The sequence below is a fragment of the Candidatus Poriferisodalis sp. genome (genome assembly GCF_965214215.1).
Lineage (GTDB): Bacteria > Actinomycetota > Acidimicrobiia > Acidimicrobiales > Poriferisodalaceae > Poriferisodalis.
Genome location: NZ_CBDCBD010000003.1, coordinates 2698537 through 2813879, shown reverse-complemented (window position 1 = coordinate 2813879; position 115343 = coordinate 2698537). Strand labels below are relative to the sequence as shown.

The following is a 115343-nucleotide window of genomic DNA, read 5'->3' as shown; positions in this document are numbered from 1 at the left end:
GCCTGTCGCATCAAGACATCAGCGATGGGGTTGCAGCCCTCGCCGAGGTGATCGCCGCCAACTAGCCGCCAGCAGCGGTCAGGTAGGCGGGGTGGGTGGCACCGAACGGGGCCCCCGCAGCCGCAGCTTGCGAGGACTGCGGGGTGTTCGGTGACAGGACCCGCCCCGCCGGGTGACAGAAAAAACGCTAGCCGCGGCCGTGGCGCAGGAGCTTGCCGGGCGTGGCGCCCGTGCACTCGCCGTCCTGGAAGGTTTCGACGCCGTTCACGAGGATGTGGCGGTAGCCGTGGGCACGTTGAACCCGACGCCATTCGCCGCCGGGCAGGTCGTAGACCGCCTCGCCGATCCACTCGGGATCGATGGCCAGTTCGTCCATGTCGTAGACGAGCACGTCGGCCGGGGCGCCTTCCTTGAGTACGCCGCGGTCCTTGAAGCCCGCAGCGTGGGCGGCAAGCGCCGACATCCGGTAGTGCGCTTCCTCGACGGTCACCCGCTGCTCATCGCGCACAATCCACGCCAAGAAGTCGGTCGTCCACGCACCGCCGGTGAAGAATTTGGTGTGTGCTCCGCCGTCGGACACGCCCGGAATCGTGTATGGCGAATCGGTGTACACCGCCGACATGTGGTCCACGTTGAAGTCGGGACCCTCGCCCAGGAACTCGGTCTTCAGGTCGGTCTTGAGCGACAGGTCCAGCATCACGTCGATGTAGTGCTTGCCCTCCATGTCCGCGATCTCGCCGAGTGACTTGCCTACGTACTTCTGCATGTCTTGCCGGCGAGCCACGCCCTGGACGACCAGCTTGCGAGGCGGCCCGCCGACAGCGCCCTGCGTGTTCGCGAACAGCGTTGCCGCTTCGTCAGTCTCGGCGCGCAGGCGCTCGCGGATGGCCGGGTCGGACATCTTTCGTATCTTCTCCTCGACCGTGCCCGTGGTGGCCTCGCGCCACGCCGGGCTCGAGTCGTACAGGTTCCACTCGTCGAGTGAGAAGGCGAAGCCGGTGCGGATCGAAGCACCCTGACCGAAGATGCGCAGCCCGTCGTTGTGGGCCTGTTCGAGCCACTCGAGCCGTTCCTCGTGCACCCGGGGGTTGCGCTGGCTGACCGGCACCACGTTGTCGATGATCGGCCGCCCGCTGACTTCTGCCAGCCGCCGCTTGAAGGTGAGGTCTTCGGGGTTGTTGACGTCAGGGCTGGTGGCCTGCGTGAGCTGGATGAAGCCCTCGTCACGCTCGCGCAACACCTCGGCCAGCACGAAGATGTCGTCGTCGATCATGGTGTCGGTGACCATCGGCGTGCCGTCGAAGTCGGACTGGGTCGAATTCGGGCCGAGACGCTGGATGGAGAAGCCGCACAGCCCGGCATCCATGCCTTCGTGCAGCAGTCGCTGCATCTCCTTGCGCTCGGCGTTGTTGGCCGGCCGCGACTTCGCAGCTTCGAGGCCCATCACGTAGATCATCAGCGACGCGGTCGGCATGTACTGCAGGACGTTCACGCCCTTGGGTGCGGCATCCAGCGAGTCGAGGTACTCGGGGATGGTCTCCCAGTCCCACTTGGGCAGCATGCCCTCTTCCATTGCGGCCAGCGGGATCGCTTCGGTGCGCACCATCGTGAGCATCGAGCGTTCCCGGAAGTCGGGCTTGCACGGAGCGAAGCCGAAGCCGCAGTTGCCGAGCACCACTGACGTCACCCCGTGCCAGCTTGAGATCGAGCAGTACGGATCCCAGCGGATCTGTGCGTCATAGTGGGTGTGCAGGTCGATGCTGCCCGGTGCCACGATGCACCCGCCGGCGTCGATCACTTCCTTGGACGGCCTGTCGGGGCGCCCGCCGACTTGGGCGATGCGACCGTCGGAGATCCACAGATCTCCGCGAAAGCTCGGCACCCGCGTCCCGTCGACGATCGTGCCGTCCTTGATGTGAATGTCGTGTTCCTCCACGATGTCCCCCTCGTGATTCAGCGCCCGGCTTGCTGCGGCACCGAAAGGCGCAACGCTGTGGGACAGCGCGGTCGTTCGGACGGCGCGAGCCGGATCCCCCGCTCGCCCAAAATCTAACACATCTTCGTAAATCGCCCGCCGCGCGCCTTGGCACACGAGGAGAAGACATGGCGGCACCAGGTCGATGCTGGGAGGGCACTGCCGCAGCGACGGCCAAATCAGAAGATGCTGAAACCGCCGTCGATCTTGATGACATCGCCGGTGTGCCAGCGGGCGGCGTCGCTCATCAGGTACACCGCTATGGCGCCGAAGTCGTCGGGTACACCCCACCGGCGCATCGGGATGCGGGGCATCACGTTGTCGACGAACTTGTCCCAGTTGAACAGCCGCTCGGTCATGGCGGTGTCGATCCAGCCGGGGATGACGGCGTTGGCATTGATCTTGTAGCGAGCCATCTCGACCGACAGCCCCATCATCATTGCCAGCATCGCTCCCTTGGTGGCCGCGTACGCCTGGCCTCGGGCAGCTCCTTGGATGGCAGTGCCGCTGGAGGTCAGCACCAGCGACCCGCCTTCGCCTTGGGCGATCATTTGGCGGGTGGCGGCCCGCAGCGTGAAGAACACGCCATGCAGGTTGACGTCGATGACGCTGAACCAGTCCTCGTTTGAATGCTCGTGGAAGCCCTTCTGGTTCTGCGTGCCGATGCCGGCATTGGGAAAGCAGGCGTCGACGCGCCCGTAACGCTCGACCACCGCTGCCATGGCCTCTTCGACTTGTTCCTCGTCGGAGACGTCGCATTGCAGCGCGCTGGCGGAGGGGTTGATCTCCTGCAACTCCGCCTCAGCCGCCGCGTTCTTGTCCGGATTGGTGCCCCAGATGCTGACGTCGGCGCCCGCAGCCGCGACGCCTCGGGCGTACCCGAGGCCGATGCCGCCGTTGCCGCCCGTGATGACTGCGACCTTGCCGGTCAGGTCAAAGCCGTCGTACTGATAGGCCACGGCTGGCTCAGTCGCCCTTGATCTGGCGCATGAACATGCCATTGTCGAAATAGTCGCGCCAGAACGTGATGAGTCCGTCGTTGACCTCGAAGATTCCCATGACGGGCAGCTCGATCTGGCGGCCTGAACCGGTGTGGAAGCGGTCGACCCGTTCGTTCATGACGGTGTTGCCAGAGGCGGTTTGGCGGAGCACTTCGAATTCGACGGGGCCGTCGCCCTTCGTCAGGCCACCCAGAAACTCCCTCATGGCATCGGGACCGTTCATGTCGCCGACCGGCACATTGTCGTAGTAGACGTCGTCGGAGACATGGGCGACCGCTGCGTCGAGGTCCTTCGCTTCGATGCAGGCGATGAACTTGTCGACGATCTCGGTGGGCGAGTCGGTGGCGGAATCTGACATGGGTCGCTTGTCCTCTCTTGGGTGTGTGGTCTGCCTCGGCCGGATGCGGCCCTGCGCTGCTGGTCTCGGCGCTTGGCGCGGCGCTGGCTTCGGCGCGGTCCTTGTCCTAGCACGCAGCACGATCAGATGCCTTGGTGGCGCAGTGGCGGATCCCCGAGACCCGCAGCAGCCGGCAAAGATGCTGCGGGCACGAAACTGGGCCACGGGCCTTAACGGCTCGCGAGCGACGACGAACCGGAGCGGGAAGCAACTGGTGCGACAACAGGGCGGTTCACCTGTTGCGCGTCTTCTAAGGTCGCCGGGCTATGGGAGCTGAACAGCAATCCGATGCGGCCGCTGCGTCCGGTGCATCACAGCGGAGGCCGCTCGAAGGGGTCCGGGTTTTCGAGATCAGCATTGCGGTGGCGGCGCCATGCTGTGGCCAGGCGATGGCGCACCACGGCGCCGAGGTCTTCAAGGTGGAGGCCCACAGCTATCCCGATGTGGCGCGGGCTTTCGGCTCGGCCTGGGCGCGGGATCCTGAGCTTGCAGATGTCTTTTGCGACACCGGCCCGTATGTGCCGGAGATGTCGGCCGGCAAGCGGTCGGTGGGCCTTGAGCTGAAACTGCCCGAGGCGCTCGAAGCGGCGAAGCGCCTGCTGGCCACTTGCGATGTCTTCCTGACGAACTTCGCCGCGCCGGGCATCGCCGAGCTCGGGCTCGACTACGCCTCGGTGGTCGAGGTGTCGCCGAACATCGTCTATGCAGGCATGACCGGCTTCGGCGTTGACCCTGATGCGCCGTACTACCCGTTCCGGGCGTTCGGGCCGAATCAGGCCCCGCTGGTGGGGTGGGATGCACTGACGGGCTTTCCCCACGAGGAACCGGCCGGCATTCCCTCGATCGCACCACCGGACTACATGGGTGGCCTGCACGCAATGCTGGCGATCGTCAGCGCTCTGCATGAACGCGACCGCACCGGGGAGGGTCGATTCATCGACATCAGTCAGCTCGAGACCACCGTGTCGTTCCTGGGGCCGTACCTGGTGGGCCAGGACTTGGGCGTGCCGGAGCCGTTCCGCAACGGCAACCGGGTGTCGTGGGCAGCACCCGCCGGGATCTACCGTTGCGCGGGCGACGACCGCTGGATAGCCGTGGAAGTGCAGAGCGACGAGGCGTGGCACTCGCTTGCGGCGCTAGCCGAATGGTCGGCCATCGACGCGCACGACGGCAGCGGGCGCCACGCGCTGTCGACCTACCCGCACGACACGCTTTCCGACCGCCTTGCCAACCATGACGCCATCGACGCTGAGCTGTCGTCGTGGACTGCCCGTCGCAGCGCGCAGCAGGCCGCCGCCGAGCTGCAGGCCCTGGGTGTCGCGGCCTACGAGGTGCTCGACCATCGCGGCGTGATGGCTGACGCGCAGGTGCACGACCGCCGCCCGTACTCGGTGGTGCCAAGCCCCAGGCTGGGACGGGACCTGTTCGTGCGCAATCCGCTGCGCATGAGCCGAACGCCGCCCTATGTCACCCGTGCGGGTCCGAATATGGGCGGCGACACGATCGACGTGCTCGCTGAACTCGGCTATTCCGATAGCGAAGCGCAGCAACTGGTCGACGACGGGGTGGCGTTCACCGACGCCCGGCCCGAGGTCACTCTGGAGCGCCCCTTCGACCGATGGTACGAATCGCTCGGGATCGCCGACATCTACGACGCCGACGGCAACGTCACCGGCGGTGCGGTGTGAACGCCGCACAGCGAGGGCAGGGCCCATGGGCGGGCGTGCGGGTGCTCGACCTGACTGGCTTGTCGGGCGCGTACGGCACCCGTGTGTGGGCGGCGCTCGGCGCCGATGTGATCTGCGTGGAGCCGCCTGATGGCAATCCCATCCGTCGAATGCCGCCGTTCGCTCCGGGCCATGAGGGCCCCGAGGCCAGCCTGTGGTGGGCCTACTACGGGGCGACGAAGCGCAGCGTCGTACTGGATCCGACCAATTCCGACGATGCGGCGGCGCTGGTGTCGCTGATCGGCTCGGCCGATGTGGTGCTCGACGACGCACTCCCCGCAACTCAGGAGAACTACCCGTGGCTGACAGAACGTGACCGGGGTGCGCTGGGCGTCGCGGGCATCGTCGAGAGGTTCCCGCACCTGACGTGGGTGTCAATCACGCCCTTCGGCATGACCGGGCCGCGCCGTGGCTGGCTCTCGTCGAACCTCATCGGCTGGGCATCGTGCGGGTTGGCATCCACCGTGGGATTTCCCCACGGTCCGCCGCTGGCACCGGCGGGCGAGATCGGCGTGCTGATGCACGGGGCGTCGCTGCACGCAGCCGTCGGTTCGATGATGTCGGTGCGTGCGCGTAACCAGGCCGCGGCAGCCGGCGAGCCGGCGCTGGGCCAAACCATCGATCTGTCGCTGCAGGAGGTGGGGCTGTGGCTGTCTCCCGAGACGGGCGTGCCGCTCTATCTCGACGACCAGGTACCCCGGCCGCGGGCCGGCAACCGGCGACCGGTCACCAGCCCGATGGGCATGTACCCAGCGTCCGACGGTCACGTCGCGATCATCGCCATCCAGCCAGCCCACTGGAACGCAATGGCACAGTGGGTGCACGAGCTGACCGGCAACGAGGGCATTCTGGATGAGATCTTCATCGACATCGTCGTGCGCCGTGAGGCCCTTGAGGCGGTGGACGCGTGGGTCGAGGAACTGACGGCTCAGTTCACCAAGCAGGAGCTGTTCGTGGAGGGCCAGCGACGGCGCATCCCGATCACCCCGGTCAACACCGTCGGCGACCTGCGCCACGACCCGCACCTCGAAGCAGTGGGCTGGTGGCGGCCCGAGTCTCACCCGGTGCTGGGCGACTTCACCGTGCCCGGCTCGCCGTTCACCACCGACGGCGACTGGTGGGCGTGGCAGCGGGCCCCGATGCTGGGCGAGCACACCGACGAGGTTCTCGGCGAGCTCACCTGAGCTGCGCCGATCCAGCGGTTGACCCCAGCCCAGTCGCCGCCTCCGAACCGGCTCGCCTCGGCTGTCTGGACCCCTCTTTCCCCGGCGCGTGTTCGACCACTGTCACGAGTTCGCCTACGACATCGCCGAGCAGCAGTTTGCCCGTCGACTCAGGGTGGCGGGTCGAGCAGCGGCGGACCGGTTGCTGTGACGCTGACCGGGTCACCCACCGACAGCACTGCGCCTTCGGGATCAACAGTGCAGCCGATGCCGAACATGGCGTTGCCTTCGAGCATTCCCCGCATTCGCGTCGAGAAGCCTTCCGCGGAGTAGCACCAGCGGTGCTTGCGCAGCACCAAGGCGGGTTCGCGGTGCCGCTCCCCGGTGTCCTGGTCGATCTGGGGAACTGAGCAGCGAGGCCACTCGACTCGTGCGACGAGGTCGGCATCTCCGATTGAGAATTCCGTCCACGTGTCCTCGGACCATGGTTCGTCGTTGGTGATGATGAGATTCGCCCGGAAACGCTCGATCCCGAAGGGCTCTGTCGCCCGCGACACAAGATCGTCCAGCGAGGCCGCATTGGCCACCAACACCGGTGCGGCATCAGCGAAGCCAGTAAGGCGACCGCGAAACAGCCGCATCGGCCGGGACGACTCGGGCGTCATCGCGACGAGCCTGACCGAGAAGCCCAGCACCTCGGTGAAGAATTCAGCGGCTTCGTCCCCGGCGTCCGCGCACGCCACCTCGTCGCCGATGAGCGCACGCACGGTGATGTCGTTGGTAGCGGGCCGCTTCACCTTGATCGTCCCGACCCCGGGTGCGCTGATGCTCAAACCGCCATCGATGGGAATCGGCACGACGGTGGCAAGCGCGGCGTTCTGTCGCTGCGTGACCGCCTCGCCCAAGCCGTCATTCTGATTGCCTTGGTCGTCCCGGTCGCTTTGGTTGTCCGGGGCGGTCACCACTTGCCACGCCCGGTCGCCATCGAGGCCCGTGTCGGTGACCACAACCGAATCAAGCTCGATGCGGCGACAGCCCTTGATGGGATGAATGGTGATCCCTGCGAGCGATCCGCCGTCGTGGCTCTCCTGCGTCATGGTCAGACCCTAGAGCCGAAGTCAGACGAGACACATGACGCAACACAGCGCCTCGCTGGTCGGGGAGCTGCCGGCCGTTCAGGTCGGGGGTGGCCGGGGTCCGGTTTGGGTGGTGGTGCTGTTCGTTGTCTGGTCTGCAGGCCCGTGTGGCGGTTGGAGCCGGTAATGGCTGTTTGCGGTGTCCCATTGGGCGGTGAAGCCTTGTTGGTGGATCTTGTCGTTGTGACAGTCTGCGCAGACGGTGACGAGATTCTGGTAGCCGGTGGGGCCGCCGTGCTGCCAGTGGTCGATGTGGTGGTGCTGGCAGCGCCCGGGAGCGATGCCGCAGCCGACACAGCCTTTGTCGCGCAGTGCGAGGGCGGCGCGTTGGAGGTCAGTGGCGGTGCGGCGGCTGCGTCCCATGCGCAGGTCTCCGGTGGCGGCTTCGAAAATCGCCGGCAGCACCTCGGCATCGACGGCGACGCGGGCGATCTCGCCGATCGGGATCGATGTGCCGTCGGCCAGTCGCCCGTTGGTGAGCTGGTGGTTCACCATGTCGTAGTCGGCGACAACGATTAGCGACGCGCCCGCCGGACGTTTGGCGTCGGGATCACAGATGAGCTGTGTGACGGCGTCGGCCATCCGCTGGGCAGGCGTGCGCCGCTCAGCAGTATCTTCGTTTCGGAACAGGCGCCGTTCAGCAGCGGCGATGACGGCGCCCAGACGCGCGCCCGTGACGGGATCGACGCAGACGTTGAGCACGGTCATTCCGTCGCTGGAGCGAGTCCAGATCGTGGCGCTGCGCGCCTTGCGCTGCCGTTCCAGCACCGATGCGCCGTCGTCTGCGTTGACATCGGCCACGTGGCGGGCGATGGTGCGACGGAACTCGTCGTAGCCCTCGTGCTGTGCCCGTCCGGCCAGGTACTCCTCGTCGATCGGGGCGTCGCCGGCAGCACGGGCAATCAGTTGTGCGTGACCCACCGGAACCGAGCCCGCGCAGAGCCCTTGCCGGGTTGCGTCCAGTTCGCCGAGCCTCACCGCGTCGCGGACTTCGCTGCGCGCCTTGCGCCCTGAGATCGCCATGGCATCGGTGGCCGCATGCGTGGCTGCACCGTCGCCGTTACGGCGGGCGATCTCGCCCAAGGTGTCCGCCTTCATCGCCGCAAGCCCAGACTCGGCCCGGGCGATCTCACCAAGCCGAGCTTGCAACGCTTGCCCGCACAGCCCGGCAACGTTCACCGCATCCACACGAACGCCACCCGAAGCCAACCCGCCGACCGTGCTGCCGTTCGCGGCCCCCAACCGGTCGTCGCCGTCGCTGTTCATGAGTGCAACCGTAGGACGGGAGTGTCATATCAATTGAGTCCGTTAAAGGGAGCGCAAATAGATGCTGACCTGCCGAAACGCTCCGCCGGTCCAAAGAACGCTCAGTGCCGTGTCAGGAAACGCTTGCATCACTTCCTTCCGCCCCAGACCAGACGCACGGCATCCGCCATGTGGAACTTCGGTGGCCGCTCCCGCCTACCTGCGTTCTTGCAGCGGCAGCATCAGCACTCGCTCGTCCGCGGCATTGGCGACGACGAGTCGGGGCATGCTGGGGTGACGCCAACTGCGGATGTCGGGTGCGTTGCCCTTGTACTTGTTGCACCGAGGGTGGGCTGTTTGGAGGTTCTCCATGCCGTGCAGCACGCTCGTGTAGTACGTGCCCTGCCGTGCCTGGCCCTCGGCACTGAGTTCGAACACCGCATACCGCTTCGGCACCACGTGCTCGACTTGCGCGCCTTTCAGTTTCATCTTGCCGCCGCACAGCCCGCAGCGCCCCCCGTCCCGAATGTGCAGATAGTCGAGAACCTTCTTCCGATGCTTGGGCTTCCATCGGTCTGTCGCGTCTGGCTCGTCCGCTTCGAGGCTCCAGCGCCAGATGCCGCCCATTGCAGAGACCGTTTTCTTCAATAGACCCTTGGGCGGATCAGGCCGCGGGCTGCTGAACGGGCACACCGGACCGGTTGCGTACGCGTCCGGCAGAGCCCCTGGATTCGGTTCATCGATCTGCACGATCGAGCGGCACTTCGGAAACGTCGAACATCCCCAGAACTCGTTCCCCTCGTTCTTGCCCCGCTTCGCGACCCGGCGCACCATCGCCGAACCGCACCTCGGGCACGGAAACTCCGCAGCGTCCACGCTGGCAGCCGGATCGATTCGTTTCAATGTCACTCATGCTCTTCCGTAGACCCTCGACTGTAATTCGGAGCGACACCGAAAAACCGCGAAATGATGGGCCGGACGCCGCTGCCCATGTGGGGTCAGTCGTGGCCGGACTCAGGTAGCCGAGTGAGCCTCTTGTCCTGCCTCGATGCGGGCGAGCCGGTCCGAGTGAGTGTCTTGGGTGGCCTCAATGCGGGCGAGCCGGTCGGAGTGGGTGTCCTGGGCGGCTTCGATGCGGGCGAGCCGGTCGGTGTGGTTCAGCAGGATCGCGTTGACCTCGGCAAAGCGCTCGTCGACTTGGGCGAAGCGCTGGTCGACTCGGGCGAATCCGGCTTGCATGTCCGAGCGCAGAGCGTCGATGTCAGAGTTGACGTCGTCGCGCAGCGTGTCAATGTCGGCGGTGACGTCGTCGCGGATCTGGGCGATGTCGTCGCGCAGCGTGTTGAAGCCCAGCGCTGCCAGCACGAACAGGCCGCCGATCAGCGCCACGATCACCGATACCACGGCGGGCACCAGCAGCGAACGCCGGACGCTGCGCCGGGCGTCGGCGCGGGACCGCGGCTGCGGCACGGCGACTTCGCTCGCTGGGGCTCGGCTGTGATGCGGATCGGCGGCAGCGGACCGGTCGTCATCGGTCACGGTAGCGATCGTACTCACGGCATCTCCTTCCGGCAGTCACCGCAGACGCGGCGCCCCGTGCTGGGGCGACGGTAGGTTCAGCGGGCTTCGCCGCCAAGCGAATTTCGGGCTCGCGCTGCGCTGCCGAGGGCTCGCTGCCGCCGGAGTTGACCGGCGCACAGCTGCAGTCACTTGCCACGATCGCCCTCGAGCCCTGCGGCTGCGACCACGACCGAGTCGAAGTCGGCATGTGTGGCGCGCCCTGCGTCGGGCTGTGTGCCGTGCGGTCAGTCGTAGGTCTGTCCAAATATGACAGTCCCGTGAGCGGGCGCAGGTGTGCCCACGCGCAGTTCGCAGTACCACAGCCCGACCCACGGTAACCGGCGGCGCTGCCCATGTTCGAGCACGGGCGCACCTGCCCCCGATCACCCCGGCTCCGGCCTCGCTCACCCCGGCTCCGCCCCAGATCGCTCTGTCCTCAGCCGCTGGCGAAGCTGACCAAGACCTGATTGGCCTCGACAGCGTCGCCGGGGGCGCACTGCACTTCTTCCACCGTCCCGGCGCCGTGCGCCACAAGCGAGTGGAGCATCTTCATTGCTTCGACCACTACGACGGGGTCGCCGGCGGCTACGACATCGCCGGCGACAACGGCAATCTCGACGACGACAGCGGGAAACGGTGCTGCGATCGCATCGACTGCGCCTGTTTCGTCGGTTGCGGTGGGCGCCCACGCATCGGACCGGTCGGGGACCTCGAACGTGATGGTGTGGCCGTCGAGGTTGACGGCGACCGAGCCGTCCGTCGCACTGTGAGCACCCACTGCCGCCGCACCCACTGCTGCAGCAGCTTCGACTGCCGTTGCGGGCACCTCGTGAAGCTCGCCCGTGACGTCTCGCAGCAACACCGCTGCGCAAGAACGGTGATCGGTCAGACGGAACGAACCGAGTGCCGACCACGGCCCGTCACTGCTTGCGGCGCGCCTACGACCCAGGCGGGACAGCCACGCTGCGGCGGCCAAAGGCGCAGCTTCGCCGGCCGACGCCGGCGCCGCCGTGGCGTGCGATCCCAGCGCGTCGATGACGTCGGTGGTCATCTCACCGGCTCGCAGCTGCGGCGTGTCGACGAGCCATCGCAGGAACCCGGCATTGGTCGGCACCGGCCCGAGCACCAGCCCATCGAGCGCAACGCCCAGCGAATCCAGCGCCGCCGCCCGGTCTGGGCCCTTCACGATGAGCTTGGCTACCAGCGGGTCGTAATAGGGCGTGATCTCGCTGCCGGCCTGCACGGCGGAGTCCCACCGGACGCCTGCGGGCACCTCCAGATGGCGCACCGAGCCGGCTCTGGGGCTGAAGCCGTCGGCGGGGTCCTCGGCGTTGATCCGGGCTTCGACGCTGTGCCCCTCGAAGGTGACATCTGACCGCTCGAGCGCCAACGGCTCGCCGGCCGCTGCACGCAGCTGCAGCTCGACGAGGTCCAGCCCCGTGATCGCCTCGGTGACCGGGTGCTCGACCTGCAGCCGGGTGTTCATCTCCAAGAAGAAGAAGTCGCCCGTGTTCGCATCGACGATGAACTCCACCGTGCCGGCGTTGTCGTACCCGATGTGGCGGGCGAGCCGCACGGCTGCGTTGCCGAGACCGTCGAGCGTGGCGTCGGCCAAGTTGGGTGCGGGCGCTTCCTCCAGCAGCTTCTGGAACCGGCGCTGCGACGAGCAGTCACGTGTGCCGAGATGGACGACACGGCCGTGCTTGTCGCCGATCACCTGCACCTCGACGTGGCGGGGCCGCTCGATGTATCGCTCCACGATGACCCGATCGTCGCCGAACGAGCGGGCGGCCTCGGTGAGGGCGGCCACCAGCGCTGCGTCGAATTCCGCTGCCGATCTGACGATGCGGATGCCCTTGCCGCCGCCCCCGGCGGATGCCTTCACCAGCACCGGGTAGCCGATGGCCTCAGCAGCGGCGCCGAGATCTCCGTCGCTTGCGCCGGGGATCGTCGGAACGCCGGCCGCCTCTGCCAGCGCTCGCGCCTCGATCTTGGCGCCCATCTGGGCAATGGCTTGGGGGTGCGGGCCCACCCACGTCATGCCGGCATCGATCACGGCGCGGGCGAAGCCTGCATTCTCCGAGAGAAATCCGTAGCCGGGGTGCACTGCATCGGCATCTGTCTCGCGGGCCGCAGCGACGATGGCGTCGATGCTGAGATACGAGCGGTCGAGGGCGGCCGGCCCGATGTGGCGGGCCTCGTCTGCGTCACACACGAACGGCGCGTCGCGGTCGGGCTCGGCCCACACGGCGACGGTGCGCCACCCCATGCGTCGTGCCGTGGCGAACACCCGGCTGGCGATCTCGCCCCGATTGGCCACCAGTAGTTTCACTGAGACTCCTTCGCTGCCGGGAACTGCAGTCGGGCCGGTGAATGTGTCGCCCGCGACACAGCGGCCGCTGCTTGGCGGGGTCGCCGTACGTCCATCGATCCTCCCAGCCGGCTACATCCGGTACACGAGGCCGCCGCCTGGTGCGGGAGCGTCCTGGCGGGCTGCTAGCGCGAGGCACAGACCGAGCGCGTCGCGAGTGTCGGCGGGGTCGATGAGACCGTCGTCCCACAAGCGTGCGGTGGCGTAGTACGGATCACTCTGGCGCTCGTATTGGTCGGCCACCTCAGCCCGCATCGCGGTGATCTCTTCGTCGGTGGTCTCCGTGCCGCGCATCCCCGCGAGGCGAATGTCGACCAGCACGGTTTGGGCCGTTTCGGCGGACATGGTGGCAATGCGACTGTTCGGCCAGGCGAACAGGAGCCGAGGGTTGAAGCCGCGCCCGCACATGCCGTAGTTGCCCGCACCGTAGGAGCCGCCGATGAGCACCGTGTAGCGAGGCACGGTGGCATTGGCCACCGCGGACACCATCTTCGCCCCGTGCTTGGCGATGCCGGCTGCCTCCGAATCGCTGCCGACCATGTAGCCCGTCGTGTTCTGCAGGAACAGCAACGGCACCCGACGCTGCTCGCAGAGCTCAATGAAGTGCGTGGCCTTGAGCGCGTCGGAGGAGAAGATGATCCCGTTGTTGGCGATGATGCCGACCTGAAAGCCCCAGATGCGGGCGAAGCCGCAGGTGATGTGCTCGCCCCATTCGGGCTTGAATTCGCCGTAGCGGGAGCCGTCGACAAGGCGGGCAATGATCTCGCGGGCGTCGAATCCGATGCGGTCGTCGGCTGAGATGACGCCGTAGATCTCGGCCGGGTCGTAGTGAGGCGGTTCCGGTTGTGTCCACGACAACCAGTTCTCCCGGTGATCGACCGATCGCTGGTTGGCGGCGGCGCACAGTTCGCGCAGCTTGCCGTAGGCGGATCGCTCGTCGGGCGTCATGTAATCGGACACGCCCGAGACCCGGGTGTGCAGCGCAGCGCCGCCGAGCTCGTCGGGCTCGATGATCTCCCCTAGGGCCGCTTTCACGATCGGGGGCCCGCCGAGATAAATCCGCCCGATGCCCGAGACCATGATCACTTCGTCGCTGAGCGCTGGAACGTACGCCCCTCCCGCCGTGCAGCCGCCGAGCACCACCGAGATCTGCGGCAGGCCCTGCGCGGAGAGCCGGGCCTGCCGGTAGAAGCTGCCGCCGAAATGGTCCTTGTCGGGGAAGATGTCATCCTGCAACGGCAGGAACGCACCGCCCGAATCGACGAGGTATATGACGCCGAGGCCGTTCTCTGCGGCGATGTCCTGGGCACGCACGTGCTTCTTGATGCTGATCGGCAGCAGCGAGCCGCCTTTCACGGTGGCGTCGTTGGCGATGAACATCCACGGGACACCGCAGACAACGCCGATGCCGGTGACGATGCCCGCACCGGGGGCGCTGTTGTCGTACATGTCCCAGCCGGCCAGCGTGGAGAGTTCCAGGAACGGCGTGGCGGCATCGCAGACCAGGTCGATGCGGTCGCGCGGCAGGATCTTGCCTCGAGAGTGGTGACGTTCGATGGAGCGCTCTCGGCCAGTGCCGCCTGCGATGGCGAACTGCTGGCGATCGCGCAGCGTGGCAAGCAGGTCACCGTACGCGGCAGCATTCTTGGCGAACCCGTCGCTGCGGGTGTCGATGCGGCTTGCGAACTGTCTCATCAAATCGTTCTGCTGTAGCGAGTCTGTACCTCATGGACGGGCAGCGCGAGCAGCCTGGCTATGCGCTCCGGTGAGCTGCCGGTGCGGCGCGCATCTGCGACGAGGTCACACACCTGCTGACGGTCGTTCGTGGCAGAGAGGGCCCAGCGCCAGAGTTGCTGTTCCGCTGCGGTCATGGGGGTTGTGTGGCCGGGATCCAGCGAGTGCGCATACGCGCAGATCTCGTCCGCGTGTGCTTCGCAGTAGCTGTCGATTTCCTCTTCGGTCATTCCCGTGAAGTCGAGATTCAACGGCATAGCTTCACCTTAGGCGTGTCGTTCTCGCAGGCATCGCGTGGATGATCCGGAAAAGCTCATTCGCAACGTCATCCACGATGACCAGTTCGACGAACGCACCATCGCGTTGCGATCCGATGACGAAGATGCGCCCGTCGTCTGTGAGGTCGATCTGGCGAGGGTTGCGAACGGCGTGCAAGATGTCGGCGTCGGGGATGCCATGGCGGCGTGCTGACGGCGTGATGACAACTCGATCCTCAGCGTTACCTATCGGCGCGCGACGGTAAGTGCCGCAGCGCGTGTACAGCAAGCGAATATCGATTCAGAGCATGAGCGGATAGGCGCTGACCTCTCGTGCGACGACTGGAAGGTTCAGCTGTCGGCTCATGTTGTTGCGCGCAACTGGGTCAGTCGTCGTCGGTGATGGTGCCGGTGGCGTAGAGGAAGCCGTCGCGGATGACGATTCCGCTGATGGCGTAGATGTACACGCGCAGCGTCTCGTCGTTTTCTGGGGTGTCGTCGTCGATGATCGGCACGGTGATCTCGATGGTCGTGTCGCCTGCGTCGAGTGTGAACGCCTTGTATTCGATGCTCCAGTCCTGCCACAGTGTCGCGGTGCGGCCGTATCCGCCGTAGCGGAACGTGATCGGGTCGGGATTGGGTTTCGACAGTGTCACCACGAAGGCGAGGTGCTGCGCGTCCTCGGCGGCGGTGGCGTCGCTGACGGTCACCGTCGGCGGACCGGCGGCGGCCAGATCGTTGTCCGACACCGCGACTGTCGCCGCGTTCTGCGTGGATGACACGGTGTAGCCCGTGCCGCTGCCCACTGTCACAGTCAGCGACCCGTCAGGCTCGTCGGTGCTGTCGTCGTGGGTGCCGAGGCTCACAGTGTGGGTGCCCGAAGTCGCCATCTGGATCGTCATCGGACCAGGCGACAAATGGAAGCTGCCGCTCTGAGAAATCGTCAGGCTGACCGTCAGGGGCGCCGTCGGTGCGGGACTGGCCGTGATCGTGTAGGTCGCATTGCCGCCTTCTGTCACCGCAGTGCCCCCGACGATGCTGATGACCGGCGTGCTCGGCGGCGGGTCGTCGTCGTCGGACACCGCCACCGTCGCCGCGCTCTGGGTCGCTGACACGGTGTAGCCGGTGCCGCTGCCCACTGTCGCGGTGACTGATCCGTCGGCCTCATCAGTGGTGTCGTCGGCGGTGGCGACGGTGAACGTCGCGGTGCCAGTCGTGGGAATCGTGACCGTCCGCTCACCGGTGGCAGCGAAGTCGCCGCTCTGCGACACGGTCACTCTGACGTCAAGACTCGCCGCAGGCACAGGACTGGCGGTGAGCGTGAACGACGCCGCAGTCCCCTCAGCGACATCGCTGCCCGCCGCGATGCTGACCTCGGGCACGTCGTCGTCGGCGACCGCGACCGTGGCGCTGCTGTCGCTCGACGACACGGTGTAGCCCGTGCCGCTGTCGACCGTGGCGGTGATCGACCCGTCGGCTTCGTCAGCCGTGTCATCGGTGGTGGCGACGGTCAGCGTGTGACTGCCGCTGGTGGGGATTGTCACGGTCCGTGCCCCGGTCGTCGCACCGTAATCGCCGCTCTGGGAGACGGTCACCGTTACGTCCAGGCTCGCCGCCGGGTTGGGAGACGCGGTGATAGTGAACGACGCTGCGGTCCCCTCGGTGACGGCGCTGCCCGCGGTGACGCTGATCTCGGGATCTTCGGGCTGCTGGGCTGCCTCGATGCATTCCAGCGCCTCACGGAACGGCTTCCACCCGAACCAGATCTGCTCACCCTCGAGCGCCTCAGCCGCAGTGAACGCAGTCAACTGATCATCGACCACATCACCGAACGCGATCAGCACCCGACGCCAGTTACGGCCATAACTCGGCTCGCGATCACGATTCAGGTCGAAATAGTCACGCGCCGACTCCAACACCTCATCAGAAACACAACCCGCAGGCACAGGCGGTGGTGGAGGCGGCGGGTCGTCGTCATCAGACACCGCCACCGTCGCCGCGCTCTGCGTGGACGACACGATGTAGCCGGTGCCTGTGCCGATCGTGACGGTGACCGACCCGTCGGCCTCATCAGCCGTGTCATCGGTGGTGGCGATGGTCAGCGTGTAACTGCCGCTGGTGGGGATTGTCACGGGGCGTGTCCCGATGGACACGCCGTAGTCGCCGCTCTGGGCGACGTTGACGCTGACAGTCAGCGCTGTCGCCGGTGTGGGGTTGGCTGTGAGCGTGAACGACGCCGCGGCGCCTTCTGTGACACCGCTGCCCGCAGCGATGCTGATCTCCGGATCAGCTGGCGGGGGCGGTGCGGGGTCGTCGTCTGCGACCGCGACCGTCGCCGAGCCGGCCGACGACGACACCGTGTAGCCGGTGCCGGTGTCCACCGACACCGACACCGAGCCGTCGGCCTCATCGACACTGTCACCGGTCGTGGCCACCGAAAGCGTGTAGCTGCCCGCTGAGGGGATCGTCACGGTCCGCGACCCGATCGTCGCACCGTAATCGCCGCTCTGGGAGACGGTCACCGCTACGTCCAGGTTCGCCGCCGGGTTGGGAGACGCGGTGATAGTGAACGACGCCGCGGTCCCCTCGGTTACGGCGCTGCCCGCGGAGACGCTGATCTCGGGGTCAGATTGCGGCGGGGGCTGCTGGCCTGCTTCGATGCATTCCAACGCCTCACGGAACGGCCGCCACCCGAACCAGATCTGCTCACCCTCAAGCGCCTCAGCCGCGGTCATCGCAGTCAACTGATCATCGGTCACGTCACCGAACGCCACCAGCACACGACGCCAGTTACGGCCAAAACCAGGCGCGCGATCACGGTTCAGGTCGTAATAGTCACGCGCCGACTCCAACACCTCATCAGAAACACAACCCGCAGGCACAGGCGGCGGTGGAGGCGGCGGGTCGTCGTCATCAGACACAGCGACAGTCGCCGCGCTCTGCGTGGACGACACGGTGTAGCCGGTGCCTGTGCCGATCGTGGCGGTGACCGACCCGTCTGCTTCGTCTGTGTTGTCGTTGGCGGTGGCAACGGTCAACGTGTAGCTGCCGCCGGTCGGGATCGTGACTGTTCGCACACCGGTGTCGGCACCGTAGTTGCCGCTCTGGGCGACGGTCACGCTGACCGACAGGGCTGACGCCGGTGCGGGGTTGGCTGTGAGCGTGAACGACGCCGCAGTCCCCTCAGTCACGGCGCTGCCCGCAGCGATGCTGATCTCCGGCACAGTCGGCGGCGGGTCGTCATCGTCGGACACAGCGACCGTCGCCGAGCCAGCCGACGACGACACTGTGTAGCCGGTGCCGCCGCTCACCGACACGGTTGCTGACCCGTCGGGTTCGTCGACGTTGTCACCGACAGTAGAGACGGTCAAGGTGTAACTGCCGCTGGAGGGGATCGTCACCGTCCGCGACCCGGTCGCCGCACCGAAATCGCCGCTCGCCGACACAGTCAATTCGACCGGCAGAGCCGCATACGGCGTCGGGGCCGCGGTCACCGTGAACGTCGCGTCGCCGCCCTCAGTGATCCCCGAACCAGCCGCGACACCGACCTCGGGCACATCATTATCGGCCACCGCGACCGTGGCGCTGCTGTCGCTCGACGACACTGTGTAGCCGGTGCCAGTGCCGACCGACACGGTTACTGACCCGTCGGCCTCGTCGATGCTGTCACCGGTGGTGATGACGGCCAGGGTGTAGCTGCCGCTGGCGGGGATCGTGACAGTCCGCGTTCCGGTCGTCGCACCGAAATCGCCTGACTGCGACACCGTCACGTCGACCGACAAAACAGCAGTCGGCGCCGGTGACGCGGTGAGCGTGAACGACGCTGCGGCTCCCTCGGTGACGGCGCTGCCCGCAGCGATGCTGATCTCCGGATCTTCGGGCTGCTGGGCTGCCTCGATGCATTCCAACGCCTCACGGAACGGCTTCCACCCGAACCAGATCTGCTCACCCTCAAGCGCCTCAGCCGCAGTGAACGCAGTCAACTCATCATCGACCACATCACCGAACGCGATCAGCACCCGACGCCAGTTACGGCCATAACTCGGCGCGCGATCACGGTTCAGGTCGTAATAGTCACGCGCCAACTCCAGCGTCTCATCAGAAACACAACCCGCAGGAGGCGGTGGCGGTGGCGGAGGCGGATCGTCGTCATCAGACACCGCCACTTTCGCCGCGCTTTGCGTAGTTGACACCGTGTAGCCCGTCCCGGTGGACAGCGTCACCGTCACCGAGCCATCAGATTCGTCGATGCTGTCGTTGGTGGTGCCGAGGCTCAGGGTGTGGGTGCCCGACGTCGCGATCTGAACAGTCGTCGGACCGGTCCCCACGTAGTAGTCGCCGCTCTGGGAGACCGTCACATTGACCGTCAAAGGCGTCGCCGGTGAGGGACTGGCCGTGAGCGTGTACGTCGCATTCCCGCCCTCGGCCACCGCCGAGCCGCCGACGATGCTGATGACCGGCAACGGATCGTCATCATCAGACACCGCCACCGTCGCGGCGCTCTTCGTTGCCGAAACCGTGTAGCCCGTGCCGCTGCCCACCGTCGCAGTGACCGAACCGTCCGCCTCGTCGACGCTGTCATCGCTGGTAGCCACAGCCAAGGCGAAACTGCCCGACGCCGGAATCGTCACCGTCCGCGAACCAGTCGCGACGCCGAAATCGCCGTCCTGGGCTACCGCGACCGTCACATCCAAACCAGCCGCAGGCACGGGACTGGCTGTCAACGTGAACTCAGCGTCGCCGCCCTCGGTGACCCCGCCGCCCGCGGCAATGCTGACCTCGGGAACGTCATCGTCGGCAACAGCCACTGTGGCGCTCCCACTGCCCGACGAGACTGTGTAGCCCGTGCCTGCGCTGACGGCCGAGGTGACCGAGCCGTCCGCCTCATCGGCGGAGTCGTTCGTTGTCGCGATGGTGAACGTCTTTGATCCAGACGCCGGAATCGTCACCGTCCTCGAACCCGTCGTCGCGCCGAAGTCACCGCTCTGCGACACATTGATCGTCACGTCCAGATCAGCTGCAGGCTTGGGCGTCGCGGTCACTGTGAAACTCGCAGCAGACCCCTCAGAAACACCGCTGCCCGCCGCGATGCTGACTTCGGGTTCAGTCGGTCTCGTCGCCAAGCCCGAGATGGTCAGAGAAAAGTCACCGGTTTTCGATCTGAAGAGGGTGGTCGCCTCGATGGTGTACCAACCTGCCGCGAGAGTTTCGCTGATGCGGGAGTTCGGGTTTCCCCCGCCGATGTCGTCGTTCTCATGCAGCGGCTGGCCGCTCTGGGTGTCCTTTCCTGAGCGCAGGAACAAATAGGTGTCGTGACCCGACGTGAGGTCGATGGTGATCTTGCTTGATTGCTCCAGCTCGAAGATGTAATACCGAGCCCAGCGGGTCAAGTACTCATACGTACGCTGAAACGTAAACGACTCGCAGTCAGTGCCCCATGCCCCTGAGACGGTGCCGTCGGCGGTCAGCGCTTCGGTGCAGATTCCTCCGTCATCGTTGGCGACGTTGACCGTCGCGATGCCGGCACCAGTTCGCTCCGATACCGAGATTGTCGAGGACACGGCATAACCGTTGCCGTCGGCGATCGCCGCAGTGATGGACCCTGCCGGCTCGCGGACGCTGTCGTTGTCTGTGGGAACCGTCAAGGTGGCGCTGCCCGTGGCGGGAATCGTCACCGTCTGCGAGCCGGTCGTGGCGAAATCCCCGTCTTGCGTGACCGCAACAGTGACATCGAGGTCAGACGCAGGCGCGGGGGAGGCCGTGAGAGTGAAGCTGGCGTCTTCGCCCTCAGTGATGTCGTCGTCGCCGGCGATGCTGATCACCGGCACCGATGTCTGCGGGCTCAAACCCCGGATCTGCATCTTGAAAGCGCCGATCTTCTCATGATCGAGCGAAGTTGCCTCGATCGTGTACCAGCCAGCGCTGAGCCCTTCGGCGATGCGGGCGTTCAAGTAGAGGGCTGCGCCGGGCGGGTTCTGTGATTCTCCCGCGTTGTCATTGAAATGCAAGGGCGTCCCCGACCGCGCGTCCTTGCCGAGACGCAGCATGAGGTAGGGATTCAGCTCCGTCGACTCCATCTCGATAACGACACCGCTTTGTTGGGCAATCTCGAACGAGTAGAAACGGGCGTACCGCTTGCTGTCTTCTGAGTAGAAGCTCTGCTTGCAGTTCGTGACCAACGTGCCGTCGACAGAGCCGTCGGCGGCCACGATGTCATGGCAGCTGAAGTTGTCGTTGTCGTTCACGCCGACAGTGGCTGCCGACGCGCTGGACGACACGTCATAGTCAGTGCCTTTGACGAGCGTCGCGGTGATGCCGCCGTTCACCTCGGGGACGTTGTCGTTCGCGGTGGACAGGACGAGATCGGTGCTGCCGGTGCTGGTGGGGATGTTGATGGTGCGCGTGCTGGGTGTCACCCCGTAGTCGCCCGTCGTCGTCACCTGCACCTTGACGGGCAGCGGCGAACTCGGTATCGGGCTGGCAGTCACCGTGAAGGTAACGTTGGAACCCTCGGTGACCTCGGCGCCGCCGCTGAGACTGACCTCAGGCACCGCCGCCAAGCCGCTGACAGAAAGCGAGAACGCACCGGTCTGCGAGTCGGCGGCCGTGGTCGCTTCGATCGTGTAGGTACCCGCCGCGAGCGTGGCGCTGATCCGGGCGTTGTTACCGGTGCCGCCGTTGTCGTCGCTGTGCAGCGCAGCGCCCTGTTGGGCGTTGTAGCCATTGCGCAGGCGGAGATACGAATCGACGCTCGACGATAGGTCGATCGTCACCGCCGATTCCTGCAAAACCCTGATGTTGTAGTAACGGCCGCTCTTGGCGGAGTCGACAGCTGCGACGCAGTCATTGGTCCAGCTGCCCGGTGTGGTTCCCGAACCGTTGAGGTCCTGAGCGCAACTCGGTGAGGGCAGCTGCGCGAAGCCGTGCCCCCAAGTGTTGTTCGGCACGACGTCGCCGTTCGGCTTGGCGTGCGTCTTGAGGTAACCGGTGACATCTGCTGGGGCAAAGCCGGGATTCTGCTGGACAACGAGCGCGGCCAGGCCGCCGACATGGGGGGCAGCCGCGCTGGTGCCCTGGAACCGGCCGCGTGTGACGGTCCCCATCCCGGCCGCGCCGACAATGTCGGGCTTGATACGTCCGTCGGGAGTCGGCCCGCGGCTGCTGTAACTGTAAACCCCCACCGGGCTGCCGGCCCCCACGGCCAGCATGCCGGGATGCGGGCTGTCCGCAGGAGACTGAACGCTGTAACCGTCTGATTGCGTCCCGAGGACGCCACCCCAAGTGACCAACTGAATCCAGCTGGGCTTGGACCCGTCCATCGACTTGACCCTCAAAGCAACGGTGCGAGATTGCCATCCTCTGTTGATGACGGTGACCCACTCGAAGGGATCGTGATGGGCGCCTCCGGTCTGCGAGTCGTTCGCCGTCGCAAAGACAGACTCATCGGGAGAGCCGGGCTTGCTCACCACCATCAAAGCAAGGTCGTCGTCGGCACCACCCCATGTGTCGTCCCAGCGCATGAACACACGCGCGCGCTCGAACGGCTTCAAGGTCAGGTACTGATCTTCGACACCGGTCCTCCACTCGTGAATGTTGTCTTTGTCGGCATCCGCGAACGGGCCGTACCAAGTGTCTCGATGCCAGTTCCCAGCTGCGTTCACCCACACGATGCCGTTGTCAGCCGCCCACTTCACCGTGTTGAGCGGGCCGTAGGCGTATGGGCTGGTGCCATCGGGCGGGCCGTGGAACTGCCAAATGACTGAGTAGACGATGACCCCGACACCCTCGCGGTGCATCCACTCCGCCGTACTGCGAAGATCACCCCTCGAAGACGGATTGGCGATGTACAGGCTGGCCTCAGGGGCCACATCCATCACCGTCTCGGCCACGATGGTGCCGTGAGTCGAACCGCCCGCGGCAGAGCAGTCAGCGATGTCGCTCGTGTGTTTGCCCAGATCGGTGTAACACCGAGCACTGACGGCACTCGGCAGATCGGTGCCCAACAGTGCAGGCGCACCGGTGAAACCATCCCTAGTCGTGGACCCGCTTGGCAAGTCGATCACGCCGATCTTCACGCCTTGGCCCTTGATCCCGGCGTCGTGCCAGGCGCTAGCGAGGTGCCACGCGACACCGCCGCTAGTGACCGTGCCTCTGGCCTGCAACGGCCGCGCCAGCTCTCGCGCCCAGCTCACCCCGGGCGTCCGCGCCAACCGGGCCAGCGCGGTCGGCGGCACATAGGCCTCGATGTAGCTGCCAAGCACGTTGCGGACATCTCCGCCGCTGGCGTTGATCACATCGACAACGCGCCCGACGTCGCCGTCGACGATGATCGACAGCGCCAGCATCGAGGCGGTGTGATTCCCGCTGTCGCCCGGCTGCAATGGCGAGGCAGCGACGCCGTCGGCCGAGCCTCCGCCGCCCGAGTCTCCGCCCCAAAGGAAGTCGGCGCCGTATTGCGCGCCAAAAGGATCGTCGGCGAGGCCGCTGAGGCCCGAGCCGAGATTGGGATAGGTGAGGCCGCCTTGCACAGGCAGCGCCGGCGGCGCGAGGCCCTGCGAGAGATCGAACCCGCCGCCCTCGGCGTGCACTTCGGTAGTGAGCGCCGCCACCAAGGCCAGCGACGTCAACAGTGCGGCCCCGAGCCTCAACGACGAATGCTGTCTGCGCATCTGTGATTCCTTCAAGCCAATTTTCGCGAGCGCTCGGATTACGAGCACACGTTCCTATTCGCCATCGATGTGATCGTGCTGCAACTTGATAGGCCGCTGAGCCTAAATCGTGAGTTCCGAGGGGTGATTCACCCTGGGCGGCTTCTGTAGATGTCAAGTGCGAGGCGCTTGCGCCAGATCATCGAGTCGTCAGAAGTTGCGGTCGCCTGCGTCCTGGCCCAGCAGCACCCGGCCTGCGGTGTCGATCTGGTAGCTGCCCACCATGAAGTGCCCGGCTACTGCCCGCACGTCGTTGAGCAGCCCGCCGAGTGGCGATGCCGTGAAGTTGGCCGTGCTGCCGGCTGCGGTGACGAGCGTCTCGACCGCCTCGATGCAGTTCTGGACGCTCCATGAGCAAGCCAGCCGGGCGCGCGCGTGCTGGGCGGGCGTCACTTCGCCATGCGCGGCGGCGGTGCTCCAGATCTCATCGAGCTGATCGGCGACGAACGCCTGGCCGGCCCCGAGCAAGGCTTCCGCGCGGGCCATCGCGGCGTGCGCATCGGGTCGTGACGCCAACTCCGAGCGGGCAAACAGCGGGGTCTTCGTGTCGGCCAGCGCGGCGAATTCGTCGATTGCGCGGCGGGCGATTCCCGACGCTACGCCGGTCTTGGGAAATGGGAATCGCAGGCCTGAAGGCAGCCGGTAGAAGGGGTGCTCGTTGGGTTTGGGCAACGAGTGGTTGGCCACGACCGCCGCGTAGTGAGCCGGTACGAAATGCTCGCTGAGCACCACATCGTTGCTGCCGGTTCCGCGCAGGCCCACGGTATGCCAGGTGTCCTCGATGAGGCCCGGGTCGGCCGGGATCAAGATGTGGCAGAGGTCCTTGGGCTGTGTGCCCTCCACCACGTTGGCCACTACCCACCAGTCGGCTGCCGTGCAGCCGCTGACGAACGTCCAGCGCCCACTCGCCATCCAGCCACCCTCGACCGGGCGAACGAGCCCCCGGGGCACGCCCGAGCCGGCGATGACGGCGTCAGGATGGGTGGCGTAGAACCGAGACACCGTCTCGCCTTCGAGATGGGCGGCGAAGATCTCCGCCTCCTCGTTGCAGGTCATGGCGACCCAGCCCGTCGAGGGATGCGCGTAGGACAGGCGGTGGGTGAACTCGATGAACTCCGCGGGGTGGCGACCCAGCCCGCCGAGCTCTTCGGGCACGAGCAGACGCATGAGTCCCAGCCGCCCCAGATCGGCCATGATGTCGCGGTCGGGAATGCGCTGCGCGTCGCTGCGTTCCCCGCAGGCGCGGACGCGAGCGAGCATCTCGTCGACGAGCTCGGGCGGCCCGAGCCATCGTCCACCGGAGTCAGACGAGGCCATCCGGGCAAGCTAACCGCACAGCCACCCCAGTCGCCTGCGTATCGTCGTGGGGCGACGCGCTGCGGCAGCAGGCCGACAACCAGGTCACGGACGGCAGATGGATCCACTCGACAACATCGCTCCCGGCGCGGCGGCTGCGCCGATTGCCGGCATGAGAGTGCTGGATCTGACCGATCACCGGGGCGAGCTGGGGCCGTGGATGCTGGCTGAGCTGGGTGCCGACGTGATCAAGATCGAACCGCCGGGCGGAAGCCCGGCGCGATCAGCGTTGCCGCTGCGAACCCCCAGCGGGGCAGACCCTGACACCGCTTCGCCGGACCTGCACAGCTGGCAGTTCTGCGCCTACAACTCGAACAAGCGCTCTGTCGTTCTTGACCTCGACAACACTGACGACCGCCAAGTCTTCGAGCGTCTCGTGCGCAGCGCTGACTTCGTCTACGAATCGGGCGTGCCCGGCACGCTGGCTGAAGCCGGCTACCTCACCGGCGATCTGCGTGCGCTGAATGGCCGGATCATCCACGTCCAAGTCACGCCGTTCGGACTCGACGGCCCTCGCAGCGCCGATCCTGCCTCGGAGCTGTCGTTGGCGGCGCTGGGCGGTTCCGCGAACATGCAGGGCGTCTTCGAGCGGGCGCCGGTCAAGGCTTCGATCGCACAGGCATGGCGCCACGCCGGTGCGGAGGCCGCTGCAGCGGGGCTGATGGCCCATGCTCGCATGCGCGCCAACGGCGATGGACAGCACGTCGCCGTGTCGGCCCAGGCCGCCATGACGTGGACGCTGTTGAACGCCATGGAGACTCATGCGATCTGCGGCCGGGATTTCCAGCGCTCGGGCACCATGGTCAACCTCGCCGCACCGCTGCAGATGCGCTACCGGACCAAGGACGGTTGGGCGATCGGCGTTGCCCGAGGGGTGGCGACCGGTCGGCTGCTCGAGTGGTACATCGAACAAGGCCTGGCCGATGAGAGCTGGCACGACGAAGACTGGGACACCTATGACCTGCGGGCATCGCGGGGCGAGCCGGTCAGTCACACGTTCGATGAGCTCTACGTGGCGATGGTGGCGCTGTGTGAGCGGCACACCAACGCTGAGCTCTTGGAGCGATCGGTGGAGCTGGGCGAGACCATCGCCCCGGTCCACACAGTGGCCGACCTGGTCGAATTCGAGCACCTGCGGGCCAGAGACTTCTGGCGTTCTGCAGAACTCGCCGGCACGTCGACGGTGGAATTCCCCGGTGGACCTGCGACGATCAACGGCGTTCGCATCGGCACGCGGCGACGACCGCCGCTGGTCGACGAGCACGGAGCAGAGATCCGAGCCGAAGCCGCAGACGCCGCCGAGACAACCACGCACGATGACGTGGTTGAGCCTCCGGAATCCGTGCTCGAACCGTCCGCATGGAGCGTCGGGAACGCCGAGTTGCCATTCGCCGGTCTGAAGGTCGCCGACTTCAGCTGGATCGGGGTTGGGCCCATCACCGCGAAAGCGTTCGCGGACCACGGTGCAACGGTCGTGCGGATCGAATCGGCGGGACGTATCGATGGTCTGCGTGCGAATCCGCCGTTCAAGGACGATGTCATCGATGTCGACATGGCGCACTTCTTCGGCACGTTCAACACCTCGAAGCTCAGCATCGACATCGACCTCAAGACGGCTGCGGGCGTCGACATCGCCCGTCGGATGATCGCCTGGGCCGATGTGGTCGTGGAATCGTGGACACCGGGAACCTTCGCCCGCAACGTCGCCGACGACGACCTCATCGCCGAGATGAACCCGAACGCCATCGTGGTGCACACGTCGCTGCTGGCCAGCGGCGGTCCGCTGTCGCGCATGGGCGGTTTCGGCTATCACGCCGCTGCCATCGCCGGCTTCTATCCGGTGGTGGGATGGCCCGACCTGCCGCCCGACGGGCCGTATCTCGCCTATACCGACACGATCTCGCCCCGCATCATCACCGCCACCGTGCTCGCGGCGCTGGATCGCCGACGCCGCACGGGCAAGGGCTGTGTCATCGAAGCAGCACAGCTTGAATGCGGCCTGCAATTCCTGGCACCCGAGCTGGCCGACTATGCCGGCAGCGGGACGGTGGCCACCCGTAACGGCAACCGGAATCCCGATGTTGCGCCGCAGGGTGTGTACCCGTGCGAGGGCGACGATCGGTGGTGCGCCATAACGATCGCCGACGACGCCCAATGGAAGACATTTGTGGGGCTGATGGGAGCACCCAAGTGGACCCAGGCGGCCGAGCTGTCAACGCTGGAAGGCAGGTTCGCTGCCCACGATGCCATTGACGACGAGATTTCCGCGTGGACGGGCACCCAAGACGCTGTGAATCTGGAACGGCTCCTGGCAGGGGCTGGGATCGCGGCGGGCATGGTGCAGCGCAGCAGCGACCTCCTCGCGGATCCGCAGTACGCCTACCGTGGCTTCCACCGGTGGCTGGAGCACCCCCGAATGGGAACCGTTCCCTATTCGGGTCACCAGTATCAGATCGCCGATTACGACCACGGGCCGCGATTTGCAGCACCCATGCTTGGTCAGCACACGTTCGACGTCCTCAGCTCCGAACTCGGCCTCACCGATGAGCAGATCGCTGACGCCGCTGCCGCCGGGGCACTGGGCTGAAGGCTCACCGCCCAGCCTCTGGCTCGAAAGGGCGCTCGGATGGGTGACCTTTGCGTTGTCGCACCAGCTATTTCCCGCTCTAGTTCGCTGTCGCTCACGGGCCGCTCGGGCCACGGCTTCGCCTCTTAGCCTGACGCTGTGAGTTCTGCACAGCCTGTGCCGCTGTCCGCGCTGGACCTGGCCACCGTCTCAGCGGGCGGCACCAGCGCGCAGGCGCTCGCAGAGACCACCGAGCTTGCCCGGGCAGCCGATCGGCTGGGCTACGAGCGGTTCTGGGTGGCCGAGCATCACAACATCGACACCGTTGCAAGCACGTCGCCCGCAGTGCTGATTGCCCACCTTGCTGCTCACACTGAGCGGATCAAGCTGGGTTCGGGCGGCGTCATGCTCCCCAATCACAGCCCGGCAGTTGTCGCTGAGCAGTTCGCAATGCTCGAAGCGCTGCATCCGGGGCGCGTCGACCTCGGCGTCGGACGAGCACCTGGCAGCGATCGCATCTCCGCCGCCGCTGTGCGAGGACCTGCCGAAGACGCTGCAGTGCCCGACCCCTGGCAAGTGGACGACTTTCCGAGCCACCTGATCGACTTGATGGCATACCTCGGCGATGTGCGCACTACCGAGGGGCCTTGGTCTGACTTTCGTGCAACGCCGAAGGCCACTTCGGCGCCTGCGGTGCTGCTGCTGGGATCCAGCGGCTACTCAGCGCAATTGGCTGGCTACTTGGGCCTGCCGTTCGCATTCGCCCACCATTTCGACGGCGGCGGCGTGCTGGGCGCGCTCGACCTCTACCGCCAGCGCTTCCAGCCATCTGCCGTACTGGACGAGCCGTACGTGATGGTGAGTGTCGGGCTGGTCACGGCCGCTGATACTGAAACGGCGCAGTACCACGCTGCACCGTCGCTGCTGCGACGATGGGGCATTCGCACGGGTCGGTTCTGGCCATTGTTCTCGCCGGACGAAGCGATGTCGCATCCCGAATGGCAACGCGCCGCCACCATGCCGACGAACGCCATCGTCGGGGATCCCGGTGAGGCGGTGGCCGCACTCGAAGAACTCGCCGATGCGACGGGAGCCGACGAGCTGATGATCCACACATCCACGTTCGGGCTTGCGGAACGAATCGTCAGCCTCGAACTCCTGGCCGACGCGTGGCAGCAGCGAACAAGCGCCCGGAACGGCGACGACGCTCTCCCCGCCGATGAGCACGCGCAGCGACTGGGCGTTCGAGAAGCGAGTCCAGCCGCCGGCACCGCGGCGGCCACGCCATGAGCGCCGCACACGACACGCCCCGCACCGGCGTGCGCACGACGGCGATGGGAACGCACTTCGGATCGTTCCTCATCGACTCGCACGACGGCGAAGTGGTGGCAGTGCGCGGCCATCCCACCGATCCCGAGCCCTCACATCTGGGGGAGTCGCTGCGCCACTTCGCCGAGAACCGGGTCATGCGTCCAGCAGTGCGGCAGTCCTGGTTGCGCGACGGACCCGGGGCGGCGACCCACTTGCGAGGCGCCGACCCGTTTGTGGAGGTCGACTGGGATATAGCACTCGACCTGGTGGCCGCAGAGCTGACCCGGGTGCGCGACGACCACGGCAATGCCTCGATCTTCGGCGGGTCCTACGGCTGGGGCTCCGCGGGACGCTTCGGGCTGGCATCGAGCCAGCAGCACCGGTTCATGCGCTTCTTCGGCGGCTGCACCGACCAGAAGGGCACATACTCGTCTGCCGCCGCTGAGGCGATCTTCCCCTACATGCTCGGCATGGGCTACCACGCCGGCATCGCCCGGCAGACCTCCTGGTCGGTCATCTGCGAGCACACCGAGCTCTTCGTGTGCTTCGGCGGGATGCGCGCGACCAACAACCACGTCACCTACGGCGGCCAAGGCCCGCATCATCACAACGACTGGGTCGCCCGGGCGGCCGCGGAAGGTGTGGAATTCCTGAACGTCGGTCCGTTGCGAGACGACTTCGGCACAGCGGCTGATGCACGTTGGCTCCCGATACGGCCCGGCACCGATGTGGCGCTCATGGCAGGGATCATCCACACGCTCGTCACTGACGGTCTGGCGGACCTGGACTTCCTGACGACCTACTGCGAAGGCTGGGATCGGTTTCGGGCACACGTGCTGGGCGAGGGGCTCGCTGCGGCATGTGGCGATTGGACCGGCCCCACGCCGTGGGCACAGGCAGTCGACTACGACACGCCGAAGTCGGCGCAGTGGGCGGCGGAGGTGACCGGGATCGACGCCGATGACATCGTCGCGCTCGCGCACGAGATGGCCGCCAAGCGGACACTGGTCAACCTCAGCTTGTCTACCCAGCGGGCTCACCACGGCGAGCAGCCGTACTGGATGGCTCTGGCGCTGGCTTGCGTGCTTGGCCAGGTCGGCCTGCCGGGCGGCGGTTACGTCTTCAGCTTCGGCACCCAGGGCAACACCGGCGCGGGCCAGACGCGTGCCCGCATCCCCGGGCTCCCGGTGCCGATGCGCCAACCCGGGCCTCCGACCATCGCCGTCTCTCGGATCACCGAGATGTTGGAGGGGCCCCGCCAGCCGTTCGACTTCGACGGGCGTTCGGGGCGCTTTCCCGATGTCCGGCTCGTGTACTGGTCGGGCGGGAACCCCTTCCATCACCACCAGGACCTGAACCGCCTGATGCGAGCGTGGCAGCGACCCGAGACGATCGTGGTGCAGGAGCCGTTCTGGTCGCCGATCGCCCGGCGTGCCGACATCGTGCTGCCGGCAACGACGCCGCTCGAGCGCAACGACATCGGCGGCGCCGAGACGATGCTGATAGCGATGGCAGCGGTGGCCGAACCCGTGGGGGAGTCACGCGACGACTACTGGATCTTTGCCCGCTTGGCTGAGCGCCTGGGCTTCGGCGAGCAATTCACCGAAGGACGTACAGCAGACGAGTGGATCGAGGTCATCTACGAGATTCACCGAGCTGCGGATCCGCAGGCCCCGCCGTACGAGGACTTTCGCCGGGACGGCTATGCGATGGCGCCAGGTATGGCGTTGATGGGTGATCCCGAGCAGATCTTTCTCGAGGCATTCCGCGCTGACCCGGTTGGCAAGCCATTGCGAACGCCCAGCGGCCGGATCCAACTCTGGAACGACGAGATCGCCGAGTACGGCTACGACGACTGCCCGCCGCATCCGGCGTGGATGGAGCCATACGAGCGGTTGGGGGGTGCCGGCAGCGACCGATGGCCATTGCACCTGGTGTCGAATCAGCCCAAGGCCCGACTTCACAGCCAATTCGACCATGCCGCTCCCAGCCAAGCAACCAAGGTTGCGGGGCGCGAGCCGGTGCGCATCCACCCGGATACGGCCGCCGCACGGGGGATCTCCGAGGGCGATGTTGTGCGCCTGTACAACGATCGGGGCGCCTGCTTGGCGGGTGCTGTGCTGGACGATTCGGTCATGCCCCAAGTCGTACAGCTCTCCACCGGCGCTTGGTACGACCCTGCGCCCGACGGCACGTGCCGAGCGGGCAACCCCAACACGCTCACGGCTGATATCGGCACCAGTCGCCTTGCCCAAGGACCGTCAGCGCACACCTGCCTCGTCGAGGTCGAGCGCTACCGCGGCGAACCACCAGCCGTCGAGTCGTACCAACCGCCGCAAATCGTGCCGCTCGCGCCGAGCGAGGAGACTGCTGAGCAGTGAGCCACTGCTAGTCCTGATTCTTCGCGAGTCCCGTGTGCGGGGTTGTGTGGGTCGCCCCGTCGCGGCCGGCGGCCTGTTGAGGGGGCTCGACGAGGCGATGCAGGCGTGCGGCGATCGCTAGCGCTTGTGGGGTGTCGGCCATCGCTGTGACGTCGGCGTGTGCGCTGCGCAGCAGTCGGCGTTCGTTGGCGGTGAGCGCAGCGGTGGCGATGTCGCTGCTGCGCAAGAGGGACGCGAGCAGGAACACGTCTGCTCGGTGTCGGCTGGGTTGGCGCCCTCCGGGGGCGGCACTGAGGTGGCCGGGTCCCGTTCGGCTTGGTGCAGAAAGACCATCTGTCCGCCGATGAGGGTCCAATTGGCGCCGAGCCGCGGTGCGAGATCGATGAGGACATCCCAAGCCGCGGCCTGCAGACCGTTCAGTGCAGGCAGCTTGACCTGCGCCAGCCGGCTGTTCACCGGCGACTGGCGGAGCTAAGATGCGGCACCAGCCGCCTTGCACAAGGACCGTCAGCGCACACGTGCCTCGTCGAGGTCGAGCGCTACCGAGGCGACCTGCCGGGTATTAAGCCTTCGACGGAGCCTGAGTCTGCTCAGAAGTCGAGATTCACAGCTCCGCAGAGGAATGCCATGAGGGGACGCGTCTCGTTGCACCACGCGGTGATGACCGCCGGAAACTCGGGCTTGAGCGCCATGTCGTGGTCGAAGTCGCGCACCGCTATGAAGCTCTTGCGCTTGAGGTCCTCGATCATCGGGTGATCGATCGACCAGTCTCGGGGTGAGCGCTTGAGCCGCTCGCCCTCCATCCGCCAGCCGTCGGACTGGCAGGTGTCTCGTGCCCCGATCCAGGCTTCGGTGCGTTCGTCGATGGCTATCCGGTAGGCCGCCAATGCGTCTCGATCCGGCATCCAGCTCCCGGCGCCGAAGAAGCAGCTCTCGGTCGACAAGTGGACGTAATAGCCGGGAGCGTGGACGTCGTTGGCGCGCAGATGCCGGAACTGGATGCCCACGTTGGTCTTGTAGGGCGTCTTGTCAGCCGAGAATCGAGTATCACGGAAGACTCGCATGAGCGAGCCGCCCACCTTGGTGTCACGAGCCGTCATGTGCGGCGAGATCTCGGCGAGCAGCGGGCGCACGGCTCGGATCAGGTCGAAGGCCGGCTCGCGCACCTCCTCCTCGTAGCGCTCACGATTCTCGTTGAACCAATCCCGGTTGTTGTTGGCCTCGAGCTCCTCGAGAAATTCGTACAGCTCTGGCCCGAAGATGCCTCCGTCGTCGCTCACCGCAGTCCCTTCCTCCGGAGGCGGCTCCGCTGCCGTCGACTCCCGCCCAAGCGCACCGTATCGATCCAGTGCAGAGCGGCAAGCATGAATCGCCTGCAGCGATGCGCGGAGCCAAACGTACGCTGTGACAATGAGCGACGAGACGGGTTCTGATGCGCCGGGCACGACGGCGGTTGAGTGGCTTGCTGGCTTTGCGGAGGTCATCGGCGCTGCGGCTCCGGGCGCCGAGGTGATGAACGAACTGCTCGATCTCGCTGGCGTCGCGGCCCACGACTCTGAGCGGATGGCGGCCCCGATTGCCTGCTGGATGGCAGGTGTTGCCGGTGTCAACCCTGCTGAAGCGCTCGAACGCGCCCGGCGATACGCCGCTGACCGGCCACGCTGAGTTGACTGGGCGCAACGGGCGAACTCACTGAGCAACGGACCCGTCCTAGGCTGCTCTCGATGAGCGATCACCAGTTCGGATTCCGCACGCGCGCGCTGCATGCGGGCGGTCGACCAGATCCCGCCACAGGCGCTCGTGCGGTCCCCGTCTACCAGTCCACGAGCTTTGTGTTCGAGGACACTAGCGACGCCGCCGACCTCTTCGCCCTGCAGAAGTACGGGACCATCTACTCCCGCATCTCCAACCCCACGGTCAACGCGTTCGAGGAGCGGGTCGCGAGCCTCGAAGGCGCCATCGGAGCTGTCGCGACTGCCTCGGGCATGTCGGCGGAGTTCCTCACAGCGGCCGCGCTGTGCGAGACGGGCGACAACCTCGTCACCTCGTCTGCGCTCTACGGCGGCACGCACACCATGTTCGATGTGACGTTGGGTCGCTTCGGCATCGAGGCTCGATTCGTCGACGGCGACAGCGTCGATGCCTATGCCGCTGCAATCGACGACCGCACCAAGTTCTGTTACACCGAGATCGTCGGCAACCCCTCGGGCTCCATCCCCGATCTGGCAGCAATCGCCGAGGTTGCTCACGCCCACGGGCTGCCGCTCGTGGTCGATTCCACCTTTGCAACGCCGTACCTGTGCCGTCCCATGGAGCACGGTGCCGACATCGTGTTGCACTCGGCGACGAAGTTCATCGGCGGGCACGGCAACTCGATCGGCGGGGTTGTCAGCGAGTCGGGCCGGTTCGACTGGGGCAGCGGTCGATTCCCCAACATGACCGAACCCGTGGCGAGCTACAACGACATGCGATTCTGGGAGAACTTCGGCGAGTACGCCTTCTGCACCAAGCTGCGGGTCGAGCAGCTTCGTGATATCGGCGCTGCCATGTCACCGCTCAACGCCTTCCTGCTGCTGCAAGGGCTCGAGACGCTGCCTCAGCGTATGGACGAACATGTCGCAAACGCACAAGCCGTCGCAGAACACCTCGAAGCCCACCGGGCGGTGAACTGGGTCAGCTACTCGGGCCTCGATTCCTCTCCCTACCGGGATCTCGCACGCAAGTACCTGCCACAGGGACCGGGCGCCATCTTCACGTTCGGTGTGCAGGGGGGACGCCAAGCGGGAGCGGATTTCATCGAGGCACTGCAGATGATCAGCCACCTCGCGAACGTTGGCGATGCCCGCACACTGGTCATCCATCCGGCGTCCACAACACACCAGCAGCTCTCCGAGGAGGCCCTGGCGGCAGGCGGCGTCAGCGCCGACATGATCCGGCTGTCGGTCGGCCTCGAAGACCTCGATGACATCTGTTGGGATCTGGACCAAGCCCTCGCGAAGGCGGTGCCCGCATGACGATTGTCCACGAACCGGTCGAAGGCTGGATTGAGCCCAGTGCGGCCGACCGGCTGGCTCTCATGCAGCGGACAGGTTCGGTAGCAATGGTGGGCGTCTCGGCGAATCCGGCGCGGCCGTCCAACTTCGTCGCCACGTACCTGCTCAGCTCCAGCACCGACTTCGACGTGTATTTCGTGAACCCGGTCGCCGATGAGGTCTTGGGTGAGCCGTGCTACCCGAGCCTTGCCGACCTGCCGGTGGTGCCGGATCTCGTCGACGTGTTCCGCCGGCCCGCCGATCTGCCGGGCGTGGCGGCCGAGACCGTCGAGATCGGCGCCAAGGCTCTGTGGGTGCAGCTCGGTCTGTGGAGCGCGGAGGCCGCCAAGCTGGCCCACGATGCTGGCCTCGACGTCGTGATGGATCGCTGTCTCAAGATTGAGCACGCCAGGTTTCACGGAGGCCTGCACCGCGCCGGTTTCGACACTGGCGTGATTGATTCGCGCCGCACCGTTCGAAGGACGTGACGGCGATGCGGGGCCCCAACGCAGGGGCGGCTCGCAGGCCCCGCAGTCAAGTCCGACACAAGCGGTCTCAGCGCAAGCCGGCTCGACGCGCCCTGCTGGCTGCGGCCGGCACGCTGCTGGTGGCCATCTCATGCGCTTCGCCCGAGACGCCGGAGGCAACCACCGACACCGGCGACATCGGTGCCAGCGCCACAGACACCTCGCAGCCGCCGACTGGCAGTGTGCAAGACGATCTCGCAACTGCTGGCACCGAAGCTGCGAGCACCACCGCGGTCCCCGACACCGTGCCGCTGACGCTGCAGGGCAGCGTCGCTGCTCCGGAGTTTCCTGCCGGATACGACTGGTTCAATGTCAGCAGACCGCTGTCGATGAGCACCGACTTGCGCGGGAAGATCGTCATCCTCGATTTCTGGACCCAAGGCTGCATCAACTGCATCCACATCATTCCCGATCTCCACCGGCTCGAGCAGGAATATCCCGATGAAGTGGTGGTCGTTGCCGTCCACTGGGCAAAGTTCCCCAGCGAGCGCGAATCCGACGCGGTTCGCGAAGCGTCGATCCGCTACGGCCGTCAGCACCCGATCGTGAACGACGATCAGGAACTGTTGCGCACTGCCTATGGCGTCAACGCCTGGCCGACTGTCGTCGTCATCGATCCCGAGGGAAAGGTGGTCGGTCAGTACGCCGGTGAGGGCGTCTACACCGCTCTCGAACCAGCGATCTCGGTCATGGCAGAAGAGTTCGGCCACAACGGGCTCATTGATCCGACACCGCTCGGCGAGCTGCTCGACATAGCGCCGCCATTGCCGACGGTCCTGAGTTTCCCCGGCAAGGTGCTTGCCGACGAGGCAGGTGATCGGCTCTTTATTGCTGATACGGGACGCCATCGGGTGCTGATTGCGACGCTCGACGGCGAACTCATCGACGTGATCGGCAACGGGGCGCAGGGACGGGCGGACGGCGGATTCACCGAGGCGACGTTCCGGCGTCCCCAAGGCATGGCGCTGAGCCCCGACGGGGACACGCTGTACATCGCCGACCGCGAGAATCACCTCATCCGGGCCGCAGACCTGCAGGGCCGCCACGTTGGCACCATTGCCGGGACCGGAGAACCGGTCACCGCCTTCAGGCCCGGGCCTGCTGCGGTGACGGCCATTGCCTCGCCTTGGGACCTGCACCTCGAAGGCGACGTGCTGTACATCGCAGGTGCGGGACGGCACCAGATCTGGCTGATGAACCTGACGAGCGGGGCACTCGGCCTGTTTGCAGGAACCGGGGCCGAAGGACTCGACGACGGCGACAGGCTGCAGGCCACCCTGTCGCAGCCATCGGGGCTGGCATCGGACGCCGCTGCGCTCTATTTCACCGATCCCGAGGCGAGTGCGGTGCGGCGAATCTCATTCGGCCTCGACGGCCAGCTGAACACGCTGGTGGGCAAGCACCTGTTCGTGTGGGGCGACGAAGTCGGCAGCTTCGGTGACACGCTGCTGCAGCACGCCATCGGCATCGAATACGTGGGCAACGCTGCGGGACAGGGCCGGCTGTACATCGCAGACACCTACAACCACCGGATCAAGGCGCTCGACCTCGAGACGATGACATCGACGGTGGTTTCCGGCGACGGGCAGGCGGGCCTGCGCGACGGCAGCGGCCCGCAAGCACAACTCGCCGAGCCGAGCGGGCTCAGCGCCACTTCCGACACGCTGTACGTGGCCGACACCAACAACCACCGGATCCGCACGCTCGATCTGGAATCCGGCGAGCTGTCCACGCTGGCACTGTCGAATCTGGAGATCGCGACGGTGACGATGGCGGGTGTGATCGAAGACGAGGTCGTGCTGGCGCCCCAGCGAGTCGCACCGGGTCCCGTCGAGATCGTGCTCGAACTGGTGGTGCCTGAGGAGTACAAGTTCAACACCGAGGGGTTGTTCGAGTTCACCTGGTCCTCAGGCGACGCCGCCGTGATCCGCCCACAAGGCAGCACTCGCTACGAAGCCCGAGGACCTGAGATGCCCGTGCGCCTCGCTGCAACCGTCGACGCGCAATCTGGCAGCGCCGTGCTCAGCGCCACGGCTGTGGTTTTCTACTGCCCGGCTGTGGACGAGACGTTCTGCCTCATCCGAGATGTGAACTTCACTGCGCCGATCGAGGTGGATCCAAGCGGTGCCAACAGCATTGAGCTGCCGCACCAGCTGCTGTCGGCCGAGGAACTGGATCAACGCTTGGGATCGGGGTGACCATCGACGCCAGCGGATCACCAGCGTCGCTGCCGATTGCGTCGCACCGGAGAATGCGACTGCGCCACAGACGACTCAGCGCCTCATCGGCAGTTCTGATTGCTGCCGCCGCCTGGCTGGCGTTCCTGCCGCAAGCCGCAGCCCAAACCTCCGGTGAGCCCGAGATACCCCCGCTCATCACGGTTGCCCCCGATCACCTCTCCAGCGGGTCAGAAGGAGCGCCGACCGCACCTCGGATCGTGGCGGTGCTGCGCGGGCCTGGCGGGGTCGGCTATTGGGTGGTCGGCGTGGACGGTTCGATCGAACCCGTCGGCACCTCGATCCTGCCGATCGTCAGCGACCCGCCCGAGCTGAACACGCAGGTCGTCGGTGCCCGCTTGGGGGCGCCTGGGGCACTCGGTGTTTGGCTGCAGCTCGCCGACAACTCCGAGGTCGCCGTCGGCGATCCAGGTCCGACAGTCTTCACTGGCGAGGAGCGGCCATTGGGCTGGCTCTCGGGCGTCGGGGTTCGCCAACTGCTATCTGGAGCGTGGTGGACCGATGTCGATCGATGGTGCACCAGCGAGTTGTCGCTGCCGGTACGGATCGGGCAGACGATCATGACGGCGCTGAGCGAGCGCTCGCTGGGCTTGGCCGTGGAGGAGGCGCGTGACCGCCGTATTGCCGGCATCTTGCTTCAGGGGCCCGTTACCGAGCATGTCTGGCGCCGCATTGCCGAATTGCAGGACTTCGCCGGCCGGGTACCGCTGATCTTCGCGGTCGACGAGGAAGGTGGTCGGGTGCAGCGACTCGCCGCCGTCGTGGGGACGCTTCCTTCGGCGGCAGCTCAGACCGCCAGATCGCCCGCAGAGGTTGCCGAACGGGCAGCGGATCATGCTCGCAAGATGTCCGAACTCGGGTTCACCATGAACTTCGCACCGGTCATCGATGTCGGTGCCGGCGAGGGCATCGGGGACCGGTCATTCGGGAACGACCCGGCGACGGTCACCGACTATGGCTTGGCGACGGTGGAAGGTCTCAGCGCGGGGGGGATCGTCCCGGTGGTGAAGCACTTCCCGGGCCACGGCGGGGCCACTGCGGACACACATGACGAACTGGCGTCGACGGCGCCGCTGGACGAGCTGCGCGTACGCGACCTGATCCCGTTCGCTGCGGTCATCGGGGCCACCGACGCGGCGGTCATGGTGGGTCACCTGCACGTTCCCGGCCTGACCGCGGGGATGCCGGCGTCGTTGTCGCCGGCGGCGATTGACGGGGTGCTCCGCGACCAGCTGGGCCATGGCGGGCTGATCGTGACCGACTCGCTGATCATGGGTGCGATTCGCAGCCAGTGGTCGGTGAGCGAAGCCGCACTGCTGGCGGTCACCGCCGGCGCGGACCTCGCCCTCGTCGGTGATCTGCAGGATGCCGCCGCCGCGTTCATGGCGATCGAGGCGGCTGTCACCGAGGGCCGACTCAGCCTGGAGCGTCTCGACGATGCGGCCACCAACGTGTTCCGCGCGAAAGGTGTGTTCGCATGCACTCTGGTCGGTCGTGACGGACTGGGACGCTCGGTCCTTTTCGACCCCACGCTGGTCGGCCGTTAGGCCGACGAGCGAGACCGTGGCCGTCAGGCCGACGAGCGAGACCGTGGCCGTTAGGCCGACGAGCGAGACCGTGGCCGTCAGGCCGACGAGCGAGACCGTGGCCGTTAGGCCGACGAGCGAAACAGTGGCCGTTAGGGCAGGGTCACGGTTATTTCTGGTTCGGGCGGGGGAGGCCCCGTGCTGAAGTTCCGTACCACCTGGCTCCAGGTGAGCTGCCATTGCTTCCAGTTTGCGCCCACATAGGCAGGATCGGGCCGGTACGGATGAACCGCCACCCCGAACTCGGTCCATGCGGGCGTGCTTACGATGTCGCTGCGAGCAGGTCTCGAGCCGAAGCGGTCGCTGATGCCGAATTGGAACAGCGGCTCACCGATGGCGTCGATCAGCCGCCCGCCGAGGGAAGCATTCTGCGCGTCCGCCACGACGCCGGCATAGAACCCGATCCGGACGCAGTCATCGGTCACGACAGCGATGTCCAGTGCGGGAGGCAGGCCCGGCTGGTACTCGGCGAACACCGACGGCAACCCCGTCGTGCCCCACGTCATCGGTCTGCGTCCGCTCAGCGACGCCAGCGTCACCGGATCAGGATCGTCCTGACTGATCGGCCGCGCCGGGGGCGGCTCCCCGCCCGCAAACCGCTCGAACGTCGCGATCTCCCAGCTAGGTGCGAGCTCGACGTCCCACCTGAGCATCTGGTCGAGCACCTGGGGCCACGGTGTCGTCTCGTCGTCGCCACGTTCGGGATACCGCCGCTCCAACGCAACCAGCAGGTAGACGCCCATCCTGGCCGTCGCGGGATCGGGGATCACCGCTGTTCCCGCGTGGGCTGGGTCCCACAGCGCATCGAGCCCGCTCGGAACCGGTGGAGGCACAAGCTCGGCATCGGGGAGCTCATCAATGCGCCGGTCGGGCACCACGTAGAAGGACGGCAGATAGTTGAGGCAGGCGTCGATGTAGCTGACAGGCGTCAATGCATGGTCGTCCACGGCCAAGTCGTCGACCAGTGGCCCGGGTGCCAGCGGTACGTAGGGCTCGGTGAGGCTTCCATCGATGATGTGTTGAAGGTCCAAAGTGTCGATGCCGACGACCACATCTGCGACCGGGTGGGCGCGGCTGCGTTCCAGCAGATTGATGACGTCGTCAGGGGTGTCTTCGCGGAACACGATGACTTCGATACCCGTCTCTTCGGTGAACGCTTCGAGCGCGTCTGCAGGCAGGTGGAAGTCGCGATGTGTCAGGACGCGCACCGAAGCGGATCCGTGGTCGGTCTCGCCGCATCCAGCCGCAATGAGAACCGCCGCGCATGCAACTGCGACCCGGATGCCGGCGCGCCGGGCGAGGCCCCCGGCGAGGCGCTCACCGCAGCGGCGTGCCATGCGTCTGAATCGTCAGGATGGTGCCCGCGCGGACCTCGAGACGAGCTGAGGGAGCTGCGAGCTCATTGCTGAGACCGAGCGATGAAGCGCTGCGCAGCGGCATCGACGGCGTCAGGTTCCAGCGAAGCCCCCTCGTGAGCACGCTGGCGCTCCCGCCGACCGCGAGCAGCGAGAGCAGGTTCCCGTCCTCGGACGGCAGCGGCAACGTCATGCCGGCGGTTGCAGCGCGCACGACACTCGTCCCGATGTAGGCGGTGAGCGGCAGCGCGGCGTACCGCGGCCGGGCCAGCATCGTCATGCCGATCATCATGTGGTCGAGCCTGCCCCCAGCGCCGCTCAACAGGGCGATCCCATCGGGATCCAGGCTCCACGCAAAGCTCAGGGCCAAGTCCAAGTCGCTGTGCGCCTTGTCGGGATGATGCCGTTGAACGACGAGGTCGGGCCATTCATCTCGGGCACGGTTCAGCATCCCGGGATCGACGGAGTCGAAGTCGCCGAGGACTACGTGAGGCCGCAGGCCGAAGCGCAGCGCGTGAGCCAGACCGCGGTCCACGGCGATCACACAAGTGGGCTCGCCGGGCGGCACACGGCGCGGCGCGTTCGGCCCGCCGTCAACAATCCAGACGCGCCGCGCATCGAGGTGCTCAACAACGGCGGACGGTTCACTAGTCCCAGCACACCTCATGACACCAGTGTGACCCCAAGCGGTGAGCCAAAGATGTCATAGCTGGGCAGGCGGCAGTGAACTGTGCGACGTTGCGACCTGCCCGATCGCGGGAGCGCAGGGCACTGCCGCCTGCCCAGCGGGCGCGAGAGATTCTGCGACGTTGCGCATCTCTCGCCTGCGGGATCGCGGGAGCTGAGGGTTCTGCCGCCGCCAAAGCGGGCGCACCCTGCTGCGCGGTCGGGCCCGGTACCTTGCAGAACAACGTGGACATCGCCCGCCGCCTCGCCAGGCTGCCCCTGCTAGCCGTGATGATCGCGGTCTGCGCGGCCGTCGTCACCGTCGGCGCAGGAGCCTCCGCGCCGCACGTCGCTCGTACGCTCGATGCCGTCGAACGCGATCGCGACCACATCACCATCGACCTTCGGCCCGGCGCCCAGCGAACCCAAGTCTTCGACTCCGCTGGCAGTCAGATCGGCATTCTGCTCAACGACATCGACCGCGAGATCATCACGCTGGACCAAGTCCCCGCCGACGTGATTGCCACGATCGTCGCGGTGGAGGACAGCAAGTTCTGGCTCCACAACGGAGTGGATCTGAGGGCAACCGCGCGAGCCTTGGTATCGAACGTATCCGCCGGCGGGATTGCATCGGGCGGCTCCACCATCACTCAGCAGATCGTCAAGCTCCGCGTGGTCGGCAACGAGCGCAGCTTCAATCGCAAGATCCGCGAAGCGGTGATCGCGGCCCGGCTTGAGGAGGACTTCACCAAGGAGGAGATCCTCGAGTTCTACGTCAACGAGGTGTACCTCGGGAACGGGGCCTACGGCTTGCAAGCCGGGGCCGAGACCTACTTCGGCAAAGATGTCTCGACGCTCGATGTCGGTGATGCGGCGTTCCTCGCCAGCCTGATTCGCAGCCCCGGCTTGTTTGACGGGTTCGATCAGAACATCGACACGATGACGCGCCGCCGCAGCAGATCGCTGCAGCAAGCCGTTGACGCCGGAATCATCACTGAGACCCAGCGGGACGCATTTGAGCGGCGGCCGCTGCCGAGCCGCAACCTGTCGCCTCGCCGTACCGATGAGGCGTTGCGACGCGACTACTTCCTGGTGGAGGTGCGGCGGGCGCTGCTGTCGAATCCGGCGCTCGGCGATACCTACCAGGCGCGCTTCAGCCAAGTATTCGGCGGCGGCCTGAGGGTGTGGACGACGCTGCGTCCTGATTTGCAGGCGGCCATGCGTACCTCGGTGGCCGAAGTCCTGCCCGAAGGCACCGGCGAGTTCGAAGTGTCCATCGTCAGTGTCGATCCGTCGACGGGAGCAGTGCTCGCCTTCATCGGCGGCCCCGCGTTCAGTGACTCCGAGTTCAATCTCGCCACGCAGGGCCGGCGGCAACCCGGTTCGTCGTACAAGACCTATGTCCTTGCAGCTGCGATCGAGCGCGCCGGCCTCTATCCCTTCGACACGATCAGCGGCCAGGGACCGTGCGTCTTCCCCAACCCGCCGCTCGATGACTACGAAGTGAGCAACTTCGCGAACAGTCCGGGTCGAGTGGCAACCATCGAGGACCAGACGACTGCCAGCTCGAACTGTGCGTTCGTTCGACTCGGCTTGGTCACGGGGCTGGACGAAGTCGTCGGGATGGCCAATCGCCTGGTCGGCCGCTCCGGCGACGATGGCTTCTTGCCGTATCCGTCGATCTCGCTCGGTGCGCAGGAGGTGACACCCCTTGAACAGGCCGTGGCGTACGGCACGTTCGCCAATGGCGGCGTGAGAATGGAGCCGTTCTATGTCACTCGCATCGAGAACAACTTCGGAGAAGTGCTCTACGAGCACGTACCGCACGGGCGGCGCGTGGTGTCGCCATCGACGGCGGACTGGGTGACATCTGTGCTGGAAGAGAACGTGCAATCGGGAACCGGCACGCGATCTCGGCTGGCGAGCGGACAGATCTCTGCGGGCAAGACCGGGACGACACAGTCGTTCCATGACGCCTGGTTCGTCGGGTACACCCCGCACATGTCGACTGCGGTGTGGATGGGTCACCCTGACGAGCAAGTACCGATGGGCGAGATCCAGGACCGCCGGGCGACCGGCGGGTGGATCCCCGCTCGCATCTGGGCTGCCTATATGGGGCGGGCCTTGGACGGCACCCCATTGCGAGGGTTCTCGCCCGCGCCACCGCCGCCGCGAGCAAGCCAGTACCTATTCCTGTCCGGGGACACGTGCTCGGTTGCAGTAGCAGTGTCGCCTTCGGAGCCGCCGCTCGAATTCGACCTGCCGTGCAGCATGGTCCGGCCAACCGGAGATAGCTCATTCGAGCCACTGCCGGACGCGCTGTGCAAGGTCGCGGTGCCGGCGGGTGAAGGCGATTCGAGGTTTGAGTGGATTCGCTGCACGCAGATCGCCACCGAACTCGGGGCGCGGGCCACAGAACCCATCGGCGATACTGACGAGCCCATCCCGACCGACGACGCCGATCCGACCGGCGAGGACGCCCGCACCGACCGTACTGAGGACGACCAGACCTGAGCTCGATGCACCTTCACCTGACTGCCCAACAGCGATGACGCCCCCAGCTTGTGGACCCGGCCCCGCCGAGCCCGCCGCGGACCGGGCTGCGGAGGCCTCGCCTCCGGGCCCGCTAGAGGTTCTTGCCCAGATTGGCGACCTTGACGTGCGGCTCGATCAGATCACTCACCACGTCGCGCATCTGCCCGAACGCGAGATCCGTGCCGGCATCGAGAAAGCGATGCGCGCGCTCGCCGGCGAGGCGAGGGTGCTGGATACGCAGATCGCCGATCTGGAACGCCGCCAGCGGGGACGAGAAGATGAGGTTGCGCGCATCGAGGCCAAGCGTGCACACAACTCCGAGCGACTGTACGAGAGTCACCTGACGTCGCCCAAGGAAGCCGAAGCACTCACCGCGGAAGCAGCGTCGCTGGCTCGACGCCAAACCGAAATCGAAGATCACATCCTCGAGCTGATGGAGGAACTCGAGCCGCTGAACGACACCCGCGCCGGTCTCGCAGCGCGTCAGGCTGAGGCTCGTGAACGCATGGATGCCGTCGATGGCGCGATTGCCGCCGCCGAACACCAGGCCAGCAGTGAGCGCAGCGAGGTGTCCAGCGCGCGCGAAGCGCTGGTGGCCTCGGCCGATCCGTCCCTGGTCGCCCTCTACGAAGAACGCCGAACCGCCGCCCGTGGCGCACCCGTCCTCGGGCGGCTTGTCGGCACCACCTGCAGCGCATGCCACCTCGAGGTTCCATCGGTCGACTACGAGCGCATCGTGCACCTCGGGCCAGACGAGCTGGCCGAGTGCCCCCAGTGCGGTGCGCTGCTGGTCCGCTGAGCGAGTGGCTGAGCCGAATCAGGGCTGCGAGAGACCAACCTGATGCTGCTGTGGTTCGTGGCGACGTCACTGGCCGCAATGCGCTGGACCTTTGGAGATCCTGCGATCGATCACCGCCTCATCGTGGCGGGCGCGCTGGCGCCCGATGTGCTGCACGCGGTGAGCGGGGGGGCGCCAGTGATGCACTCATTGGCGCTGCCTGTGGGCGGGCTCATTGCGGTGATGCTGGTAACGGTAGGGCGGCGCCGGGCGCGTCGGCGCTGGCTGGCGCTTCCCATCGGCGTCTTCTGGCATCAGTTGTTTGATGGCGCGTGGCTGCAGTCCACACTGTTCTGGTGGCCGTTCGGCGGGGATGCCGCCGATGCGACATTCCCGCTGGCCGCTCGGGGAATCTGGTTGATCGCCACGATGGAACTCGCAGGCCTCGCCGGCTGCTGGTGGATCTGGCGCGCGTCCGCAATGGCGCACAGTCCGACGGCTCGATCCGACTTCTGGCGGACCGGCCGTTTGGCGTACCGTTCTGGACCGCAGTACCGGCGTGGAGCCGGCGGAGGCAATGCCTGATGATCCTCGTGCGCCACGGGCGCCCATGCTGATCCTCGTGCGCCACGGGCGCACGAGTGCCAACGCGGCAGGTCTTCTGCAGGGTCGGGTCGACAACGAACTCGACGATGTCGGGATTCAGCAGGCGAGCCAGATAGCTGCTGCGCTGGCGCTCGGCGATCACCGACCGGACAGGATCGTGTCCTCACCGCTGAAGCGGGCTCACCAGACCGCAGACGCCACCCGCCATCTGCTCGGCATCGAGATGACCATCGACGAACGCTGGGCGGAGCTGGACTACGGCGAGTGGGACGGAGTGCCGATCTCCGAGGTTCGCCCCGACATGTGGGAGCAATGGCAGTCTGACCCCGGATTCGCGCTGCCAGGCGGCGAGTCTTTGGTGGAGCTCAACCAACGTGTCGAGGCCACCTGCAATGATCTGGCCGAGGAAGCCGCATCTCGGAACATCGCGGTGTTCACACATGTGTCGCCGATCAAGTCGGCGGTGCGATGGGTGCTCGGCACCGAAGACGAGATCTCCTGGCGGATCCACGTCTCCCAAGCCCAGATCGCGCACATCCAAATCCGGGCCGGCGTGCCCCGACTCAGCACGTTCAACGACACGTCCCACCTCAGCAGTTGAAGCTCCGCCGCGGGCTCGCACGGGGTCACCCTCGGGAGCGGGAAGCGGTGAGCCGGCCTGTAGGCGGGATTCTGTCCGTCGGCTGCTGCCGTCGGGGTGGCCATCCATCTGAGCGGCCTACCCGGGATCATGGGACGGGCCGTCCGATCCCTGCTTGGCCTTGCTCCGGGAGGGGTTTGCCGATCCGCCGGAGTCACCCCCGGCGATGGTGCGCTCTTACCGCACCGTTTCACCCTTACCTGTGACCGGGCACGGGGCCCGATCCATCGGCGGTCTGCTTTCTGTTGCACTTTCCGTCGCCTCGCGGCGCCTGGTTGCGAGCCAGCTCCCTGCCCTGTGGAGTCCCGACCTTCCTCGAACTGTGCCTTTCGTACTGCTCCGCGTGTTGCGGAGCTCCGAAGCAGCACAGCCCGCGGCCACCCGGCCGACTCACCGCAGGCAATCAGGCTAGTTCCGCCAACCGGACCTTCGATCAGTGCCGGCGCCTGCGACGCGGCTCGGGGTGGGGATCCAGCAGCGAGCGCCGACGTTGCCGCGCCATGCCTGCCAGCACGCCACCCAGCGTTGCCAGCGATGCCGCCAGCAGCATCACCAGGGGAAGGCCCAGCGCCGCGACCGCTTCGCCGGAGCCGAATCGGCGAATGATCTGCACCACCACGGCAAGCGCCATGACGGGACCCGAGCTCAGCACCGACGACAGCAGATGATGCTCGCTCGCCCTGGCCGCGGCCACCGCTCCTCCGGCGATCATTCCCAAAAGGAGCAAGCCGTTCACGGCGTACGCCGCTGTTGTCCGCTCCGCGACCAAGCTCCCGGCCGCGACACCGGCCACCAGGGCAGTCCCGGTGGACACCGCAGCGCCTGCGACGACTGCTCGCCGCTCGACGCTGCGACCGAATATCTGCAACAGGCTGCGCATGTCACGCCATACTGAACGCTCAATAAGGTCTTGACAAGCGGCAATGCATCGGCAAGATTGCGCGATAGATGCTTACTGTCACTGCAACACCCCGCACCTCCACGCACTCCGCGAGGACGCGACCGGCAAGCGCGGACCCCATCCGGATGGTTGTGGACCAACACGGAGGTCTCACTACTGACCTGCTCGCCTGGCAACGTCACGCGGCCTGCCGGGGTCTCGAGGCCGAGATCTTCTACCCGCCCGAGAGCGACGCAGCGGACGATGACGATGCGGCCTTCGAGGCGAAGGCCGTGTGCGGAGCGTGTGCGGTGTCCGGCGAATGCCTGGAATACGCGATTGCAGTCCGGGAAAAGGAAGGCGTCTGGGGCGGGCAGACCGCCGCCGAGCGTGTTCGCATCATTCGGCGACGGCGCCGCGCTGCAGCGCGCGAGCGCAACGCGCAGGCGGCTGCCAGCACGAACTGATGGGCAGCCCAATTCCCGACGAGGTTCATCCGCTCGAGCATTACGGCGGCTGGAAGGCTGTGCTCACGGACTTGGTGGCGGGCATCGACCTCAGCCCCGAAGTTGCGCGTGCCGCACTGGGCAGCATCTTGGGCGAGCGTGCCACCGACGCCCAGCTTGCCGGATTCATCATCGCCCTGGGAATGAAGGGCGGCTCTGTTCCCGAGCTCACCGGGCTCGTAGACGCCATGCACGACGCAGCGGTCCCGTTAACCGCTCCCGATGGGGCGATCGACATCGTCGGCAGCGGCGGGGCGCCGGTTCGGCAGCGTCACGCGCTCAGCGTTTCGACCATGGCAGCGTTCGTGGCTGCCGCCGCGGGCGCTGTGATCTGCAAGCACGGATCCGTCGCGGCAACTTCGTCGTCAGGCTCGTTCGACACCCTCTCCGCATTGGGCCTGGCGATCGATCTCGACGGGCCGTCCGTCGAGCGGTGTATCGCGGAAATCGGCCTGGGTCTCGCCTTCGCCAAGAAATTCCATCCGGCGATGCGATTCGCAGGACCCGTGCGCAGCGAGCTCGGCGTGCCCACCACGTTCAACTACCTCGGTCCGCTGTCGAACCCCGCGCGCGTGAGGCGACAGGTGCTCGGCGTGAGCGACCCCGTCATGGCTCCACGGGTGGCGGGAGTTCTCGCGGCCCGCGGATCGGAACGGTCGCTCGTGGTCCATGGTGCTGATCGGCTGGACGAGATCAGCCTCACCGACCTCACGCGCATCTACGAAGTGCGGGACGGCGAGATTGTGAACGAGTTCCAGTTCGATCCCACATCCATCGGGCTGAAACGTGTCAATCGAGCAGAGCTGTGGGGTGGAAGCCCCCAAGACAATGCAGACATCTTCCGAGCAATCGTTGCCGGAAACGAGACAGGACCCAAGGCTGAGATCGTGCAGCTCAACGCTGGCGCAGGATTGGTGGTAGCAGGCCTGGCAGCGGACTTCGCCGAAGGTTTTGAGATGGCGCGTGACGCCGTGGCCGACGGGCGCGCCGCGGCAAAGCTCCAAGCGGCTGTCAACCTCACAAACGAACTGGCCACAAGCAGCAGTTGACGTGGTTGTCGGCCTCTCCTTGCCGTTCGGCGTCGGGGACATCATCCGCCTAGAAAGCACGTCCGACGAGCGCCGCACCTCGCTCGTGGGCACTACAGGCACGGTCGTCGGGGTTCGACCGGGCGATCGGCGCGTGATGGCGATCATCGCCTTCGACGATGGCCCTGACGAGACGGCCCTGGTGTACGGGGTCGACGAAGCCGAAGTCGTCGAGCGCTACCGCCACGGCGTCACCTGAGTCTTATGCCCGGCTTGTCAGCCGGCGCTGTGTTCTATGCCCGGCTTGTCAGCCGGCGCAGGAGGCCTCGGCGGCGTTCGCTTTCTTGGGCGGGTATTTCCACTGCGGCCAGGGCGGCCGCAAGGTCGGCACCGCTGGAGAAGCGGTCATCGGGCGACTTTGCCATAGCCGTCAGGATGATCTCGGAGAGTTCGGCAGTTACGCCCCGCTCGGCAGGGTCGGGCGGCGGAGTGCGCACATGTGCGTGCAGCAGGTCGTTGCGTTCCCCGTAGAAGGGCGCTGAGCCCACGGCGAGCACATACAGCGTCGCCCCCAGCCCGTATATATCGGTGCGAGCATCCACCGGCTGCGCCAGCGCCTGCTCGGGGGAGAGGTACATGGGCGACCCGTAGACCCGGCCCGGTGGCGATGGGGGTCCGTCCACGTCGTGTGCCAGACCGAAATCGAAGAGCACGGCCCGGCTGCTGCTGTCCGGTTGGGCGTCGAGCATGATGTTCGAGGGCTTGACGTCGCGATGAACGATCCGGTGCTCGTGGACGTGGTCGAGCGCTGCGCACATCTGTTGGACAACGGCAATGCTCTGCGCGAGTGTCGGGGGGTGGCGGCTGCCGCACCGTTCGGCGAGGGTCTCGCCTTCCACGATCTCCATCTCCATGAAGTGGGCACCGCCGATGACACCGGCGCCGAGGACAGCGAGGACATTCGGATGGTCCAGGCGGGCCATCAGCTCATACTCCTGCTCAAAGAGCGAGCGGATCTCCGCCCGTGCCTCCGCGAATGGCGTCAACACCTTGAGTCCGACCTCGTCGCCTCGCAGCGTGGTTGCCCGGTAGCAGTGCGCAACGGTGCCGCGTCCGAGCACTCCGGTGATCTTGTACGGGCCGTATTGGCGGCCTACCCAGACGTCAATTTGGTCTTCGTACATCGCACCGGCCGCAGCTTGAGCGCCGCTCCCAGCATAAAACGAAGCACGTACGAGTGAGCCTCACCGTCACGGCACACTTGGGCGATGGCGCCAGGCGCAGATCGTTCGCTGCTCGAACAGGTTCGGCACGTTGCAGCCGCTGCTGGCCTTGATGCCGTGGGTGTGACCGACACGGCACCGTTCATCGAAGCGCGCCAAGTGATCGACGAACGCAAAGGGGCTGGCTTGCACGCGGGCATGTGGTTCACCTATGGGCGGCCCGAGCGCTCCACTACACCCGGGAACATCCTCGAGGGGGCACGCAGCATCGTGGTGTGCGCCCGCACCTACGATCCGCCGGACTCGCTCGCACCGCCCAAACGTCCGGCCGACCGGAGCGATCGAGACGGTGCCGTGGCGGCGTACGTGGCAACCGATGCCTACGGGGCTCTGCGAGCAGGACTCGATCGAATCTGTGAGGTCTTGCAGCGCAGTGGCTTCGCCGCAGTCGCGGTCTGTGATGACAATCGCTTGGTCGATCGTGCCGCTGCGGCCCGTGCCGGGCTGGGATGGCTGGGTCACAACACAATGCTGCTGTCGCGAGAGCTCGGCTCGTGGACCGTGCTGGGTTCGGTGGTCACGACCGCAGAGCTGCCGGCGATCGGCGAAGTGCAATCCGACGGCTGTGGCAACTGCCGCCGCTGCCAGACGGCCTGCCCCACCGGGGCCCTCGACACAGCGGGCGTGCTTGATGCCAACCGGTGCTTGGCCTGGCTCGTCCAGGCGCCGGGTGCCTTCCCGCCTGAGCACCGTGTCGCCCTCGGCAATCGCCTCTATGGCTGCGACGACTGCCAGACCGTGTGCCCCTTCAACGAGGATGCGACGGCTCCACCACCTTCCACCCCAGGGGTTCAGCTCACCCCAGCGCTTCAGCGCAGCCAACCGGTCCAGCTCGGCCGCAGTGGCGACAGCGCCACGCGCAGCGACGCCGTCGATGTCGTGGAGCTGCTGCAGATGACCGACGACGAGCTCATGACGGCATTCGGGCACTGGTATGTGCCTCGCCGGCAACCGTCGTATCTGCGACGCAACGCCCTCGTCGTGCTCGGCAATGTCGGCGATCCCGGAGTTGCCGCCGTCGATGAGGTGTTACGGCGATCGCTCGCATCGTCGTGCGACGTCGTTGCCGGGCACGCAGTGTGGGCGGCGCGCCGGCTGGGTCGAGACGAACTTGTCGCCGAGGCACGATGCAACGGCCTCGGCGCCCATGATCCAGATGGTCTTGTGGCGGCTGAGCTGGACATGTCGGTACCACCGCGGTACGCAGCGGGCTGATGCGTCCGCATCTGTTGGTCACGAACGACTTCCCGCCCAAGATCGGGGGCATCCAGAACTATCTCTGGGAGCTGTGGCGCCGCCTGCCGCCCGAGTCCACCACGATCCTCACGACGCCGCACCGGGGTGCGACGCACTTCGACGCCGACCAGCCCATGCGGATTGTGCGAACCCGCGATCGGGTGCTGTTGCCGCATCCGGGTCTGGCGAGACGAATTCGCGTTCTGGCGGAGGAGGTTGGCGCTGAAATCGTGCTGCTCGACCCAGCCTTGCCGCTGGGCGCGCTGGGTCCGCGACTGGGCATGCCCTACGGCGTCGTGCTTCATGGCGCCGAGGTGACGGTCCCTGCCCGCTTAGGGGGCCTCAGTGCCGTGCTGTCTGGGGTGCTTCAAAGTGCTTCGATGGTGATCTCAGCAGGGGGGTACGCGGCTGGCGAAGCAGAGCGATGCGCGTCGCGTGAGCTGCCCGTCACCGTGGTACCGCCCGGAGTCGACACGAACCGGTTCGTGCCGCTGGGCGCCGACGAGCGCCTGGGGGCCCGCCGCAGGTTCGGCGTGGAGGGGGGGCCGCTGGTGGTCTGCCTGAGCAGACTCGTTCCGCGCAAGGGCTTCGACACCGTCATCGACGCTGTGGCACGGCTGTCAGCGAAGCATCCGGGGCTGACATTGGCGATCGGGGGAGCGGGACGTGATCGCCAGCGACTGGAGCGGCGTGCCCGGCGCCTCGACGCCCCGGTCGCCTTTATGGGCCGCATCAGCGGCGATGACGTGCCGCGCTTCATGGCGATGGGTGATGTGTTCGCAGCGCCGTGTCGCAGCCGGTGGGCGGGGCTGGAGCAAGAGGGGTTCGGCATCGTGTTCGTCGAGGCCGCGGCTTGTGGGGTGCCCGCGGTCGCGGGCCGCTCGGGTGGCAGCCATGAAGCGGTGGATCACGGCCGGACGGGGCTTGTCGTGGAACGGCCGGCGGACGTGGGCGATGTTGCCGCCGCCATCGACGATCTGTTGTCCTCACCGCAACGGAGGGCAACAATGGGCCTTGCGGCACGTAGACAGACCGAACAGCACTTCTCGTACGACGGGCTCGCAGCCAAGCTCGAAACGGCCCTGTCCCGCTAGCGCATTCTGACGCCGGAAAGCGGGAGGTTCGACTGCCGCGGGTTTACCCTGTGGTGCATGCATACGGCCGCTGAGACAATGGGGGCTGGCCAGCACACAGGACGTGGGACGCAACGATGATCGATGAGATGACAATGACCACGGTCGTGACAGCGTCTCCCGAAGATTGCTATGCGCTGATCTCTGACATCGAGCAGTACCCGCAGTGGGCTACCGACGTATCTACGGCGACGGTGACGCAGAGCGATCCCGAAGGTCGAGCAACACAAGCCTCGTTCCGCGTTGAGGCGCTGGGGCGCTCAGCGAGGTACTCGCTCGCATACGACCACAGCGGGGCGCCGCACCGCATCTCGTGGAAATTGGTCGACGGCGATGTCGTGAAGCAGCTCGACGGAAGGTACGAGTTCAACCCGACAGCCGAGCCGGGGCGCACCGAAGTGCTGTATCAGCTCGCGTTGGTGCTGGCGGTACCGCTGCCAGGTTTCGTCAAGCGTCGCGCAGAGCGGCGTATCGCCCACACCGCGCTGGCCGACTTCGCAGCGCGTCTCGAGTCCGGTCCCGCGAGCTAGGGCGCCGAGGATCGCCGCCAGCGCCATGGAGTTCCGCCGCATCAGTGGTCTGCCGCCGTACGTCTTTACCATCATCGACACACTGAAGATCGAGCGTCGGCGCGCCGGGGCCGACGTCATCGACTTGGGCTTCGGCAATCCTGACCTGCCGTCGCCCGAACGTGCCGTGAAGAAGCTGGCCGAAGCTGCCCTCAACGCTCGCAACCACCGGTATTCGGCCAGTCGCGGCATCCCCAAGCTGCGCGCTGCCGTTGGCGACCTGTATCGGCGCAAGTGGAACGTCGACCTCGATCCCGACAGCGAGATCATCAACACCATCGGAGCGAAGGAAGGCTTCTCGCATCTGATGTGGACCCTGCTCGCACCCGGCGACGCCTGCTTGGTGCCAGCGCCCTCCTATCCGATTCACATTTTCGGCCCGCTGTTCACCGGAGCGAGCGTGCGCGAGGTACCGCTGGATGTCGGCGAGACCTTCTTCGAGCGTCTGGTGGAGCGATTCGAGTACTCGTGGCCGCGCCCGCGGGTGATCGTGCTGTCGTTTCCGCACAATCCCACGACGGCCTGCGTCGACCTGGAATTCATGCAGCGGATCGTGGACTTCGCGCGTGAACGCGAGGTCGTGCTGGTTCACGACTTTGCGTACGCGGACTTGGGTTTCGACGGCTATGAGCCCCCCTCGATCCTGCAAGCCGAAGGCGCCAAGGACGTCGCGGTCGAGTTCTACAGCCTCACGAAATCATTCTCGATGGCGGGCTGGCGAGTCGCGTTCTGCGTAGGGAACGCAGAGGTGATCGCAGCGCTCGCCAAGCTCAAGAGCTATCTCGACTACGGCACGTTCCAGCCGATTCAGATCGCAGCCACGGTGGTGATGAACGAGGAGCAGGACTTCCCCGCCGAGGTGCGTGAGACCTACCGCGACCGGCGCGATGTTCTCGTGCGGGGCCTCGGCCGCATCGGCTGGGAGCTTCCGCCGCCCAAGGGCACGATGTTCGCCTGGGCGAAGATCCCTGAGCCGTACCGCCACTTGGGTTCGGTCGATTTCTGCAAGCTGCTGGTCTCAGAGGCAAACGTCGCTCTGTCCCCAGGCGTCGGCTTCGGTCCTGGAGGCGAGGGCCACGTGCGATTTGCACTCGTGGAGAACGAGCATCGCATCCGTCAGGCGGTCAGCCAGCTTCGCGGTGCCTTGGACCTGCTCACGCCCCCTGACTGAGCCAGTCCGGCTCGGGCGCTTACTCCGCCTCCGCAGCAATGGAGCGAGATGGCTCACCCGCCGGCCAGCGCAGTGTGCGTTCGAGCGCCTGTCGCCACAGCGAGTGAAGCGCCGCAGCCGAATTCTGGTCGCCCGAAGGCTCGAAGCGCCGGTCGAGCTGCCACACCGACGCTGCCTCGGCAGGCGACGACCACACGCCCTCTGCCAGCCCCGCCAGCATCGCTGCACCCATGGCGGTGGTCTCGGTCACGACCGGTCGGCTGACGGGTACACCGAGCTGGTCGGCTTGGATGCTGCACAACAGGTTGTTGATCGCTGCGCCCCCGTCGATGCGCAGTTCTGCGATGCCACGGCCTGCGCCGGTGCTCATCGCCTCGACGACATCACGAGTCTGCAACGCCATGGACTCGATCGTGGCCCGTGCGATGTGCGCCGAAGTGGACGCAAAGGTGAGACCCATGATCGCTCCGCGAGCGTTCGGATCCCACCAGGGGCTGCCGAGACCGGCGAATGCGGGCACCACGACCACGCCGGCGCTGTCGGGCACGCTGCGGGCCAGCACTTCGGCATCTGTTGCGTCGGCTGGACCATCGAGGATGCCGGTGATCCAGCCCACGGCTGCACCCGTGGCAAAGATGGAGCCTTCCAGTGCGAAGGTCGGTCCGGCACCGAGATCCCAAGCCACTGTCGTGAGCAGCCCGTCGATCGGTTCCGGACATACATCGCCCACGTTCATCAGCACGAACGACCCTGTGCCGTAGGTGTTCTTGGCCATGCCGACGTCGTGACAGCACTGGCCGAAGAGCGCCGCTTGCTGATCGCCGGCGACGCCGCTGACCGCGATGCCTGGCCCGAGGGCCGTGGTGTCTGCGGTCTCGCAGAACCGTCCCACGGAGGGGCGAACCTCCGCCAATGCCTCGGTGGGCACCGACAGCAGGTCGCACATCTCGGCCGACCAGCTGCTGGCGGTGATGTCGTACAAGAGCGTGCGTGAGGCGTTCGTCGCGTCGGTGGTGAACGCAGCGCCGCCGCTCAGCTTCCACATCAGCCAGCTGTCCACGGTGCCGATGGCGAGGTTCGCGCTGACCGCCACGTCGCCGTCGCGCAGCAGCCACTCGGCTTTGGTGCCGCTGAAGTACGGGCTGAGGACCAGGCCGGTAAGGCGGCGGACGTGCGGCAGGTGACCGGCGGCTTCGAGCGCCTCGCACCGGTCCGCAGTGCGGACGTCCTGCCAAACGAGGGCGCGCGAGAGGGGCTCACCCGAGCGTCGGTCCCACGCTACGACGGTCTCGCGCTGGTTGGTGATGCCGACTGCGGCTATTGCTGGCATCTGCCCGTCGTTGAGTGCCTGCAGGTTGGCGCGGAGCTCGCCGAGGGTGGTGACCGTGGCAGCCCAGATGTCGTTCGGGTCGTGCTCGACCAAGCCCGGACCGGGGTAGTGCTGGGGGAATGGCCGGTAGGCGTAGGCCACCTCGGCGCCGGTCTCGTTCACCGCCATCGATCGCACGCCGGTGGTGCCTGCATCGATTGCTACAACGAGAGCCATGGAGCCTTCCAGGTCATGATGACATCCCTTTCCCATGGCCCGAAGTAGGGTCGCTCATTGTGAGGATTCTCGTGGTGGGGGCCGGCGAGGTCGGAAGTTACATCGCTGAGCGCCTCAGCCGTGAGGGCAATGATGTCATCGTCATCGACCAGCATTCGGGTCGCCTCGATGCGCTCGCCTCCGAGGTAGATCTGCTCACGGTGAATGGGAGCGGGACCAATCCCAGCGTGCTCTCCGAGGCCGGTCTCGATCGCGCCGAAGTCGTCGTGGCGGTCACCGATTCCGACGAGGTCAACCTGCTTGCGTGCATGCAGGCGAAGCAGGCAGGCGTGCCCGCGACAGTCGCACGGCTGCAGGACAGCGACCTGCGTGGCACCGCTGGCCGCGGCTTACGCAATGCGATTGGCGTCGATCTGGTGCTCGACCCCGACGAGCAGACCGCCGACGCAATCATGGATCTGCTCGTATATCACGGTGCATCGGACATCAATGAGCTCGCGAGCGGCGAAGTGCTGGTCGTCGGCGCCCGGCTTGCGGTAGATGCCCCGCTTGTCGGCAAGACCATGGCCGAGGTCGGCGCCTACTACGAGCCGGAATGGGACTTCATCTTCGGCGCGCTGTCGCGAGATGGCGACGTCACTGTCATGCGGCGCGATACGACGCTTCAGCCCCATGATCTGCTGAGGGTCGTGTGTCGCCGTCAGGGCCGGCGCGAGCTCATGGAGATCATGGGGCTGCATCGAACTGATCTGCGTCGAGTGATGATCCTCGGCGGTGGCCGCACAGCGGGGCTGCTGGCGGGCCGCCTGCTTGAGCGGCACATCGAGGTCGTCATCATCGAATTGCAGCACCAGCGGTGTCTCGAGTTGAGCGAGCGCCACGCAGGCGCCTTGGTGCTGCATGGCGACATCACCGATATCGATGTTCTCGCTCGCGAGGACATCGGAAGTTTCGATGCCGTCGTCGCGGCCACGGGCGAGGACGACGCCAATGTGCTGGCCTGCCTGTACGCCAAGTCGGAGGGCGCCAGCGAGACGATCGCTGTGGTGCATCGTCTGTCGCTATTGCCGCTGCTGGAGCAGGTTGGCATCGATGCTGCGCTCTCGCCCCGTACCGCGAGCGCCAACATGGTGCTGCGGATGGTCCGTGGCGACGTCACAGCCGTCGCCACCTTCCTCGAGGGCAATATCGAAGTGCTCGAATTTGCGGTGGGCGCCGGCTCGAAAGCTGATGGCTCGACCGTGCGCGATCTCCACCTGCCCGGCCAGATGCTGCTGGCTGCGATCGTGCGCGACGGCAAAGCCCGCATTGCGCGGGGTCGCAGCGAGTTGAGGGCGCGGGACCACGTGGTCGCCTTTGTGACGCCTGACTGCGTGGACGAGGTCAAGCAGGCCTTTCGGTGACACCTCGTCCGGCTCGCCGGGCTCGGGAGCGGGAGCGGGAGAGGCTGCGCCGATTGGTAGTGCGAGCGGTGCGAGCCGGCGACGGCGCGCTGCATCGGTGGGCCTGTGGGCCCTACGAATCGACCCTTGCCGTCGTGGCCTTGGTGGTGCTCGCCGCCGCTGCGCCGGTGTTCGCTGCATGTGCAGTATTCGACTGGTTGTTCGGGGGACGGGTTGGGGCGAGCGGCGAGTCGGGGACTGATGCTGTCCCGCTGTTGATCGCAGGCGCTGCCATCGCGTTGTTCGCATTAGGCCTCATGCGACTGTGCCGATTTGAGCGACGTATCACTGAACGCCAGACCCTGACAGCGCTCGTGCTTGGGTCGTTTGCGGCGGTGGCCGCCTTTGCGATCGCTCACCTCGCGACCGGCGCAGTCCCACCCACGGCGTTGGCGACGGCGTTCGCCGAGGCGGCGGCGACGGTGACCGGCACCAATAGCACAACGATCCCAACAGTCGATTTCGATCAAAGGCTGGATCTCGGCGGCGGGATGCTGGCGCTGCGAGCGGCGGGGCAGTGGTTGGGCGGGGCTGCCTTCATCGTCGTGCTGGTGCGTGTACTGCCGCATCTCGGAGTCGGCGGACTGGACTCCGATGGGGGAGTGGCGACCCGTGCGGCTCGCAGGCTGGCACCGCGCAGAGCCGGCACGATGGGCCGCCTGCTGCTGCTGTACGCGGCTCTCACCGTGCTGGTCGCCGGCGGCTACGCGCTGGCGGGTATGCCGCTGACCCAGAGCGGGCTGCACGCACTGACCACGGCATCGACCGGGGGTTTCTCCACGTACGCAGACTCGCTGGGTCATTTCGACTCGTGGGCCATCGAGAGCGTGGCGATCTTCGGCATGGCAGCCGGTGGCGTGAGCCTGCCGCTGATGTTCCTCGCGCTCCGTCGCCGCGACCCTGCCCGATTCATACGCAGCTACGAATTCCGGCTGTACCTCACGCTTATCGTCGGGGCCACCGTGATCGTGGCGCTGTGGACCGGCGACGACTTCGGCTCCGCCCAGATCTTCGGCTTCGAGCACCTCCGCAGATCGCTGTTCGCGGTGGTGTCGGTGATCTCCACGACCGGCTTCGAGACGGCGTCGTTCGTCGATCTCTCGAACGGCAGCCAGGCGATTCTGATGGTGCTCATGGTGATCGGCGGCATGAGCGCGTCCATGGCCGGCGGTTTCAAGGTTGTGCGTCTGCTGACGCTCGCTTCCTATATCGGGCGCGAGCTGCGCCGCGCCATCTACCCATCGCTGGCGGAGCGGCTGCGCCTGGGCCGCTCGACCATCTCGGAGACCACGATCAGCCGCATCGTGGGAGAACTGCTGCTCGCAGCGCTGCTGCTGATTCCCGCGGCGATCCTGCTCGGCGCCAGCGGGCTCGACATCGTCGGCGCGCTCAGCTACGCCGTGTCCGCGCTCTCCAATGTTGGGCCAGCCCTGTCCTATGTCGATCCGGACCTGCCCAGTGATGTGCCAGCGGTGGGCTCGACCGGGCATCTGGCAGCGGTCAACTGGCTAGGGCATCTCACCGCAGGGCTGCTCATGCTGCTCGGCCGCATGTCGGTGACCGCGGCGGCGGTGGCGCTGAGTGTTGCGGCATATCCCCTGGTGACTGCGATCCGTCATGGGCGGTGGCGTCGCCGGACGCACTCACCGATGAGCGTGCGATGAGCACCATGGCATCGCTGGGGGAACGACGCTTCGAATCCACCCCGGTACACGTGAGCGGGGTGGCCCTGCTACTGGTGGCGGCGGGCATGGCAGTCTCCGCAGGCGTCGCGCTCATTGACGGCGGCGGGGGAGCGCTTGCGCTGGGAACCTCCGCCGCGGTCACTGCGAGCGTCGGCAGCGCCATGATGGGCTCGACCACGGCCGCGGATCGGTCCGACTCGCCGCTGGCGTTCGCGGCGGTGGCCTGGGCATGGCTGGCGGTCTCGATAGCGGGAACGATGCCGTACCTGTTCAGCGGCGTGATCGGTTGGAGCGAGGCCGACAACGCACTCTTCGAATCGGTCTCGGGCTTCACCTGCACGGGTGCCACGATCTTGGCCGACATCGACGGGGTTGCGCACGGGATCCTCTTCTTCCGCAGCATGACGCAGTGGTTCGGCGGCATGGGCCTGATCGTCCTCGCCGTGAGCGTGCTGCCCGCACTGAAGGTCGGCGGTCTCGAGCTCATCGCCAACGAGGCACCCGGCCCGACAGCCGATCGCTTCACGCCGCGCATAGCGGCCACGGCCCAGCGGCTGTGGATGTTGTACGGCGGGTTCACGGTGGCGGTCGCGCTCGCCTTGCTGGCAGCGGGACTGAGTCCCTTTGACGCGGTGGCACACGCCTTCACCACGGTGGCGACCGGGGGTTATTCGACTCACTCGGCGTCGATCGCCTACTTCGACTCGGTAGCGGTCGAAGGGGTGGTGATCGTCGGCATGATCATCTGCGGCGCGAGCTTCTCGATCCACTGGCACACCATCATGCGCACCCGCTCGAAGCTGCGGGGCTACTCGGAGCTGCGCTGGTACCTGGGACTCATCGGCGGTGCCGCGATTGCCTTGCTGGTATTCAATTCTGGCAAGCTCGATTTCGGCTCGAATATCCGGGAGGCGGCGTTCTATGCAGCGTCGCTGGGGTCCAATACGGGCTACGGCCTCACCGATTACACCCACTCGCAATTCTGGACGCCCTCCGCGCAGCTCGTGTTGCTGGCACTGTTCCTGGTGGGCGGCATGACGGGTTCGACCGCAGGCGGCATGAAAGTGCTGCGCCTGCAGATCGTGGCCCGTTACGCGGTCCGGGAGGTCATTCGCGCTCGCCACCGCAGGGCGGTGCTGCCGATGCGCATCGGCGACACCACCGTGGCCGAGGACGTGGCGGCGCGGGCGCTGGGCTTCGTGCTGCTCTATCTGGGTCTCGCTCTGGCGGGCGGGGTGCTGATGACCGCACTCGGCAATGATCTCGAGACCGGTTTTTCCGGTGCGGTCTCGGCCATCGGCACCGTCGGCCCGGCGCTGGGCGAGGCCGGGCCGACCTCATCGGCGCTGGCGTTCGAGCGTGCGTCCCGGCCGGTGATGATGGTGCTCATGCTGTTCGGCCGCCTCGAAGTGTTTCCCACGATGCTGATGTTCGTTGCTGCGATGCGGGCTGGCACTCGCTCGCGCTACGGGCGGCAGGCAGCATTGCGCGGACCACGCCGGCTGACTCGCTGGGAAACCCACGCATCCACACGAGCGATCAAGAGACAGCGCGCAGGGGAGTGAGCGGCATCAACTCGCTGAAGTCGTCTACCCGCAGCGCGCGAGGAAGCTCGCCGGGCTGGACCTGTGCAATTGTCCCGGCCCCGTCGGGAAGCAACTGCGCGACGCCGTCGAGAAAGAACAGCACGCCTTGGCTATCTCGTGCCAGCGCTGAGGCGGTGAGGACGAGTTGTGCCACCGCGCGCACCCTCTGGGCGCCTTCGACTTCGAAGAACACCTCATTGAGGTGGATGGAAACAACGTTGTTCCGCAAGAGCTGCACGTCCACGACCTCGGTGCCGGCCGGGATCGCCGATTCGAGTCCGTTTTCGGCTTCGGCCGGTGTCGGGCCCGCCAGCAGGTTGTTGAGAGGGGCATCGAGGAAGACCGGTGCCGCGAGGGGACGTTGCAATTCCACGAGCAGGCCGTCGCGAAGGAAATAGACCGCATGCAGCGAGGTTGTCGGCGTATCGGGAGCTGCACCCACGACGGGTTGGTTGTTGCGTTCGGGAAAGACGCCTGACGGCACCTCGACACGGGAAGGAGCGTCGTCGGTGGGCAAACCGCACCCGGTAAGAGCAATCACGCAACCGATGGCTGCGCCGAGGCATTTCATTACGCAGCGGTGGACCTTCATCGGTGCCCCGCGATGGGAAGTCTGACGACGAAACGCGCTCCGCGCTGGCCGTCGGGGCGTGCCTCCACGTGCACAGTTCCCCCATGTCGGCGGGTGTGCTCGTACACCAGCGCCAGTCCGAGACCAGCGCCACTGCCTGCTCCTCGCTTGCGCGCCGCAGCACCGCGCGTGAAACGCTCGAACACGAGCTCGCGTTCGGAGGGCGCTACCCCCGGGCCGTCGTCCTCGACGGCGACTCGAACCGAATTGCCCGGTCGGGAGATCTCCACGCGGGCAACGCCGCCGCCGTGCTTGTCGGCATTTCGCAGCAGGTTGTCGAAGACCTGCGCAAGTCCTCGCTTGTCGCCGATCACGACTGCATCGGTCGCAGTCGCGCTGATGTCCAGTGTGACGTCGGACCCGTGCGTGGCGACGCGATGCTGGACCAACTCGGTGATGTTGACGAGGCCGCGTTCGAAGACCGAACCGTCCGCATCGGGGCGAGATATCTCCAGCAGATCCTGTACGAGCTGTTGGAACCTGTCGACCTCCGAAGCGAGCAGATCCAGTGCCGTTGCACCTTGAGCCGACAGATCGTCGCGATGGCCGCTGAGGTAGTCGATCGAGCTCCGCAGGGTCTGCAGCGGTGAACGCAACTCATGGCTCACGTCGGACGCGAACCTGGCGTCACGCGCAATCCGGCGTTCCATGGCATCGGCCATGTCGTTGAACGACTCCACGATCACGGCGAGGTCGGGGTCGTCGCTGCGTTCGACGCGCGTGTCGAAGCGGCCGTGAGCGATCGAGTTCGCAGCATCGGACACCGTTGCCAGCGGTCGCAACAACCGTCCGCCCGCCCAGGCGCCGACGGCGACGCCGATGAGCACCGTCAGCGCGGCGCCCACGCCGAGGATCAGGCGCAAGCTCGCGAGCGTGGCCTCGATCTCAGAGAGGGGGACCACCTCGAAGTACAGCGTTTCGCTGAGCTGGGACACCGCAGACGGACGCAAGCGCAGACCCAGCGCGAGCTGGGGAACACCGTCGAGCCGGTATCGCATCGCGTGGGCCTCGTCAGACCGCTCCACCGCATCCACGAACTCGTCGGGCAGGTCGCTGGGCACGAGCGACGGAGATCGCCAGACGTCGGGCCCGGTGCGGACGATGGAGCGGCTGCCGCTGAGGCTGGGAAGCGATTCCAAGAGGACGGCGAAGTCGGGGCTCTCCGCACGCAGCGAGCCCTGCACCTGCGTCGCATTCGCGAAGAACTGGGCCTCGGAGGAATCTTGGCGCAGGCCCAGCATCGAGCCTCGGGAGAGGCTGTAGGTCATGACGACCAGCAGGAACGCCGCCAGCATCGCGCCAAGCGTGAACGCCCCGACAACCCGAGCGCGTAGCGGCAGCCGCCGCAGTGGGCGCGGCCACCGCAACCTCATGTCACCACTCTGCGAGCGGGTGCCGCCATCGGGCACGGCAGCCGCCGCAGTGGGCGCGGCCACCGCAACCTCACGTCAGGATCGCAGCTTGTAGCCCAAGCCGCGGGCCGTCGCCACGTAGCGCGGGCTGGCCGGGTCGTCCTCGATCTTGAGGCGCAACCGGCGCACGTGAACATCGACGAGCCGGCCGTCGCCGAAGTAGTCGTAGCCCCAGACTCGCTCGAGCAGTTGCTCGCGGCTCATCACTTTGCCGGGATTGTCGGACAGCTCGCAGAGCAGTCGGAACTCCGTCTTGGTGAGGTGCAGTTCGTCGCCGCCTTTGGTCACGACGCCTTCGTCGGGGTAGATCTCGAGATCGCCGACTGTGCGCGGCAGGCCGCTGCCGTCCACAGTCCGGCTCCGGCGCAGCAGAGCCCTGATTCGGGCGGACAGTTCGTTAGGCGCGAAGGGCTTGGTGAGGTAGTCGTCGGCACCGGCCTCGAGTCCGGCTACGACGTCATGGGTGTCGTCACGCGCAGTCACCATGATGATCGGCACATGGCTGATGCGGCGGATCGAGCGGCACAGTTCGAACCCGTCGAGACCCGGGAGCATGATGTCGACCAGCACGACGTCGGTGCTCTCAGGTGTGAACTGCTCGAGAGCCTCCTCGCACGACTCTGCCTCGCTGACCTGCCAGCCTTCGTCTTCCAGCGCGAGGCGCAGCGCCGTGCGGATTCGCTCGTCATCTTCGACTGCGAGAACGTTGGTGGTCACCGTCATACTGCCTATTCGCCGCCTGCGCCGTCGCCGAACCCAGCATCGTAGAACGGCTCCCAGTGCCCGAAGCCGGCCGTGTCGTCGTAGGCAGGCGATGCTGTGCCGGTTGCACCTTGGCCCGGGCGCTGTTCTCCCCGGCGCTCCCGCACTGAGGCCTGATCGGCCCATTCGCTCATGGAGCGCAGCACGAGCGCTGCGAGTGCAGCGACGCCTGCCGCGGCTGCCAGCGCTCCGATGACGGTCCCGCCCAGCGCGGGGCCGACGCAGTTCAGGCTGCACTGCAGGGCGCCCGTCGCCCAGCCCGCAAGCCCGCCACAGACTGCGGCGACGACAATCGCGGCGAAGGCCACTGCGCGGGCGAGCACGGAGGGCAAAGCGGTGGGCGCAGCAGTGAGCCCGATGCCGCCGTCCATCGGATCGTCGGCGCTGGCGGGGGCCCCTGGTTTCTGCGGACCGCTGCGCGGCCAGTCGTCGCCCTGCACGCTCACCCGGGCCATGGTACGGCCAGGCGAGACCCAGACCGTCAATCGCCCGAGCGTGCGGCGCTCTGCGTTGGGTGTCGGCTCAGGCGCCCGGCTTGCGTGGCAGACTGCCGGAGTGCCCTCTGATGTGCACCGATGGGCTGTTGCCGGCGGCATTCTTGCGCACGACGGTGCTGTGCTCATGGTCAACAACCGTCGACGCAATGGCAGCACCGACTGGAGTACGCCGGGCGGAGTCGTCGATCCAGGCGAGACGGTGCTCGGGGCATTGACCCGTGAGGTTGCCGAGGAGACCGGCTTGCAGGTCGCAGCTTGGGACGGGCCCCTCTATACCGTCGAGGCCGACGGCACCGGCGGACCCGGTTGGTTCTTGAAGGTCGAGGTTCACGAGGCCCAGCAGTGGAGCGGTGACCTCGATATCGACGACCCCGATGGCATCGTCTTCGATGCTCGATGGGTGCGCATCGGCGAACTCGAGGATCTACTTACAGGCCAGTACGCATGGATGGCTGAACCGCTGCTCGTGTACCTGGACGGCGGTGCTCCGCGGGGCCACGTGTTCCGATACACCGTGACCGGCGATCATCGCAGCGGCTTGGTGGTGACGCCCGAGGGGCGCTGACCGCAGCGACTCACCGCAGTCCCATGAGCCGATCACCGCATCGACTGCCCGACCCAACCGATCCCAGCGAGCTCCCGATCCTGCACGTCGACATGGACGCGTTCTACGTGGAGGTGGAACGCAAGCGCGATCCGTCGCTGGTCGGGCGCCCGGTGATCGTGGGGGGATCAGGCAGGCGCGGTGTCGTCGCATCGGCTAGCTACGAAGCGCGGGCGTCGGGCGTTCATGCGGCGATGCCGACCGCACAGGCGCGCCGGCTGTGTCCGGGGGCTGCGGTCATCACGTCGGATTTCTCTGGCTACGTCGAGGCCTCTTCGGCAATCGCGGAAGTCTTTGAGTCGGTCACACCTCATGTGGAGCCGATTGCGCTGGATGAGGCCTTTTTGGATGTCTCCGGCGCCCACCGGCTCTTCGGCCCGTCGCCTCAGATCGCGTGGCACCTGCGCGATGCAATCCGCGACGCGGTGGCACTTGAATGTTCCGTGGGAGTCGCCTCCAACAAGACCTTGGCAAAGCTCGCCTCGGAAGCGGCGAAGCCGGCCGTGCGCTCGACTGGCCCCGAGCCAGGGATCGGCGTTCGGGTGGTATGTGTCGCGGACGAGCTGGAATTCCTGCGGGCCCACCGCGCGGAGGCGCTGTGGGGTGTGGGACCGGTGACGCTGCGTCGGCTCCACGAGATCGATGTGCACACCGTGGGCGACTTGGCGGCGGTGCCGCTGGAGCGGCTGATCTCCGCTGTCGGCACGGCGCACGGCGCGCACCTGGCGGCACTCGCACAGGGACGTGATGACCGGCCGGTACATCGAGGCGGGATACCGCGTTCGATCAGCCACGAGCAGACATTCGAATTTGACCTGATTGATGCAGATCTCATTCGAGGTGAAGCGATCCGGCTCGCCGATGCCGTCGCGTCACGTCTGCGCGCCCACGGGCTGTCGGGGCGGACCGTCACGGTCAAGGTGAAGCATCCTGACTTCTCGCTGCGGACGCGAGCGCACACGCTCGACGAGCCGGTCCAAACCGGCACGAAGGTCGCGCAGGTGGCACAGCGGCTTATCGGCACCCTCGATCTCGGCGGGGGAATCCGCTTGCTGGGCGTGGCGATGTCGAACCTGACGGTGTCGATTCTGGAGGGGACGGCCTCTGGCGGGACCGAGGCTGACGCAGCCGCTGTCGACGAAGACTCCGCGCAGCCCTCGGCCCCACTCCAGCTCGCATTCGACTTGGGCATGCGATCCGATGCTGATCCAGCGCGCAGTGGCGACGCGGACCGCGGCCCGACCGGCGACTCTGAACTCGACCTCCAGATTGCTGACGCCCTGGACGCCATTCGAGACCGTTTTGGCCGTGCCGTGATTGCGCACGGCTCGGCTGCCTTGCGAGGCGGTCAGCCCGGCGAACGCCGCTGGGGCCGCTGAAACCACTGCTGCGTCGGCACGAAGCACGCGGGGTGCGTGGAGGTAGTGCTAGGCGCGGTCCTACACTGGACCCAACATCGGTGAGACAGCATTTGGAGTTTGTGCGTGCCGCTTTCCGAAGACGAACAACGGATCCTGCTCGAGATCGAGAAGGACTTCTACGACACTGACCCGGAGTTCGCGCGGGAAGTGTCTGAGACCACGCTGACTCGCCATGCCCTGCGCAACATCCGCTGGGCTGTGCTGGGCGGGATCCTGGGTCTGGTCGGCATCGGCTTGGGCCTGCAGGTGCACTTCGCGCTGTCTTTCGTCGCATTCCTGGTGGTGTTCGCGAGTGCAGTCGTGATCGAGCGCAACGTCCGCAAGATGGGCAGACTGGGTCTCGAGAAGGTCTCCGATTCGATCGCGAAGCGCACCAAGCCCGACAGTTCGGCATCTTTCGGCGACCGTATGAGGCGCCGTTTTCGCGACGACCCCAGCTAGCCGGTCTTCGTCATCTCGCCGTCGAGCGTGCTGCGCCGGCGGCGCCGTGAGCGAGGGCCGGCGACCATCGCCGCCGGGCGGCAGGCAGTCCCCAGGCGATCCCATCGGCTGCGAGCAGACCGGATGCGCGACTCGAGGTGCTGCGCATGCTCTCTGGCGCCTGCAACCGTCTGCGGCGTCGGCGGCTCGGAGGCAAAAGCCGCTTCCTGAGCGGCAGCGGCCAGAGCATGCATCTCGCCGGAATCGATACGCAGCCGGCGGTCGACACGATCGGCGAATTCGGTGTGCGTCTCCGCGGCCCGCTGATCGATACCGAGACTGAACAGGGTCTCCGCAACATCGTCCCACGCAGCGGCAACCGCGGCGCGCTCATCGTGACGGGCCCGGCGATGGTGCAGAGCTCGGCGGATGCGCACGACCGATGGCACGGTGACGAGCCATCCGACGCCGACTGCCAGAACGGCGTAGAACGGCACGACAAGCCACTCCGACCAGCTGCCGGTCGGGGACTGTGAACCCTCGAAATCCAGGACATCCACGAATCCCTCGAGATCGCCTGACAGCCCTTCCAGATCGTCGAGGCCCTGCGCCCCGATGAACCCGGAGCCCGCCTCACCAGCTGCGTTTGGGTCGCCGGGCACCACCTGCTGGGGTGCCACGCCGGTGTACACCACAGCCCCTGGAGCCCCGCGCCCCGGCGTGGGCTCGAAGTACACCCAGCGCCCTGCAATCCAGATCTCTGGCCACGCGTGATAGTGCTCGCCCCTGACCACGAAGGTGCCGTCGACGAGTTCGCCCGGGGTGAAACCCACGGCAACACGCGACGGCAATCCGATTGCTCGGGCCATCGCTGCGTAGGTGCCTGCGAATTGCTCGCAATAGCCGCGCCGTTCGGAGAACAGGAACTGTTCCATGCGTTCGGTGTCATGCCCGCTGGGCACCCGCAGCGCGTACACGAAGTTCTCGAGGAAAAAGTTCTGCAGCGCCAGGGCCTTGGCATAGGGGCCCGTCGCGTCGGCCGTGATGTCGCCAGCGAGACCGGCGACGCGTTCATTGAAGCCCTCGGGCAGCGCTAGGTACGTTTCGGCGATGTGGGGCGGAACCTCGTCGCCGGCGGCCACGAGCCCGGCGACGGAGGGGACATCGGCCTCCGAGTGGACGGTGTAGGTCATCCCGGGCTCGAGCTCATTGCTGTGCTGAGTGACCAGCGTGCCGGTTTCGGGGTCGTACAGCACATCTGGACCGTGGTAGCCGACCGGCTCGTACGCGGCCGGCAGCCAGATGCTGTCGAGCGCCCCGACGGTGAACCGCTGGGTGAGCAGGTCGTCATCGGCGCGCGCTCCCAAGTGTCGGGTCGCATCTCCGTAGACCTGTTCGGAGCCCCAGAACGTCCCGTCGAAGCGACTGAGCCCCGAGACCCTCCAATACGCGGGCGCGTCTGCTTGGACGCGGAACAGCTCTGCACCCGAGGTGCCTACCAAGCGACCTTGGGCGTTGACGAGGGGACTGATCGTCACGCGTGACGCGGGGGCAGTGCCGTCGAGGTCCTTCCATGAGACGATCGCCGGAGCGTCGCTGCCTGGCAGCAACGGCACCAGCAGCGCTGCGCCCACGGCAGCGGCGGTGCCCAAGCGCAGCGCTGTACGCAGCGGCACCGACGCACGCCGCTGCTCCGATGATCCGACCGCCGTGCGGTCGCCGGTGTAGTGGATGCCGTATGCGGCTGCGAACGCGACGGCGCACACGATGACGGCGGCAGCGCTGCGAATACGCCACGCATCGGTGCCTAATGCCCCCACAAAGGCGAGCACGCCGAATGCGGGCAGCAATGCGGGGCCCATCGATTTCGCACGCAGCGCCAGCGTGTCGGCGGCGAATGCTGCGAGCCAGACGACGACGCCCCCGATTGCCAAGAACCCGGCAGTGGCAGGTGTCGGCGCCTCGACGATGCCGAATGCCCTCCATGCTGCGGCGATGTCAGCCGCGGCCTGACGGAGCGTCTCGGCGCTGGGCGCCACGCGCAGCCACAAGGTGTCGGAGTAGAGCGCCAGCCCTTCGACGATGATCAGCATCACCACCGACGCCGTCACAGCCGCCGCGAGCGGCCAGCGCTGCCGTCTCGTCACTGCGGCCGACGCATGCCCACCCATCGCCAGGATCAGCCACAAGGGTGCGTAGTCCCACGTGTCGAAGAGGCGCCGAGCGATGAGGACCGACACCAGCGTCAGCAGCCACAGGGAGATTTCCACCTGCCACAGACTTCGTCCCCTCATGAGCGAACTGCTGCGGTCTGTTCAGACGCCTGGGCTGCTGCCCATTTGGGTCCGAGCTCGGCGGCGGAGGTGATGTCGAGGAATCTCGGCCCGGCCGACGGCAGAGAATCGCCGGACCTGCAGATGCGGATGACCGTCATCGACGAGCTGCGCGTGCTTGCAGCCGCAATCGCCTCAGCATCCCGAGCCGCATCAAGTGCCGTCCCCCCGAACACGACGATCACCGCGCCCACCGCAGTGGCCGCTGCGGCTGCGAGTGCGCTGCGCAACGATCCCGATGCCGAAGGGGAGACGTCGGCGAGGGAGTCGAACAGCTGCGCCAAGCCTTCCCCCGAGGTCACGAAGCCCGTATCCGCCCCAGCGACCGTGACCAGCCGGATCGGATCGTGCCGAGCGGCGCTGGCGAGCACCACGCTGGCCGCGGCCGACACGGCCAGCTCGAAATGAGCTTCGTCGAAGGCGGTACTGCGGGTGTCGAGCACCACCGTGACCCGGCTGCGGCGGGGGACCTCGTCTTCGCGCACCATGGGACGGCCGAGACGGGCAGTCGAAGGCCAGTGAATGCGGCGGACATCGTCGCCAGCCGTGTAGTCGCGCAGTGAGTAGAAATCTTCCCCGATGCGTTGCAGCGTGTGAGCGTCGGCTGCAAGTCCCAGCGGCTCAGGGCCCCGAGCAAGGCGTGGCGGAACCAGTGTCTGCGTTGCGGGATACACGACGAGCGTCGTCTGAGGGCCGGACCCGATCGGGGTGCGCGACAAGCCCAATGGATCGACGACATCGACCACCGCCGGACCGATCTCGAGGCGACCCCGGCGGTGGGTCGGCAGCAGGTACGACGTGTTCAGGCGCTCAGCGGTGAGCAACGGACCGACGTGCAGTCGTGCCCCGAGCGTGCCGCTCACCGGGTCGGTCATATGCAGCACCGGGGATGGCCCGCCCAGGTTGGTGAGGGCGAGCTGCACCCGTGCTTTGCCGCCTGCGTGGACGCGCACAGGCTGCACCGAGCGCTGGATCCGCAGACGGATCCTGCGCGTGCGGGTCCATATCGCAGCGCTGCACACCAGCGCGAGGCCCGCGACGGCAAGAACGAGCAGCTCGCCCATGCCGAAGAGGCGCCCAGCCCCAGCGGCCACGACAGAGCCCATTCCCACCGAGAGGCCCCGCCGTGTCAGCATGCGACCCCCCGGGGCATCGAAACGAGTGTCAGCCGGCGGCAGTGGGCACGGCGACGGTCTCGAAGACGTCGCGCAGCGCTGTCTGGGGCGTCAAGCCCTGCAGTTGTGCGTCGGGGCTCAGTCTGATCCGGTGGCTGAGTACTGGTTCGGCGACAGCTTTCACGTCGTCGGGGACCACGTAGTTTCGACCCGCAGCGAGTGCGCGTGCCTGCGAAACTCGCTGGAGATCGAGGGTCGCCCGCGGGCTGATGCCCAGGGTGATCGTGCCGCGCTGTCGCGAGGCGTGGGCCACGGCGACGATGTAGCGGCGCAGTACCGGCGCGACATGGACCTCCGTGACGGTGCGCGCCATGGCAAGTACCTCGCCTGCGGTCGCAACCGGTTCGAGCGAAATCTCAGTCGATCCGTCGTGGAGATTGAGCACCTCGATGGCCGAGTCCGCGTCGGGGTAGCCGATGCTGATCCGCATGAGAAACCGATCGAGCTGTGATTCGGGCAGCGGGTAGGTGCCCTCATGCTCGATCGGGTTCTGGGTGGCGATCACCATGAACGGTTGGCCGAGTGGGCGCGTCGTGCGGTCGGTGGTGACCTGGCGTTCCTGCATCGCCTCGAGCAGCGCCGCCTGCGTCTTCGGTGAGGCCCGATTGATCTCGTCCACGAGCACGATGCTGGAGAAGAGCGCGCCGGAACGGAACTCGAACGTGCGCTCGCGCTCGTCCCACACGTTCACGCCGATGACATCGGACGGCAGAACGTCGGGCGTGAACTGAATCCGCCCGAACGGTGCGTCGATCGAGGCTGCCAGCGATTTGGCGAGACTGGTCTTGCCGACGCCAGGCACGTCTTCGATCAGCAGATGCCCATCGCACAGCAGGCACAGCAGCGAGAGTCCGACGGCGTCGGTCTTGCCGCGGATCACCTGCTCCACATTCGCCGTGATCCGCTCGAACGTCTGCCCGAACGTCTCGGCATCGGCCACGTGCGTATGCGGGGCGGAGTGATTGCGCACGGCGGCTGACTTTCGGGGATGAGACAGCGAACGATCTGGCTCGCTGGTATCGGCAGGCTCAGAACGCTCTGAGGCTACTCAGCGTGGCCGCTTGGACTCTGTGCTTCCCGCTCTTGTTCGCGGCGCTCACGGGCCGCTTGGGCCTGTGCTTCCCGCTTTTGTTCGCGGCGCTCACGGGCCGCTTGGGCCTGTGCTTGCCGCTTTTGTTCGCTGTGCTCACGGGCCGCTAGTGCCCGGGGCTCAGCATCTAAGGTGGTCCGGTGCGCCGACCACGTACTTTGCGCAGTCCTCGCTTGGGGGCGACGCTGGTTGCGGTGGCAACGCGCCCGCATTTGTGGATCACGGCGGCGAGGGCCGTGAGGCGACTGGTTCCGCAGCGCTGGTGGACCCGAGCGCCATACTTGCCGCTGCCCCACCGTGACTATGTGCGATTCCGCCTGCTGACTGCGGTCGGCAGCGACGCGAATGCGGCCGCGGAACCCTCCGATCTGATCCAATGGCTGGAATGGTGCAGACGTTGGCCGGCCGCCGTTGCGGTTCGGACGTGACATGGGGCCCGTGACATGACTCCACCTGGCGCCGTCGCGTATGCGTCGCAGACGGTTGGCGACGCGGCCAAGGCATACGGCACACGCAATGGCCATCGGGTCCTGCGTGACCCGACGGTCGCACGGGCTCGCTCCGTGCTGTCGGATCGGACGCTGGTGCTGAACGTCACCTACCAGCCCTTGTCGATCACGACGGTGCGACGCGCCCTGCTGCTCGTGCTGGCGGGCAAAGCCGATGTCATCCACGCCCGGCCGGGGAGCATTCGTTCGCCGCGGCTGACGATGTCTGTGCCTTCGATCGTGCGGCTGCGGTACCACGCGCGGGCGCCATACCGCCGACGGGCGCCGCTGCACCGGCGGGCGGTGTTCGCCCGCGACGCCTACCGCTGCCAGTACTGCGGGAACCGGGCGGAGTGCATCGATCATGTTCACCCCCGCAGCCGCGGCGGTGAACACACGTGGGAAAACGTGGTGGCCTGTTGCCGGGCCTGCAACGTGGGCAAGGGCGACTCGTTACTGTCGGATGGCCGCTACCGGCTGCGCCAGACTCCCTACGCTCCCGAGCCGCTTGCTGTCGTGGCCGCAATGCGAGGCGACGCCCCCGCCGAGTGGACCGACTATCTCGCAGACCTGCGTCCTCAGCTCGTCTGAATGGACCCGCAGCAGGCCTGAGCAGCTGAGCCCACAGGCGCAGCCATGGCTCGGGCGTTCTGCCATCGTTGGCCTGTGAGTGCGTGGATACGCGACGAATGGCGGGCGAGCGCCGGGCTGCTTCATGCGCGCCCGATGCCGCGGGACGGCCGACGTCGCATCTCAAGGTTGCGCCCGACTGCGCCCGCCGTGGTCTTGGGCTCTGCGAGCCCTGATCCCTTTGGCGGCATGCGCAACGACCTGGTTCGCCGGCGCAGTGGCGGGGGACTGGTGTGGCTCGACCCTGCGGCGATCGTGTGGGTGGACGTCTTCGTGCCAGCGGGGGATCCGCTGTGGCGATCAGACGTCAGCGAGGCATTCCATTGGCTGGGGCGCCGGTTGGCTATGGCGTTCTCGCACGTGGGCGTGCCGGCGAGCACGTATCGCGGTCCCTACGAGGCGGGCCCATCGCAGGGCCTGGTGTGCTTCGCGTCACTTGGTCCGGGCGAGGTCACCGCGGGCGGCCGGAAGCTGGTCGGCGTATCCCAGCGTCGTACCCGCGAGGGGAGCCGCTTCCAATGTGTCGCCTATGAGCGGTTCGAGCTCGGGCCCTTGGCGTCGGCTGTGGATTCCGGCACGTCAGATCTGATCCGCGATCGCGCAGCGGGCTGGGCGGAGTTCGGCGTCAGCAACTCACCTTCGGAGATCGCCCGGCTGCTGATGGGATTCATCACCGAGCACGACGCCTGAACCTCGCCGGCGTGCCCGCGGCGGGGCACCACATCCCGCGGCGGCGGCGAGGATGGCCCGCGACGGGCGACTTGGCACATTCGGGGTGGACATAGTGGGTGTTTGACCCATAAAGTGGTGCGGAGTGGTTTGCAGGGGCACAGATGCCCATGTGATCCAGGTTCCTATCCGAGCGCTGCGGAGGCCCTGCGTTGGAGAGTCTGTTCGTCGGTCAGCATGAACACGCGCTCGACACGAAGGGCCGCATCGTGCTTCCAGTGGGCTTTCGCGGTTCCTTTGAGCCGTCCGGCTTTCTGATCAAGCACAGCGAGGGCTGTCTTGCGCTCATGACACCGGATCGATTCGGCGAGATAGCGGGCCAGATGTCAGAGCGATCCCACTCTGGCGGGCCGCACGGTCGCGCAGCGAAGCGCTCATTTGGTGCGGGAGCTGCGCGGGTCCTGCCCGACAAGCAGGGCCGCATCGCGATTCCCGAAGAGTTACGCCGATTCGCGGGCCTGCAGCGTGACTGCGTCGTGATCGGCGCCATCGACGAAGTCGAAATCTGGGATGCAGGGCGTTGGCAAGAGATGAACGCCCAGGGCGAATCGCTGCTGGCATCGCCCGAGAGCGGCGACGAACCATCGGAGCAGGCGTGAGCGCCGCCGTCGCCGCCCGGTCCTTCCACGAACCCGTCATGATCGATGAGATCACCGAGGTGTTCGCTCCCGTTGAGGGTGGCCTGTTCGTCGATGCGACGCTCGGGGGCGGCGGCCATGCAGAGGCGCTCCTGGATCAGCATCCTGGGCGGCGGCTGCTCGGGGTCGATCGCGATCCCGAGGCAATCGCGGCCGCACAGGAGCGTCTCGCGGCGTTCGGAGACCGCGTCACGTTCTGCTGCGAACGATTCGATCGCCTCGGTGAGTTGGTTGATACGGCCCCGACGGGTCCGCTCATGGGCGTGCTGTTCGACTTCGGCGTCAGCAGCCACCAGCTGGATTCGCGCGAGCGCGGTTTCTCGCATCGATACGACGCTCCGCTGGACATGCGCATGGACGCACGCTCCGGACGCGACGCGCAACTCGTCGTCAATACCTACGAGCTCGCTGAACTGCGCGAACTGCTGAGGCACCACGCCGGCGAGCGGTACGCCCACCGCATCGCTGCTGCAATCGTGGCGGCGAGGCCATTGCACACGACCGCACAGCTCGCCGATGTCGTCAAGTCGGCGGTGCCTGCGGCGGCCCGGCGCGGCCGGCGCCATCCGGCCATGCGCACGTTCGCGGCGATCCGCATCGAAGTGAACGACGAACTCAACCTCATCGAACCCGCAATGCGAGCTGCGCTCGCGCGCCTGCAGCCCCGCGGGCGCCTCGCAACGCTCACCTATCACTCAGGAGAAGACAGCACCGTGAAGATCATTCTGCGAGAAGCAGCCGACGGCATCTGCGAATGCCCGTCGACATTGCCGTGCATCTGTGGCGCGGCACCCACGGTCCGCTTACTGCGTCGCAAGGTGACGCGGCCTAGCGCGGCCGAAGTGGAGCGGAATCCACGGGCCGCCAGCGCCCTGCTGCGTGCCGCTGAGCGGCTCAAGCCAGCCCGTCACTGATCACCCCGCCGTCCCGGATCCGAGCATCGTTCGATGGCCCTTGCCACAGCCCATCTCGCTGTCGCGGATACCTCGCCGCCGCTGGTGCGGGTACCTGCGCGACGCGCGGCGGGCCTGCGCCTCGTCGGCGTGACTGCGTTGCTGGCAGCTGCAGCGATCACGGTGCTTGCGGGACTCGCGGTGTTTCATTCGGTGCTCGCCGCGGGTCAATATCGCTTGTCGGCACTGGAATCGGGGATTGCCACCGAGCGGGAACGCCTGATCGATCTCCGCTACGAGCTCCAGATGCTGCATGGCCCCGCGGAGATCGAATTGATGGGCATCGGCGCGCTCGGCCTCGTCAATGCTCCCGATCCGATCGACGTGCGGATCGAGCCACGTCACATCGCGGCGGCAGATCCGCCGCACCCCAGCATGCATCAAGGCGGGGACTGGCTCTCGATCAAGACGCTGCTGACGGACGCGTCTACAGCGCATGACCGCCGTTCTTGATCGGGCCGAACGCCGTGCCACTCCGGCGTCATGGCACCCGTCCATGGGTGCGCCTCCAGGGCTGCGTCAGCCTGCTGCGCGGTCGCGCTCAACCTCAGCGAAGCGGTCAGAATCGCCAAAGTCACCCACATGGCACCCCTCTGCGGGAGCGAAGGGATCACCGGTGGAACCTGAACGGCTCCCCGAATCCGGTCGAGCGCAACCACCTCCCCGCCGGCGCAAAGTTCGTACGGGTCCGCCGCGCCGGCGGGCACTGCTGCTGATCATCGCCAGTGCCGTTGCGCTAGCCGTTTTGGGCGCCCGCCTGGTTCAAGTGCAGCTGCTCGACCGCGAGACCTACGCCGTCCTCGGAGATCAGCAGGGAACGGCGCAATGGGAACTCGAATCGGTCCGTGGGGCGATCCTCGATCGAAATCTCAACCTGCTCGCAGTATCTGACCATCTGCCCACCATCTGGGCCGATCCGCGTCTGGTGGCCGCTCCGCACCAGACAGCGGCTGTGCTGGCGACGGTTCTGGACATCGATGTCGACGTGATCGCCGAGCGGCTCGCAAGCGATCGACACTTCGTCTACGTGGCGCGCCAGGTGAGTCCGTCAGAAGGGCTTGCGGTGCAGGAATTGCAGCTCGCCGGTGTGGGTGTGAGGGGCGAGTCGTCTCGGCTCCGGCCCAACGGTGACGGCTTCGCTCGCGGGCTGCTCGGCGTCACCGACATCGACCAGAACCCGCTGGGGGGCGCCGAGCAGCAGTTCGCTGAAGTGCTCGGCGGAACCGACGGCCGTGAGGTGGCCCGGATCGCCCAGAGCGGCATGCCGCTGCCGACCGGAACCGAGCTCTTCGAACCAGTCAGCCACGGTGATGACGTGGTCCTCACCCTGCATACACAGATGCAGTGGGTTGCCGAGCGTTCCCTCCACGAAGCAGTCGAGGCGACGGGTGCGCAGGGCGGCATGGTGGTAGTGATGCAGGTGGACTCCGGAGATGTCCTGGCATTGGCCGCGGTTGACCGTGATCACGACACAGGAGAGGCCGGGCCGGTGGCCTACAACCCTGCATACGCCGACGCATTCGAACCGGGATCGGTGGCGAAGAGCTTCACCGTCGCGACGGCACTGGAAGCAGAACTCACCACGCCCGACGAGGTGCATGTCACACCGGCTACCTACACATTCGCCGACAAGGCGTTCGTCGAGCCGTATTCCACTGTCGACCGTGAGATGACGACCTCGGAAATCCTCGTTCACTCATCGAACATCGGCACGATCAAGCTCGCCGAACGACTCGGCGCGACGGAATTGCAGCGGTCGCTGCGCTCATTCGGTTTCGGCCGCTTGACCGGGGCCGACGACACTGGGGCGCTGCCTGGTGAGAGCCGTGGCATCTTGCGTGCAGCGAACCAATGGCGAGGCACCGACCTCGCCACCATCGCGTTCGGCCAGGGCATCGCAGTCACCGCGATACAGCTCGCCGCTGCCTATAACGCCATCGCCAACGATGGTGTCCATGTCACTCCTCGGCTCGTCCTGGGCAGCGTGGGCAGCAACGGAACGCTTCGACCGGCCGACCCTGCGGCGACGCGCCGGATCCTGTCGCCGAGCACCGCAGCTCAGATGCAGTCGATCCTCGCCGATGTGGTCCGCTCCGGTACTGGCAAGCGGGCCGCCATTGAAGGCTTCGGGGTCGCCGGCAAGACCGGTACAGCGCAGAAACCCAGCCCCGACGGCGGGTACAGCGCCGACAAGTACACGAGCTCGTTCGCAGGCTTTCTTCCGGTTGATCGTCCCGAGCTCACCGTCGTCGTCGTGCTCGACGAACCCCGTGAGTACCGGGCGGGGATCGTGGCTGCGCCGGTCTTCGCGGACATCGCCGAATACGCGTTGCGGATGCTGCAGGTATCTCCCGATGCGTGAGCTGCGCCGATGAGCACACGGTCGGGGACGCACCCGATGTCGGTCCCCGATGTGGCCACGACGATCGGCGGAAACTATGTGCCGGCCCCGGGCGGCCAGCGCCGCCCACCTGGGGGCGAGCCGGTATTCGTACACGGCATCACACACGACAGCCGCTCGGTCACGCCCGGGGCGATATTCGGCTGCGTGGTCGGGCGCCACCACGACGGTCACCGCTTCGCAGCAGAGGCGATAGCAGCAGGCGCCTCAGCCCTGCTGGTCTCGGAGATCCTCGAAGTCGATGTGCCGCAGATCGCGGTGCCGGACGTGCGAGCAGCGCTGGGACCGGCCTCAGCCGCCGTGTGGGGCCAGCCGTGGAAGCGGTGCGCGGTCATCGGTGTCACCGGGACATCGGGCAAGACCACGGTGACGCACGCCATTGCGGCCGTTGCGGGCGCCTGCGGAACGCCGTGCGAGGTCATGGGCACACTCGATGGGACCCACACGACTCCTGAGGCACCGGAGCTGTGCCGGCGCCTCAGCGAGGCCGCGGACGGCGGCGCAGAGATGGTCGTCATGGAGGTGTCGTCTCACGCGCTCGCCCAGCGCAGGGTGGACGGAGCCAGCTTCGTTGCCGGTGTTTTCACCAACCTGAGTCATGAGCATCTCGATTTTCACGAGAGCATGGAGGACTACTTCGACGCCAAGTCGCGCCTCTTCGACGGCCGCAGCCAAATCGCCGTGCTGAACGTGGCCGACCCGTGGGGTCGCCGCTTGGCATCGACCGTCGCTGGTACAACGGCCAGTGTGATCGAGTGGCAGCCGTCCGACGTGGACGAGGTGGTTGTGGGCGCTCACGGACTCAGCGGCCGATGGCGCGGCCGGCCTGTCCAATGCGGGCTGCTGGGACGTCTCAATGCCGCAAACGTCTCGGCCGCCGCGGCGACAGCGAGCGCGCTCGGACTCGACGACGACGATGTGGCGGCCGCCATTGCAGCCATTGCCCCGGTACGCGGTCGCCTGTGGCCCGTCACCGGCCCTGGCGACGACGTCACGGTGCTGGTGGACTATGCCCACAAGCCCGACGCGCTCGCCGCTGCGCTGGCCAGCGCCCGTGAGCTCGGTGCCCCAGACGCACGCGTCTGGGCGGTCTTTGGCGCCGGCGGCGATCGCGACCGATCGAAACGGCCGCTCATGGGTACAGCGGCAGATCGTCATGCCGATGTCATCGTCTTGACCTCGGACAATCCTCGTAGCGAGGATCCCGCCCGGATCGCGGCCGAGATCGCGGAGGGCGCCGGAGACAGGCGCGGCGCCGACGATGGCCTCCATGTCGAGCTCGATCGATCCAGAGCCATCTCGCTGGCCGTTACAAGCGCTCGGGCAGGAGACGTCGTCGTGGTGGCAGGAAAGGGCCACGAGACCTCGCAGGCAACGGCGGATCGCTCCGTGCCGTTCGATGACGCAGCAGTTGCGGCTGACTGGCTGCGGCGCAGGAATGCACAGCCATGATCGCCCTGCTCATTGCCGCCAGCTCGGCGATGTTCGTGTCGCTGGTGGGAACTCGCTACCTCATCCCGTGGCTGCAAGCGCGAGGCGTCGGCCAGCCGATCCGTCTCGACGGCCCCCGAGGGCACATCACCAAGGCCGGCACCCCGACGATGGGTGGCGTCGCGGTCGTCGCGGCTGCAGTCGTGGGCTACGTGGTCAGCCATTTGCGCGCCGAGACGGTGATGACGCGCTCGGGCATCGTGCTGCTGTCGGCGGTCTGTGCCGCGGGCCTCGTCGGTCTGGCCGATGACTGGATCAAGGTCAGCCGCGAGCGCAACCTGGGACTGAACAAGCGGGCCAAGCTAATCGGGCTCATTGCGGTGGGCATCGGATTTGCGGTGGCGTCGGTGTGGTGGGTCAATCTCGACACAGCAGTTGGATTCACCCGGCTTGACGCGAATTCGCTGCGGGTCCCTGCGACGGTGTGGGTTCTGTGGGCCGTGGTCATCGTCTTAGGAACGTCGAATGCGGTGAACCTCACGGACGGGTTGGACGGCCTTGCCGCCGGCGCAGCCGCGGTGGCATTCGCCGCATTCGTCGTGGTCGGCTACTGGGCATTTCGCCACCCCATCTCCTACGACGTCAAACATCCGCTCGACTTGGCCATCGTGGCTGCTGCCATGGCTGGCGCCTGTGCGGGGTTCTTGTGGTGGAACGCACCGCCCGCACGGATCTTCATGGGTGACACGGGCTCGCTGGCAATCGGCACAGCGATGGCTGGGCTCGCGATGCTCCTGCATGTCGACTTGCTCCTTCTGGTCATCGGTGGCCTGTACGTCATCGAGACGGCGTCGGTCATCATCCAGGTCGGCTCGTTCCGCTTGTTCGGGCGCCGCCTGTTCCGGATGGCCCCCATGCACCACCACCTCGAGCTCGGCGGATGGCCCGAGACCACGGTGCTGATCCGCCTGTGGGTCGTGAACAGCCTGCTCGTGGCGATTGCGCTGGGTCTGTACTACGCCGATTTTCTGAGCCTGGACCTCGTCGAACTTCCGGCAGGCTCGTTGTGAGGAGTTCGCCCGCCCCGCAGACGGCGCCCGTCGACCTCGAGCCTTCCGCCGGGCCGGTGATCGTCGTCGGCATGGGCGTGACGGGCTGCGCGGTGGCATCGGCACTGACGGCACGCGGCCACCAAGTGCTGATGGCCGACGACAGGCCGCACGACGCAGCGTCGAGGGCTTCCGGGGCCGGATTCGCCGCCGCGGAGATTCACGATTCCACCGATGTCGATCTGCTCGAGCCGTTGGTTCGAGGGGCTGCAGCCGTCGTGCCCTCGCCGGGAGTGCCGCCCCGCCACCCCAGCTACACGCTGGCTGCCGCTGCGGGAGTTCCGATCGTGAGCGAGCTGGACCTCGCGGCACAGTGGGACGCCCGGCCGCTTGCCGCGATCACCGGCACGAACGGCAAGACCACGGTCACCGTGTTGGTGGAGCGAATCCTGAACCGCAGCGGGATCAGCGCCGTGGGTGCGGGCAACACCGATATCGCCTTGGTGGACGCCATCGACTCTGACGTCTCCACCTTCGTGGTGGAAGCATCGTCCTTCCGGCTTCACCGTGCGCGACGGTTCGCTCCCGCCGTGGCTGCGTGGCTGAACCTGGCGCCCGATCATCTCGACTGGCACGCCGGCTTGGGCGACTACGCCGCATCGAAGGCCCGGATCTGGGCTGCGCAAGGCCCCGACGACATCGCGGTGATCCCTTTCGGTGACGCCGACATCGAACCGTGGACGAAAGGGATCCGCTCGCGCCATGTGACGTTTGCGACCCCGCAGCATCTCCATGCGTCCTGTGACGTGCGCTTCGAGCGCGGTGTCCTGGTGGCCCACGACGAGGACATCGTGGCGACAGCAGAGTTGCCGCGGCAACGCCCGCACGACTTGTCGAATGCTGCTGCGGCGACGGCAATCGCTCTGGCGATGGGAGCGCGCGCGGATGCGATAGCGACAGAACTGCGAGCGTTCGACGGTCTGCCGCATCGTCTAGCGCACGCAGGGCGCATCGGCGATGTGAGCTTCCACGACGACAGCAAGGCGACTGCACCTCACGCCACCGTTGCAGCGATACGGGGGTTCTCAGATGCGATTCTGATTGCCGGCGGGCGGAACAAGGGCCTAGACCTCCACGAGCTGGCTGGCGTCGCCCCGCACCTGCGCGGTGTCGTGGCGATCGGCGAGTCGGCCCCACAGGTCGTCGCGTGCTTCAGTCAGCCGGGGTGCGAGGGCATCGAATTGGCGCGCGCCGACTCGATGTCCGCCGCAGTCGAAATCGCCTACGCCATGGCCCAGCCCTTTGGCGACGTCGTGCTGTCGCCCGGATGCGCATCGTTCGACTGGTACTCCAGCTACCGCGAGCGCGGTGAGCGCTTCATCTCGGCCGTGTCCGCCCTCGCCGCGGGCCTCGGCCTGCGGGCCTCACCGCGGGAGGGTCGATGACCTCCCAGGACGTTCGGCGCGTTCAATCAGGCCCGTCGGTGCGATACGCGGCGCTCCTGTCAGCAGTGTTCCTGCTTCTGCTTACCGGCGTCGTGCTGGTGCTGTCGGCGACATCGGCCACCGGGATAGGTGCGCCCGACCGACCCCTGCAGTACTTCACTCGCCATTTGTGGTCGGTCGCGCTCGCTGTCGCCGTCCTGCTGGTGACCCTTGGGGTCGACTACCGCCACTGGCGACGCATGGCGTTGCCGTTCGCGGCCCTCAGCGTGAGCTTGCTGGTCGCGGTGCTGGTGGTCGGCAAGCGTTCGGGCGGTGCTCGCCGCTGGATCGAGATCGGACAGTTCAGTGTGCAGCCCTCAGAGCTCGCCAAGCTGGCACTCATCGTTGCGCTGGCTGCATTTCTGGACGCCCGCAAGGAGCAGATCTCCCGGCCCGACCGAATCCTGCGTCCCGCAATGTTGCTGCTGACGGTCGGATGCTCGCTGGTACTGCTCCAGCCCGACTTGGGAACCACGCTCATCCTGGCCGGCATCGGGGTGGGGATGCTGTTCGTAGCCGGCCTGCCGGGACGCGATCTCACCAAGATCGCCCTGATCGTCGGCGTGGCGGCGCCGTTGCTGGCGATCGCAGCGCCGTACCGCCGGGCGCGCCTTGCTGGGTTCCTGGATCCGATCTCGGAACGGGCCGACACCGGCTACCAGACTTTCCAGAGTCTGGTTGGCCTGGCACAGGGGGGTCTGCGCGGTACCGGCTTGGGAGCGGGTCAGGCCAAGTGGGGCTGGGTGCCCAATGCCCCCACAGACTTCATCTTCGTCATCGTCGGCGAGGAGATGGGCCTTTTCGGTGCCCTCGGCCTCCTCACACTGCTGGGAGTCGTCGGCATCGCAGGACTGAGGACGAGCCAGAAGGCACCTGATCTGTTCGGAACGCTGCTCGCAGCAGGAATCTCGATCTGGTTCGTGCTGCAGACGCTGGTCAACGTCGGCGGTGTGGTTGGATTGCTCCCGGTGACCGGTGTGACCCTGCCTTTCCTGTCCTTCGGCGGTTCGTCGCTTGTCGTGACCGCAGCAGCTGCCGGTCTGCTGTTGAACGTGACCCGGCGATCGGGCTGAACCGTGCCGCCACGCGACCAAGGCCCGAACGTTCCGCGCGTCTTGATCGCCGGGGGCGGCACTGCCGGGCACCTCATGCCCGGATTGGCGGTCGCTTCCGCATTGACCGACCGCGGCTGGCCCTCCGAAGCAATCCAATTCGTCGGCAGCGCCAAGGGAATCGACGCTCAGATCGTGCCCGCAGCGGGCTTCCATTCGACCCTGCTCGGCGGCCGGGGTCTCACGGCACGGCGGCTGAATCTGACGAACGCACGTGCCGCAGTCGGCCTTGCCTGGGCCACGTTGCGTGGTGTAGCGCTGGTCGGGCGCCGGCGCCCCGCCGCCGTGTTGTCGCTGGGCGGCTACGCGGCGCTCCCCGCGACCATCGGAGCGGTGGTCTGGCGCGTGCCGCTCGTGATCACGGAACAGAACGCCGTCGCATCGGCAACGAACCGCCTTCTGGGTCGTTTCGCCCGTGCCGCAGCGGTTCCGGTACGCGGAACTGGGCTGCGCCGCGAGATCGTGACCGGCAATCCCGTGCGGCGCGAGGTCATCGTGGCTGCGCTCGAATCAGGTGACGCTCGCGCCCGGCTCGGTTGGCCCGCCGACGCGACCGCCATCGTGGTATTCGGCGGCTCGCTGGGTTCGCTGCGGATCAATTCAGCAGTCTGGTCGGCGTTGCCGTCACTGCGTGAGCGCGACGGCGTCTTCGTCTACCACGTCGTGGGCAAGCGTGACTGGGACAGCCGGCCTCCCTCCCCGTCGCGGCGGCCCGATGGCTCACGCGTCAGCGAGTGGTACCAAGCGGTGCCCTTCGACGAGCAGTTGCCGGTCGCGATGGCCGCGGCCGACCTCGCAATCTGCCGCGCAGGTGCTTCCACGGTCGCAGAACTGTCCGTAATCGGTACACCGGCTGTCCTCGTTCCCTTGCCCATCGCGACTAACGACCACCAGCGTCGAAACGCGGAGGAGTTGGCTGCAGTCGGCCTCGGCCGGGTAGTTCCCGATGCGGAGTTCGATTCCGAGCGGATGGTCGCAGAAATCGACCGGGCGTCGGAGTACCAGAGACGTACTGCACCGCCGAGCCGTGCTGCATCGCCGTGCCCTCCAGATACCGCCTTCGGTCGTCGTGACTCAGCCGAACGCGTGGCACAGCTTGTGATTGAGCACAGCTCGGCGGTTCCACAGTCGGTCGCACCCGCTGCTCGCCCGCTCGAAGAGCACCGGGGATGACCATTACACCGCCCGATCTCGCCGAGCTGCGCAACATCCATCTGGTGGGGGCTGGGGGCGCGGGTATGAATGCCATCGGGCTTGTGCTTGCGGAAATGGGCCATGCGATCAGCGGGAGCGACCTCAAGCCAAGCCCGGGCATGACACGGCTGGCCGCGCACGGTGCCCGGGTTGCCATCGGTCACTCCGCTGCCAACGTCGGCTCGGCGGACATCGTGGCTCATTCGAGCGCCGTGTCGTACGACAACGTGGAGCTCGCTGAGGCGCGGCGACGGGACATCCCGGTACTCAGCCGGGCCGAGCTGCTCTCGGGGATCTGCCGACAGAAGCGAACGCTGGCAGTCGGCGGAACGCACGGCAAGACGACGACTTCATCGATGCTGGCGCTCTGCCTCGTCGCCGCAGGTGAAGACCCGTCATTCCTGGTGGGTGGGGAGCTCAACGAGATCGGCTCAGGAGCGGTGTGGGACACGGCAGGGGAGTGGTTCGTCGTCGAAGCCGACGAGTCTGACGGCACCTTTTTGGAGCTCGGCGCCGATGCGGTGCTCGTGACGAACATCGAGCCCGATCACCTTGACCATTACGGCAGCTTCACCGAGCTTGCCGGCGCATTCGAGAGCTTCGCCAGCAGTGCGGTAGGACCGCGCATCGTGTGCGCCGATGACCGGTACGCGAGTGCCCTGGCCGCCCGCATCGGCGGCTGTGTCACCTATGGCACCGCTCCTAGGGCCGACTACCGCATCGCTGACGCGCGCACGTCGCGGACCGGCGCAACATTCGAGCTGTTCGCAGGCACCACCTCGATCGGCCGCTGCGAATTGCCACTGCCTGGGCTGCACAACGTCGCGAACGCCGCCGGCGCCCTCGCTGCAGCCCTCGAACTCGGTGCGGCTGCATCGCCGATGGTCGAGGCCCTGGGACGATTTGCTGGCGTCGCGAGACGATTCGAGCGGCGCGGCGAACGCGACGGAGTCTCGTTCATCGACGACTATGCGCACCTGCCCACCGAGGTGACCGCAGCGATAGCCGCCGCTCGCGGTGGTGGCTGGAACCGCATCGTTGCCGTCTTCCAGCCTCACCGCTACTCGCGAACCGCAGCACTGTGGCAGGACTTCGCCGACTCATTCGCTGGCGTCGACCAATTGGTGCTGACCGATATCTATGCCGCCGGCGAGCTGCCCCGACCCGGCGTCTCCACCGAGCTGGTGCTCGGTGCCGTGCTGGATTCGCATCCCTTCGCGTCGGTGGCCTACCTCCCGGGACGCGCGGAGTTGCGTTCGTATCTCAGTGCCAGCTTGCGGACCGGCGACCTGTGCCTCACCTTGGGGGCAGGTGACCTGACGACGCTCCCCGATGAGCTGCTGCATGCCTCCTGAGCGATGGTCCGATCCCGAAGCGGTGCAACGCGCCGCAGCGGTGCTGGGCGTCGGTGCGCGTACCGACGCACCACTGGGTGCACTGACGACCTCGCGAGTCGGGGGTCCGGCCGCTGTTGCGTTCATCGCCAATGGCCCTGACGACCTCCAGCGTGTGCAACAAGCCCGTGCGGCCTCTTGCCTGGAGGTTCTGATCGTTGGGCGTGGGTCCAACCTGCTGATCGCGGATCGGGGGTTCGAGGGCATCGCACTGCATCTCGGCGACGCCTACACCAGGATCGAATTGGATCGTGCCGATGCCACGGTCACTGCCGGTGGATCGGTGGCACTGCCGGTTCTGGCCCGCCAGTGCGCCGCGGCCGGCATCGGTGGGTTGGAATGGGCAGTCGGCGTGCCAGGCTCGATCGGCGGCGCCGTGCGCATGAATGCTGGTGGACACGGCAGCGACATGGCGTCGTGCCTCATCGACGTCGACATCGTCGATCTCGGCGAGCTCGGCGCACCGCCCGAGTCAGTACAGATGCCTCTCAGGGCCTTGGGGATGGGCTACCGACGCAGCAGTCTGAGGGATCGGCACCTCGTGGTGAGCGCGCGTTTGAGCGGGCACCAAGCTCCGCCGGAGACTGTGACGGAGCGGATCACCGACATCGTGCGCTGGCGCAGGGAGAACCAGCCCGGCGGTCAGAACGCCGGCTCCGTCTTCATGAACCCGCCCGCCGATTCAGCAGGCGCTCAGATCGATAGAGCGGGTCTGCGGGGCTTGCGCATCGGCACAGCTGAGGTCTCACGTCTGCACGCAAACTTCATCGTCTCCGATCCCGGCGGCTCCGCAGCCGATGTCGTAACGCTGATGGCCGAAGTCCAGCGCCGCGTCACCGAGTCGACCGGGATCGTGCTGCAGCCAGAAGTCCGCATGGTGGGTTTCGGCCCCGCACCGATGCTGACTTGAATGGTGCCCCCATCATCCCCGGAATCCGTCCGATCACCCAGACCTCGTCGACGCCGGTGGCTGAGTGCGATCGTTCTCGTCGCCGTGGCGGGATCCGCCGCCTCGATACTGCTCGCGGCAGGAACCTTCGAAGTCGACCGGGTCGATTTCTCTGGCCTGCATCGGGTCAGCTACGACGAAGCGAACGCAGCCGCTGGCATCGACCCAGGGGACTTCATGGGAACGCTGGATGTCGGCGCGGCCGAGCGCTCGCTGGAGGATCTGCCGTGGATCGCGGACGCTCGCATCCGGCGGCGCTGGCCGGCATCGGTGAGCGTGGACGTCGTCGAACGCACCGCAGCGGCCATCGTGCTGACAGCCCCCGACAGTTGGGTGCTCATCGACATCGAAGGTCGAGTCCTCACCTCATCGCTCTCGGTCTTGCCTGAGCTGCCGCGGCTGTCGGGCATCGCCGCCGCACCGACACCGGGCAGATTCCTTGCGGGCGATGCACAGGCATTGCTCGCAGTGGTGGATGCGGCGCGCGGTCAGCCCGATTTCGAAGTTGCCGCTCTCTGGCGTGACCAGCGCGGTGACATACGCGCCCGCGTGCGACAACTGCCAGGGGATCTGCAGATTGAGGTGGCGTTGGGGGATGAATCGGCGATCGGTGCCAAGACTGCGGCAATCGCGGCCGTCATCGGGGGGCTCGAGCGCTCTGAACCAGTCTTGGACGTATCGGTTCCGCACCTGCCGGTTCTTCGCGCGACTGGCTAGATTCGCGGGCCGATCGGCCGGGCACACGCCGGACGCGGACCTTGCCCATCGCCAGAGGCATCAGTACGGTCGTAGATTGCGCTATTTTCCCTAGGAGGTGCTCGCCAGCGGCACATTTGGTGTCGCGGCTGGCCAGCGAACGCGAGGAGCCCTGTGGCCTCACCACAGAACTACGTGGCAGTCATCAAGGTGATGGGTGTCGGGGGCGGCGGCTCGAATGCCGTCAACCGGATGATCGATGTCGGTTTGGGCGGTGTCGAGTTCATCGCCGTCAACACCGACGCACAAGCGCTGTTACTGAGCGACGCCGACGTCAAGCTCGACATCGGTCGCCAACTGACGCGCGGGCTGGGTGCAGGCAGCGACCCCGAGATCGGCACCCGGGCGGCTGAAGAACACCGCGACGAGATCGCCGAAGCATTGCAAGGCGCCGACATGGTGTTCATCACCGCCGGGGAAGGCGGCGGCACCGGAACCGGCGCCGCTCCAGTGGTGGCCGAGATCTCCAGGGAAGTGGGGGCGTTGACCATCGGTGTCGTCACGCGCCCATTCGCCTTCGAGGGCAAGCGCCGACAGATCCAGGCCGAACAGGGCATCGAACGGCTCAAAGAACGGGTCGACACCCTCATTGTGATCCCGAACGACCGGCTGCTGAGCGTGGCCAGCGAGCACACTTCGATTATCGATGCCTTCCGGATGGCCGACGATGTCCTGCGGGAAGGTGTGTCGGGCATCTCGGGCCTTATCACTACTCCAGGCCTCATCAACACCGATTTCGCCGACGTCAAGGCGATCATGTCGAGCGCCGGAACGGCGCTGATGGGAATCGGTCGCGCGCATGGCGAGAATCGGTCCAAGAACGCGGCTCGACAGGCGGTGTCATCCTCACTGCTCGAGGAATCGATTGAAGGGGCACGTGGCATCCTGCTGAACATTGCCGCCGGGCCCGATCTCGGGTTGTTCGAGGTCAACGAAGCAGCCGAAGTCATCCGTGAAGTGGCCCACGCGGAGGCCAACATCATCTTCGGCACCGTGATTGACGACTCACTCGGGGAAGAGATCCGTGTGACGGTCGTCGCTGCGGGCTTTGACCGGTACACGCCAGGTCGCTCCGGGGGCGGCACGCTGAGCGACTACACCGCCTCGGAGGAGACCGGCGATCTCACCGACCCGTTCGGAGACCTTGACGACGACGATGAGTCGTTCGACGTCCCCAGCTTCCTGCGGTGACGCCGGGGTCCCATCGCGACCGTTCCCAACGCCAACACCTCGACGCTGGCCGCCGCCATCTCCGCGTTTGTGCGCGACGCTGCAAACCGGATCACTAGGCGCGCCCGTTTGGGATGATGTGGCATGTTGACGCTGCGTCGGCGCTGCGGGAACAGCGTGGTGCGCATCATGGTCACCGAACGCTGCGACGGTGACTGCGCCCCTCTCGATGGTTCCGCTCCTCGGGCGGTGACCGTGTTGCGTCAGGTGCATGGCACGCGGGTGGTCGAGGTCACACGGCCCGGAGGCCAACAGGGCACCTGCGCAGACGCAGCGTGGACATCGGCGCCGCAGGCCACGCTCGCAGTGCGCACCGCCGACTGTGTGCCGGTAGCGCTGTACGGGGCAGACGCCAACGGTGACGGGACTGTTGCGGTGATCCACGCAGGCTGGCGGGGACTGCTCGAAGGCGTCGTGCCCGCAACGCTGGCTGAGCTGCGCCACCACGGGATTCGAGACGTGCGTGCCGTGGTCGGGCCCCATATCTGTCCACTGCACTACGAGTTCGGCGCCTGTGAGCTCTCCACAGCAACCACCGCATTTGGGCCCTCGGTGGCTGCGAGGACATCGTGGGGCACGCCGGCGCTCGATCTCGGCGAGGCTGCCCGGCTGGCATTGCGAAGCCATGGGGCCGTCATCGACCGCGAGATCGGGCGCTGCACGGCATCGGACGAGCGCTACTTCTCGCATCGGGCCCGTGGGGAGCGCGGACGCACGGCGGTCCTGATCCGCCTGGAGGCGAAGCCGTGGCCCGAGCGGCCCGTGAGCGACAGCGAACAAGCGCGGGAAGCAACTGGTGCGACAACGGGAAGGTTCACCTCTGCGCTCCCCTTCCTGGAGGCTGACCCGCAAGGCGGGGCCCCGAGTGATTGATACCGCGGATGTCCGCCAGCGAATCGAGCGGGTCCGCAACCGCATCGCCGATGCCGGAGGCGATACGGACAAGATCGGCGTCGTCGCGGTGACCAAGGGCTTCGACCACTCGGCAATCGAAGCAGCAGCGGGCGCCGGCTTGACGATGGTCGGTGAGAACTATGCACAGGAGCTGCGGGGGAAATGGGATGAACTGGATTCGGTGACCAAGAACGCCGTCGATGTCCATTTCATCGGACGGCTGCAGTCGAACAAGGTCCGCCAGCTAGCGGGCGTAGTGGGCGTGTGGCAGAGCGTCGATCGGGTACGGCTCGTCTCCCAGATCGCGCAGCATGCACCGGGCGCAGCGGTCTTCGTGCAGCTCGATGTGAGCGGTACCGCCAGCCAGGGCGGTTGTGAGCCCGCCGAGGCCTCGGCGTTGGTGACAGTCGCGCGTTCCGAAGGACTCGAGGTCGCCGGTTGCATGGCGATCGGCCCGCAAGGCGCGCCTGCGCAGATCGAAACTGCGTTCCACGAGGTCGCCCGATTTGCTGATCGTCACCAACTCGAGCAGCGCTGCATGGGCATGAGCGCGGATCTCGAAGCAGCCGTCAGGGCGGGCTCGACGCTGGTGCGCATCGGGACTGCCCTGTTTGGCAATCGACCGCAGCGAGATGCCCTCACGCAGGATGCCTGACCGCAACTTGACAAGTCGGTACCCTTTGCGGTCGAGACAGTTTCCGCATCGAGGCCGTTCTCACTGAGGTTCTGCATGGCATCGTTCATGAAGCAGGCAATGAGCTATCTGGGCTTGGGCCCTGATGACAGCTATGCGCCGCCGGTCGAACGCGCCGTTCCGGGAGACTTGCCCGCGGCGGACGCGTTTGCCGATCAAACCAGCCAGAGCGGTGTGACCGTGGTCGAACGAGCGCCTGCGACGGTGCCGCAATCGTCGGCTGACCTGCCGGCTTCTGCGGTGCGCCGCGTGGCGACGTCGACTGCACAGCCCTTTGTGCTCATGCCCCGGATGTTCGATGATGCCCAGCAGATCGGAGACCGCTTCAAGCGTGACCAGCCGATCATCTTGAACCTGCAAGGGCTCGACCGCGACACGGCCCGCCGGCTGCTCGACTTTGCCAGCGGGCTGTGTTACGCCCGCGACGGCGAGATGCGCAAGGTCGCCAACGCCGTGTACATGCTCGTGCCTGTCAATGTCGTGGTCAGCGACGACGAACATCATTCGGTTTCCGCGCAGGACGCCGAGCGCTGAGACGCTCCAGCGCGGAACCCCGGGCGACACGATGACAGGCCTGCTGTGCAGTCTGCTGCTGCTGTACATCATCGCGGTCTTCGCGCGCGTCATGTTCAGCTGGATCCCACTGTCGCCCGAGAGCCCGGTCACGGTGGTGCGGACGTGGCTGGTGCGTATCACCGAGCCCATCATGGGACCGCTCCGGCGAGCCTTGCCGGCGGTTCGGCTCGGGCGCATGGCGCTGGATCTCTCGCCGATCGTGCTGCTGATCGGGTTGCAGGTGTTCCGGGCGGTCATCTGCGGGAGCTCTGGCGGTTAGGGATCGTCGCCTGAAGGCTGGTACATTCCGCGCCATGGCGAGCCCAACTTCTCCTGTCGAGCCCACCGACAAGGAAGGCGAGGGCTTACTCGAGACCATCGGCGCACAGCTCGCGACCTTGGCGACGCAGATCTCCGAGATCGATCAACGCATGGCCAGCGTGGAGTCGGGATCTCCATCGCAGCCCGTGGAGGTGCAGCTCTCACCCCAGACCGTCGCGCAGATCGCAGATGCACTCGCAGCCCTGCAAGCCGCAGGCAGCCAGGCACTGGACGAAGCGTTCAAGACGGCGAGCGATGACCTGACCGAGGCGCTATCGGGGCTTGTGCGCACCGAGATCTCCAAGACGCTTACCGAGGCCGGCTATGCCGTCGAGGTCAGCGAGGCAGCGCCGGCCCTGCCCGCGATCGTCGCTCCGCTTGCCACGAGCCCCGCCGACGCTGCGGAGCAGCCTGATGCCCACCATGACGTAGTCGACGTAGGTCCGATCCGTGAGGCGGACGACGAAGCTGAAGATGACCTTGATGCTGACGACGCCGCTGACCCCTCAGATTCCGACTTCAGCGCCGACCGGCCACCGCTTGCACTTTCCGAACTCGACGATCCGTTCCTGGATGCGCTGATCCGCAAGGAACCGCTTTCGGCCTAGCGGGCACAGCCCGCATTCCGAGCCGGCGTGCGGTCACACACGCGCGACATCAACCTGCGGCACGCCGGTGCCAGGGAGCCACTCGATCTGCTGTGCGAGCACGGCCGCAGCCACCAGAGATTCATGATCCCGTATTGCCTCAAGGTGCGGGGGACTCCAGCGGATCCTCAGATGGATCCGATCGGTGACGTCGAGCCCGGCCTCCTTGCGTGTTTGCTGCACCTTGCGGATCAAGTCTCGCGCCGCACCCTCCGCCTCGAGTTCGGGCGTGACGGCGGTATCGAGGACCACGACGAGCTGCTGATCTTCCAGAACTGAGGTGGTGGCCCTCTCGGCAGGTTGCAGGCTCAACTGGTACTCGCCGGGGTGCAGCTCATGTCCGCCTACGACGATGCTGCCGTCGGCCGATGACTGCCAATCGCCGCTGCGAGCCGCAGCGAAGACTTCTTGGGCCGCAGCGCCGAGGCGCGGTCCCAATGCGGCGCCATTCGGCCGCAGGACATGCGTCGCGGCCGTGCCCAAGTCGTTGCTCAGGACCACCTCGGCAACATTGATCTCGTCTGCGAGCAGGAAAACGTAGGGCTCGAGCAACTCGGCACCGTCTCCGGCCAACGTGACGCGTTGCAGCGGCAGGCGTACCCGCAAACCGGCGTCTTCGCGCACGCGCAGCGCAGCCGAAGCGGCGGCCCGCACCGCATCCATACGCTCGACCAGTTCGGGGTCGGATGGGAGCATCGCCGCGTCGGGCCAGTCGCTCAAGTGCACGCTGTCACCGCCGGTCAGCCCGCCGTAGATCTCCTCGGTGATCATCGGCAGCAGCGGCGCCGCCATGGCGGCGAAGATTCTCAGCACCGTGTAGAGGGTGTCGAACGCATCCCGATCGCCGCTCGACGGGCCGTCGCCAGCGGGCCCCTCGGCAGATGTCTCGCCCCAGAACCGTCCCCGGCTGCGGCGGATGTACCAGTTGTTCAGCGCATCGATGAACGCTTGCAGCTCGGCGGCGGCCCCAGGCAGGTCATACGCGTCGAAGCTGGCCGTGACCGATTCCAGCGTGGCCCGGGTCTTCGCCAGCAAGTAACGGTCGAGCACATCTGCGGAGTCGACACGGAACGTGGCCTCATAGCCGTCCGCGTTCGCGTACAGCGTGAAGAACGCGTAGGAGTTCCAGATAGGGATCAGCACTTGGCGGGCGACCTCGTCAATGCCCGCATCGGTGATCCGCGTGTCGCCGCCTCGGACGATGTTGGTGGCCATCAGGTACCACCGAAGAGCGTCAGAGCCCTGATTGGCGAAGATGTCGGTGGGTTCGGTGTAATTCCGCAGCCGCTTGGACAGCTTGTTGCCGTCGGCAGCAAGCAGGATGCCGTGGCAGATCACGTTCTGGAATGCGGGCCGGTCGAACAGCGCTCCCGCCAGCACGTGCAGCGTGTAGAACCAGCCTCTCGTCTGGTTGATGTACTCCACGATGAAGTCAGCCGGGAAGTTCTTCTCGAACCACTCGGAGTTCTCGAATGGGTAATGCACTTGCGCAAAGGGCATCGAACCCGATTCGAACCAGCAGTCGAGAACCTCGGGCACACGTCGCATCGTCGAGCGGCCGCTCGGGTCGTCGGGATTGGGGCGAGTCAACTCATCGATGAACGGCCGGTGCAGGTCGGTGGGGCGTACCCCGAAGTCAGCCTCGAGCTCGTCGAGGCTGCCGTAGACGTCGATGCGTGGGTAGTCAGGGTCGTCGCTCATCCAGATCGGGATTGGCGAGCCCCAGAACCGGTTGCGGCTGATGGACCAGTCACGTGCCCCCGCCAGCCATTGGCCGAACCGGCCGTCGCGCACGTGACCGGGCACCCAGTTGATCTGCTGGTTGGTCTCGGCCAGCAGATCGGAGATCTCGGTGACCTTGACGTACCACGAGCTGATGGCTTTGTAGATGATCGGCGTGTCGGTGCGCCAGCAGTGCGGGTAGTTGTGCTCGTAGCTGTCGTGGCGCAGCACCCGGTCGCGCCGCTTGAGCTCGGCGATGATCTGCTGGTTTGCTTCGAACACGTTGAGGCTGACCCATGGCGTCACCGGCTCGGTGAAGCAGCCCCGGTCGTCCACCGGCACGGCATCGCCGATCTCGATGCCGTTGGCCTCGCAGAGCGACTGGTCCTCCTCGCCGAAGCCGGGCGCGAGGTGAACCACGCCAGTGCCCTCAGAGGTGTCCACGAAGTCGCCGGCGAGCACCCGGAACGCCTCGGTGCGATGGCCGAAGAAATCGAACATCGGTTTGTAGCTGCGCCCTGTCAGATCACTGCCGTTCAGCGTGCCGACCACTGTGTACGGCTCGAGGTCGGCGGCGCAGTGCTCGAGGCAGTCAGCCGCAACCACGTAACGACCGCCGCCGAGCGCACCCGATTCGACGACCGCATAGGAGATGTCTGCCCCGACGGCGATCGCCAGGTTCGAGGGCAGCGTCCAAGGCGTCGTCGTCCAGGCGAGCAGGCGAAGCGGCCCGGCGGCGCTGTGCGGCCCGGTTGTGCTGATTGCGCCGGCTGTGTCGTCCGCATCGTGCAGCTCGAACCAGACCGTGATGGCAGGATCCTGCCGGGGCCTCGTGGCGTCATCGAGCCGGATTTCAAAGTTCGACAGCGGAGTCTCTGCGCCCCAGGAGTAGGGCATGACGCGAAACGCCTGGTACACGAGACCGCGATCCCAGAGCTGCTTGAACGCCCACATGACCGATTCCATGTAGGGCAGGTCCATCGTTTTGTAGTCGTCGTCGAAGTCCACCCAGCGTGCTTGGCGGGTGACGGTTTTGCGCCACTCGGCCGTGTAGCGCAGCACCGAGTCGCGGCAGTGGGCGTTGAAGCGCTCGATGCCGAAATCGGTGATCGCGGCCCGCCCGCTCACGCCGAGCTCGCGCTCGGTCTCCATCTCGGCGGGCAGGCCATGGCAATCCCACCCGAAGCGCCGATTGACGCGATGACCGCGCATCGCCTGGTAGCGGGGGACGACGTCCTTCACGTACCCCGTCAGCAAGTGGCCGTGGTGGGGCAGCCCGTTCGCGAAGGGCGGACCGTCGTAAAACACAAACTCGTCGTCCGCAGGCCGGTTGACGATGGACGTCTCGAAGGTTCCCTCATCGTGCCAGCGCGCGAGAATCCGCTCCTCGATCTGCGGGAAGTCCGCTTGGGCAGGCACGCGTGGGTACACGGTGTTGACCGGCTCTCGCTTCACCAGCGCCTCCTGCAGGCTGTGTTTTCGTCCCGCCGAGAGTACGGGCTGGCCCACGAGCCGACCCACGAGACAGCGAGGGTACCCCTGAGGCATCGGAATCGACGGCGCCTCGATGCTCCGACCACATACCGAGGCAACGACCTAGAATGCCGCTTCGCCGCAGAGGGGAGGGGCCATGGCAACCGCGAAAAAGGCTTCCGCCCGCAAAGCTGCCGCGAAGAAGGCGCCAGCGCGCAAGAAGTCTGCGAACACCTCCGGGGCTCAGACCACTGCGAAAAAGGCCAGCGCTACCGCCACGGCACCCAAGAAGAAGGCAGCGCCGCGACGCAAGGTCACGAAGTCGCGATTCGGCGAGGTGTTTCTCGAAAAGCAGCGCCAGGCCCTGCTGGCCGAGCGCCGCCGCTATACCGAGCACGCAGAGCGGTACGAAGCCGAAGCTGAGCAGCTTGTCAACGAGCGCGAACCTGGTGATGTCCAGTTCGACGAGGAATCCGGCGAAGGGGATTCCATCGCCGTGGAGCGCGATCGGGCGCTGCAGATCTCAGCTCGCGAGCGTGAGGAGATCGCCGAAATCGACGCCGCATTGGCGCGTATCGAAGATGGCACGTACGGCATCTGTGTCATCTCGGGGAAACCGATCCCCAAGGAGCGCCTTGAGGCCATCCCACACGCTTCGATGCGGGTGGAGGTCAAGAGCAGTGGTCCGGCATGGCGCCGGCTCTGACAGGCACCAGGGGTTCGCACCCTGCCCGTCCGCTGCACGCAGCCGCGTGACCCGCAATCTCAGGGTCGTCCTCATCTCGGGGGTCATTCTCTGCGGGGACCAGATCACCAAAACGTGGGCCACTGCCGCGCTCGACGACCAGATCATCGACCTGGTGTGGACACTGCGTCTGCGGCTCGTGCACAACACGGGCTTCGCCTTTTCCGCGGGCAGCGGTCTGGGCCCCGTTCTGGCGATTGCGGCCATCATCATCGTCGGGTTGCTGTGGTACTTCCTGCGCCGGGTGCAAGGAGCGTGGGCCCGGGCCGGTCTCGGTGGGATCATCGGAGGAGCACTCGGCAATCTGGCTGACCGGCTGTTCCGCGGAGCAGCCTGGGGGCGCGGTGCTGTCGTGGACTTCATCGATCTGCAGTGGTGGCCGATATTCAACGTGGCCGACGCTGCCATCACTGTCGGGCTCGTCGTCGTGCTGCTTCATCTCTATCGCAGCGAACGGCGCAGTGCCTCCGCCGTCCGAGAGGCGCCCGAGTGAGCGATCGACTGCTGAGTCTCGAGATTCCCGAATCACTGTCCGGTGAGCGGATCGACCGGGCGCTGTCGTTGCTGACCGGACGGTCCCGCTCCGACACGTCGAAGATGGTTGCCGAGGGTTGCGTGCTGATCGACGGAGAGGTAGCTCGGGCTGGCTCGGTGCGGGTCGCGCCGGGTTCGAGGGTCGAGGTGACCGAGGTGCAGGCTGTAGCTCTGGTCCGTGAGCGGCACCGTGGGGTCGCCTCGTTCGATGTCCTGCACGCCGACCGTGACCTCGTCGTGGTCGACAAGCCGTCTGGGGTGGTCACCCATCCCGGCACCGGACACCCCCAGGGCACGCTCGCAGATGCCCTTGTTCAGCGATATCCCGAGATGGCGGAAGTGGGCGAACCCGACCGACCCGGCATCGTGCACCGGCTCGACCGCGGGACGAGCGGCGTCATGGTGTGCGCGCGCAGTCCGGCGGCTTACGACGGCCTGGTCGAACAGCTTGCGCGGCGGGAGGTCCGCAGGATCTATGCAGCGTTGGCGCGCGGGCATCCGCCGTCGCCGACGGGCACGATTGACGCCCCGATAGGACGGGATCGGGAGCATCGCACGCTGATGGCTGTATCGGCCGAGGGGCGTGAGGCCCGTACGCACTACAGCGTCGTGGAGACCTATGCCCATCCCTGTGATGCAACGCTGCTTCGATGCGGGCTCGAAACGGGACGGACGCATCAGATCCGGGTGCATCTGGCCAGCATTGGGCTCCCGCTGCTCGGAGACCTGACCTACGGCGTCCCTGATCCTTTCGGCATCGGCCGTCCGTTGCTGCATGCGGCCCGGCTGACATTCCGCCATCCCGCTTCTGGTGCCGCCATGGGTTTCAGCGCACCGATGCCGAAGGATTTTGGCGAGGCGCTCGCACGATTCGGCTCAGAACCGTCGGCATTCCCGACGGACTGAGTCGCTCAGCGGCCGGGTGGCTCAACCGTCTCGACGGCGGCCGCTGGCCACGGCGCGAGCCCCCGGGCGACCTCCGCAACGGCGGCGAGGCTGTAGGAATCCAGCTCGGCGCGCATGCGATGGCCGACCGAGTCCCAGATCGCGAGCAGCACACATTGCCCTTCGTGATCGCAGGCGCCGTCTTGATGAGGCTGGCCGAAGTCGCCGAGGGCTATCGGACCGTCGACAGCCCGCACGATCATCCCGATCGTGACGTCGGCTGGGTCGCGGGCCATCACATAGCCGCCGCCGACGCCGCGCTTCGAACGAACCAGGCCGGCCCCCTTGAGCGCGAGCAAGATCTGCTCGAGGTACGGCTGGGGCAGCCCGGTGCGCTCCGCAATGTCGCGCACCGATGTCGGTCGGCCGTTGTCGTTGAGGACCAGGGACAGCAACGCGCGGCTTGCGTAGTCTCCCCGCGTCGAGACCGCCACGATGGCAGCGTAGCCCCAGCCGCGGCTGCGCCTATCGGCTCAGCCTCTTAGGGTCGGCGTCATGGAAGCCGTCGCCACCGACCTCGGAGCGGACAGCGAGCCTTTGGCTCTCGATCGCACCCTGCCGGCATATGGCGGCCGCTGCATCACGGCCGTGGTTCCTGGACTCCTCGCCGGCGTCGCAACCGAACTCATCGACGATGCCGTCGCTGCGGCGCGCACTGTCGTCTTGCTGGTCGTCGACGGACTCGGATGGCACCAGTTGCGCCGCCATCGCTCATTGGCACCGTCGCTAGCCGCAGCAAGTGATGCGGCTGCGCCGGTCACCACGGTTGCGCCGAGCACGACCGCGACGGCCCTGACATCGCTCGCCACGGGGGCGGCACCGGGCGAGCATGGGCTGGTCGGCTATCGCGTCCGCACCCCGTTAGGCCTGCTCAATGCGCTTCGCTGGCGTGCTGGCGGGCGCGATGTTCGCATGGAGCTGCTGCCCGAGGAATTGCAGCCGGTCGATCCCTTCTGCGGTCAGTCGGTGGCGGTGGTGACACGTGCGGAGTTTCGCGACAGCGGGTTCAGCGCTGCACACCTGCGCGGTGGTTCCATGCGGGGATGGCGCGAGGTGTCCGACATCGTGCAGCGTGTTCGGGTTGCGGTCGACGAGGGCTTTCAGCTCGTCTTCGCCTACTACGACACGCTCGACAAGGTTGCCCACGAATTCGGCCTCGGCGACCGCTACCGGTCGACCCTCGCCAGCGTGGAATGTCTCGCCGTCGCGTTGCGCAGCGACGTCGGGGACGACGTCCCGCTGATTGTCACGGCCGATCATGGCGTCGTCGAAGTTGTCGAGCCGCCGGTCATGATCGACGCGGAGGTCGCCGAATTCACCGGCGAGTGGTCAGGCGAAGCCAGGATGCTGTGGCTGCATGCCCGAGCAGGTGCGGCCGTTGAACTTGTGGCTCGCTGCGAGCGCTACGCCGGCTTCGCCGAGATCGCCCCCGTGGAGCAGGTGCTGGACGAACACTGGCTGGGCCGCCACATCACCGAACCGGCCCGGCGTCGGCTCGGCGATGTCGCGCTCGTGCCCCGGGGCCTGCAGGCGTTCACGATGCCCGACGAGGATCGGCCGCATCACCCGCTCATCGGTCGACACGGAGGCCTGACGTCGGAGGAGATGCTGGTTCCCTTCGCGCTGATGTAGCCGGTCCCAAGCGGCCCGAGCGGCACGGCTTCGCCACGTATGCGCCAGTGTCTATGCGGGCGGGAGCATTCTGGGCCGGGGGCGATGGATTTCTCGCCAGATAGCATTTCGGTGGTGGTTGGCGATTCGGTTCAAGACCCAGAACAGGGTGAGCTGCTGGATGGCGGACCATTCACAGAAGACGATGTTGACGAGCCTTTCGTTCCTGAACCGGCGAAGCTCATGCGCATCGGCGGCATGATCCGCAAGCTGCTGGAAGAAGTCCGTCACGCGGAACTCGACGAAGCAGGTCGCGACCGAATGCGAGACGTGTATCACCTGTCGGTCGACGAACTGGCGACTGCCTTGTCCGAACCGCTCGCAGATGAGTTGAACCGCCTTGTGCTGCCATTGGACGACGACATCCCGTCGGGCCCTGAGCTGCGCATCGCGCAGGCTCAGCTCGTGGGATGGCTCGAGGGGCTGTTCCACGGCATCCAGGCGGCGGTCTCGGCGCAGCAGATGATGGCCGAACGGCAGTTGCGCAGCATGCGCGGCAACGCCCTCGAAGCGGGCAGCGAGTCACAACAGCCTCGTGGAGCGGAGCGTGCCGGTGTCTATCTGTGATCGGGGCGAAGTCGGCCGGCGGCAACCGCCGCACGCTTGGCATCGTCAGGCCTCCGGGTGCGCACGCGCATTGAACAAACACTGAAGGATTGGATTGGCCGGCCACCGGAGGATCGGCCAGCAAGCATCGCAAGGGGCGAGAACCACATGGCGCTCGAGGTTGAGACAAAGGACTGCACGGCACTCAGCGATGCTGAGATCTCCGAGATGGCCGAACTCGTCAGCGGCGAGAGCGTTCACTTCGACGTTGGGCATCTGTCCAAGCAACGCGACGCCTGGGTGCTTGTCACCCACGTGCGAGACGGCACCAAGCTCGCCGCCTACGGCTTTTGCACCCTCGAGCGGGTCGGCGGCGATCCGACGGTGCTGATGGGTGCCGGCGCCACGCGGCGTTCCGCCCGCCGCGACAGCGCGCTGCGGTCGATGATGACCGATCAGCTTCGGCGAGCCGTTCTGGCGTTCCCCGACGAGGACGTGCTGGTGGCGTGCCAGATGGCCGACGCTGCAGCCTTCACGGCATTCAAGCCGCTCGATCGGGTGGTGCCGCGTCCGGGCTACGAGCCCAACGGCGAGGACCGCGCATGGGGGCGTCGGCTGGCGAAGCGCTTCGACGTGCAGGGCGAGTACAAGGCACGCGAGTTCAAGGTGTACGGAGACGGCGGGCCGTCGTTCGTGCTGAACCACACCGCTCCCCGGCCCGAGAAGCTCGATCCGACACTGATCGAAATCTTCGACGGTTTCGACACTGCGAACGGCGATGCGCTCATCGCGTTCGGCTGGGCCAGCCGCGAAGACCTCGCGAAGCTGCTGTAGCGCTCGGGCCCGGCGGGTCTGCGGCCGAGCTGAGCACGTGCGCCGGTGACCGGAGCCTTCAGCGAACTCGCCCGCAGGCGGCGGATGACCCGGCATTTCCTGGCCGATCCCGTCGACGAGCCGCTGCTCGCACATGTGCTCGACGCCGCTCGGCGGGTCCCCTCGGCCGGTAATGCCCAGGGTTTCGACTTCGTGGTGCTTCAAGGCCCCGACGAGACAGCGCGCTACTGGGACGCCACGATGCCCCCAGACCGACGGAAGAGCTTTCGGTGGGCAAGCCTGCTCACCTGTCCGGTGCTCGTCACCGTCTGGGCGGATCCCAGCGCGTACGTCGAGCGATATGGCGAACCCGACAAAGCACCAACCGGCCTCGGCAGCGACACTGGGGCGTGGTCCACGCCGTATTGGACGGTGGATGCAGCATTTGCCGCGATGGCACTGCAGTACGCCGCGATCGACGAGGGCCTCGGCGTGCTCTTCTTCGGGATGTTCGAACACGCCGATGCAGTCGCGGGCGCCCTCGGTGTTCCGGCGTCGCACCAGCCGATCGGCGTGATTGCCATGGGATGGCCGGATCGATCCGCACAGGCTGCGGGCGGGCATGCGGCCAGTGAGAAGCGCCCGCGACGCTCGCTGTTCGGCACCGAACCCGACCTCGCCGCCGAGGCCCGCACCGTTGCCGACCGGCCCGTGGCGCACCGGGGCCGCTGGCTAGGTCACTGATAAGTTCTTGCGGGACGGCTGTGGCGAGATGGCGCAGGCCGGAGCATGTGGCTCGACGCGAGAGGAGCGCTGACATGGCCGACGAGAACGCGCCGAATAATGATCCACCGAGCCAGATTTCCATGGTGGAATACCTGCACCTTGGCAACGACCCTCACTTGGTGGCAAACGTCTGCGATGCGTGCGGGGTCACCTACTTCGATCGACGCAATGCCTGCGCGGCGTGCGGGGCGCGGGAATTCACGGCGTCACGGCTCGCCAACACTGGTTCGGTGCGGACCTTCACCATCGTGCACCGTGCAGCTCGGGGAGTACCTGCACCGTACGTATCGGCTGTCGTGGATCTCGACGGGGGCGGGCGCGTCAAGAGCAACATCATCAACGTCGAGCCCGAGCCCACCAAAGTGACGCTCGGAATGCGCGTTCGTCTCGCCACCTATGTGACCGCGACAGACGACGACGGCGTCGAGGCAGTCGCCTTCGGCTACGAGCCTGAGGCCGCATGAACCTCCGCCCCGGCAACAACCACAGCATCTGACCTGAGCACCGTTTACCAAGAACCAGATCACCGAAAGAGAACAGCCATGAGCAACCAAGATCCCGTCTGGATTCTCGGCACATCCATGACCAAATTCGGTCGCTACGCCGACAAGGACCTGATCGACCTCGCCGCGCAGGCCTCGCTCGGGGCACTTGATGACGGCGGGGTGACCATGGCCGACATGGACGTGCTGGCGGCAGGCTGTCTGTACGAAGCGAATGGCGGCGTCGGCCAGCGCCTTCAGAAGCAGATCGGACAGACCGGCATCCCCGTGTTCAATGTGGCCAACGCCTGCGCCACCGGCGCTACGGCAGTCCGTACCGTGATGATGGCGATCAAGGCGGGCGAGGCGCAGATGGGCCTCGCAGTGGGCGTCGAGCAGATGGGCAAGATGGGCATGCTCGGTGGCGACCGGGCCGCCCGCTCCGACAAGCAGGTGTTCGAGCGCAAGGGTCGCTTCGGCTCCGTGGTGGGCGTCGAAGGCCGCCTAGGCACCAACATGATGCCCGGCGTCTTTGCGCAGGCCGGCATGGAGTACGCCTATGAGAACGACGGCGTCGGTTTCGAGCAGTTCGCCAAAGTGGCGCAGAAGAACCACGAGCATTCGACGCTGAACCCGCTGGCGCAATACCGCAAGGCGTTCTCGCTGGACGAGGTGATGGGCTCCGAGGTCATCGCCTACCCGAACACTCTGTTGATGTGCTGCCCGACCGGCGACGGCTCGGCGGCGGTCGTGCTGGTCTCCGATGAGAAGCTGAGGACGCTGTCTCGCGAGCAGCAGCGGCGAGCCGTCAAGGTCTCGGCCTCGGTGCTGACCTCAGATCCGTGGACCGAGGGCTGCCAGGTGCAACCCGATGTCAACACGCTGACGCGCAACGCTGCCGACGAGGCATATGAGGCCTCCGGCGTCGATCCGGCAGATCTCGACCTCGTGGAGTTGCATGACTGCTTCGCGACCGCCGAGCTGAGGCACTACGACAACCTGCGGCTGTGCGAGCCAGGCGGTGCTGGCGAGTGGATCGACAAGGGCGGTCCGTGGCGTGACGGGGAGATCCCGGTCAACGTATCCGGCGGGCTGCTGTCGAAGGGGCACCCGATCGGTGCGACGGGCGTGGCCAACCTGTTCGAGGTTGCCACCCACGTGCGAGGTGAAGCAGGCGACCGTCAGGTGCCCGACGCCAAGGTCGGCCTGGCCCATGTGATCGGCCTCGGTTCGAGCTGCGGCGTGCACATCCTGGAGCGCTCCGGCCTCTAGGCCGATCGGGAGTCTCAGCCGTTGAACGCTTCGAGCGTCGGTGTCAGGTCGTCGAGGTACCGCAGTGTCTCGTCTGCTGAGGGCAGGTCGAAGTTCACGGGCGTGAACACGAACTGGCTCACGCCGGCGTTGGCGTAGGCCTCCAGCCGGTCCAGCCTGGGCCTGCCCCAGATGTAGAGCGTGATCGGGATGTCATTGGCATCGTCGCGACCTGCCTCGGTTGCCAACCGCCGGAATCGCTCGATGCCGCCCGTGACGTCGGGTTTGCCGGTGACGTTCATGACACCGACGTCGATGGGGCACCATTCGTCGGCGTACTCCGCTGCATGCTGGATGCCAAGCGGCCCGGCGTTGCCGAGCGCTACCGGAACAGCGCCGTTTGCCGGCTTGGGATAAATCCACGACTCGCTGTGGGCGTCCCAGCGGCCGTCGTGGGCCGGAACCGGGTCGTTCTCCCAGATCGATCGCATGGCTGCGACACGCTCACGCATAGCGCCATAGCGTTGGCGGAACGGCATGTCGGGCCGGTGGTCGGCCAGCTCCTCGCGGTTCCAGCCGACGCCGATGCCGAGCACGACGCGACCGTCCGACAACACGTCGGCTGAGGCCACGGTACGGGCGAGGTCGATGAGGTCGTGCTGCAGGATGAGGCAGACACCGGTGCCGAGCTTGATCGTCGACGTACGTGCGGCAGCGACGCCGATGGAGACGAATGGGTCCATCATGTGGAGGTAGGTGCCTGGCAGTTGGCCGCCGTTGGGGTACGGGCTCTCGCGAGACGTCGGGATGTGTGTGTGCTCCGGGTACCAGACTGAGTAGTAGCCACGCTCTTCGAGTTCTTGGGCCAGATCGCCTGGATCGATGCCGCCGTAGTGATTTCCTGTTAGATACCCGAATTTCATGGCGCGCAGCATAAGAGGCTGAGCCGATATTCGAAGCCGTGGCCCGAGCGGCCCGTGAGCGACAGCGAACAAGAGCGGGAAACAACTGGTGCTACAGCGGGAAGGTTCACCTATCCGCGCATCTTCTCAGGAACCGCAGCGGGTGCGTGCGCCCGCTGCGGGAGCGGCATGACCCTGCGCTCCCGCGATCCAGCAGGTCGCAACGGCGCAGAGTCTCCTGCCGCTCCCACAGCTATGGCATCTGGGCACTATCCGTTGAGGCACTCAGCCGCGACCGACCAGGGGCATGCCGTTGGCCATGACGGTCATGGTGAGCACGTTGGTGTCTGCGGGCAGCTCTGCCATATAGAGCACGGCTCGGGCCACGTCGTCGACATCCATCAAGGGTTCGGCTCGGATGCTGCCATCGGCCTGGGGGACACCGGTGGCCATCGGGGCAGTCAAGGGCGACTCGGCGTTGCCGATGTCGATCTGCCCCACGGTGATGCCGTGATCGCGGCCTTCCAACGACAAGGCTTTGGTCAGCCCGGTGATCGCATGTTTCGTCGCGGTGTACGGGGACGAGTGCGGGCGCGGCGTCTGTGCCGACACCGAGCCGTTGTTGATGATCCGCCCGCCCGAGGGTCGCTGGCGCTTCATCTGGGCGAATGCGGCACGAGCGCACAGCCACGAACCGGTCAGGTTCACCCCGACCGTCGCCATCCAGTCGGCAATTGGCAGCTCATCCACCGGCACGGGGCGGGTGCCCATGCCGGCGTTGTTGAACAGCAGGTCGACCCGGCCGAACCGGTCGGTGGCCGCGGAGAAGAGTGCGTCGACGTGCTCGGGAACCGAGACGTCGGCGGCGACGGCCACGGCCTCGCCGGTGCATTCGTCCACCACCTCGTCGAGCAGCTCACGGCGGCGACCGCACACGACCACCTGCCAGCCGGCTTCCGACAGTGCGAGCGCACACGCTCGACCAATGCCGGATCCGCCGCCGGTGATGATTGCCACCCGATCAACTGGGCGTGGCTCCGTCATCTGCCGCCTCCCTTGTTTGCTGGGCGGGCGGAGCCGCCAGATTTCTGTTGCCGCTTCTGAATATTCGCCCATTCGTCACGCAGGCCGACGGTGCGATGGAACAGCGGTGGAGCGTCATCGGTTGCGCGTGCAGTGTTGTTGGGATCGCCGGCTTCGCCGCAGCCCGGTTCGCCGGTGGCAGCCGGGCTGTCGTCGTCGGCGCAGAAGTAGCCGAGGCGCTCGAACTGCACTACCTGGCCGGGGGAGACATCGGCGATGGCGGGCTCGGCGACGCCGACGCACAATTCTCGTGAGTTTGGATGCAGATCATCGAGGGGATCGTCGGTGCGCTCACCCGGAAGTTCGGCATCGAAGAGCCGCTCGTACAGAGCGGCTTCGATCGGCACGGCGTGGTCGGCGCTGACCCAGTGGATGGTGGCCTTGACCTTGCGGCCGTCTGGGGCCTGGCCGCCCGAGGTCTCGGGATCATAGGTGCAGTGCACTTCGGTGACTTGCCCGTCGGGATCGGTGACAGCGTCAACACAGCGAACGAAGTAGCCAGCACGCAGGCGTACCTCGCGGCCTGGCGTCAGCCGGAAGTACTTTGGCGGTGCTTCCAACCGGAAGTCGTCGTGCTCGATCCACAGCGTCCCGCTGAAGGGCACTTGGCGGGTGCCCGCCGATGGATCTTCCGGGTTGTTGAGCGCCTCGCGATACTCGGCGACCGGCGTCCCGTCGTCGCCGATGGGCCAATTGGTGATCACCAGCTTCAGCGGCCTCAATACAGCCATGCGCCGTGGGGCCGTCGCATTGAGCTCGGCGCGTACGAACGACTCGAGCAACTCGGGGGCGTGGCGGCTGTTGGTGCGTGCTACCCCGATGAATGCGCAGAACTCCCTGATGGCTGAGGGCGGATAGCCGCGCCGGCGCAGCGCCCGCAGCGTCGGGAGCCGGGGATCGTCCCATCCGTCGACATGGCCGCCCTCCACGAGCCGGCGCAGGATCCGCTTGGACGTGATCGTGCGGGTCAGCTCCAGGCGGGCGAACTCGGTCTGATGCGGGCGGTCGCCGGCGTAACCCAGATCGGCGAGCGGCAGGTGCTCCAGGTACCAGTCGTACAGCGCACGGTTGTCACGGAACTCCAGCGTGCACAGCGAATGGGTGACGCCCTCGATGGCATCGCTCTGGCCGTGCGCCCAGTCGTAGGTGGGGTAGATGCACCAGCGGTCGCCGCTGCGGTAGTGGTGGGCGTGGCGGATGCGGTACATCACCGGGTCGCGCATCTGCATGTTCTCGTGCTGCATGTCGATGCGGGCGCGCAGCACGCGGCTGCCTTCGGCATGCTGGCCGGCAGCCATCTCGCGGAAGAGGCGCAGGTTTTCTGGGGCCGGCCGGGAGCGGTGCGGACTCTCGGTGCCCCGGCGGCCGAAGCCTCCCCGCCCCGCCGAGATGGCCGCTGCGTCCTGGTCGTCGACGTAGGCCAGACCCTGCTCGATCAGATGCTCTGCCCACTCGTAGAGCTGTTCGAAGTAATCCGAGGCGTAGCGGATCTCGTCGGGCTCGAATCCGAGCCACCGCACATCGTCGACGATGGCGTCGACGTACTCGGGACTCTCGGTTGTGGGATTGGTGTCGTCGAAACGCAGAAAGCAGCGTCCGCCGAATTCGGAGGCCACGGTGAAGTCCAAGCAGATCGCCTTGGCGTGCCCGATGTGGAGATACCCGTTTGGTTCCGGCGGGAAGCGGGTCTGGATCCTGCCGTCGAAACGGTGCGACCCCAGGTCGTCGGCGACCTGATCGCGAATGAAATCGCGCCCTGCGCCATCGGGCGATTCGCTCAGGGCGCCAACAACGCTGGCGGGCCCGGTTCGCTCAGGCACGGGACCTCAGGCTGCGACGGTGACGTGGGGAGGCGGCCAGACGCCCGCCACGATGCCGGTCTCCACTAGGTAGCCCGTGATGCGTTCGAGCCGCACCAGCAGTGCGTCGAGATCGCCTGGGGGCAACGCATCGGCCGCACCCGACGACAGACGGTCGGTGTCGTGTTCGACGGCTCGGCGCGCAGCGTTGCCTTCGGGCGTCTGCTCGCCCTCAGCAGTGATCCATCCCCGATCGATGAGCCGTCGCCACGCCGCGTCCCACTCTTCGGCACTCCAGCCGCGGATCTTCTGGATGGTGGCACCGTTGCCGTGGCCACCGGTGGTCATCATCACGTGGCACTCGACGGGGTCGAGGTCACCGGCGGCAAGGGCGATGTTGTGGGCGTCGAAGCGGAACTCGCGCAGCAGCGTGCAGCCGTGCCAGAGGTCCATGACGTCACCGCCGCCGGTGCTGTCGCTCGGCCACGGTTCCGATGCCCAGCCTGCGTACAGGGGGCGTGCTCCGATGGGCAGATCGCCTGCGAAACTGCGCAACGCAGCCGCCGCCGCCCCGATGTCGTCGGGGTCTGGGTACTCGCCCAAGGCCCGCTGCATCGACGCCGTGGTGAACTCGAGTTGGCGGGCGCGAACGGCGTCGGGTTCCATGATGTCCCAGCAGCCCGGCACTGCTCGTTCCACCATGCGCGGGGCGAAGTTGTAGAACACAGCGGTCACGGTCGCGGCGCTGACCCTGCCCATGGGGGCCGAGCGGTACGCGAAGTAGGCATGCCACCAGCCCTTGAAGCCGTCGTCGTTGAATCCGTAGATCTCGGGTGAGTAGTACGCGACGGTGTGGATGGGCTCAACCGTGCGGCCCATCCGCCGGATGGGGCTGCGGCGGTCTTCGGTGCGTGGAATCTCGCCCATGGGGAACTCCTCGGCTGCACGACGGGGTGCGATCTGGGCGGGCGTCCGCTGCCCGGGTTCGGGCAGCGTGGGTTTGGCCGCTCGCGGTCGGCGCAATGGTATGGCGCTCTCGGCCCTGCCGCCCACGCTGCGGCATCTGAGCTCAGAGCAGTCGGCAGCCGGGCCGATGTCGTGCGTGCCGGGATGGCCGCAACCCTCCAAGCCATCAAGACAGCCGCAGATTCCTAGCGCAACTTCGCTAAGCGGGGACTTCGTCGTACCAGTCGTTGGCGTGGTGCAGTAGGTAGTCGCAAATCTTGGTGCACAGGTCGAACGGCTGGCACATGTCGTCCTCGCCCTGCAGCAGCGCTTGGAGCGACAGTTCTCGCCGGGCCACGATCATCAGCGTCCGTTTCGCCGGGTCCGTCACAGATGTCAGTGAGTCAATGGCGGAGACCTCCACGGGGAGGGCTGTGCCGCCGAGGCCCGCCAGATCGGTGGCCAATACCAACATGTCGGGGCTGTGGTCCAGCGGTGGCAGCGCCCAGGTGAACACCAGGGGCAACCAGAATTCGTCGGGCGGGAGATCGTCCTCGGGCGTCGCCCACAGCACGTCCTCGAATGACAGCATGGTGCGCGGGTCGGCTTCGAGCGTGAGGTGCAGGTCGAGTGGGCCGCCGCAGGCTTCCGCCGGATGAAGATCGATTTCCCAAGTCTGGCGGAGGCTGTAGGTCTCGATGAATTGGCGCTCGTCGTGGATGTGGAACCCGTGCGCGTGCGCATGATCCTTCAGGCTTGCCACGTAACCGGTGATGTCGATCGCTGCCATCGGGACACTCCCCACGGGGCGCTGAGATGATGCGCGGAGGCTATAGCCCCGAACGGCACGGCTCGACCGAATACTGCAGGTGTGGTTGTCGATGCCAGAACGGCCGAGCAAACCGTCGCTAGTCTCGGCCCGATGACGGCCGTCGGCGACTGGCTCGGCCTGCTGCAAGACACTGCGGACGCGGTGCAGGCAGCGCTCAGCACATTCGATCGCTGGCACGACGGAGGTGACCGTCCCGATCAATATGCGCTGGACCAGGTCGCCGACGCAGCAGCGCTCGAGGTGCTCGACGCGGCAGGCGTGGGTGTGCTGAGCGAGGAGTCCGGCCTGCGCTCTGGCTCGGGCGACGAGACTGTCATCGTGGATCCGGTCGACGGCTCCACCAATGCCTCCCGTGGCATCCCGCACTACTGCATCAGCCTCTGTGTCGTCGACGGGCTTGCACCGGTGGCGGGTCTCGTGCGCCACCTCGTGTCGGGCGAGGAATTCACGGCCACAGCCGGCGGCCGCGCCTACCGGAATGGCCGGCCCATCAGCCCCAGCGGTCGTGAGACCGGGGGGCGTGCCGTCATCGGCGTTTCAGGACGTCCCAGCCCCGACATGGCGGTGTGGCAGGTACGGGTGCTCGGCTCGGCGGCGCTGGATCTGTGTGCGGTCGCCTGCGGCCGCCTCGACGGCTACATCGACCTCAACGCCAACCACGGCGTCTGGGATTATGCCGCAGGCATCCTGATCTGCGACGAGGCAGGAGCATGGACCGGCGAGGCCGGCGACAAAGAACTCTTCCACCTCAGCCACAGCGAGCGTCGGGGGCCCATCGCCGCCAGCACAGCGCAGCTTGCGAGCCTGCTCGACGGCGACGGCCAGCACCACCGCCGGTAACCTGCGAGACCCGGCCGACGGGGGCGCTTAGCTCAGCTGGCGAGAGCACCTCCCTTACAAGGAGGGGGTCGCAGGTTCGAGTCCTGCAGCGCCCACCCCAGCGCCCCGACGGGTTCTCTCAGTAGATGCGAGGGATGATCCGGTAGGGCACTCGCCGCCGGTACTCCGCCCATTTGTCGGGGCCGTATTTCTCAGCGCAGCGCTTGTCGTCGTCCATCTGCCGGTAGCTGAACAAAGCGAGGACGTAACCGAAATAGACCCACGCCCACAGATTGCCGAGGTGGCCCCAGCTCAGGGCGAGGGCCAGTCCGTAGAAGCCCTCGCCGAGGTAGTTGGGATGCCGGGATGCGCCCCAAAAGCCGCTGCACAGGATCTTGCGCTCGCCGGCCTCGATGATCTCTGGCTTGATGCCCAGGAAGGCGCGCTCAGGCCATCGCTTGAAGGTGTACTTCTGCATGTTGGCGCCACGGCTGATGCACCAGCCCACGACGAACAGCACCGGCGTCACGATCAGCCAGAGATACCGCCAGGCGCCTGGGTGCGAGGGGTCGGCATGCGCGGCCATGCCCCACATCGGGATGATGAACATCCAGCCGTAGACGATGAGCGCCCCCCAGAACATCTTGAAGCCGAGGCGCTCGTAGATGACGTCGTAGGTGTAGAGCTGCACTCGTTCGAACACGAAGTAGTCGAACACGTAGAACGTGAAGAACGCAGCGAAGAGATAGGCCCCCGGGTTCGGGTCGTCGAAGTTGTCGTAGTGCCAGATCGCGCCAGAGAAGGCATTCAGCGACAGCATCGTGCCGCCGACGATGTAGAAGTACATCTTTAGGTCGATGCGGTCGTTGAAGAACTGCATCTCTTGGGCGCGCCCGAGCCAGCACGCCAAAAACTTGCTGCGGACGTCTCCTTCGGGCTGGCTGAACACGGCAATCAGCGTCATGACGACCGCAAGCACCGTGCCCCCGGCCACGGCGTACAGCGACGAGCGGTAGAACCAGTCGCGCGGCATGCCCGTGAGCTCGAACCACCACAGCACCTGGGCCACGACGAACACCAGCAAGCCGTTGAGCCGGTAGCTGCGGGGCTGGCCGGTCTCGCTGTCGACGACGTAGCCGGGGACGCGCTTTGCGGGCAGCACCAACTGCAGCACGAAGAAGGCGACAAACACGAACAGCGGTGTGAGAAACCCCAGCACCGCCTCGCCCGCTGTCAGCTTGACCAAGTGCCCAATGCCGAGCCACTCGAACATCGGTGGCTTCCTTCCCGCTGCCGGGGCAGCCGACCGCCGCTAGAAGATGCCCGGGATGATCCGGTAGGGGACTCGGGCCTGGTATTCAGCCCACTTCTCTTCGCCGTACTTCTCGGCGCATTGCCTGTCGTCCTCGAACTGGCGAGGAACGAAGAAGATCACGATCATCACCGCGTACGTCCAGGACCACAAGTTGGTGAAGTGCCCAAATGCCAGCGCCATGGAAATTCCGTAGAGGCCTTCGCCGAAGTAGCCGAAGTGCCGCGCCTTGCCCCAGAACCCGCTGCACAGGATCTTGCGGTCGCCGGCTTCGATCACCTCAGGCTCGATGATGCCGAGGAACTTTCGCTCGGGCCAGCGCTTGAAAGTGTACTTCTGCATGTTGGAGCCGCGCGAGATCGTCCAGCCCACCAAGAACAGTGCTGCGGTGCCGATCAGCCAGAGGTACATCGGGCCGCCGGAGAATCCCGGGTCGGCAATCGGCGCCAGGCCCCACAGCGGCAGCACGAACATCCAGCCCCAGACGAACGGCCCGCCCCAGACGAGCTTGAATCCGACGTTCTCGTGGATGAGGTCGTAGGTGTACAGCTGAACCCGTTCCCACACGAAGTAGTCGAAGACGTAGAAGGAGTTGATGGCGACATACAGGATCAAGCCAGGGTTGACATCGTCGACTGCGTCGATGTGCCACGCCGCACCGGACCACGCGTTGAGCGACAGCATCGTGCCGCCGACGATGTAGAAGTACATCTTGAGGTCGAAGCGGTTGTTGAAGAACTGCATCTCCTGCGCTCGGCCGAACCACCACGCCAGCAACCGGTTCTTCTGGGTGCCCTCGGGCTGGGTGAACACCACGATGGTGTTGGCGATGACGGCCGTGACGAACCCGCCCAAGATGGCGTACATGGTCGACCGGTAGAACCAGTCGCGCGGCATGCCGGTGAGCTCAAATGCCCACACGAGGTGCGCCAGAGCGAACACCAGCACGCCATTGAGGCGGTAGGTGCGGGGCTCACCGGTCTCGCGGTTGGTGGCGTAGCCCGTCACCCTCCGGGCGGGCAGGATCATGTGCACAACGAACACCGCAGCGCAGACGATCAGCGGCGTCAAGAAGCCCAGCACCGCCTCGCCGGCGGACAACTTGAACAGATGGTCGATACCGAGCCATTCGATCATGATCTACGCCCCCCGCTCGCGTACATCCGCGCCGTCCACCAGTATTGCCACACCGCCGGCGCGCGAAATGGACTCACCGAACAACGCAGCGGCGCCGGCCGTATCGGGGGCATGGCGGCCCGCGAACCGGGTGCCGCACTAGCGTTGGGACTGGCCCAGCGACCAGGAGGCGCACCCACGATGAAGCTCGACACCGGAGACACGTTTCCTGTCCTCACGCTGACGGATCTCGATGACAACGATGTCACTATTCCCGAGGTTTTCGGCGACGGCTGGGGCGTCGTGCTGATGTACCGGGGCCACTGGTGACCGTACTGCCGTCAACAGTTGGTTGACTTCAACGGCACCGCATCACTGCTGAAGATGCTGGGCGCCAGCGTCGTAGCGCTGTCGATTGACGACAAGGACACCACCCAACGCCTCGCCGACAACCTGCAACTCGGCCCGGTGCGGATGCTGCACAGCGCCGACGCCGACGAGATATCTGACCTTACGGGGGCCTTCACCGAGGCCAAGCGCGGCATCCTGCATGCCACCGGGTTCGTGCTGGCACCAGGGGGCAAAGTGGCACAGGCGTGCTACTCGACCGGTCCCATCGGTCGAATCACGGCCCAAGACACCATGCGGATCATTCGCTTCGTCCAGCGCCAGCAACAGCGATAGCAACCCGGCGCTGAGAACTTGAGCCAGTAGGCACAGATGCCATAGCTGTGGAGGCGGCAGGAGACTCTGCGACGTTGCGACCTGCTGGATCGCTGGAGCACAGGGTTCTGCCGCCTCCACGGCGGGCGCACCTACCCGCGCTGCTCCTTAGCCGCCGACGATGAACCGCTGGTGTGTTCCTTCGGAGATGAGGGTGTCACCGTGGGTGACCTTGATGTCGAAGATCAAGCGGCGACGGTCGACTTCGCTGATCTCACCGGTCACGACGACGTCTTCGCCGGAGGACACAGCGGCTTGGTGGCTCACGCAGATGTGAATCCCCACCGTGGTCTGATTCTCCTCGAGCAGAGGCTGCACGCCGAACAGGCACGTGCCTTCGATGAGGCGCACCATGTCGGGCGTGGACAGCACCTTGTTCGGCAGGTGCGGTGGAGACATCTCATCGGTGACCCGGTGGGTCTCGCTGGTGGTGAATCCGACTTCGATGGTTCCGCTCATGGCGGCAGACCTTAGAGGCCGCCTCGACAGGTGCGCCCACTAGGTTGCGGGAATGGCTGATCTGCACCCGCAGTGCGAACCGCTTGCCCCGCTGCTGGGAACCTGGCAAGGCGACGGCACCGGCCAGTACCCCTCCATCGACGACTTTGCCTACATCGAGGAACTGACGTTCGCCCACGTGGGCAAGCCGTTCGTGTCGATGATTCAGCGCACACGCAACAGCGCCACCGGTGAGCCATTGCACTCCGAGGCCGGGTATATCCGAGCGCTGCCAGGCGGTGAGCTCGAACTCACCCTGGCGCAGCCGTCAGGCGTCACCGAGATCCACCTGGGCACCGTGCGCGTTACCGAGGACGGTCTCGTCATTGAGCTGCGAAGCGAAGAAGTGGGCATGACTCCGACGGCCAAGGAAGTGACATCAGTGCGGCGCGAGCTGAGCGTTGTCGGGCTGGGAACAAATGGAGGGCCTTCGCTGATCTCCGAGCTGTGGATGGCCGCCGTCGGACACGGCGAGTTGTTGCACCACCTGCGCGGCGAGCTCGCCAAGCAGAACTGAGCGGCACCTGGCCCTACGCTGGCGGTCGGCAGAGGGGGAGCGATGTCGCAGGTGAGTGGATCGAACGCAGCGAAGGATTCGAATGGTGCTCGAGTGTCGCAATTCGGCGCTCCGACCGCCGCCGGCCGTCCTGATGTGGATGACGAGACGCTCGCTGCCGCTGTTGGGGTTGCCAACATCCCGACATTGCTGATGGTTCTGGTCCAGATGACCGGTGAGCTGCATTGGCTGGAAGAGCCGTACCGGCCTAGGCGTGAGCCTGGACTCGGCGACAACGACACCGGCGGCCTCGCTCCCGAGCACCAGACCGAAGTGCGGGAAGCGGCCCTCGAAGCCATCTCGGCATGGCGTGACGGGCGCCCGATGGTGATACCCGAACCCGACGACGCGCTTATCACCCGGATGCTCAGTACAGCTATGGGTGAGCATGTGCCCGACGAGTACGGCGCGTTCACCGCTGCGCAGCTCGGGCTCGCCAAGTTCCTGGATCACGATCCGATCAACGTCCCGCCTGGCTTCAAGGTGCTGGTGATCGGCGCCGGTGCTTCAGGGCTGTGCGCCGCCATCAATCTCAAAGAGGCGGGCGTGCCTTACGAAGTTGTCGAGCGCAACGGCACGGTCGGCGGGGTGTGGTGGGAGAACCGCTATCCCGGTGCTGGCGTGGACACGCCCAACCACCTGTACTCATATTCGTTCGCCCCGCACGACTGGAAGATGTACTTCTGCCTGCGCGACGAGCTGCACGGCTATCTCGAGAAGGTGGCTGACGACTTCGATGTGAGGCGTTCCATTCGCTTCAACACGTCAGTCGAGCGCATCAGCTACGACGCCGAGCGGCAGGTCTGGCGCGCCGAGGTGCGCCATGTGACCGACAACGAGGGCCGTTGGGAGACGGGCAGGCTCGGACTCAGCGCTACCCCCGACGAGACTGGTCTGCGCCGCCGAGACAACGGCGCGGCCACGGCACCGGGTGCCAACGGGCACGCCCAGGGCGTCGACGGCTCCACGCAGATCATCGAGGCCAACGTTGTCATCAGCGCTGCCGGCATCTTCAACCCGCCGATCCGACCCAATATCGACGGTCTGGAAACGTGGAGCGGCGAGACCTGGCACACGGCGCGCTGGCCTGCCGACGCCGATCTGGCGGGCAAGAGCGTGGCGATCGTCGGCAATGGCGCGAGCTGCATGCAGACCGGTCCCGAAATTCAGGACGACGTGGAATCGCTGACGATCTACCAGCGCTCCAACCACTGGGCTGCGCCGTTCGACCAGTTCCGAAAGCCCGTTCCCGATGCGATGCGCACGCTGTTCGAGGCGGTGCCGCTGTACCGGGCGTGGTACCGCGTGCGGCTGGGGTGGACGTTCAACGACCGCATTCACACTGCCCTGCAGAAGGATCCCGACTGGGAGCACCCCGAACGTTCGCTCAACGCTCAGAACGACGCCCACCGCAAGTACTTCACGCGCTACGTCGAGGACGAGCTCGGCGACCGGGCCGATGAGCTGCTGGACAAGGTGCTGCCCACCTACCCGCCGTTCGGCAAGCGGATGCTGATGGACAACGGCTGGTACCGGATGCTGCGCAAATCCAGCGTCGAGCTGGTCGACGAACCCATCGCCGAGATCTCGGGACAGACCATTCGCACCGCCGACGGCGCCGAGCGCGAAGCCGATGTGCTGGTGCTCGCCACGGGCTTCGACGTGCTGCGGTTCATCACCACTTACGAGGCGGCAGGCCGCTCGGGCAAGACGCTGCGCGAATCGTGGGGCGACGACGACGCGAGCGCCTACCTGGGAACGGTCACGCCCGACTTCCCGAACTTCTTCACCCTCTACGGCCCGAACCTGCAACCCGGCCACGGCGGCAGCCTCATCTTCGTGGTGGAGATGCAGGTCCGCTACATCATGGACATGATCGGCAAGATGTGTGCTGGAGGGCTCGGCGCGGTCGAAGTGCGTCCCGAGGTGCACGCCGACTACCGGCGCCGCGTCGACGAGGCTCACGAGAACATGGTCTGGATGCACCCCGGAATGACCAGCTACTACCGCAACGAGTCTGGCCGCATCGTGGTCAATTCGCCGTGGCGCAATGTCGACTACTTCGACATGACCAAAGAAGCCGATCTCGACGACTACGTGTGTGAGCCCCGGGCAGCGGATCGGGAACTCGTCGCCGACTGAAACTGCGAGCCGGGCTTATGCCGCCAGCTCGGCGGCTATGACCTCCAGCGCGGTGTCGACGTCTGCCCCGCTGACGTCGAGGTGCAGCACCATCCGGGAGCGGCCGAAACGCCAGTCAGCCAGCACGCCCCGGCCTTCGACTCGCTTGGCGAGTGTGGAATCGTCCCGGTCGAGCTGTGAGAACACCATGTTGGTGTTGCAGCCGGTGACCGTGATGCCCTCGATGGCTGCGAGCCCTGCCGCGAGTCGCTGCGCGTTTGCGTGGTCGTCGGCCAGCCGGTCGATGTGGTGCTGCAGGGCGTACAGCCCGCCTGCAGCGATGATGCCGGCCTGACGCATCCCGCCGCCCAGCACTTTGCGCCAGCGGCGCGCCTTGCGCACCAGCTCGTCGCTGCCGCACAGCACCGAGCCGACGGGGGCGCCCAAGCCCTTGGACAGGCACACCGACACGGTGTCGAACGGAGCGGCGACCTCGGCGGGGGACTGGCCCAGCGATATCGCTGCGTTCCACAGCCGAGCGCCGTCGAGGTGCAGCCCGAGGCTGTGACGGTCGGCAAAGTCGCGAGCTTGTTGGTGCTGATCGGGGGTTAGTACCTTGCCGTCGGTCGTGTTCTCGAGGCACAGCAGACGGGTACGGGCGAAATGGCTGTTGTCGGGCTTCACTGCCTCCTCAGCGGCTGCGAGATCAACCATGCCCGTCTCGTCGGTGGGAACCGGCTGGGGCTGAATGCTGCCCAGCACGGCTGCACCTCCGCCCTCGTACATGTAGGTATGGGCGTGGTGGCCGACGATGTACTCGTCGCCTCGTTCGCAATGCGCCAGCAGCCCGCACAAGTTGGACTGCGTGCCGCTCGGCACATACAGCGCCGCCGGCTTGCCCAGCAGCTCGGCGGTGTAGCGCTCCAGTTCGTTGACGGTGGGGTCGTCGCCCCAAACGTCGTCACCGACCTCGGCCGCGGCCATGGCGGCACGCATGCCGGGCGTCGGGCGGGAAACGGTGTCGGAGCGCAGGTCGATCACGGCGCCAAGCCTGCCACGCAGCTCGCGTTGTGCAACGAGCGAGTCTGATTTGGGCTTTTCGGATCGCCCCGTTCGGCTCGGCCGTTCAGGCCTTGCCGTTGCGCAACAGCTTGCCTGGCAGCGGGCCGTGCGGGTCGACCGCATCGGCACCGTCGCGGCGGATGACGGTGCCGTTCACGACCACTGCGTCGATGCCCTTCGCGTCGGAGATGAGCCGATCGGCACCGGCGGGCAGGTCGTGCACCCGCCGCTTGCCCAAGTGGCCCACCTCGTCGGCGTCGAACACCACCACATCGGCGGGCTTGGCCTCGGCCAGCGTGCCCCGGTCAGTGATGCCGAACACCTCGGCGGGGCGCTGGGTGAGCATGTGGATGCCAGTCTCGAGATCGAAACTGCCCCGACCCCGCACGAACGTCTGCAGGAACTCCGTGGAATACTTGGCATCGCAGAGCTGGCTGGCGTGCGCCCCGGCATCGGACAGCCCGATCACCGTTGTGGGGTCGTGGAGCAGCTCGTCGATGTCGTCGGGGTCGTGGTTGATCACGTCCTGGACGATCCGCATGTCGAGGTCGGCGTCGAGCGCTGTGTCGAGCACCCAGTCCACCGGGTCTTGGCCGGCTTCGTCGGCCATCTGCTGCACGTTGCAGCCCTCAAGCTCGGGATTGTGGGGCAGGTAGCTGACTTCGGTTCGAGCCCAGCGGTCACCGATCTTGCCATCATTGCCGGCCTTCTCCTTGAATTCGGCCCGCCAGTCGGCGTCGGCGTAGTAACGCTTGCGGCCTTCGAGGTCGCTCTGGGACACCGGGGTGAAGCAGCGCAGGGCCTCATAAATGAACGGTGCCTTCCAGCTCATCTCGAACTGGATGGGCTGAACCGCAACCTGGGGGAACACCGGCAGGCCCCGCTCGGCGATCTCATGAGCTCGCTCCAGTTCGGCGCGGTGGCTGCCCGGGCCGCGTGCCGAGCCCAGCAGCGCTGTCCAGCTCACGTGTGCCCCGGTGGTCTCGGCGATGCGGGCGAACTCGTCGTGGCTAAGGCCCCGGCCGACCGTGGCCTGCATCACACCACCGGCGTCGCCGAGCGCCTGGGCGATCTCGACGATCTCGTCGGTGGTGGCAGCCCGGCTGGGCACCGGGCGCCCTTCGTAGCCGACGTGAGTGGACGCCTTGGAGGTGGCGAAGCCGAGCGCGCCGGCCCGCAGCGCCTCGGCCACCAGGTCGCGTTGCGCCGCGATCTCTTCGGGTGTGCCTTCCCGCTCGGTGGCTTCTTCGCCCATCACGTACATGCGGACCGCTGTGTGGCCGACGAGCGCGGCCATGTTCACGGCGGCGCCGTTGGACTCGAGCGCATCGAGGTACTGCGGGAAGGTCTCGAAGCCCCAGTCGCCCAGGCCGGCCCGCAGTGCGTCCACGCTCATGCCCTCCACGTTCTCGAGCGTGCGCATGATGAGATCGCGGTGGTCGGGCAGGGTGGGCGCCACCGAGAAGCCGCAGTTGCCCATCACGATGGTGGTGACGCCGTGCCAGGGCGAGCAGCTCACCAGCCGGTCCCACATGATCTGCGCGTCATAGTGGGTGTGGATGTCGACGAAGCCCGGACAGACGATGCGCCCGGAGGCGTCGATGGTCTGGGCGGCTTCGGCGGGCGCTCTTCCGAGCGCCACCACTTTGCCGTCGGAGATGCCCACATCGCCCGCATAGCGAGGGGCGCCTGTCCCGTCGATGATCGTTCCGCCTGTGATCTTCAGGTCGTAAGCCATGTCGCTGTCCCCGTGCCCGCCGCATACGCACCCGCGCTCTGGGGTTGGTTAACCCCCTGC

99 protein-coding genes, 1 tRNA gene, 1 other RNA gene and 2 pseudogenes (1 of these 103 running past the window's edge) are annotated in these 115343 nt (G+C 66.5%); 64 read left to right on the top strand and 39 right to left on the bottom strand.

The features are described 5' to 3' along the window. Nucleotides 1–65, top strand: the 3' portion of a protein-coding gene (locus ACOOF5_RS14930) for a PLP-dependent aminotransferase family protein (protein ID WP_420440516.1). It extends 1204 nt beyond the left edge of the window; only the last 65 of its 1269 coding nucleotides appear in the window; its start codon lies beyond the left edge, outside the window; it ends in the stop codon at nucleotides 63–65. 122 nt (nucleotides 66–187) lie between these two features. On the opposite strand, the gene ACOOF5_RS14925 is transcribed toward ACOOF5_RS14930, so the two are convergent. From ACOOF5_RS14925 to ACOOF5_RS14915, 3 genes are all read right to left on the bottom strand, one after another. Beyond that, nucleotides 188–1936: an N-acyl-D-amino-acid deacylase family protein gene (locus ACOOF5_RS14925; protein WP_420440514.1), complete on the bottom strand. Its 1749-nt coding sequence runs from the start codon at nucleotides 1934–1936 to the stop codon at nucleotides 188–190. Between the two features lie 218 nt (nucleotides 1937–2154). Continuing rightward, the gene (locus ACOOF5_RS14920) at nucleotides 2155–2934 is read right to left on the bottom strand and encodes an SDR family NAD(P)-dependent oxidoreductase (RefSeq protein ID WP_420440512.1); all 780 of its coding nucleotides are present in this window, start codon (nucleotides 2932–2934) and stop codon (nucleotides 2155–2157) included. A 7-nt stretch (nucleotides 2935–2941) separates the two neighbouring features. Further along, a complete protein-coding gene (locus ACOOF5_RS14915) occupies nucleotides 2942–3334 on the bottom strand; it encodes a limonene-1,2-epoxide hydrolase family protein (RefSeq protein ID WP_420440510.1) in 393 nt (130 codons plus the stop codon). Nucleotides 3335–3639: 305 nt separating this feature from the next. On the opposite strand from ACOOF5_RS14915, the gene ACOOF5_RS14910 reads away from it, so the two are divergent. Then, nucleotides 3640–5061, top strand: a complete 1422-nt coding sequence (locus tag ACOOF5_RS14910) for a CaiB/BaiF CoA transferase family protein (RefSeq protein WP_420440508.1) — start codon at nucleotides 3640–3642, stop codon at nucleotides 5059–5061. Next, nucleotides 5058–6284, top strand: coding sequence for a CaiB/BaiF CoA transferase family protein (locus tag ACOOF5_RS14905; protein WP_420440506.1), 1227 nt, complete (start codon nucleotides 5058–5060; stop codon nucleotides 6282–6284). Before ACOOF5_RS14910 ends, ACOOF5_RS14905 begins: the two co-directional genes overlap by 4 nt. A gap of 149 nt (nucleotides 6285–6433) precedes the next feature. Here the strand turns inward: ACOOF5_RS14905 and ACOOF5_RS14900 are convergent, their stop codons facing one another. The 7 genes and pseudogenes from ACOOF5_RS14900 to ACOOF5_RS14870 form a co-directional block, all read right to left on the bottom strand. Continuing rightward, nucleotides 6434–7360, bottom strand: coding sequence for an MOSC domain-containing protein (locus ACOOF5_RS14900; RefSeq protein ID WP_420440504.1), 927 nt, complete (start codon nucleotides 7358–7360; stop codon nucleotides 6434–6436). A gap of 78 nt (nucleotides 7361–7438) precedes the next feature. After that, nucleotides 7439–8665, bottom strand: coding sequence for a DUF222 domain-containing protein (locus ACOOF5_RS14895; RefSeq protein ID WP_420440502.1), 1227 nt, complete (start codon nucleotides 8663–8665; stop codon nucleotides 7439–7441). Nucleotides 8666–9394: 729 nt separating this feature from the next. Then, nucleotides 9395–9499: pseudogene (locus ACOOF5_RS14890) on the bottom strand (topoisomerase DNA-binding C4 zinc finger domain-containing protein); the annotation flags it as partial. A gap of 159 nt (nucleotides 9500–9658) precedes the next feature. Further along, nucleotides 9659–10201 (bottom strand): hypothetical protein, encoded by a 543-nt coding sequence (locus tag ACOOF5_RS14885; RefSeq protein WP_420440500.1) that lies wholly within the window; start codon nucleotides 10199–10201, stop codon nucleotides 9659–9661. A 439-nt stretch (nucleotides 10202–10640) separates the two neighbouring features. Next, the gene (locus ACOOF5_RS14880; protein WP_420440498.1) at nucleotides 10641–12536 is read right to left on the bottom strand and encodes a biotin carboxylase N-terminal domain-containing protein; all 1896 of its coding nucleotides are present in this window, start codon (nucleotides 12534–12536) and stop codon (nucleotides 10641–10643) included. Nucleotides 12537–12647: 111 nt separating this feature from the next. Next, nucleotides 12648–14270: a carboxyl transferase domain-containing protein gene (locus ACOOF5_RS14875; protein WP_420440496.1), complete on the bottom strand. Its 1623-nt coding sequence runs from the start codon at nucleotides 14268–14270 to the stop codon at nucleotides 12648–12650. Then, nucleotides 14270–14566, bottom strand: a complete 297-nt coding sequence (locus tag ACOOF5_RS14870; RefSeq protein WP_420440494.1) for a hypothetical protein — start codon at nucleotides 14564–14566, stop codon at nucleotides 14270–14272. Before ACOOF5_RS14870 ends, ACOOF5_RS14875 begins: the two co-directional genes overlap by 1 nt. A 37-nt stretch (nucleotides 14567–14603) precedes the next feature. Here ACOOF5_RS14870 and ACOOF5_RS14865 point away from each other — a divergent pair, with 37 nt between their 5' ends. Next, the gene (locus tag ACOOF5_RS14865) at nucleotides 14604–14780 is read left to right on the top strand and encodes a hypothetical protein (protein WP_420440492.1); all 177 of its coding nucleotides are present in this window, start codon (nucleotides 14604–14606) and stop codon (nucleotides 14778–14780) included. Nucleotides 14781–14952: 172 nt separating this feature from the next. Here ACOOF5_RS14865 and ACOOF5_RS14860 read toward each other — a convergent pair whose 3' ends face one another. Together ACOOF5_RS14860 and ACOOF5_RS14855 are read right to left on the bottom strand one after the other, a co-directional pair. Continuing rightward, nucleotides 14953–23214 carry a hypothetical protein gene (locus ACOOF5_RS14860; RefSeq protein WP_420440490.1) on the bottom strand — a complete coding sequence of 2754 codons (8262 nt, stop codon included), beginning with the start codon at nucleotides 23212–23214 and terminating at the stop codon, nucleotides 14953–14955. A 210-nt stretch (nucleotides 23215–23424) separates the two neighbouring features. Next, complete coding sequence (locus ACOOF5_RS14855; protein ID WP_420440488.1) at nucleotides 23425–24591, bottom strand: acyl-CoA dehydrogenase family protein; 1167 nt, start codon at nucleotides 24589–24591, stop codon at nucleotides 23425–23427. Between the two features lie 97 nt (nucleotides 24592–24688). Here ACOOF5_RS14855 and ACOOF5_RS14850 point away from each other — a divergent pair, with 97 nt between their 5' ends. From ACOOF5_RS14850 to ACOOF5_RS14840, 3 genes are all read left to right on the top strand, one after another. Beyond that, the gene (locus ACOOF5_RS14850) at nucleotides 24689–27217 is read left to right on the top strand and encodes a CoA transferase (RefSeq protein WP_420440486.1); all 2529 of its coding nucleotides are present in this window, start codon (nucleotides 24689–24691) and stop codon (nucleotides 27215–27217) included. A 138-nt stretch (nucleotides 27218–27355) separates the two neighbouring features. Next, a complete protein-coding gene (locus tag ACOOF5_RS14845; protein WP_420440484.1) occupies nucleotides 27356–28486 on the top strand; it encodes an LLM class flavin-dependent oxidoreductase in 1131 nt (376 codons plus the stop codon). Next, the gene (locus ACOOF5_RS14840; RefSeq protein ID WP_420440482.1) at nucleotides 28483–30888 is read left to right on the top strand and encodes a molybdopterin-dependent oxidoreductase; all 2406 of its coding nucleotides are present in this window, start codon (nucleotides 28483–28485) and stop codon (nucleotides 30886–30888) included. The genes ACOOF5_RS14845 and ACOOF5_RS14840 overlap by 4 nt, the downstream gene beginning before the upstream one ends. A 7-nt stretch (nucleotides 30889–30895) precedes the next feature. On the opposite strand, the gene ACOOF5_RS14835 is transcribed toward ACOOF5_RS14840, so the two are convergent. Together ACOOF5_RS14835 and ACOOF5_RS14830 are read right to left on the bottom strand one after the other, a co-directional pair. Then, nucleotides 30896–31135: a hypothetical protein gene (locus ACOOF5_RS14835; protein ID WP_420440480.1), complete on the bottom strand. Its 240-nt coding sequence runs from the start codon at nucleotides 31133–31135 to the stop codon at nucleotides 30896–30898. A gap of 343 nt (nucleotides 31136–31478) precedes the next feature. Beyond that, complete coding sequence (locus ACOOF5_RS14830) at nucleotides 31479–32168, bottom strand: TIGR02453 family protein (protein ID WP_420440478.1); 690 nt, start codon at nucleotides 32166–32168, stop codon at nucleotides 31479–31481. Nucleotides 32169–32298: 130 nt separating this feature from the next. On the opposite strand from ACOOF5_RS14830, the gene ACOOF5_RS14825 reads away from it, so the two are divergent. Genes ACOOF5_RS14825 through ACOOF5_RS14805 form a run of 5 tightly spaced genes read left to right on the top strand, consistent with a single transcriptional unit; the run spans nucleotide 32299 to nucleotide 38231 of the window. Further along, entirely contained in the window at nucleotides 32299–32553 is a 255-nt protein-coding gene (locus ACOOF5_RS14825) for a DUF6457 domain-containing protein (protein WP_420440476.1), read from the top strand. A gap of 59 nt (nucleotides 32554–32612) precedes the next feature. Continuing rightward, nucleotides 32613–33902, top strand: a complete 1290-nt coding sequence (locus ACOOF5_RS14820; protein WP_420440474.1) for an O-acetylhomoserine aminocarboxypropyltransferase/cysteine synthase family protein — start codon at nucleotides 32613–32615, stop codon at nucleotides 33900–33902. Then, nucleotides 33899–34408, top strand: a complete 510-nt coding sequence (locus ACOOF5_RS14815) for a CoA-binding protein (protein WP_420440472.1) — start codon at nucleotides 33899–33901, stop codon at nucleotides 34406–34408. Before ACOOF5_RS14820 ends, ACOOF5_RS14815 begins: the two co-directional genes overlap by 4 nt. A 5-nt stretch (nucleotides 34409–34413) precedes the next feature. Then, entirely contained in the window at nucleotides 34414–36645 is a 2232-nt protein-coding gene (locus ACOOF5_RS14810) for a thioredoxin-like domain-containing protein (protein WP_420440470.1), read from the top strand. A 53-nt stretch (nucleotides 36646–36698) separates the two neighbouring features. After that, the gene (locus ACOOF5_RS14805) at nucleotides 36699–38231 is read left to right on the top strand and encodes a glycoside hydrolase family 3 N-terminal domain-containing protein (RefSeq protein WP_420440468.1); all 1533 of its coding nucleotides are present in this window, start codon (nucleotides 36699–36701) and stop codon (nucleotides 38229–38231) included. Nucleotides 38232–38362: 131 nt separating this feature from the next. On the opposite strand, the gene ACOOF5_RS14800 is transcribed toward ACOOF5_RS14805, so the two are convergent. Both ACOOF5_RS14800 and ACOOF5_RS14795 read right to left on the bottom strand, forming a co-directional pair. Continuing rightward, nucleotides 38363–39607: a hypothetical protein gene (locus ACOOF5_RS14800; protein ID WP_420440466.1), complete on the bottom strand. Its 1245-nt coding sequence runs from the start codon at nucleotides 39605–39607 to the stop codon at nucleotides 38363–38365. Continuing rightward, nucleotides 39588–40292, bottom strand: coding sequence for a thiamine diphosphokinase (locus ACOOF5_RS14795; protein WP_420440464.1), 705 nt, complete (start codon nucleotides 40290–40292; stop codon nucleotides 39588–39590). Before ACOOF5_RS14795 ends, ACOOF5_RS14800 begins: the two co-directional genes overlap by 20 nt. A gap of 245 nt (nucleotides 40293–40537) precedes the next feature. On the opposite strand from ACOOF5_RS14795, the gene ACOOF5_RS14790 reads away from it, so the two are divergent. Genes ACOOF5_RS14790 through ACOOF5_RS14775 form a run of 4 tightly spaced genes read left to right on the top strand, consistent with a single transcriptional unit; the run spans nucleotide 40538 to nucleotide 44811 of the window. Then, nucleotides 40538–42805 carry a transglycosylase domain-containing protein gene (locus ACOOF5_RS14790; RefSeq protein ID WP_420440462.1) on the top strand — a complete coding sequence of 756 codons (2268 nt, stop codon included), beginning with the start codon at nucleotides 40538–40540 and terminating at the stop codon, nucleotides 42803–42805. A 34-nt stretch (nucleotides 42806–42839) separates the two neighbouring features. Next, nucleotides 42840–43625: a zinc ribbon domain-containing protein gene (locus ACOOF5_RS14785; RefSeq protein WP_420440460.1), complete on the top strand. Its 786-nt coding sequence runs from the start codon at nucleotides 42840–42842 to the stop codon at nucleotides 43623–43625. Between the two features lie 42 nt (nucleotides 43626–43667). Further along, nucleotides 43668–44189, top strand: a complete 522-nt coding sequence (locus tag ACOOF5_RS14780) for a hypothetical protein (RefSeq protein ID WP_420440458.1) — start codon at nucleotides 43668–43670, stop codon at nucleotides 44187–44189. Continuing rightward, nucleotides 44182–44811 (top strand): histidine phosphatase family protein, encoded by a 630-nt coding sequence (locus tag ACOOF5_RS14775; RefSeq protein WP_420440456.1) that lies wholly within the window; start codon nucleotides 44182–44184, stop codon nucleotides 44809–44811. The genes ACOOF5_RS14780 and ACOOF5_RS14775 overlap by 8 nt, the downstream gene beginning before the upstream one ends. A 44-nt stretch (nucleotides 44812–44855) precedes the next feature. Here the strand turns inward: ACOOF5_RS14775 and rnpB are convergent. After that, nucleotides 44856–45243, bottom strand: an RNA gene (gene rnpB / locus ACOOF5_RS14770) — RNase P RNA component class A. Between the two features lie 40 nt (nucleotides 45244–45283). Then, nucleotides 45284–45730 carry a hypothetical protein gene (locus ACOOF5_RS14765; protein WP_420440454.1) on the bottom strand — a complete coding sequence of 149 codons (447 nt, stop codon included), beginning with the start codon at nucleotides 45728–45730 and terminating at the stop codon, nucleotides 45284–45286. Between the two features lie 146 nt (nucleotides 45731–45876). On the opposite strand from ACOOF5_RS14765, the gene ACOOF5_RS14760 reads away from it, so the two are divergent. From ACOOF5_RS14760 to ACOOF5_RS14750, 3 genes are read left to right on the top strand one after another with little or no spacing between them, the layout of a single operon-like run. Then, a complete protein-coding gene (locus tag ACOOF5_RS14760; RefSeq protein ID WP_420440452.1) occupies nucleotides 45877–46197 on the top strand; it encodes a WhiB family transcriptional regulator in 321 nt (106 codons plus the stop codon). Continuing rightward, nucleotides 46197–47285 carry an anthranilate phosphoribosyltransferase gene (trpD, locus tag ACOOF5_RS14755; protein WP_420440450.1) on the top strand — a complete coding sequence of 363 codons (1089 nt, stop codon included), beginning with the start codon at nucleotides 46197–46199 and terminating at the stop codon, nucleotides 47283–47285. Before ACOOF5_RS14760 ends, trpD begins: the two co-directional genes overlap by 1 nt. A gap of 1 nt (nucleotide 47286) precedes the next feature. After that, the gene (locus ACOOF5_RS14750) at nucleotides 47287–47523 is read left to right on the top strand and encodes a hypothetical protein (RefSeq protein ID WP_420440448.1); all 237 of its coding nucleotides are present in this window, start codon (nucleotides 47287–47289) and stop codon (nucleotides 47521–47523) included. Between the two features lie 34 nt (nucleotides 47524–47557). On the opposite strand, the gene ACOOF5_RS14745 is transcribed toward ACOOF5_RS14750, so the two are convergent. Beyond that, nucleotides 47558–48448, bottom strand: a complete 891-nt coding sequence (locus tag ACOOF5_RS14745) for a serine/threonine-protein kinase (protein ID WP_420440446.1) — start codon at nucleotides 48446–48448, stop codon at nucleotides 47558–47560. Nucleotides 48449–48532: 84 nt separating this feature from the next. Here ACOOF5_RS14745 and queG point away from each other — a divergent pair, with 84 nt between their 5' ends. From queG to ACOOF5_RS14725, 4 genes are all read left to right on the top strand, one after another. Further along, nucleotides 48533–49762: a tRNA epoxyqueuosine(34) reductase QueG gene (gene queG / locus ACOOF5_RS14740; protein WP_420440444.1), complete on the top strand. Its 1230-nt coding sequence runs from the start codon at nucleotides 48533–48535 to the stop codon at nucleotides 49760–49762. Continuing rightward, nucleotides 49762–50877: a glycosyltransferase family 4 protein gene (locus ACOOF5_RS14735; protein ID WP_420440442.1), complete on the top strand. Its 1116-nt coding sequence runs from the start codon at nucleotides 49762–49764 to the stop codon at nucleotides 50875–50877. The genes queG and ACOOF5_RS14735 overlap by 1 nt, the downstream gene beginning before the upstream one ends. Nucleotides 50878–51005: 128 nt before the next feature. Continuing rightward, on the top strand, nucleotides 51006–51446 hold the full coding sequence (locus ACOOF5_RS14730) for an SRPBCC family protein (protein ID WP_420440440.1): 441 nt from the start codon (nucleotides 51006–51008) through the stop codon (nucleotides 51444–51446). A 25-nt stretch (nucleotides 51447–51471) separates the two neighbouring features. Next, entirely contained in the window at nucleotides 51472–52656 is a 1185-nt protein-coding gene (locus ACOOF5_RS14725; RefSeq protein WP_420440438.1) for an aminotransferase class I/II-fold pyridoxal phosphate-dependent enzyme, read from the top strand. Between the two features lie 19 nt (nucleotides 52657–52675). Here ACOOF5_RS14725 and ACOOF5_RS14720 read toward each other — a convergent pair whose 3' ends face one another. Then, entirely contained in the window at nucleotides 52676–54202 is a 1527-nt protein-coding gene (locus ACOOF5_RS14720; RefSeq protein ID WP_420440436.1) for an FGGY family carbohydrate kinase, read from the bottom strand. A gap of 59 nt (nucleotides 54203–54261) precedes the next feature. Here ACOOF5_RS14720 and trkA point away from each other — a divergent pair, with 59 nt between their 5' ends. The 3 genes from trkA to ACOOF5_RS14705 are packed head-to-tail and all read left to right on the top strand — an operon-like array spanning nucleotide 54262 to nucleotide 58894. Then, a complete protein-coding gene (gene trkA, locus ACOOF5_RS14715) occupies nucleotides 54262–55605 on the top strand; it encodes a Trk system potassium transporter TrkA (RefSeq protein WP_420440434.1) in 1344 nt (447 codons plus the stop codon). Further along, nucleotides 55602–57308, top strand: coding sequence for a TrkH family potassium uptake protein (locus ACOOF5_RS14710; protein ID WP_420440432.1), 1707 nt, complete (start codon nucleotides 55602–55604; stop codon nucleotides 57306–57308). The genes trkA and ACOOF5_RS14710 overlap by 4 nt, the downstream gene beginning before the upstream one ends. Continuing rightward, complete coding sequence (locus tag ACOOF5_RS14705; RefSeq protein WP_420440430.1) at nucleotides 57305–58894, top strand: TrkH family potassium uptake protein; 1590 nt, start codon at nucleotides 57305–57307, stop codon at nucleotides 58892–58894. Before ACOOF5_RS14710 ends, ACOOF5_RS14705 begins: the two co-directional genes overlap by 4 nt. Here ACOOF5_RS14705 and ACOOF5_RS14700 read toward each other — a convergent pair. The 4 genes from ACOOF5_RS14700 to ACOOF5_RS14685 form a co-directional block, all read right to left on the bottom strand. Next, the gene (locus ACOOF5_RS14700; RefSeq protein WP_420440428.1) at nucleotides 58869–59456 is read right to left on the bottom strand and encodes a GerMN domain-containing protein; all 588 of its coding nucleotides are present in this window, start codon (nucleotides 59454–59456) and stop codon (nucleotides 58869–58871) included. The genes ACOOF5_RS14705 and ACOOF5_RS14700 overlap by 26 nt on opposite strands. 47 nt (nucleotides 59457–59503) lie before the next feature. Beyond that, nucleotides 59504–60919: a sensor histidine kinase gene (locus ACOOF5_RS14695; protein ID WP_420440426.1), complete on the bottom strand. Its 1416-nt coding sequence runs from the start codon at nucleotides 60917–60919 to the stop codon at nucleotides 59504–59506. Between the two features lie 75 nt (nucleotides 60920–60994). Beyond that, the gene (locus ACOOF5_RS14690; RefSeq protein ID WP_420440424.1) at nucleotides 60995–61675 is read right to left on the bottom strand and encodes a response regulator; all 681 of its coding nucleotides are present in this window, start codon (nucleotides 61673–61675) and stop codon (nucleotides 60995–60997) included. 11 nt (nucleotides 61676–61686) lie between these two features. Next, complete coding sequence (locus ACOOF5_RS14685; protein WP_420440422.1) at nucleotides 61687–62166, bottom strand: hypothetical protein; 480 nt, start codon at nucleotides 62164–62166, stop codon at nucleotides 61687–61689. 109 nt (nucleotides 62167–62275) lie between these two features. Here ACOOF5_RS14685 and ACOOF5_RS14680 point away from each other — a divergent pair, with 109 nt between their 5' ends. From ACOOF5_RS14680 to ACOOF5_RS14670, 3 genes are all read left to right on the top strand, one after another. Then, nucleotides 62276–62782, top strand: a complete 507-nt coding sequence (locus ACOOF5_RS14680; RefSeq protein WP_420440420.1) for an NUDIX hydrolase — start codon at nucleotides 62276–62278, stop codon at nucleotides 62780–62782. 23 nt (nucleotides 62783–62805) lie between these two features. Then, entirely contained in the window at nucleotides 62806–64200 is a 1395-nt protein-coding gene (gene dinB / locus ACOOF5_RS14675) for a DNA polymerase IV (RefSeq protein WP_420440418.1), read from the top strand. A 105-nt stretch (nucleotides 64201–64305) separates the two neighbouring features. Continuing rightward, nucleotides 64306–64683, top strand: a complete 378-nt coding sequence (locus ACOOF5_RS14670) for a DUF3040 domain-containing protein (protein ID WP_420440416.1) — start codon at nucleotides 64306–64308, stop codon at nucleotides 64681–64683. Here the strand turns inward: ACOOF5_RS14670 and ACOOF5_RS14665 are convergent. From ACOOF5_RS14665 to ACOOF5_RS14655, 3 genes are read right to left on the bottom strand one after another with little or no spacing between them, the layout of a single operon-like run. Next, nucleotides 64680–66956, bottom strand: a complete 2277-nt coding sequence (locus tag ACOOF5_RS14665; protein ID WP_420440414.1) for a transglutaminaseTgpA domain-containing protein — start codon at nucleotides 66954–66956, stop codon at nucleotides 64680–64682. The genes ACOOF5_RS14670 and ACOOF5_RS14665 overlap by 4 nt on opposite strands. Further along, nucleotides 66953–68131 carry a DUF58 domain-containing protein gene (locus tag ACOOF5_RS14660; protein ID WP_420440412.1) on the bottom strand — a complete coding sequence of 393 codons (1179 nt, stop codon included), beginning with the start codon at nucleotides 68129–68131 and terminating at the stop codon, nucleotides 66953–66955. The genes ACOOF5_RS14665 and ACOOF5_RS14660 overlap by 4 nt, the downstream gene beginning before the upstream one ends. Nucleotides 68132–68159: 28 nt before the next feature. Then, a complete protein-coding gene (locus ACOOF5_RS14655) occupies nucleotides 68160–69140 on the bottom strand; it encodes an AAA family ATPase (RefSeq protein WP_420440410.1) in 981 nt (326 codons plus the stop codon). Between the two features lie 563 nt (nucleotides 69141–69703). Between ACOOF5_RS14655 and ACOOF5_RS14650 the strand changes: the two genes are divergently transcribed. The 20 genes from ACOOF5_RS14650 (at nucleotide 69704) to ACOOF5_RS14555 (ending at nucleotide 88770) form a co-directional block, all read left to right on the top strand. After that, nucleotides 69704–70339, top strand: a complete 636-nt coding sequence (locus tag ACOOF5_RS14650; protein WP_420440408.1) for an HNH endonuclease — start codon at nucleotides 69704–69706, stop codon at nucleotides 70337–70339. Nucleotides 70340–70567: 228 nt separating this feature from the next. After that, complete coding sequence (locus ACOOF5_RS14645) at nucleotides 70568–71068, top strand: lipoyl protein ligase domain-containing protein (protein WP_420440406.1); 501 nt, start codon at nucleotides 70568–70570, stop codon at nucleotides 71066–71068. A gap of 191 nt (nucleotides 71069–71259) precedes the next feature. Next, nucleotides 71260–71706 (top strand): division/cell wall cluster transcriptional repressor MraZ, encoded by a 447-nt coding sequence (locus ACOOF5_RS14640; RefSeq protein WP_419839023.1) that lies wholly within the window; start codon nucleotides 71260–71262, stop codon nucleotides 71704–71706. Next, on the top strand, nucleotides 71703–72659 hold the full coding sequence (gene rsmH / locus ACOOF5_RS14635) for a 16S rRNA (cytosine(1402)-N(4))-methyltransferase RsmH (RefSeq protein ID WP_420440403.1): 957 nt from the start codon (nucleotides 71703–71705) through the stop codon (nucleotides 72657–72659). The genes ACOOF5_RS14640 and rsmH overlap by 4 nt, the downstream gene beginning before the upstream one ends. 33 nt (nucleotides 72660–72692) lie before the next feature. Then, nucleotides 72693–73151 (top strand): hypothetical protein, encoded by a 459-nt coding sequence (locus ACOOF5_RS14630; protein WP_420440401.1) that lies wholly within the window; start codon nucleotides 72693–72695, stop codon nucleotides 73149–73151. A 163-nt stretch (nucleotides 73152–73314) separates the two neighbouring features. Beyond that, nucleotides 73315–75060: a peptidoglycan D,D-transpeptidase FtsI family protein gene (locus ACOOF5_RS14625; protein ID WP_420440398.1), complete on the top strand. Its 1746-nt coding sequence runs from the start codon at nucleotides 73315–73317 to the stop codon at nucleotides 75058–75060. Between the two features lie 9 nt (nucleotides 75061–75069). Beyond that, nucleotides 75070–76551, top strand: coding sequence for a UDP-N-acetylmuramoyl-L-alanyl-D-glutamate--2,6-diaminopimelate ligase (locus tag ACOOF5_RS14620; RefSeq protein WP_420440396.1), 1482 nt, complete (start codon nucleotides 75070–75072; stop codon nucleotides 76549–76551). Then, nucleotides 76548–77600 (top strand): phospho-N-acetylmuramoyl-pentapeptide-transferase, encoded by a 1053-nt coding sequence (gene mraY, locus ACOOF5_RS14615; protein ID WP_420440394.1) that lies wholly within the window; start codon nucleotides 76548–76550, stop codon nucleotides 77598–77600. Before ACOOF5_RS14620 ends, mraY begins: the two co-directional genes overlap by 4 nt. Continuing rightward, on the top strand, nucleotides 77597–79024 hold the full coding sequence (murD, locus tag ACOOF5_RS14610) for a UDP-N-acetylmuramoyl-L-alanine--D-glutamate ligase (RefSeq protein ID WP_420440392.1): 1428 nt from the start codon (nucleotides 77597–77599) through the stop codon (nucleotides 79022–79024). The genes mraY and murD overlap by 4 nt, the downstream gene beginning before the upstream one ends. Next, on the top strand, nucleotides 79021–80136 hold the full coding sequence (gene ftsW, locus ACOOF5_RS14605; RefSeq protein ID WP_420440390.1) for a putative lipid II flippase FtsW: 1116 nt from the start codon (nucleotides 79021–79023) through the stop codon (nucleotides 80134–80136). Before murD ends, ftsW begins: the two co-directional genes overlap by 4 nt. A 3-nt stretch (nucleotides 80137–80139) precedes the next feature. Then, nucleotides 80140–81348, top strand: a complete 1209-nt coding sequence (locus ACOOF5_RS14600) for a UDP-N-acetylglucosamine--N-acetylmuramyl-(pentapeptide) pyrophosphoryl-undecaprenol N-acetylglucosamine transferase (protein ID WP_420440388.1) — start codon at nucleotides 80140–80142, stop codon at nucleotides 81346–81348. After that, entirely contained in the window at nucleotides 81345–82724 is a 1380-nt protein-coding gene (gene murC / locus ACOOF5_RS14595; RefSeq protein WP_420440386.1) for a UDP-N-acetylmuramate--L-alanine ligase, read from the top strand. Before ACOOF5_RS14600 ends, murC begins: the two co-directional genes overlap by 4 nt. After that, the gene (murB, locus tag ACOOF5_RS14590) at nucleotides 82714–83673 is read left to right on the top strand and encodes a UDP-N-acetylmuramate dehydrogenase (protein WP_420440384.1); all 960 of its coding nucleotides are present in this window, start codon (nucleotides 82714–82716) and stop codon (nucleotides 83671–83673) included. Before murC ends, murB begins: the two co-directional genes overlap by 11 nt. An 84-nt stretch (nucleotides 83674–83757) precedes the next feature. Further along, entirely contained in the window at nucleotides 83758–84429 is a 672-nt protein-coding gene (locus tag ACOOF5_RS14585; RefSeq protein ID WP_420440382.1) for a cell division protein FtsQ/DivIB, read from the top strand. Between the two features lie 153 nt (nucleotides 84430–84582). Beyond that, nucleotides 84583–85659, top strand: a complete 1077-nt coding sequence (gene ftsZ, locus ACOOF5_RS14580) for a cell division protein FtsZ (RefSeq protein ID WP_420440380.1) — start codon at nucleotides 84583–84585, stop codon at nucleotides 85657–85659. A gap of 123 nt (nucleotides 85660–85782) precedes the next feature. After that, nucleotides 85783–86571, top strand: a complete 789-nt coding sequence (locus ACOOF5_RS14575) for a polyphenol oxidase family protein (RefSeq protein WP_420440378.1) — start codon at nucleotides 85783–85785, stop codon at nucleotides 86569–86571. Further along, nucleotides 86564–87247 (top strand): YggS family pyridoxal phosphate-dependent enzyme, encoded by a 684-nt coding sequence (locus ACOOF5_RS14570; protein WP_420440376.1) that lies wholly within the window; start codon nucleotides 86564–86566, stop codon nucleotides 87245–87247. The genes ACOOF5_RS14575 and ACOOF5_RS14570 overlap by 8 nt, the downstream gene beginning before the upstream one ends. Nucleotides 87248–87322: 75 nt before the next feature. After that, nucleotides 87323–87820, top strand: a complete 498-nt coding sequence (locus ACOOF5_RS14565) for a cell division protein SepF (RefSeq protein WP_420440374.1) — start codon at nucleotides 87323–87325, stop codon at nucleotides 87818–87820. Nucleotides 87821–87851: 31 nt separating this feature from the next. After that, complete coding sequence (locus ACOOF5_RS14560) at nucleotides 87852–88121, top strand: YggT family protein (RefSeq protein ID WP_420440372.1); 270 nt, start codon at nucleotides 87852–87854, stop codon at nucleotides 88119–88121. 34 nt (nucleotides 88122–88155) lie between these two features. Further along, entirely contained in the window at nucleotides 88156–88770 is a 615-nt protein-coding gene (locus ACOOF5_RS14555; RefSeq protein WP_420440370.1) for a hypothetical protein, read from the top strand. A 33-nt stretch (nucleotides 88771–88803) separates the two neighbouring features. Here ACOOF5_RS14555 and ileS read toward each other — a convergent pair whose 3' ends face one another. Further along, nucleotides 88804–91986 carry an isoleucine--tRNA ligase gene (ileS, locus tag ACOOF5_RS14550; RefSeq protein ID WP_420440368.1) on the bottom strand — a complete coding sequence of 1061 codons (3183 nt, stop codon included), beginning with the start codon at nucleotides 91984–91986 and terminating at the stop codon, nucleotides 88804–88806. 175 nt (nucleotides 91987–92161) lie between these two features. Between ileS and ACOOF5_RS14545 the strand changes: the two genes are divergently transcribed. Genes ACOOF5_RS14545 through ACOOF5_RS14535 form a run of 3 tightly spaced genes read left to right on the top strand, consistent with a single transcriptional unit; the run spans nucleotide 92162 to nucleotide 94189 of the window. Further along, entirely contained in the window at nucleotides 92162–92710 is a 549-nt protein-coding gene (locus ACOOF5_RS14545; RefSeq protein ID WP_420440366.1) for a TraR/DksA family transcriptional regulator, read from the top strand. Nucleotides 92711–92756: 46 nt separating this feature from the next. Further along, entirely contained in the window at nucleotides 92757–93242 is a 486-nt protein-coding gene (gene lspA, locus ACOOF5_RS14540; RefSeq protein WP_420440364.1) for a signal peptidase II, read from the top strand. Next, complete coding sequence (locus ACOOF5_RS14535; protein ID WP_420440362.1) at nucleotides 93239–94189, top strand: RluA family pseudouridine synthase; 951 nt, start codon at nucleotides 93239–93241, stop codon at nucleotides 94187–94189. Before lspA ends, ACOOF5_RS14535 begins: the two co-directional genes overlap by 4 nt. 5 nt (nucleotides 94190–94194) lie before the next feature. On the opposite strand, the gene ACOOF5_RS14530 is transcribed toward ACOOF5_RS14535, so the two are convergent. Then, entirely contained in the window at nucleotides 94195–94662 is a 468-nt protein-coding gene (locus ACOOF5_RS14530) for an RrF2 family transcriptional regulator (RefSeq protein WP_420440360.1), read from the bottom strand. Nucleotides 94663–94723: 61 nt separating this feature from the next. Here ACOOF5_RS14530 and ACOOF5_RS14525 point away from each other — a divergent pair, with 61 nt between their 5' ends. From ACOOF5_RS14525 to ACOOF5_RS14500, 6 genes are all read left to right on the top strand, one after another. Next, complete coding sequence (locus ACOOF5_RS14525) at nucleotides 94724–95860, top strand: alkaline phosphatase family protein (protein WP_420440358.1); 1137 nt, start codon at nucleotides 94724–94726, stop codon at nucleotides 95858–95860. 114 nt (nucleotides 95861–95974) lie between these two features. Then, nucleotides 95975–96466 carry a proteasome activator gene (locus ACOOF5_RS14520; protein ID WP_420440356.1) on the top strand — a complete coding sequence of 164 codons (492 nt, stop codon included), beginning with the start codon at nucleotides 95975–95977 and terminating at the stop codon, nucleotides 96464–96466. Between the two features lie 147 nt (nucleotides 96467–96613). Next, the gene (locus ACOOF5_RS14515; RefSeq protein WP_420440354.1) at nucleotides 96614–97279 is read left to right on the top strand and encodes a hypothetical protein; all 666 of its coding nucleotides are present in this window, start codon (nucleotides 96614–96616) and stop codon (nucleotides 97277–97279) included. Between the two features lie 45 nt (nucleotides 97280–97324). After that, nucleotides 97325–98002 carry a nitroreductase family protein gene (locus tag ACOOF5_RS14510; protein WP_420440352.1) on the top strand — a complete coding sequence of 226 codons (678 nt, stop codon included), beginning with the start codon at nucleotides 97325–97327 and terminating at the stop codon, nucleotides 98000–98002. A gap of 74 nt (nucleotides 98003–98076) precedes the next feature. Further along, complete coding sequence (locus ACOOF5_RS14505; RefSeq protein WP_420440350.1) at nucleotides 98077–98508, top strand: Zn-ribbon domain-containing OB-fold protein; 432 nt, start codon at nucleotides 98077–98079, stop codon at nucleotides 98506–98508. 78 nt (nucleotides 98509–98586) lie between these two features. Further along, nucleotides 98587–99798 carry a thiolase family protein gene (locus ACOOF5_RS14500; RefSeq protein WP_420440348.1) on the top strand — a complete coding sequence of 404 codons (1212 nt, stop codon included), beginning with the start codon at nucleotides 98587–98589 and terminating at the stop codon, nucleotides 99796–99798. Nucleotides 99799–99812: 14 nt separating this feature from the next. Here the strand turns inward: ACOOF5_RS14500 and ACOOF5_RS14495 are convergent, their stop codons facing one another. From ACOOF5_RS14495 to ACOOF5_RS14475, 5 genes are all read right to left on the bottom strand, one after another. Continuing rightward, nucleotides 99813–100700 carry a TIGR03619 family F420-dependent LLM class oxidoreductase gene (locus ACOOF5_RS14495; protein ID WP_420440346.1) on the bottom strand — a complete coding sequence of 296 codons (888 nt, stop codon included), beginning with the start codon at nucleotides 100698–100700 and terminating at the stop codon, nucleotides 99813–99815. Nucleotides 100701–100964: 264 nt separating this feature from the next. Continuing rightward, complete coding sequence (locus tag ACOOF5_RS14490; RefSeq protein ID WP_420440344.1) at nucleotides 100965–101723, bottom strand: SDR family oxidoreductase; 759 nt, start codon at nucleotides 101721–101723, stop codon at nucleotides 100965–100967. Continuing rightward, on the bottom strand, nucleotides 101720–103543 hold the full coding sequence (locus ACOOF5_RS14485) for a glutamine--tRNA ligase/YqeY domain fusion protein (RefSeq protein WP_420441007.1): 1824 nt from the start codon (nucleotides 103541–103543) through the stop codon (nucleotides 101720–101722). Before ACOOF5_RS14485 ends, ACOOF5_RS14490 begins: the two co-directional genes overlap by 4 nt. Nucleotides 103544–103588: 45 nt before the next feature. Then, on the bottom strand, nucleotides 103589–104488 hold the full coding sequence (locus ACOOF5_RS14480; protein ID WP_420440342.1) for an SCO6745 family protein: 900 nt from the start codon (nucleotides 104486–104488) through the stop codon (nucleotides 103589–103591). 238 nt (nucleotides 104489–104726) lie between these two features. Beyond that, nucleotides 104727–105296, bottom strand: a complete 570-nt coding sequence (locus ACOOF5_RS14475; RefSeq protein WP_420440340.1) for a hypothetical protein — start codon at nucleotides 105294–105296, stop codon at nucleotides 104727–104729. A 132-nt stretch (nucleotides 105297–105428) separates the two neighbouring features. Between ACOOF5_RS14475 and ACOOF5_RS14470 the strand changes: the two genes are divergently transcribed. Both ACOOF5_RS14470 and ACOOF5_RS14465 read left to right on the top strand, forming a co-directional pair. Continuing rightward, nucleotides 105429–106178, top strand: coding sequence for an inositol monophosphatase family protein (locus tag ACOOF5_RS14470; RefSeq protein WP_420440338.1), 750 nt, complete (start codon nucleotides 105429–105431; stop codon nucleotides 106176–106178). A gap of 21 nt (nucleotides 106179–106199) precedes the next feature. Next, nucleotides 106200–106273: transfer RNA gene (locus ACOOF5_RS14465), tRNA-Val, on the top strand. A gap of 23 nt (nucleotides 106274–106296) precedes the next feature. Here the strand turns inward: ACOOF5_RS14465 and ACOOF5_RS14460 are convergent. Together ACOOF5_RS14460 and ACOOF5_RS14455 are read right to left on the bottom strand one after the other, a co-directional pair. Then, nucleotides 106297–107430, bottom strand: coding sequence for a DUF1295 domain-containing protein (locus ACOOF5_RS14460; protein WP_420440336.1), 1134 nt, complete (start codon nucleotides 107428–107430; stop codon nucleotides 106297–106299). Between the two features lie 39 nt (nucleotides 107431–107469). Next, a complete protein-coding gene (locus tag ACOOF5_RS14455; protein ID WP_420440334.1) occupies nucleotides 107470–108606 on the bottom strand; it encodes a DUF1295 domain-containing protein in 1137 nt (378 codons plus the stop codon). Here ACOOF5_RS14455 and ACOOF5_RS14450 point away from each other — a divergent pair. Then, nucleotides 108580–108915, top strand: a complete 336-nt coding sequence (locus ACOOF5_RS14450) for a hypothetical protein (protein ID WP_420440332.1) — start codon at nucleotides 108580–108582, stop codon at nucleotides 108913–108915. The two genes, ACOOF5_RS14455 and ACOOF5_RS14450, sit on opposite strands and share 27 nt — an antisense overlap. Before the next feature lie 12 nt (nucleotides 108916–108927). Continuing rightward, nucleotides 108928–109269, top strand: a pseudogene (locus ACOOF5_RS14445) (peroxiredoxin); the annotation flags it as partial. A 147-nt stretch (nucleotides 109270–109416) separates the two neighbouring features. Here ACOOF5_RS14445 and ACOOF5_RS14440 read toward each other — a convergent pair. After that, nucleotides 109417–109767 (bottom strand): thioesterase family protein, encoded by a 351-nt coding sequence (locus ACOOF5_RS14440; RefSeq protein ID WP_420440330.1) that lies wholly within the window; start codon nucleotides 109765–109767, stop codon nucleotides 109417–109419. 52 nt (nucleotides 109768–109819) lie between these two features. On the opposite strand from ACOOF5_RS14440, the gene ACOOF5_RS14435 reads away from it, so the two are divergent. Together ACOOF5_RS14435 and ACOOF5_RS14430 are read left to right on the top strand one after the other, a co-directional pair. Further along, on the top strand, nucleotides 109820–110323 hold the full coding sequence (locus tag ACOOF5_RS14435; protein ID WP_420440328.1) for an FABP family protein: 504 nt from the start codon (nucleotides 109820–109822) through the stop codon (nucleotides 110321–110323). A 93-nt stretch (nucleotides 110324–110416) separates the two neighbouring features. Beyond that, a complete protein-coding gene (locus ACOOF5_RS14430) occupies nucleotides 110417–112504 on the top strand; it encodes a flavin-containing monooxygenase (protein WP_420440326.1) in 2088 nt (695 codons plus the stop codon). 15 nt (nucleotides 112505–112519) lie between these two features. On the opposite strand, the gene ltaE is transcribed toward ACOOF5_RS14430, so the two are convergent. After that, entirely contained in the window at nucleotides 112520–113524 is a 1005-nt protein-coding gene (ltaE, locus tag ACOOF5_RS14425; RefSeq protein WP_420440324.1) for a low-specificity L-threonine aldolase, read from the bottom strand. Nucleotides 113525–113609: 85 nt separating this feature from the next. After that, entirely contained in the window at nucleotides 113610–115283 is a 1674-nt protein-coding gene (locus ACOOF5_RS14420) for an N-acyl-D-amino-acid deacylase family protein (protein ID WP_420440322.1), read from the bottom strand. Nucleotides 115284–115343: the final 60 nt, after the last annotated feature.

Coding starts and splice junctions, on each gene's coding strand:
- ACOOF5_RS14915 (WP_420440510.1), bottom strand. CDS start 3,334: ATGTCAGATTCCGCCACCGACTCGCCCACCGAGATCGTCGACAAGTTC.
- ACOOF5_RS14910 (WP_420440508.1), top strand. CDS start 3,640: ATGGGAGCTGAACAGCAATCCGATGCGGCCGCTGCGTCCGGTGCATCA.
- ACOOF5_RS14900 (WP_420440504.1), bottom strand. CDS start 7,360: ATGACGCAGGAGAGCCACGACGGCGGATCGCTCGCAGGGATCACCATT.
- ACOOF5_RS14895 (WP_420440502.1), bottom strand. CDS start 8,665: ATGAACAGCGACGGCGACGACCGGTTGGGGGCCGCGAACGGCAGCACG.
- ACOOF5_RS14875 (WP_420440496.1), bottom strand. CDS start 14,270: ATGAGACAGTTCGCAAGCCGCATCGACACCCGCAGCGACGGGTTCGCC.
- ACOOF5_RS14870 (WP_420440494.1), bottom strand. CDS start 14,566: ATGCCGTTGAATCTCGACTTCACGGGAATGACCGAAGAGGAAATCGAC.
- ACOOF5_RS14855 (WP_420440488.1), bottom strand. CDS start 24,591: ATGGCCTCGTCTGACTCCGGTGGACGATGGCTCGGGCCGCCCGAGCTC.
- ACOOF5_RS14850 (WP_420440486.1), top strand. CDS start 24,689: ATGGATCCACTCGACAACATCGCTCCCGGCGCGGCGGCTGCGCCGATT.
- ACOOF5_RS14840 (WP_420440482.1), top strand. CDS start 28,483: ATGAGCGCCGCACACGACACGCCCCGCACCGGCGTGCGCACGACGGCG.
- ACOOF5_RS14825 (WP_420440476.1), top strand. CDS start 32,299: ATGAGCGACGAGACGGGTTCTGATGCGCCGGGCACGACGGCGGTTGAG.
- ACOOF5_RS14820 (WP_420440474.1), top strand. CDS start 32,613: ATGAGCGATCACCAGTTCGGATTCCGCACGCGCGCGCTGCATGCGGGC.
- ACOOF5_RS14815 (WP_420440472.1), top strand. CDS start 33,899: ATGACGATTGTCCACGAACCGGTCGAAGGCTGGATTGAGCCCAGTGCG.
- ACOOF5_RS14810 (WP_420440470.1), top strand. CDS start 34,414: ATGCGGGGCCCCAACGCAGGGGCGGCTCGCAGGCCCCGCAGTCAAGTC.
- ACOOF5_RS14805 (WP_420440468.1), top strand. CDS start 36,699: ATGCGACTGCGCCACAGACGACTCAGCGCCTCATCGGCAGTTCTGATT.
- ACOOF5_RS14800 (WP_420440466.1), bottom strand. CDS start 39,607: ATGGCACGCCGCTGCGGTGAGCGCCTCGCCGGGGGCCTCGCCCGGCGC.
- ACOOF5_RS14795 (WP_420440464.1), bottom strand. CDS start 40,292: ATGAGGTGTGCTGGGACTAGTGAACCGTCCGCCGTTGTTGAGCACCTC.
- ACOOF5_RS14785 (WP_420440460.1), top strand. CDS start 42,840: ATGACGCCCCCAGCTTGTGGACCCGGCCCCGCCGAGCCCGCCGCGGAC.
- ACOOF5_RS14780 (WP_420440458.1), top strand. CDS start 43,668: ATGCTGCTGTGGTTCGTGGCGACGTCACTGGCCGCAATGCGCTGGACC.
- ACOOF5_RS14775 (WP_420440456.1), top strand. CDS start 44,182: ATGCCTGATGATCCTCGTGCGCCACGGGCGCCCATGCTGATCCTCGTG.
- ACOOF5_RS14765 (WP_420440454.1), bottom strand. CDS start 45,730: ATGCGCAGCCTGTTGCAGATATTCGGTCGCAGCGTCGAGCGGCGAGCA.
- ACOOF5_RS14760 (WP_420440452.1), top strand. CDS start 45,877: ATGGTTGTGGACCAACACGGAGGTCTCACTACTGACCTGCTCGCCTGG.
- trpD (WP_420440450.1), top strand. CDS start 46,197: ATGGGCAGCCCAATTCCCGACGAGGTTCATCCGCTCGAGCATTACGGC.
- ACOOF5_RS14745 (WP_420440446.1), bottom strand. CDS start 48,448: ATGTACGAAGACCAAATTGACGTCTGGGTAGGCCGCCAATACGGCCCG.
- queG (WP_420440444.1), top strand. CDS start 48,533: ATGGCGCCAGGCGCAGATCGTTCGCTGCTCGAACAGGTTCGGCACGTT.
- ACOOF5_RS14735 (WP_420440442.1), top strand. CDS start 49,762: ATGCGTCCGCATCTGTTGGTCACGAACGACTTCCCGCCCAAGATCGGG.
- ACOOF5_RS14730 (WP_420440440.1), top strand. CDS start 51,006: ATGACAATGACCACGGTCGTGACAGCGTCTCCCGAAGATTGCTATGCG.
- ACOOF5_RS14725 (WP_420440438.1), top strand. CDS start 51,472: ATGGAGTTCCGCCGCATCAGTGGTCTGCCGCCGTACGTCTTTACCATC.
- ACOOF5_RS14720 (WP_420440436.1), bottom strand. CDS start 54,202: ATGGCTCTCGTTGTAGCAATCGATGCAGGCACCACCGGCGTGCGATCG.
- ACOOF5_RS14705 (WP_420440430.1), top strand. CDS start 57,305: ATGAGCACCATGGCATCGCTGGGGGAACGACGCTTCGAATCCACCCCG.
- ACOOF5_RS14695 (WP_420440426.1), bottom strand. CDS start 60,919: ATGAGGTTGCGGTGGCCGCGCCCACTGCGGCGGCTGCCGCTACGCGCT.
- dinB (WP_420440418.1), top strand. CDS start 62,806: ATGAGCCGATCACCGCATCGACTGCCCGACCCAACCGATCCCAGCGAG.
- ACOOF5_RS14665 (WP_420440414.1), bottom strand. CDS start 66,956: ATGAGGGGACGAAGTCTGTGGCAGGTGGAAATCTCCCTGTGGCTGCTG.
- ACOOF5_RS14660 (WP_420440412.1), bottom strand. CDS start 68,131: ATGCTGACACGGCGGGGCCTCTCGGTGGGAATGGGCTCTGTCGTGGCC.
- ACOOF5_RS14650 (WP_420440408.1), top strand. CDS start 69,704: ATGACTCCACCTGGCGCCGTCGCGTATGCGTCGCAGACGGTTGGCGAC.
- ACOOF5_RS14645 (WP_420440406.1), top strand. CDS start 70,568: ATGCGCAACGACCTGGTTCGCCGGCGCAGTGGCGGGGGACTGGTGTGG.
- ACOOF5_RS14630 (WP_420440401.1), top strand. CDS start 72,693: ATGGCCCTTGCCACAGCCCATCTCGCTGTCGCGGATACCTCGCCGCCG.
- ACOOF5_RS14620 (WP_420440396.1), top strand. CDS start 75,070: ATGAGCACACGGTCGGGGACGCACCCGATGTCGGTCCCCGATGTGGCC.
- mraY (WP_420440394.1), top strand. CDS start 76,548: ATGATCGCCCTGCTCATTGCCGCCAGCTCGGCGATGTTCGTGTCGCTG.
- ftsW (WP_420440390.1), top strand. CDS start 79,021: ATGACCTCCCAGGACGTTCGGCGCGTTCAATCAGGCCCGTCGGTGCGA.
- murC (WP_420440386.1), top strand. CDS start 81,345: ATGACCATTACACCGCCCGATCTCGCCGAGCTGCGCAACATCCATCTG.
- murB (WP_420440384.1), top strand. CDS start 82,714: ATGCCTCCTGAGCGATGGTCCGATCCCGAAGCGGTGCAACGCGCCGCA.
- ACOOF5_RS14575 (WP_420440378.1), top strand. CDS start 85,783: ATGTTGACGCTGCGTCGGCGCTGCGGGAACAGCGTGGTGCGCATCATG.
- ACOOF5_RS14565 (WP_420440374.1), top strand. CDS start 87,323: ATGGCATCGTTCATGAAGCAGGCAATGAGCTATCTGGGCTTGGGCCCT.
- ACOOF5_RS14560 (WP_420440372.1), top strand. CDS start 87,852: ATGACAGGCCTGCTGTGCAGTCTGCTGCTGCTGTACATCATCGCGGTC.
- ACOOF5_RS14555 (WP_420440370.1), top strand. CDS start 88,156: ATGGCGAGCCCAACTTCTCCTGTCGAGCCCACCGACAAGGAAGGCGAG.
- ACOOF5_RS14545 (WP_420440366.1), top strand. CDS start 92,162: ATGGCAACCGCGAAAAAGGCTTCCGCCCGCAAAGCTGCCGCGAAGAAG.
- ACOOF5_RS14525 (WP_420440358.1), top strand. CDS start 94,724: ATGGAAGCCGTCGCCACCGACCTCGGAGCGGACAGCGAGCCTTTGGCT.
- ACOOF5_RS14515 (WP_420440354.1), top strand. CDS start 96,614: ATGGCGCTCGAGGTTGAGACAAAGGACTGCACGGCACTCAGCGATGCT.
- ACOOF5_RS14505 (WP_420440350.1), top strand. CDS start 98,077: ATGGCCGACGAGAACGCGCCGAATAATGATCCACCGAGCCAGATTTCC.
- ACOOF5_RS14500 (WP_420440348.1), top strand. CDS start 98,587: ATGAGCAACCAAGATCCCGTCTGGATTCTCGGCACATCCATGACCAAA.
- ACOOF5_RS14495 (WP_420440346.1), bottom strand. CDS start 100,700: ATGAAATTCGGGTATCTAACAGGAAATCACTACGGCGGCATCGATCCA.
- ACOOF5_RS14490 (WP_420440344.1), bottom strand. CDS start 101,723: ATGACGGAGCCACGCCCAGTTGATCGGGTGGCAATCATCACCGGCGGC.
- ACOOF5_RS14480 (WP_420440342.1), bottom strand. CDS start 104,488: ATGGGCGAGATTCCACGCACCGAAGACCGCCGCAGCCCCATCCGGCGG.
- ACOOF5_RS14475 (WP_420440340.1), bottom strand. CDS start 105,296: ATGGCAGCGATCGACATCACCGGTTACGTGGCAAGCCTGAAGGATCAT.
- ACOOF5_RS14470 (WP_420440338.1), top strand. CDS start 105,429: ATGACGGCCGTCGGCGACTGGCTCGGCCTGCTGCAAGACACTGCGGAC.
- ACOOF5_RS14460 (WP_420440336.1), bottom strand. CDS start 107,430: ATGTTCGAGTGGCTCGGCATTGGGCACTTGGTCAAGCTGACAGCGGGC.
- ACOOF5_RS14450 (WP_420440332.1), top strand. CDS start 108,580: ATGGTCGATACCGAGCCATTCGATCATGATCTACGCCCCCCGCTCGCG.
- ACOOF5_RS14455 (WP_420440334.1), bottom strand. CDS start 108,606: ATGATCGAATGGCTCGGTATCGACCATCTGTTCAAGTTGTCCGCCGGC.
- ACOOF5_RS14440 (WP_420440330.1), bottom strand. CDS start 109,767: ATGAGCGGAACCATCGAAGTCGGATTCACCACCAGCGAGACCCACCGG.
- ACOOF5_RS14435 (WP_420440328.1), top strand. CDS start 109,820: ATGGCTGATCTGCACCCGCAGTGCGAACCGCTTGCCCCGCTGCTGGGA.
- ACOOF5_RS14420 (WP_420440322.1), bottom strand. CDS start 115,283: ATGGCTTACGACCTGAAGATCACAGGCGGAACGATCATCGACGGGACA.